This window comes from Allobosea minatitlanensis, from assembly GCF_964020775.1.
This window is the reverse complement of the sequence record NZ_OZ224509.1, coordinates 4,005,001-4,116,244: the sequence shown is the minus strand read 5'-3', so window position 1 is coordinate 4,116,244 and position 111,244 is coordinate 4,005,001. Positions and strand designations below refer to the sequence as shown.

General features: G+C 65.0%; 116 protein-coding genes and 1 tRNA gene (2 of these 117 running past the window's edge). 40 read left to right on the top strand and 77 right to left on the bottom strand.

From position 1 onward, the window contains the following. Positions 1–1,015, bottom strand: partial view of a phage terminase large subunit family protein gene (locus ACWH43_RS20275; RefSeq protein ID WP_260349124.1) — the 5' portion only. 992 nt of this gene lie to the left of the window's left edge; only the first 1,015 of its 2,007 coding nucleotides appear in the window; the start codon lies at positions 1,013–1,015; the stop codon falls past the left edge of the window. Further along, complete coding sequence (locus ACWH43_RS20270; protein WP_260349125.1) at positions 963–1,520, bottom strand: elements of external origin; 558 nt, start codon at positions 1,518–1,520, stop codon at positions 963–965. The genes ACWH43_RS20275 and ACWH43_RS20270 overlap by 53 nt, the downstream gene beginning before the upstream one ends. Positions 1,521–1,624: 104 nt before the next feature. Between ACWH43_RS20270 and ACWH43_RS20265 the strand changes: the two genes are divergently transcribed. The 3 genes from ACWH43_RS20265 (at position 1,625) to ACWH43_RS20255 (ending at position 3,160) form a co-directional block, all read left to right on the top strand. Then, positions 1,625–1,846, top strand: a complete 222-nt coding sequence (locus ACWH43_RS20265; RefSeq protein ID WP_158445349.1) for a hypothetical protein — start codon at positions 1,625–1,627, stop codon at positions 1,844–1,846. A 111-nt stretch (positions 1,847–1,957) separates the two neighbouring features. Beyond that, on the top strand, positions 1,958–2,545 hold the full coding sequence (locus tag ACWH43_RS20260) for a DUF3489 domain-containing protein (protein WP_158445350.1): 588 nt from the start codon (positions 1,958–1,960) through the stop codon (positions 2,543–2,545). A gap of 219 nt (positions 2,546–2,764) precedes the next feature. Beyond that, entirely contained in the window at positions 2,765–3,160 is a 396-nt protein-coding gene (locus tag ACWH43_RS20255) for a hypothetical protein (protein ID WP_158448196.1), read from the top strand. On the opposite strand, the gene ACWH43_RS20250 is transcribed toward ACWH43_RS20255, so the two are convergent. From ACWH43_RS20250 to ACWH43_RS20230, 5 genes are all read right to left on the bottom strand, one after another. Beyond that, positions 3,132–3,380, bottom strand: coding sequence for a DUF7220 family protein (locus ACWH43_RS20250; protein ID WP_144341295.1), 249 nt, complete (start codon positions 3,378–3,380; stop codon positions 3,132–3,134). The two genes, ACWH43_RS20255 and ACWH43_RS20250, sit on opposite strands and share 29 nt — an antisense overlap. 18 nt (positions 3,381–3,398) lie before the next feature. Continuing rightward, positions 3,399–4,166 carry a hypothetical protein gene (locus tag ACWH43_RS20245; RefSeq protein ID WP_260349126.1) on the bottom strand — a complete coding sequence of 256 codons (768 nt, stop codon included), beginning with the start codon at positions 4,164–4,166 and terminating at the stop codon, positions 3,399–3,401. Next, the gene (locus ACWH43_RS20240; protein ID WP_144341297.1) at positions 4,141–4,659 is read right to left on the bottom strand and encodes a DUF488 domain-containing protein; all 519 of its coding nucleotides are present in this window, start codon (positions 4,657–4,659) and stop codon (positions 4,141–4,143) included. Before ACWH43_RS20240 ends, ACWH43_RS20245 begins: the two co-directional genes overlap by 26 nt. A gap of 74 nt (positions 4,660–4,733) precedes the next feature. Continuing rightward, positions 4,734–5,957: a site-specific DNA-methyltransferase gene (locus ACWH43_RS20235; RefSeq protein ID WP_158445352.1), complete on the bottom strand. Its 1,224-nt coding sequence runs from the start codon at positions 5,955–5,957 to the stop codon at positions 4,734–4,736. Continuing rightward, on the bottom strand, positions 5,947–7,341 hold the full coding sequence (locus ACWH43_RS20230; RefSeq protein WP_260349127.1) for a site-specific DNA-methyltransferase: 1,395 nt from the start codon (positions 7,339–7,341) through the stop codon (positions 5,947–5,949). The genes ACWH43_RS20235 and ACWH43_RS20230 overlap by 11 nt, the downstream gene beginning before the upstream one ends. Before the next feature lie 469 nt (positions 7,342–7,810). Between ACWH43_RS20230 and ACWH43_RS20225 the strand changes: the two genes are divergently transcribed. Together ACWH43_RS20225 and ACWH43_RS20220 are read left to right on the top strand one after the other, a co-directional pair. Further along, positions 7,811–8,107, top strand: a complete 297-nt coding sequence (locus ACWH43_RS20225) for a helix-turn-helix domain-containing protein (RefSeq protein ID WP_144341300.1) — start codon at positions 7,811–7,813, stop codon at positions 8,105–8,107. Further along, positions 8,104–9,381: a type II toxin-antitoxin system HipA family toxin gene (locus ACWH43_RS20220; protein ID WP_260349128.1), complete on the top strand. Its 1,278-nt coding sequence runs from the start codon at positions 8,104–8,106 to the stop codon at positions 9,379–9,381. The genes ACWH43_RS20225 and ACWH43_RS20220 overlap by 4 nt, the downstream gene beginning before the upstream one ends. An 84-nt stretch (positions 9,382–9,465) precedes the next feature. Here the strand turns inward: ACWH43_RS20220 and ACWH43_RS20215 are convergent, their stop codons facing one another. The 15 genes from ACWH43_RS20215 to ACWH43_RS20145 form a co-directional block, all read right to left on the bottom strand. Continuing rightward, complete coding sequence (locus ACWH43_RS20215) at positions 9,466–9,921, bottom strand: DUF6362 family protein (protein WP_144341302.1); 456 nt, start codon at positions 9,919–9,921, stop codon at positions 9,466–9,468. Continuing rightward, positions 9,918–10,376, bottom strand: a complete 459-nt coding sequence (locus ACWH43_RS20210) for a hypothetical protein (RefSeq protein ID WP_144342022.1) — start codon at positions 10,374–10,376, stop codon at positions 9,918–9,920. The genes ACWH43_RS20215 and ACWH43_RS20210 overlap by 4 nt, the downstream gene beginning before the upstream one ends. A gap of 389 nt (positions 10,377–10,765) precedes the next feature. Continuing rightward, on the bottom strand, positions 10,766–13,057 hold the full coding sequence (locus tag ACWH43_RS20205) for an AAA family ATPase (protein ID WP_260349129.1): 2,292 nt from the start codon (positions 13,055–13,057) through the stop codon (positions 10,766–10,768). Beyond that, on the bottom strand, positions 13,054–13,812 hold the full coding sequence (locus ACWH43_RS20200) for a hypothetical protein (protein WP_260349130.1): 759 nt from the start codon (positions 13,810–13,812) through the stop codon (positions 13,054–13,056). Before ACWH43_RS20200 ends, ACWH43_RS20205 begins: the two co-directional genes overlap by 4 nt. Further along, a complete protein-coding gene (locus ACWH43_RS20195) occupies positions 13,812–14,018 on the bottom strand; it encodes a DUF6511 domain-containing protein (protein ID WP_144341305.1) in 207 nt (68 codons plus the stop codon). The genes ACWH43_RS20200 and ACWH43_RS20195 overlap by 1 nt, the downstream gene beginning before the upstream one ends. Continuing rightward, on the bottom strand, positions 14,011–14,226 hold the full coding sequence (locus ACWH43_RS20190) for a hypothetical protein (RefSeq protein ID WP_144341306.1): 216 nt from the start codon (positions 14,224–14,226) through the stop codon (positions 14,011–14,013). The genes ACWH43_RS20195 and ACWH43_RS20190 overlap by 8 nt, the downstream gene beginning before the upstream one ends. Next, complete coding sequence (locus ACWH43_RS20185; RefSeq protein WP_448153604.1) at positions 14,226–15,908, bottom strand: DEAD/DEAH box helicase; 1,683 nt, start codon at positions 15,906–15,908, stop codon at positions 14,226–14,228. Before ACWH43_RS20185 ends, ACWH43_RS20190 begins: the two co-directional genes overlap by 1 nt. A gap of 9 nt (positions 15,909–15,917) precedes the next feature. Beyond that, the gene (locus tag ACWH43_RS20180; protein WP_144341308.1) at positions 15,918–16,514 is read right to left on the bottom strand and encodes a hypothetical protein; all 597 of its coding nucleotides are present in this window, start codon (positions 16,512–16,514) and stop codon (positions 15,918–15,920) included. Positions 16,515–16,520: 6 nt separating this feature from the next. Beyond that, entirely contained in the window at positions 16,521–17,396 is an 876-nt protein-coding gene (locus tag ACWH43_RS20175) for an ATP-binding protein (protein ID WP_144341309.1), read from the bottom strand. 2 nt (positions 17,397–17,398) lie between these two features. Next, the gene (locus ACWH43_RS20170) at positions 17,399–17,722 is read right to left on the bottom strand and encodes a hypothetical protein (RefSeq protein ID WP_210244891.1); all 324 of its coding nucleotides are present in this window, start codon (positions 17,720–17,722) and stop codon (positions 17,399–17,401) included. A 12-nt stretch (positions 17,723–17,734) separates the two neighbouring features. Further along, entirely contained in the window at positions 17,735–18,166 is a 432-nt protein-coding gene (locus ACWH43_RS20165) for a hypothetical protein (protein ID WP_448153603.1), read from the bottom strand. Between the two features lie 35 nt (positions 18,167–18,201). After that, the gene (locus ACWH43_RS20160; protein WP_144341311.1) at positions 18,202–18,429 is read right to left on the bottom strand and encodes a helix-turn-helix transcriptional regulator; all 228 of its coding nucleotides are present in this window, start codon (positions 18,427–18,429) and stop codon (positions 18,202–18,204) included. Positions 18,430–18,591: 162 nt separating this feature from the next. Next, positions 18,592–19,539 carry a hypothetical protein gene (locus tag ACWH43_RS20155; protein WP_246659447.1) on the bottom strand — a complete coding sequence of 316 codons (948 nt, stop codon included), beginning with the start codon at positions 19,537–19,539 and terminating at the stop codon, positions 18,592–18,594. Then, positions 19,514–20,701: a hypothetical protein gene (locus tag ACWH43_RS20150; protein WP_144341312.1), complete on the bottom strand. Its 1,188-nt coding sequence runs from the start codon at positions 20,699–20,701 to the stop codon at positions 19,514–19,516. The genes ACWH43_RS20155 and ACWH43_RS20150 overlap by 26 nt, the downstream gene beginning before the upstream one ends. Positions 20,702–20,712: 11 nt before the next feature. After that, positions 20,713–20,952 (bottom strand): DUF2188 domain-containing protein, encoded by a 240-nt coding sequence (locus ACWH43_RS20145; protein WP_144341313.1) that lies wholly within the window; start codon positions 20,950–20,952, stop codon positions 20,713–20,715. A gap of 140 nt (positions 20,953–21,092) precedes the next feature. Between ACWH43_RS20145 and ACWH43_RS20140 the strand changes: the two genes are divergently transcribed. The 13 genes from ACWH43_RS20140 (at position 21,093) to ACWH43_RS20080 (ending at position 35,651) form a co-directional block, all read left to right on the top strand. Beyond that, on the top strand, positions 21,093–21,413 hold the full coding sequence (locus tag ACWH43_RS20140; RefSeq protein WP_144341314.1) for a helix-turn-helix domain-containing protein: 321 nt from the start codon (positions 21,093–21,095) through the stop codon (positions 21,411–21,413). Beyond that, complete coding sequence (locus tag ACWH43_RS20135) at positions 21,413–22,342, top strand: ImmA/IrrE family metallo-endopeptidase (protein ID WP_144341315.1); 930 nt, start codon at positions 21,413–21,415, stop codon at positions 22,340–22,342. Before ACWH43_RS20140 ends, ACWH43_RS20135 begins: the two co-directional genes overlap by 1 nt. Positions 22,343–22,752: 410 nt before the next feature. Next, a complete protein-coding gene (locus ACWH43_RS20130; protein WP_144341316.1) occupies positions 22,753–23,199 on the top strand; it encodes a DUF2924 domain-containing protein in 447 nt (148 codons plus the stop codon). Next, complete coding sequence (locus ACWH43_RS20125) at positions 23,196–24,539, top strand: recombinase family protein (protein WP_260349132.1); 1,344 nt, start codon at positions 23,196–23,198, stop codon at positions 24,537–24,539. Before ACWH43_RS20130 ends, ACWH43_RS20125 begins: the two co-directional genes overlap by 4 nt. Beyond that, the gene (locus ACWH43_RS20120; RefSeq protein ID WP_260349133.1) at positions 24,539–24,982 is read left to right on the top strand and encodes a hypothetical protein; all 444 of its coding nucleotides are present in this window, start codon (positions 24,539–24,541) and stop codon (positions 24,980–24,982) included. Before ACWH43_RS20125 ends, ACWH43_RS20120 begins: the two co-directional genes overlap by 1 nt. Positions 24,983–25,086: 104 nt before the next feature. Then, positions 25,087–25,692 carry a restriction endonuclease subunit S gene (locus tag ACWH43_RS20115; protein WP_260349134.1) on the top strand — a complete coding sequence of 202 codons (606 nt, stop codon included), beginning with the start codon at positions 25,087–25,089 and terminating at the stop codon, positions 25,690–25,692. After that, entirely contained in the window at positions 25,689–27,206 is a 1,518-nt protein-coding gene (locus tag ACWH43_RS20110) for a type I restriction-modification system subunit M (protein WP_260349135.1), read from the top strand. Before ACWH43_RS20115 ends, ACWH43_RS20110 begins: the two co-directional genes overlap by 4 nt. After that, positions 27,199–28,227, top strand: coding sequence for a virulence RhuM family protein (locus tag ACWH43_RS20105; protein WP_260349137.1), 1,029 nt, complete (start codon positions 27,199–27,201; stop codon positions 28,225–28,227). Before ACWH43_RS20110 ends, ACWH43_RS20105 begins: the two co-directional genes overlap by 8 nt. After that, positions 28,148–29,437, top strand: coding sequence for a restriction endonuclease subunit S (locus ACWH43_RS20100; protein ID WP_377785493.1), 1,290 nt, complete (start codon positions 28,148–28,150; stop codon positions 29,435–29,437). The genes ACWH43_RS20105 and ACWH43_RS20100 overlap by 80 nt, the downstream gene beginning before the upstream one ends. Further along, a complete protein-coding gene (locus ACWH43_RS20095; protein WP_260349139.1) occupies positions 29,437–30,885 on the top strand; it encodes a Shedu immune nuclease family protein in 1,449 nt (482 codons plus the stop codon). The genes ACWH43_RS20100 and ACWH43_RS20095 overlap by 1 nt, the downstream gene beginning before the upstream one ends. Beyond that, positions 30,878–31,726, top strand: coding sequence for an HAD family hydrolase (locus tag ACWH43_RS20090; protein WP_448153602.1), 849 nt, complete (start codon positions 30,878–30,880; stop codon positions 31,724–31,726). The genes ACWH43_RS20095 and ACWH43_RS20090 overlap by 8 nt, the downstream gene beginning before the upstream one ends. Continuing rightward, positions 31,723–34,938, top strand: coding sequence for a type I restriction endonuclease subunit R (locus ACWH43_RS20085; protein WP_260349141.1), 3,216 nt, complete (start codon positions 31,723–31,725; stop codon positions 34,936–34,938). The genes ACWH43_RS20090 and ACWH43_RS20085 overlap by 4 nt, the downstream gene beginning before the upstream one ends. Next, positions 34,935–35,651 (top strand): M48 family metallopeptidase, encoded by a 717-nt coding sequence (locus ACWH43_RS20080; RefSeq protein ID WP_260349142.1) that lies wholly within the window; start codon positions 34,935–34,937, stop codon positions 35,649–35,651. Before ACWH43_RS20085 ends, ACWH43_RS20080 begins: the two co-directional genes overlap by 4 nt. A 44-nt stretch (positions 35,652–35,695) precedes the next feature. Here the strand turns inward: ACWH43_RS20080 and ACWH43_RS20075 are convergent, their stop codons facing one another. From ACWH43_RS20075 to ACWH43_RS20030, 10 genes are read right to left on the bottom strand one after another with little or no spacing between them, the layout of a single operon-like run. Then, on the bottom strand, positions 35,696–36,502 hold the full coding sequence (locus tag ACWH43_RS20075; RefSeq protein ID WP_260349143.1) for a DUF2793 domain-containing protein: 807 nt from the start codon (positions 36,500–36,502) through the stop codon (positions 35,696–35,698). Between the two features lie 15 nt (positions 36,503–36,517). Beyond that, positions 36,518–40,495 carry a baseplate multidomain protein megatron gene (locus tag ACWH43_RS20070; protein ID WP_260349145.1) on the bottom strand — a complete coding sequence of 1,326 codons (3,978 nt, stop codon included), beginning with the start codon at positions 40,493–40,495 and terminating at the stop codon, positions 36,518–36,520. 3 nt (positions 40,496–40,498) lie between these two features. Then, complete coding sequence (locus ACWH43_RS20065) at positions 40,499–40,975, bottom strand: NlpC/P60 family protein (protein ID WP_260349147.1); 477 nt, start codon at positions 40,973–40,975, stop codon at positions 40,499–40,501. After that, on the bottom strand, positions 40,972–41,856 hold the full coding sequence (locus tag ACWH43_RS20060; protein WP_260349148.1) for a DUF2163 domain-containing protein: 885 nt from the start codon (positions 41,854–41,856) through the stop codon (positions 40,972–40,974). Before ACWH43_RS20060 ends, ACWH43_RS20065 begins: the two co-directional genes overlap by 4 nt. Positions 41,857–41,872: 16 nt before the next feature. Further along, positions 41,873–42,397, bottom strand: coding sequence for a hypothetical protein (locus ACWH43_RS20055; RefSeq protein WP_260349149.1), 525 nt, complete (start codon positions 42,395–42,397; stop codon positions 41,873–41,875). Continuing rightward, positions 42,394–43,143 (bottom strand): glycoside hydrolase family 108 protein, encoded by a 750-nt coding sequence (locus tag ACWH43_RS20050; protein ID WP_260349150.1) that lies wholly within the window; start codon positions 43,141–43,143, stop codon positions 42,394–42,396. The genes ACWH43_RS20055 and ACWH43_RS20050 overlap by 4 nt, the downstream gene beginning before the upstream one ends. 4 nt (positions 43,144–43,147) lie before the next feature. Beyond that, positions 43,148–43,279 carry a hypothetical protein gene (locus ACWH43_RS20045; RefSeq protein WP_260349151.1) on the bottom strand — a complete coding sequence of 44 codons (132 nt, stop codon included), beginning with the start codon at positions 43,277–43,279 and terminating at the stop codon, positions 43,148–43,150. Continuing rightward, positions 43,272–43,619 (bottom strand): hypothetical protein, encoded by a 348-nt coding sequence (locus tag ACWH43_RS20040; RefSeq protein WP_260349152.1) that lies wholly within the window; start codon positions 43,617–43,619, stop codon positions 43,272–43,274. The genes ACWH43_RS20045 and ACWH43_RS20040 overlap by 8 nt, the downstream gene beginning before the upstream one ends. Then, complete coding sequence (locus tag ACWH43_RS20035; RefSeq protein WP_260349153.1) at positions 43,616–44,242, bottom strand: DUF2460 domain-containing protein; 627 nt, start codon at positions 44,240–44,242, stop codon at positions 43,616–43,618. Before ACWH43_RS20035 ends, ACWH43_RS20040 begins: the two co-directional genes overlap by 4 nt. A gap of 9 nt (positions 44,243–44,251) precedes the next feature. Further along, complete coding sequence (locus ACWH43_RS20030; RefSeq protein WP_260349154.1) at positions 44,252–46,426, bottom strand: tape measure protein; 2,175 nt, start codon at positions 46,424–46,426, stop codon at positions 44,252–44,254. Between the two features lie 67 nt (positions 46,427–46,493). Between ACWH43_RS20030 and ACWH43_RS20025 the strand changes: the two genes are divergently transcribed. Next, complete coding sequence (locus ACWH43_RS20025; protein ID WP_260349155.1) at positions 46,494–46,706, top strand: AbrB/MazE/SpoVT family DNA-binding domain-containing protein; 213 nt, start codon at positions 46,494–46,496, stop codon at positions 46,704–46,706. Positions 46,707–46,778: 72 nt separating this feature from the next. Beyond that, complete coding sequence (locus ACWH43_RS20020) at positions 46,779–46,979, top strand: hypothetical protein (RefSeq protein WP_053239919.1); 201 nt, start codon at positions 46,779–46,781, stop codon at positions 46,977–46,979. A 43-nt stretch (positions 46,980–47,022) separates the two neighbouring features. Here the strand turns inward: ACWH43_RS20020 and ACWH43_RS20015 are convergent, their stop codons facing one another. The 6 genes from ACWH43_RS20015 to ACWH43_RS19990 all read right to left on the bottom strand — a co-directional run bounded on the left by ACWH43_RS20015 (position 47,023) and on the right by ACWH43_RS19990 (position 49,725). Further along, a complete protein-coding gene (locus tag ACWH43_RS20015) occupies positions 47,023–47,181 on the bottom strand; it encodes a DUF7697 family protein (RefSeq protein WP_169507165.1) in 159 nt (52 codons plus the stop codon). Between the two features lie 80 nt (positions 47,182–47,261). After that, positions 47,262–47,699, bottom strand: coding sequence for a hypothetical protein (locus tag ACWH43_RS20010; RefSeq protein WP_260349156.1), 438 nt, complete (start codon positions 47,697–47,699; stop codon positions 47,262–47,264). 2 nt (positions 47,700–47,701) lie between these two features. Beyond that, positions 47,702–48,646, bottom strand: coding sequence for a phage tail tube protein (locus ACWH43_RS20005; RefSeq protein WP_260349157.1), 945 nt, complete (start codon positions 48,644–48,646; stop codon positions 47,702–47,704). A 25-nt stretch (positions 48,647–48,671) separates the two neighbouring features. Then, complete coding sequence (locus tag ACWH43_RS20000; RefSeq protein WP_260349158.1) at positions 48,672–49,091, bottom strand: hypothetical protein; 420 nt, start codon at positions 49,089–49,091, stop codon at positions 48,672–48,674. A 32-nt stretch (positions 49,092–49,123) separates the two neighbouring features. After that, entirely contained in the window at positions 49,124–49,468 is a 345-nt protein-coding gene (locus ACWH43_RS19995) for a type II toxin-antitoxin system RelE/ParE family toxin (RefSeq protein ID WP_260349159.1), read from the bottom strand. A gap of 8 nt (positions 49,469–49,476) precedes the next feature. Then, positions 49,477–49,725, bottom strand: coding sequence for a type II toxin-antitoxin system ParD family antitoxin (locus ACWH43_RS19990; RefSeq protein ID WP_260349160.1), 249 nt, complete (start codon positions 49,723–49,725; stop codon positions 49,477–49,479). A gap of 234 nt (positions 49,726–49,959) precedes the next feature. Here ACWH43_RS19990 and ACWH43_RS19985 point away from each other — a divergent pair, with 234 nt between their 5' ends. After that, on the top strand, positions 49,960–50,160 hold the full coding sequence (locus ACWH43_RS19985; RefSeq protein WP_276200037.1) for a GDCCVxC domain-containing (seleno)protein: 201 nt from the start codon (positions 49,960–49,962) through the stop codon (positions 50,158–50,160). Positions 50,161–50,182: 22 nt separating this feature from the next. Here ACWH43_RS19985 and ACWH43_RS19980 read toward each other — a convergent pair whose 3' ends face one another. The 9 genes from ACWH43_RS19980 to ACWH43_RS19940 all read right to left on the bottom strand — a co-directional run bounded on the left by ACWH43_RS19980 (position 50,183) and on the right by ACWH43_RS19940 (position 57,253). Next, complete coding sequence (locus tag ACWH43_RS19980) at positions 50,183–50,839, bottom strand: DUF6441 family protein (RefSeq protein ID WP_260349161.1); 657 nt, start codon at positions 50,837–50,839, stop codon at positions 50,183–50,185. Beyond that, positions 50,836–51,153, bottom strand: a complete 318-nt coding sequence (locus tag ACWH43_RS19975) for a head-tail joining protein (protein WP_260349162.1) — start codon at positions 51,151–51,153, stop codon at positions 50,836–50,838. Before ACWH43_RS19975 ends, ACWH43_RS19980 begins: the two co-directional genes overlap by 4 nt. Then, positions 51,153–52,175, bottom strand: coding sequence for a major capsid protein (locus tag ACWH43_RS19970; RefSeq protein WP_260349163.1), 1,023 nt, complete (start codon positions 52,173–52,175; stop codon positions 51,153–51,155). The genes ACWH43_RS19975 and ACWH43_RS19970 overlap by 1 nt, the downstream gene beginning before the upstream one ends. A gap of 94 nt (positions 52,176–52,269) precedes the next feature. Continuing rightward, positions 52,270–52,659 carry a head decoration protein gene (locus ACWH43_RS19965; RefSeq protein ID WP_260349164.1) on the bottom strand — a complete coding sequence of 130 codons (390 nt, stop codon included), beginning with the start codon at positions 52,657–52,659 and terminating at the stop codon, positions 52,270–52,272. 17 nt (positions 52,660–52,676) lie between these two features. Further along, the gene (locus ACWH43_RS19960) at positions 52,677–53,993 is read right to left on the bottom strand and encodes a S49 family peptidase (RefSeq protein WP_260349165.1); all 1,317 of its coding nucleotides are present in this window, start codon (positions 53,991–53,993) and stop codon (positions 52,677–52,679) included. 63 nt (positions 53,994–54,056) lie between these two features. Next, positions 54,057–54,566, bottom strand: coding sequence for a phage portal protein (locus ACWH43_RS19955; RefSeq protein WP_260349166.1), 510 nt, complete (start codon positions 54,564–54,566; stop codon positions 54,057–54,059). Between the two features lie 3 nt (positions 54,567–54,569). Further along, the gene (locus tag ACWH43_RS19950) at positions 54,570–54,782 is read right to left on the bottom strand and encodes a phage head-tail joining protein (RefSeq protein ID WP_260349167.1); all 213 of its coding nucleotides are present in this window, start codon (positions 54,780–54,782) and stop codon (positions 54,570–54,572) included. 10 nt (positions 54,783–54,792) lie between these two features. Next, positions 54,793–56,769, bottom strand: coding sequence for a phage terminase large subunit family protein (locus tag ACWH43_RS19945; RefSeq protein WP_260349168.1), 1,977 nt, complete (start codon positions 56,767–56,769; stop codon positions 54,793–54,795). Continuing rightward, positions 56,684–57,253 (bottom strand): hypothetical protein, encoded by a 570-nt coding sequence (locus ACWH43_RS19940; RefSeq protein ID WP_260349169.1) that lies wholly within the window; start codon positions 57,251–57,253, stop codon positions 56,684–56,686. Before ACWH43_RS19940 ends, ACWH43_RS19945 begins: the two co-directional genes overlap by 86 nt. A gap of 147 nt (positions 57,254–57,400) precedes the next feature. Between ACWH43_RS19940 and ACWH43_RS19935 the strand changes: the two genes are divergently transcribed. From ACWH43_RS19935 to ACWH43_RS19925, 3 genes are all read left to right on the top strand, one after another. Then, positions 57,401–57,622: a hypothetical protein gene (locus tag ACWH43_RS19935; protein ID WP_260349170.1), complete on the top strand. Its 222-nt coding sequence runs from the start codon at positions 57,401–57,403 to the stop codon at positions 57,620–57,622. 102 nt (positions 57,623–57,724) lie between these two features. After that, positions 57,725–58,270: a DUF3489 domain-containing protein gene (locus ACWH43_RS19930; protein ID WP_448153599.1), complete on the top strand. Its 546-nt coding sequence runs from the start codon at positions 57,725–57,727 to the stop codon at positions 58,268–58,270. 4 nt (positions 58,271–58,274) lie between these two features. Continuing rightward, positions 58,275–58,520, top strand: a complete 246-nt coding sequence (locus ACWH43_RS19925) for a hypothetical protein (protein ID WP_260349172.1) — start codon at positions 58,275–58,277, stop codon at positions 58,518–58,520. 52 nt (positions 58,521–58,572) lie between these two features. Here ACWH43_RS19925 and ACWH43_RS19920 read toward each other — a convergent pair whose 3' ends face one another. The 20 genes from ACWH43_RS19920 to ACWH43_RS19825 all read right to left on the bottom strand — a co-directional run bounded on the left by ACWH43_RS19920 (position 58,573) and on the right by ACWH43_RS19825 (position 74,054). Continuing rightward, the gene (locus ACWH43_RS19920) at positions 58,573–58,794 is read right to left on the bottom strand and encodes a DUF7220 family protein (RefSeq protein ID WP_260349173.1); all 222 of its coding nucleotides are present in this window, start codon (positions 58,792–58,794) and stop codon (positions 58,573–58,575) included. Continuing rightward, complete coding sequence (locus ACWH43_RS19915) at positions 58,791–60,230, bottom strand: DNA modification methylase (protein ID WP_260349174.1); 1,440 nt, start codon at positions 60,228–60,230, stop codon at positions 58,791–58,793. Before ACWH43_RS19915 ends, ACWH43_RS19920 begins: the two co-directional genes overlap by 4 nt. 274 nt (positions 60,231–60,504) lie before the next feature. Further along, positions 60,505–60,945 (bottom strand): DUF6362 family protein, encoded by a 441-nt coding sequence (locus ACWH43_RS19910; protein WP_260349175.1) that lies wholly within the window; start codon positions 60,943–60,945, stop codon positions 60,505–60,507. After that, positions 60,938–61,138, bottom strand: a complete 201-nt coding sequence (locus ACWH43_RS19905; RefSeq protein ID WP_260349176.1) for a hypothetical protein — start codon at positions 61,136–61,138, stop codon at positions 60,938–60,940. The genes ACWH43_RS19910 and ACWH43_RS19905 overlap by 8 nt, the downstream gene beginning before the upstream one ends. Next, positions 61,135–61,392, bottom strand: a complete 258-nt coding sequence (locus ACWH43_RS19900) for a DUF6378 domain-containing protein (protein WP_260349177.1) — start codon at positions 61,390–61,392, stop codon at positions 61,135–61,137. Before ACWH43_RS19900 ends, ACWH43_RS19905 begins: the two co-directional genes overlap by 4 nt. Next, positions 61,389–61,928 carry a hypothetical protein gene (locus ACWH43_RS19895; protein ID WP_260349178.1) on the bottom strand — a complete coding sequence of 180 codons (540 nt, stop codon included), beginning with the start codon at positions 61,926–61,928 and terminating at the stop codon, positions 61,389–61,391. The genes ACWH43_RS19900 and ACWH43_RS19895 overlap by 4 nt, the downstream gene beginning before the upstream one ends. 107 nt (positions 61,929–62,035) lie before the next feature. Further along, positions 62,036–64,963: a DUF7146 domain-containing protein gene (locus ACWH43_RS19890; protein ID WP_260349180.1), complete on the bottom strand. Its 2,928-nt coding sequence runs from the start codon at positions 64,961–64,963 to the stop codon at positions 62,036–62,038. Next, positions 64,956–66,236, bottom strand: a complete 1,281-nt coding sequence (locus tag ACWH43_RS19885; protein ID WP_260349181.1) for an ATP-dependent DNA helicase — start codon at positions 66,234–66,236, stop codon at positions 64,956–64,958. Before ACWH43_RS19885 ends, ACWH43_RS19890 begins: the two co-directional genes overlap by 8 nt. After that, complete coding sequence (locus tag ACWH43_RS19880) at positions 66,233–67,003, bottom strand: CRISPR-associated protein Cas4 (RefSeq protein WP_260349182.1); 771 nt, start codon at positions 67,001–67,003, stop codon at positions 66,233–66,235. Before ACWH43_RS19880 ends, ACWH43_RS19885 begins: the two co-directional genes overlap by 4 nt. An 8-nt stretch (positions 67,004–67,011) precedes the next feature. Continuing rightward, entirely contained in the window at positions 67,012–67,227 is a 216-nt protein-coding gene (locus tag ACWH43_RS19875) for a DUF6511 domain-containing protein (RefSeq protein ID WP_206771947.1), read from the bottom strand. 140 nt (positions 67,228–67,367) lie between these two features. After that, positions 67,368–67,616: a hypothetical protein gene (locus tag ACWH43_RS19870; protein ID WP_260349183.1), complete on the bottom strand. Its 249-nt coding sequence runs from the start codon at positions 67,614–67,616 to the stop codon at positions 67,368–67,370. Continuing rightward, the gene (locus ACWH43_RS19865) at positions 67,601–68,332 is read right to left on the bottom strand and encodes a hypothetical protein (RefSeq protein ID WP_260349185.1); all 732 of its coding nucleotides are present in this window, start codon (positions 68,330–68,332) and stop codon (positions 67,601–67,603) included. The genes ACWH43_RS19870 and ACWH43_RS19865 overlap by 16 nt, the downstream gene beginning before the upstream one ends. Before the next feature lie 18 nt (positions 68,333–68,350). Continuing rightward, positions 68,351–69,184, bottom strand: a complete 834-nt coding sequence (locus tag ACWH43_RS19860) for an ATP-binding protein (protein ID WP_260349187.1) — start codon at positions 69,182–69,184, stop codon at positions 68,351–68,353. Next, complete coding sequence (locus ACWH43_RS19855) at positions 69,184–69,483, bottom strand: hypothetical protein (RefSeq protein ID WP_260349188.1); 300 nt, start codon at positions 69,481–69,483, stop codon at positions 69,184–69,186. Before ACWH43_RS19855 ends, ACWH43_RS19860 begins: the two co-directional genes overlap by 1 nt. Next, complete coding sequence (locus ACWH43_RS19850) at positions 69,480–69,974, bottom strand: hypothetical protein (protein WP_260349189.1); 495 nt, start codon at positions 69,972–69,974, stop codon at positions 69,480–69,482. The genes ACWH43_RS19855 and ACWH43_RS19850 overlap by 4 nt, the downstream gene beginning before the upstream one ends. Beyond that, complete coding sequence (locus tag ACWH43_RS19845; protein ID WP_260349190.1) at positions 69,974–70,315, bottom strand: hypothetical protein; 342 nt, start codon at positions 70,313–70,315, stop codon at positions 69,974–69,976. Before ACWH43_RS19845 ends, ACWH43_RS19850 begins: the two co-directional genes overlap by 1 nt. 34 nt (positions 70,316–70,349) lie before the next feature. Next, a complete protein-coding gene (locus tag ACWH43_RS19840) occupies positions 70,350–70,925 on the bottom strand; it encodes a sigma factor (protein ID WP_260349192.1) in 576 nt (191 codons plus the stop codon). Positions 70,926–71,115: 190 nt separating this feature from the next. Beyond that, complete coding sequence (locus tag ACWH43_RS19835) at positions 71,116–71,829, bottom strand: hypothetical protein (protein WP_260349193.1); 714 nt, start codon at positions 71,827–71,829, stop codon at positions 71,116–71,118. Positions 71,830–71,866: 37 nt separating this feature from the next. Next, on the bottom strand, positions 71,867–72,847 hold the full coding sequence (locus ACWH43_RS19830; RefSeq protein ID WP_260349194.1) for a hypothetical protein: 981 nt from the start codon (positions 72,845–72,847) through the stop codon (positions 71,867–71,869). Continuing rightward, positions 72,807–74,054: a hypothetical protein gene (locus tag ACWH43_RS19825; protein ID WP_260349195.1), complete on the bottom strand. Its 1,248-nt coding sequence runs from the start codon at positions 74,052–74,054 to the stop codon at positions 72,807–72,809. The genes ACWH43_RS19830 and ACWH43_RS19825 overlap by 41 nt, the downstream gene beginning before the upstream one ends. Positions 74,055–74,188: 134 nt before the next feature. Here ACWH43_RS19825 and ACWH43_RS19820 point away from each other — a divergent pair, with 134 nt between their 5' ends. From ACWH43_RS19820 to ACWH43_RS19785, 8 genes are all read left to right on the top strand, one after another. Then, the gene (locus ACWH43_RS19820; protein WP_311734840.1) at positions 74,189–74,965 is read left to right on the top strand and encodes a recombinase family protein; all 777 of its coding nucleotides are present in this window, start codon (positions 74,189–74,191) and stop codon (positions 74,963–74,965) included. Further along, positions 74,962–75,366 (top strand): hypothetical protein, encoded by a 405-nt coding sequence (locus ACWH43_RS19815; RefSeq protein ID WP_260349196.1) that lies wholly within the window; start codon positions 74,962–74,964, stop codon positions 75,364–75,366. Before ACWH43_RS19820 ends, ACWH43_RS19815 begins: the two co-directional genes overlap by 4 nt. Before the next feature lie 137 nt (positions 75,367–75,503). Next, complete coding sequence (locus ACWH43_RS19810) at positions 75,504–76,391, top strand: WYL domain-containing protein (RefSeq protein WP_260349197.1); 888 nt, start codon at positions 75,504–75,506, stop codon at positions 76,389–76,391. Beyond that, positions 76,388–81,568 (top strand): DEAD/DEAH box helicase, encoded by a 5,181-nt coding sequence (locus ACWH43_RS19805; protein ID WP_260349198.1) that lies wholly within the window; start codon positions 76,388–76,390, stop codon positions 81,566–81,568. The genes ACWH43_RS19810 and ACWH43_RS19805 overlap by 4 nt, the downstream gene beginning before the upstream one ends. Before the next feature lie 2 nt (positions 81,569–81,570). After that, positions 81,571–84,336, top strand: a complete 2,766-nt coding sequence (locus tag ACWH43_RS19800; protein ID WP_260349199.1) for a DEAD/DEAH box helicase — start codon at positions 81,571–81,573, stop codon at positions 84,334–84,336. 2 nt (positions 84,337–84,338) lie between these two features. Then, the gene (locus tag ACWH43_RS19795) at positions 84,339–88,814 is read left to right on the top strand and encodes an Eco57I restriction-modification methylase domain-containing protein (protein WP_260349200.1); all 4,476 of its coding nucleotides are present in this window, start codon (positions 84,339–84,341) and stop codon (positions 88,812–88,814) included. Next, the gene (locus ACWH43_RS19790) at positions 88,798–90,774 is read left to right on the top strand and encodes a chromosome segregation protein SMC (protein ID WP_260349202.1); all 1,977 of its coding nucleotides are present in this window, start codon (positions 88,798–88,800) and stop codon (positions 90,772–90,774) included. Before ACWH43_RS19795 ends, ACWH43_RS19790 begins: the two co-directional genes overlap by 17 nt. A 13-nt stretch (positions 90,775–90,787) precedes the next feature. Further along, positions 90,788–91,552 carry an HNH endonuclease gene (locus ACWH43_RS19785; RefSeq protein ID WP_260349203.1) on the top strand — a complete coding sequence of 255 codons (765 nt, stop codon included), beginning with the start codon at positions 90,788–90,790 and terminating at the stop codon, positions 91,550–91,552. Between the two features lie 404 nt (positions 91,553–91,956). Here the strand turns inward: ACWH43_RS19785 and ACWH43_RS19780 are convergent. Next, positions 91,957–92,046: transfer RNA gene (locus ACWH43_RS19780), tRNA-Ser, on the bottom strand. Between the two features lie 298 nt (positions 92,047–92,344). On the opposite strand from ACWH43_RS19780, the gene ACWH43_RS19775 reads away from it, so the two are divergent. The 5 genes from ACWH43_RS19775 to ACWH43_RS19755 all read left to right on the top strand — a co-directional run bounded on the left by ACWH43_RS19775 (position 92,345) and on the right by ACWH43_RS19755 (position 98,417). After that, positions 92,345–92,629, top strand: coding sequence for a PetM family of cytochrome b6f complex subunit 7 (locus ACWH43_RS19775; RefSeq protein ID WP_158444795.1), 285 nt, complete (start codon positions 92,345–92,347; stop codon positions 92,627–92,629). Between the two features lie 81 nt (positions 92,630–92,710). Continuing rightward, a complete protein-coding gene (gene msrA, locus ACWH43_RS19770) occupies positions 92,711–93,367 on the top strand; it encodes a peptide-methionine (S)-S-oxide reductase MsrA (protein ID WP_158444796.1) in 657 nt (218 codons plus the stop codon). Positions 93,368–93,490: 123 nt separating this feature from the next. Further along, positions 93,491–95,029 (top strand): YifB family Mg chelatase-like AAA ATPase, encoded by a 1,539-nt coding sequence (locus tag ACWH43_RS19765; RefSeq protein ID WP_158444797.1) that lies wholly within the window; start codon positions 93,491–93,493, stop codon positions 95,027–95,029. Positions 95,030–95,166: 137 nt separating this feature from the next. Next, positions 95,167–97,245, top strand: coding sequence for a hybrid sensor histidine kinase/response regulator (locus ACWH43_RS19760; protein WP_260349204.1), 2,079 nt, complete (start codon positions 95,167–95,169; stop codon positions 97,243–97,245). Positions 97,246–97,544: 299 nt separating this feature from the next. Then, on the top strand, positions 97,545–98,417 hold the full coding sequence (locus tag ACWH43_RS19755; protein ID WP_375797025.1) for a GNAT family N-acetyltransferase: 873 nt from the start codon (positions 97,545–97,547) through the stop codon (positions 98,415–98,417). Positions 98,418–98,424: 7 nt separating this feature from the next. Here the strand turns inward: ACWH43_RS19755 and ACWH43_RS19750 are convergent, their stop codons facing one another. Genes ACWH43_RS19750 through ACWH43_RS19740 form a run of 3 tightly spaced genes read right to left on the bottom strand, consistent with a single transcriptional unit; the run spans position 98,425 to position 101,116 of the window. Next, positions 98,425–99,291, bottom strand: a complete 867-nt coding sequence (locus ACWH43_RS19750) for an SDR family oxidoreductase (protein WP_158444799.1) — start codon at positions 99,289–99,291, stop codon at positions 98,425–98,427. Then, the gene (gene queG, locus ACWH43_RS19745) at positions 99,288–100,526 is read right to left on the bottom strand and encodes a tRNA epoxyqueuosine(34) reductase QueG (protein WP_158444800.1); all 1,239 of its coding nucleotides are present in this window, start codon (positions 100,524–100,526) and stop codon (positions 99,288–99,290) included. Before queG ends, ACWH43_RS19750 begins: the two co-directional genes overlap by 4 nt. Beyond that, positions 100,424–101,116, bottom strand: coding sequence for a glutathione S-transferase family protein (locus ACWH43_RS19740; protein WP_158444801.1), 693 nt, complete (start codon positions 101,114–101,116; stop codon positions 100,424–100,426). The genes queG and ACWH43_RS19740 overlap by 103 nt, the downstream gene beginning before the upstream one ends. Positions 101,117–101,372: 256 nt before the next feature. Between ACWH43_RS19740 and ACWH43_RS19735 the strand changes: the two genes are divergently transcribed. After that, positions 101,373–102,170, top strand: a complete 798-nt coding sequence (locus tag ACWH43_RS19735) for an undecaprenyl-diphosphate phosphatase (protein WP_158444802.1) — start codon at positions 101,373–101,375, stop codon at positions 102,168–102,170. An 18-nt stretch (positions 102,171–102,188) separates the two neighbouring features. Here the strand turns inward: ACWH43_RS19735 and ACWH43_RS19730 are convergent, their stop codons facing one another. The 4 genes from ACWH43_RS19730 to ACWH43_RS19715 form a co-directional block, all read right to left on the bottom strand. After that, entirely contained in the window at positions 102,189–103,928 is a 1,740-nt protein-coding gene (locus tag ACWH43_RS19730; RefSeq protein WP_158444803.1) for an MFS transporter, read from the bottom strand. Positions 103,929–104,025: 97 nt separating this feature from the next. Beyond that, positions 104,026–104,976, bottom strand: coding sequence for a protein-methionine-sulfoxide reductase heme-binding subunit MsrQ (locus tag ACWH43_RS19725; protein ID WP_260349207.1), 951 nt, complete (start codon positions 104,974–104,976; stop codon positions 104,026–104,028). 143 nt (positions 104,977–105,119) lie between these two features. Next, positions 105,120–106,250: a saccharopine dehydrogenase C-terminal domain-containing protein gene (locus ACWH43_RS19720; RefSeq protein ID WP_448153596.1), complete on the bottom strand. Its 1,131-nt coding sequence runs from the start codon at positions 106,248–106,250 to the stop codon at positions 105,120–105,122. Positions 106,251–106,434: 184 nt separating this feature from the next. Further along, positions 106,435–106,878: an Lrp/AsnC family transcriptional regulator gene (locus ACWH43_RS19715; RefSeq protein ID WP_260349209.1), complete on the bottom strand. Its 444-nt coding sequence runs from the start codon at positions 106,876–106,878 to the stop codon at positions 106,435–106,437. Between the two features lie 184 nt (positions 106,879–107,062). On the opposite strand from ACWH43_RS19715, the gene ACWH43_RS19710 reads away from it, so the two are divergent. Next, a complete protein-coding gene (locus ACWH43_RS19710) occupies positions 107,063–107,518 on the top strand; it encodes a hypothetical protein (protein WP_158444806.1) in 456 nt (151 codons plus the stop codon). Positions 107,519–107,753: 235 nt separating this feature from the next. Here ACWH43_RS19710 and ACWH43_RS19705 read toward each other — a convergent pair whose 3' ends face one another. Continuing rightward, positions 107,754–108,695 (bottom strand): hypothetical protein, encoded by a 942-nt coding sequence (locus tag ACWH43_RS19705; RefSeq protein ID WP_158444807.1) that lies wholly within the window; start codon positions 108,693–108,695, stop codon positions 107,754–107,756. A 114-nt stretch (positions 108,696–108,809) separates the two neighbouring features. Continuing rightward, positions 108,810–110,651 (bottom strand): dihydroxy-acid dehydratase, encoded by a 1,842-nt coding sequence (gene ilvD, locus ACWH43_RS19700; protein WP_158444808.1) that lies wholly within the window; start codon positions 110,649–110,651, stop codon positions 108,810–108,812. A gap of 180 nt (positions 110,652–110,831) precedes the next feature. Between ilvD and ACWH43_RS19695 the strand changes: the two genes are divergently transcribed. Next, positions 110,832–111,244, top strand: the 5' end (the start) of a protein-coding gene (locus ACWH43_RS19695; protein WP_260349211.1) for a LysR substrate-binding domain-containing protein. The gene runs 487 nt beyond the window's last position; the window shows 413 of its 900 coding nt (coding positions 1–413); it begins with the start codon at positions 110,832–110,834; the stop codon falls past the right edge of the window.

Below are 111,244 nucleotides of genomic sequence, written 5' to 3'. Positions count from 1 at the left end.
TGCGGGCGATGTCGGCCCACGACAACCATCCGACCGGGGAATAGAGCGCCGACAGGTGATAGCCTATGGTGCCGCTCGTGCTCACCGGTCGCGTCGGGCGCCATTCGCCGCCCTCCATCATGGCCGTCTTGTGGTGCTCTGCGATCGCGCCGTCGCAGGCTTCGCAAGCGTAGTGCGCCGTGTTCGGCTCGCCCTTGTCCCAACGCAGGCGCTCGAACCTGAGCCATTGCCGATGTCCGCAATGCGGACAGGCGACGAAGAAGCGGCGCTGATCGCTCGCTTCGAATTCGCGCTCGATCCGCGAGACGCCGTGGATCGTCGGCGTCGAGGTCAGAAAGACCTTGGAGCGCCAGGAAAAGGTCCGCGTGCGTGCTTCCGCCAGCGCGACGGGATCGCCTTCGTCGTCGGCCGAGGGCGGATAGGCGTCGACCTCGTCGAGAAACAGATAGCGCGCCGGCATGGAACGCAAGCCGACGGCGCTGTTGGCGCCGGTGATGACCAGAAGCCCCGCCGGGAACTCCTTCGAGAGCATCGTGTTGCCGGCGTCGCGCGACCGCTGCGGCTTCACGCGCTCGCGCAAGGCCGGGCTCTCGGCGATCAGCGGATCGATGCGCTGGCGTGAAAAGCGCTTGGCCAGCTCGACGGTCGGCTGAACCGCAAGCATTGGACCCGGCGCGTGATGGATCACATAGCCGATCCAGTTGTTGCCGGCCTCGGTCGCCCCGACCTGAGCCGCCTTCATGAACACGATCCGCCGCGTCGCATTCGTCGGCGACAGCGCATCCATGATGGCGCGCATGTAGGGCGTGCGTTCGGTTCGATACCGACCGGGTTCGGCCGATGCGCGCGGGCTCAGGAACCGTTCGCGATCAGCCCATTCCGAGACCGTGAGCGCGGGATCGGGCGTGATCCCCGAGCTCCAAGCGTCGAGGATGGCCTCTGCACCGTCGAACGCGACGATCTCACCTAAAATCCGGGGCGACCTCGGCGAGTTCTGCGAGGTGCGCGCGGACATATGTTTCGAGAACCTTCTGCATGGTGTGCGCGTCCTGACCGAGTTCAGCCGCCATCAGCGCGGCGATGCGGGCTGGCCAAACCGACCAGGCGTCGCGCTCTTCCCGAGCCAGGCGAAAGACGAGCGCGGTCGTGCGCGCGCGGTCGACGAGTTCGCCTTTCATGCGCTGCAGCCGAAGGCGTGCGAGATGGGCCTTGGCGATCTCGTGCGCGGTCCGCGCCTGCACGAAGGTGACGTTGCCGCTGGCGGGGAGCCCCTGTTCCTTGAGCGTCTCGCGGACGGAACCGAGCGCCGCTTCCGGCACGGGCTTCATCGCTTCCGGCGCGGGCCTGGCGGTTCCCTTTGCCTTGCCGGGATCGGTCGAACGTTCCCAGGCCGCGTCCGCCTTTTCCGGGTCAATGCTGCCGTCGGCTTCGAGCGGGATCCGACCCGATTTCGCAGCTTTCAGAACGGCTACGTGGGAGACGCCACGGCTTCGCGCATAAGCGCGGATCGACACGCCCACGGCTCGCCCTCACAGTCAAAAAATCTAATCGGATGAGGCGCTTATTCGCTTGGTTCCTCTCCGAAGCAGCGCCTGTATGTCGTCATCAAAAGCCGGAGACGACCATGCCCCGCCGCCAGACCAACGACCAAGCCCTCAACGCTTTCATCAAGCGCAAGGCCGAGATCGACGCTGCGCTCGCCCGCCTTCAGACCCTCAGCGGCGATCATTTCGATGTCCATCCTGACGAGGTCCACTGGGGCCACGTCGGGACATTGGCGCACTACGCCGAACTTCTGACGCGCATCACCGACAGCGCCTTCCGCGAGGGCGAACACGCGGAATGAGACTCGCCTGAACCTCTGCAAGAGCTGGCCCCGCGTTGCGATCGCCGCGACCGGGGCTCGGGGTCGTGAGAGGGCCGCGATGGTGCTGGCCCCTCGAAGGAGACCCCTACCATGACCAAGCTCACCGACACCCAACTCGTCATCATCGCCACTGCCTGCCAGCGTCCCGGCCGCGTGATCCTGCCGCTGCCCGAGAACCTCAAGGGCGGCGCCGTTGCCAAGGTCATCGACAGCCTCGCCGCCAAGGGCATGATCGAGGAAGCGGACGCCAAACCGGGCGAGCCAGTCTGGCGCGAAACCGGCGACGGACACCGCGTCACCCTGATCGCGACCGACGCCTCGCTTGAAGCCCTCGGCATCACCGAGGACCCGCCGATTGAAACCGCGTCCGAGGCCAGCGAACGCGAGCCCGCCCCGGTCGCCGACTTTTCTGACGCTTCGTATCCGCTTGCCGACGAGGGCATGGAGGCGTCGCTTGCGCCGAAGCGCTGGGCGCGTGACGACAGCAAGCAGGCCAAGCTGATCGAGATGCTGCGGCGGCCGGATGGCGCGACAATCGAAGAGATCGTCGGCGCCTTCGGCTGGCAGCCTCACACAGTCCGGGGCGCGATTGCCGGGGCGCTGAAGAAGAAGCTCGGGCTCGACGTGACCTCGGAGAAGGTCGAGGAGCGTGGACGGGTGTATCGAATCGCTGGCTGAGACCGCCTCCGCGACAGGACGTCGTCGACCAAATGGCCCGGCACTTCCAAGTGCCGGGCCATCGTGATATCAGCGTGGCGCGAAAACGACCCTGCCTCCGATCGACATCGTCTAAGTTTTATTCGTGGCCCTCCGGCCGCGCGCCTCTTCGCGCGCTATTTCAACCGGAGAACCACCCCATGCACCACAAGCGAAAGAAGCCCCGGACCAAGAGCCGGAGTGTCGGCGCGTTTCCGAACGGAACACCGTCGCACTGGAACATCCTGTTTCACAATCGACCGCGCCGCCGACGGGAGCACGTCCGTCTCCTGGCAATCCTGCGCGGCAAAGATCCCGAGACCTTGGTCTGGGATCTCGGCAATTCTCGGCCGCACAAATATTATTGGTGATGTGATGACCCCTGCCTCGACGGACCACGGCAGCATTCTGCCATCGGATGCCTCCGCGCTCATTGTCTCCGCTGACGGCGAGCTTTCGTTCATGCTCGCCGATTACCCCGAGGATCAAGCTCTGCCGCGCATGGTGCAATTGCTCGCTGCAGTCGTGCTGCGCTCGACAGATGCAGACTGGGTGGACGAGATGATCGCTATCTTCGACGAGACGCCGCGATCGTGAGGCGGCCCATGCCCGTGAGCCGTTCGAACAGCCGCCGGAGGCAATAGGACCGTGCGATCGAAACGAGCGTAAAGATCAGTCCGATCGCGAGTGTATCGCCGAGCGTGGCGTGCAGCCCGAACCACGGAAAGACCAGAATCTGCGTCGTGACGGCGACGCCATAACCGACGAATACGTTGACGATGGCTTCCACCAGAGACATGGCGCGCGTTTGGCGCATCGCGCGAGTTCTTTCTTGCTAGAAAAGAGCGCCCTGTTCGATGTCCGGGAGTCGAACGATCCCGTTTATCAGCCAGGTGTCCGGGTACTGCGAGTGCGTGCCCATCGCCAGCAACATGCCTTTGCGTGGATATTCCTCGCCAAAGACCTTGCGAACCTCATCGGCCGCCTGAGCCTCGCCGTATTGCCGAGCCCAATTGAAGAACGCCGCTTCTGTTTCCCAGTCCTGGCATGTGCCGAAGCGCTCTCCATCATCGGTCCGATATCGATACCGGAAGCGATAAGGACAGGGTTGGTAGGGCGTCGTCTGTTTGGCGAACAGGTCGGTTTGGGCACGCAGAGCTTCAAATCGAGCGGTCTCTTCCGTGATCTCAGACGCTTCCTTCTTCTCGACGACAAACTCCAGGATCTCGGGCCTGAGAAGCGCCAACGATCTGCCCGCACCGCGCTCGCGCTGCAGGCTGGTGACGATCGATTTGGCCAGGAACCGCTCGCGTTCAGCCTTCTTCAGCTCGCCGACTATGTCGATTGAATCCTGATCCACCCGGCGGCTTTCTGGCCTGGTATCGTCGTTCGGGAGGCGCCACTTGAATTGAATCCGGTCCCACCGCCCGAACTTCTTGCGGTCTTCGAGAAGTCGAAACGAAACCGGGTAGAGACGCAGCCAATTACCGTAGAGGTCGATCCCGGCGCAACAAACGGTTTCGCCGTGCCGCTGACCAACCTGCGGCGCCGCTTTGATGATGACGACGGCTTCGGTGCTACCCGATGTGGAGGGCGGCTGCATGGTGCGTGCGCGCGCTCCCTATCTTAGGCCACGGCTTGCCGGCCTGGTTCACCCCCAGATGAACCAGACGAAACCCACCACGTCGCGCCATCTCCTCGCCAACGATGCACCGATGACAATGCTTGTGATCGCGCTCAAAGCAGAGCAAGCACGCGAAACGATCCTTGGCGGCTTCGATGCCGCGCACCAAATCCGCTTGCGCAGTTTCCGAACGCAGATGGGCGTCGAAGATGCGTCGGAAATCCTCGAAACGCCCCTCGCGCGCTGCGACGCGGCCAGGCTTGGGGTCCCCCAAGCCCTTCAAGTGAAGATAATCGACGCCTTGCGCGCGAAGTTGTTGAGCAAGTCCGTTTTTGGAAAAGCCCTTCTTTCGCGAGATCGGAACATCGCGCACGTCGATAAGCAAATCGATGCCAACGTGCGTCAACGTCGCCAGGAAATCTTCTATCGAACTACCTTCATAGCCGATGGTATGCAGCGCCGCAGTCGGCATATCACTCCGATTCTCCGCCTATTTTATCGTTAATCATCAAGGTGACATGGTTAAGGCGCGGTTAAGGGCCGACGTCAAGATGTCTGGGCGGGCGTCCTTTCGGCTCGTCGGCCACAGAACGTCTGCCACCGTTCGACAATCACATCGCAATAGCGGGGATCGATCTCGATCGCGAGACAGGCGCGATCGGTGGTCTCGGCGGCGATGATCGTCGTGCCGCTGCCCGCAAAGGGCTCGTAGACCAGCTCGCCCTTGGCCGAATTGTTCAGAATTGGGCGGCGCATGCACTCGACCGGCTTCTGCGTGCCGTGAACGGTCGCCTCGTCCTCGTTGCCACTCACGCCGATCGCCCAGAGAGTTGACTGATCGCGAGCGCCTTGCCAATGTCCCGTCGCCTGGCGACGGACGGCGTAGAGGCAGGGCTCATGCTGCCAATGATAGTCGCCCCGGCCGAGCACGAAACGCGACTTCGACCAGATGATCTGTGAGCGGATCGCGAAATCCGCGGCCTCCAGGCTTTCGATCACGGTCCTGGTGTGGATGCCGGCATGCCAGACATAGGCGACATCGCCGGGGAAGAGGCGCCATGCGTCGCGCCAGTCGGCGCGATCGTCATTCCGCACCTTTCCGGTCCGCGTCGTTGCCGAGACGCCGGCGTCGTTGCGCCAGTTCGGGTCGTATTCGACGCCATAGGGCGGATCGGAGACCATGAGATGTGGCTTTGCCCCATCGAGCAGCCGCGTCACGTCGGAAGCCGACGTCGCGTCCCCGCACAGGAGCCGGTGAGAACCGAGAATCCAGAGGTCTCCGGGCCGTGTGACGGCCTCTTTCGGCGGATCCGGGATGCTGTCTTCATCGCTTTCGGGCCTGTCGGCGTCGACATCAGCACCAGACAGGAGCCGATCGAGTTCATCCTCCTCGAAACCGAGCAGATCGAGGTCGAGACCGTCCTCCTTCAGCCGCGCAAGCTCGGCCGCAAGCGTCGCCTCATCCCAGCCGGCGTTGAGCGCGATCTGATTGTCGGCGATGCGATAGGCACGCGCCTGCGCATCGGTGAGATGGGCGAGCCGAATAATGGGAACGTCACGCAAGCCGAGCCGTTTGGCCGCCAGAAGCCGTCCATGCCCGGCAATGAGAATGCCGCGCTCGTCGATCAGACAGGGCGCGTTGAAGCCGAATTCGGCGATGGAAGCCGCGATCTGCGCGATTTGGTCGTCAGAATGCGTCCTCGCATTGGCTGCGTAGGGCAGAAGCGCTTCGACCGGGACGCGCTCGATCGTCGAGGCGTCACGCCGCACGGCTCTTCTCTCCCTTGCCGCGGGCTGCGGCGATGTCCTCGAAGGTTCGCTCTTCGCCGTCGAGCATGACGGGCACAGTCGGATGAAGCTTTCGCCAGCGCGCGATCGCGAGATCGACGTATTCGGACGCAAGTTCAATGGCCGCAACGCGCCGACCGCAACGTTCAGCGGCGAGGATGCAGGTCCCAGAACCGGCGAAGGGCTCGAAGACCAGATCCCCCTCGGCCGAAAAGGCCTGCATCACGAATTCCGGCAACGCGATCGGAAACACAGCCGGATGCTCGGTTTCGATGCCGCGAGCCTTGTGGCGCGTGATGCGCACCACGCTGTCGGGAATCCGCATCTCCTGAACGCCTTGGCCGGCATGCGACCAGGCGCCGACGGTACCGTCCTGCGCGCGCATTCCGCCGTGGCTGTCATTGACGTGTCCAGCCCATTTGCAGGGCACGATCTTGTTCGGCTTGCGCGCCTTGCGATTGAAGTGGAACAGAAACTCGAAGGCTGGCGACAATCGCCCGTTCCAATCGCCGGGGAGGCCCGGCCCTTGGTCCCACACGTAGAGGCCGAAGCGACGCCAGCCGTCGCTGCGCATCCAGTCGAGCCAATCCGCCCAATAGGGCTGCCATTCGTTGTCGCGATGGACGAGGCCGAGATTGACGAGCAGCTGGCCGTCCTCGGACAGCACCGCCCCTGCGTGGCGGAAGACGCCCTGCATGAGAGCGTCCCAGTCGCCGATCCCGCCCGTATAGGTACGCTGCTGCGCGTAGGGCGGCGACGTGAACAGAAGCGTCGCCTTGGCGCCATCGACAACGCGCGCAACGACGGCTGCGTCGGTGCTATCGCCGCACAGAAGACAATGATTGCCAAGGCGCCAAAGATCGCCCGGCAGGGTGACCGGATCGGTGGGCAGCGCCGGCGTCTCGTCGATGTCATCGGCAGCGGCGTCGGTGTCCGCCTCGTTCTCGTCGATCGGCGCCAGTAGGTCGTCGAGTTCGTCCTCGCCGAATCCGGTGAGCGTAAGATCGAAGCCCTCGCTGTTGAGGGCATGAAGTTCGCCAGCGAGGAGCGCATCGTCCCAGCTCGCGTTGAGGGCGAGCTTGTTGTCCGCGATGACGTAAGCCCGCCGCTGCGCAGGGGTCAGATGATCGAGGATCACCACCGGCACGGTATCGAGCCCGAGTCGCCTGGCAGCCTCCAGTCGACCATGGCCTGCGATGACGTCGCCATCGACGGAGATGAGCACGGGGTTGGTCCAGCCGAACTCGACGATACTGGCCGCGATCTGGGCGACCTGGGCGTCGTCATGGGTTCGCGGATTACGCGCATAGGACTGCAGCCGATCGATCGACCAATGTTCGATCGCGTCAGGCAAGCGGGGCGACATGGCGGGCGAGGTTCATCCGGTAACCGACGCGCGCTGGTTACCACTTGCGATGCCAACGGAGGCGCGCGGAACTGTGAAATAATTCAGAAGGTTCGCGAGAGAGCCGGTAACCAGCCCTTGTCGGCTGGTAACTCAGGTTTCCGGGGTGGCACTAGCGAAGTTCTGCGCTGCTGCCCCCCGCATAGCGCAAGGGCCGGGAAGGACCCGGGCCTTTCGACCGGCCGGGGCGCTGCGCTCGCGCCTCCTGCGAGGATGCCCCGAAACCTAGCCTCATTCGGGCTTTTCGTCTCAGCGAAAAGTGTCCGCCGGACATCTTCCGCAGGGCTTCGCGCGGATACCCTCAATCGCCGCGCACAGCTCAGGGCTGGGGACCACAGGCTGCCTGTCGCCGTTCGGCTACAGTTTGTCTTGTCGTCGAGCGACGACATTGCTATATTGTTGCCGTTCGACGACACGAAGGCCTCGCGCCATGCACATTCGCACCCCTCTGGATCTCGGTCTCATCATTCGCGACAGACGGCGCAGGCTTGGTCTCAGCCAAGGCGAGCTTGCCTCAAAGGCTGGTGTTGGCCGGCAATGGCTCGTGGCGATCGAGCAGGGCAAGGCCCGCGCCGAGATCGGCCTGGTCCTGCGCACGCTGTCAACGCTCGGGCTCACGCTTTCTGTCGACGAAGAGGCTTCCAATCGCAGGGCCGGCAACCATGACGAGATCGCGCCCGTCGACATTGACGCCGTCGTCTCATCCCTGAAGGGGGATGCCCGATGACCGACCGGCTCGTCGTCCTCGCCGATGGCCACATCATGGGCGAAGTCCGCCGCTCGCGTTCGGGGCGTCTGGCCTTCGTCTACCACGACGGCTGGCGGAGGAGCAGCAATGCCTATCCGCTTTCCCTCTCCATGCCGCTCGTGGTCGCCGAGCATGAGCATGGACGGATCGAGCCGTGGCTTTGGGGGCTCCTGCCGGACAACGAGGCGATACTCGCCCGTTGGGGACAGAGGTTTCAGGTTTCGCCACGCAACGCCTTCGCCCTTCTGGGCGCCGTCGGTGAGGATTGTGCGGGCGCCATCCAGTTGGCCCCCTCCGAGCGTGTGCCAACGCTCATGGAAGCCGATCAGGGCTCCGTGGCTTGGCTCTCGTCAAGCGACATAGCTGAGCGCCTTGCCCTTCTGCGCAAGGACCAGTCGGCTTGGCGTGTGGCGCGGGACGCCGGTCAGTTCAGTCTGGCCGGAGCCCAACCGAAGACCGCACTTCTCTTCGATGGTGAACGCTGGGGAATACCGTCCGGTCGCATGGCCACGACGCACATCTTGAAACCGCCGATCGACGCCTTTGACGGTCACGCTGAAAACGAGCATCTGTGCCTCGCGCTGTCGCGCGCGCTCGGATTTCCCGCCGCCCGGTCGCGCGTCATGCGCTTCGATGACGAGATGGCGATCGTCGTCGAACGCTATGATCGCCAACGCACCGCAGCCGGCATTCGACGCCTGCATCAGGAGGACGTCTGCCAAGCGCTCGGCTTGCCGCCCACCAAAAAGTATCAGAACGAGGGTGGCCCTGCGCTAGGCGAAATGCTGGAAGTCATTCGCGCCTATTCGGGAGTTCCCCAGGAAGACGAGTGGACATTCGCTCGCGCCCTGATTTTCAACTGGCTGATCGGCGGCACGGACGCGCATGCGAAGAACTTTTCCATGCTGATCGGCGCTGGTGGACGAGCCCGTCTCGCCCCCCTCTATGACGTTGCCAGCACGCTGGTCTACGATTTCGATCCACGCAAGCTGAAGCTCGCCAACAGGATCGGCGGCGCATATCTCATCGAAGACATCGGTCCGCGGCAGTGGGAGCAGTTTGCGGTCGAGACACGCCTTCCGAAGCAGGATGTCCTTAATGCCGCCCGCGCCATGGCGAGCGCCTTGCCCGCGGCCATTCATGCGGTTGCGGATCAGGCGCGCAGTGAAGGCCTCGATCATCCGGTCATTCCAAGAATGGTCGATATCTTGAGCGCGCGCGCCGAACGATGCGCCCGGCTCTTCCCGGATTGACAGGGGCACCGCATTGCAATGACGGCAGCGGGCCGCATTCGGCGGAAATGGGTGCAATTGGGTGTGCATTCGGGCGTGGCCCCGCTATTCCTGGGGCAGCTCCAAAGGCTCGCAAGCCCGCTTCACCATTTCGATGACATAGCGTCTGGACCGGAGCTTTGGCACGGGACGGTGGTTCAAGCGCCAGGCGATGACGCAGAGGGCGTAGAGCCAATGTTCATTGGCGGCGGAGCGTTGCAGCCCGACGGTCCAGCAAATGGTCTTCCAACGCTCGCCGTGGGCGCGCAGCCAAATGATCTTGCCGTCGACCGGATCGAGACCGGTCGTCCAGCTCAGCGTCTCCTCCATTCGGCTGATGGCGGCCGGAGACGGCGGGACGCGCATCGGCCTTGGTTCCTGGCCGACCAGATCGCTGAACTCATAGAAAATCTTCGGCCAGGTGCTGAAATACCCCTGGACCCTCGCCGAAGGCAGACGCTTCAGGACATAGGCTGCTTCGGCAAGGCGGGCTTCGACGAGGCTCGGCGTCCATTCGCTCATCGCACGCCTCCCTGAGTTTCGATGGCCCAGAGGAGCAGCGCGATGGCGTCGGCCTCGTTGTCGTCCTTCGGGTTGAAGCCTCGCGCGGTGACGGCCGCGATCACAGCGTCTTTGCCTGCGTTACCCTTGGCCGTCGCATGACGCTTGATCGTGCCGACGGGAACGCCCTGATAGGCAATGCCCCGATGTTCGCACCATGCCGTCAGCGTCGCCAGAAAGCCGCCATAGAGATGGGCGGCATCGATACCGAGGTGGCGGCGGACCTCTTCGAAGTAGATGGCGGCGAGCCCGGCAGCATCGTCGGCCATCGAGTCGAGCCAGCCTGCAAAGCGGACATACCGCATGCCGCCACCGTCGAAGCGGCTGGGCCGGAACGAGACCGAGCCCGAGAGGATATGGCCAGTCGCGAGCCGCATGGCCCAGCCGGTCGTCGTGCCGAGATCGAGAGCAAGCATGGCGCCCGAGCCATTCTGGCCGTGGCCCGGACTGACCAGCAAGGCGCCCGGCTCATTGCCGGTCACGAGGACGGGCTGGAACGAGGTCGCCAACACTGCTGCCGATGACCCAAGTCGCGACGGACGAGCGCGCCTGACAGGAGCTCGCTCGTCTCTCCCGTAGGGAGAGCGGAAATTCCGGCAATCTGGCAGCTTCTCCAAGCTGTTGAAATCGCCACTCTTTTTGGAGTTGCCAAATTGCCAAAAGGAAGTTGCCAGATTGCCGGCCGGCAACTCCGCCGCCGGCGTAACACATTGAACTGAAAAGGATTTCTGTGTCGGCAAGTTGCCAGTTGCCGAAGTTGCCAGTTGCCAGAACCGTCGCTTTGGCAACTTCTCGACGGGCGTGATCATGGGGTCTCTCCTTCGGGATAGACCCAGACGAGCGGGTTCTCGACGTCGAGGACCGCGCCGGTCTGAGCCGACTTGTAGTGGGTTGGAAGAACGGGGATGAAGGACGGCGTGATCTCCCCCGTGTCGGGATCGATCGTCTCACCGGCGGGGAAGTGCATGCCCTCGATCACGAGGTAGCCAAGCTTTGAGCGGGCATTGGGCAGGCCGTAGGGGCGGCCGTCGCGGGTGAACTTCACATAGCCCTTGGTGGTGAGAACGCTGACGCGCTCGCGGATCGTGGTCCGGCCGCCAAGCCCGGCCTGGTTTTCGAAGGCCTCGGCGAACTGCAAAGCGGTGTAGAGGTGCCCGGCTCGCGCCTGGTCGTCGAGGATTTGCAGGATCACGTCGCGCTTGCGCGCGCGCTCGGCATCGAGGCGTTCGCCGAGGTCCTTGCGCACGATCCGTTCGGATTTCGGATCGATGATGACCCAGCGCCCCTGACGCTTGTCGATCAGGATCGGATCGAGCGCGGGTCCGTTGCGCAGCTCGAACTCGAGGCGACGCTCGGGACGATCCTCGTCGGGCCGATGCATCAGAATGCCGGCGCTGTAGAAGCCTCTAAGCGCACTTGCGCCGGCGAGCGCCAGAAAGGGGTCTTCCGCGATCTGCCGCTTCTGCGCTTTTCGGGTGTGGTGGCTGAGAATGAGCCCCGCTTCCGGCGCGGCGGCATTGCGCAATGCTTCCACGCGCGCCTGCAGGAAGAACAACATGGCGTCGTTGTCGTTCTCGCCGCCGCCATCCGGTCCACCGTCGAACAGATTGCGGATCGGGTCGATGCACAGGATGTCGGGGCGCTCGCCATCGAAGGCGCCCAGCATCGCTGCCTCGACCAGCGCAAGACCGCGACCGTCCAGAATGAGCCGCAGCTTCGGCGTCACGACAAGATTGTCGCGCGCAGTTGCGAGCACGGATTTCGGGAGGTTCAAGCCCTGCAAGCGCTCGCGCAAATAGTGGTAGTCGATCTCCGCCTGGAGATAGAAGACCCGCAGAGGACGCGGCGGTTTGAAGCAGAGAAAAGCCGACCCCGCCGCCATGTGGGTGAGAAGGCTGATCAGGAAGTCGCTCTTGCCCACCTTCGGCGCGCCGCCGAGCACCAGCATGCCGCCCGGCGTGAGCACGCGCGGCGCAATGATGTCGGCTGGCATGGGGCTCTGGTCATCGAGCAGCGCGCCGAGACTGAAAGCGGGAATGGCGGCGATCGGCGCAGCGCTGAGCGTGAGACCCGGCCCGTTGCGGGCGACATGCCGGCGCCACAGCCGGTCGAATTCGGCGCCGATGCGCTCGGCCGGCCAAGGCGGATCGAGGCATGCCTGATTGAACTGCTGGATCGCCTGGCGGGCCTCTTCCTCGGTTTCGCGTCCCTCATGGACGAGACGGACGTGGTGGCCGATCACCATGCTCGCTGCTTCAAAGCGGGTGATGGGATCGATCCCACCGGCGCGCGTGCGCCGCTTCAGGACGTCGTCGAGGATGGGCTTTGGGTGGGGCGATGTCTCGGCCATCGGCGGCGTGATGCCGGGCAGCATCGGCATCATCTCCGCGGCATCCGCGAATTCCCGCAGGTCGACCTCGCTCGAAGAAATCTCGCGGATCGCGACGAGGCGCGTTGCCCCGCCTTTGAAATAGAGCGTGCCGGCGACACGGATGGGCTGGTGGGCGGAACGGAAATGCGGATCGCCGCCGACCTTGTCGGCGATCATCCCGCGCAGCGCGCAGACGAGATCGATGTCCGCTCCTTCCGCCGGCTCGTTGAGCCGCCACCAGACATGGAGCTTCGGCGCGCCGGTCTCGGTGCGTCCGCCGCTCTCGACCACCATCACGGGCGGCGGCAGATACCGCCTGAAATGTGCGAGCTTGACCTCGACATCGCCGGTATCGAGATCGGCGACGATCGTCTGGATCTGCTGGATGTCATCCGCTCTGGCCTGCCCCTGTTCGGCGACCGTGCCGGGCACGACATAGAGCGCCGCGCCTTCGCGAGCGGCCCACACCGCCGTGGTGTGAACGTGCGCCGCGGCCTCAGAATCGACCGGAAGCCAGGACGTGTGCGGCCGGCCGGAGCTTCCCTTCTCGGGCAGGCCGCGGACCGGGATAAGCCCGTCGCAATAGCCGAAGACGCGGTCGACGAAGAGCGCGATCGCTTCGGCGTCTGGTGTGAGCGCGGGATCGACGATCGGCGAGACGTCGTTGAAATCCCGCCAAGCATCGATGCGCACGACATTGTCGGCCGAAACGTCATCCCCGCTCATCCGGGCAACCCCCAGCAGCGTTCGGCCCAAGGGCAGAAGCGGCATTCGTAATGGGCGGGGTCGTGCGCGAGGCGCGGCAGAAGCTCGTGGACCTCGGTGGCGCGCAGGATGCGCACGGCGCGATCGCTCGCAGCCTGCGCGCGGGCGGCGTCGAAAGGCACGAGTTCGTGGTGAAGCTCTGCCGTGTCCTTGTTGATCGCGGTGAAGAGCGCCGGATGCTCCGAGACGCCCGGCAGCGCCGGTTCCATATAGGCTTGGTAGAGCGCGATCTGGACGGCATAGATCGGCTTCGCCAGGACGACGCCCTTGGCGACGGTCTCCCGCCACGCCTTGGCGTTCATGGTCTTGCATTCCCAGATCGCCGGGGCCTGAAGAGCCGGGAAGCCCGGTGCGCCGAAAACGACGCCGTCGACGTGACCGCGGATTCGGCCGCTCGCCACCGAAAAACCGATCTGCCCGCCGTCCTTCGTGCGGGTGACGAGATCGAGACCGGCCGCGTGCAGCCAACGGATCGCCACATCTTCGAGCACATGACCGATCTCGAAGATCCTGAGCGTCCGACCATCGAGGTCCGCCCCCGCATCGCGCGGCGTGTCCGTGAATTCGAACTGCAGCGCGCGATCGCAGGGGACGCCGAGACGGGAAGCGCCGAGATAGGTGCGCGCCGATGTCGCCCCGCGCTCGGCTGCGAGCGCGGCATCGATGCGCTGGTTCAGGTGATCGGCGATGCTGGCGCGATGGTTGAAGTTGAGCATCAGAACGGAATCTCCGTGCTCGCACGCGCAGCGCTCGCCGCCATCGCTTCCTGGAAGGCGCCGACGGCCGCTTCGATCAGCGTGAGCACCTGCGCTTCCGATAGGCCGGCGAGTGGCGTCGCCCAGCCGATCTCCTCCATGAGTTCGGCGACGGGTTTCAGCGCCGCGCGCATGGCCGCGCGTTCCTGTTCGGTGAGGTCAACCACGGAACGCCTCCGTGCCGACGAGGACCAGAAGGCCTGACAGGTGATCGAGCAGAACCAGCGATCCGGGCGCGGCCGACTGGAACGGAAGGGCTCGCGCCAGCCAAAGCCACGCGCCGGTCGCCAGCAGACGGCGCAGGGGATCCCGCGCGGGTGCCAGAGCCGCTCGCGGGTCGAGGGGAGCGTCGACGTCATGGAGCTGGTCCGCCATCACGCGGCCCTCGCCAGAGCGTTGCGGTCGGCGCCGAACACGAGCCTGCGGATTGCAGCCTTGTTGAACTGGAAGGCGATCAGCGCCGAGGCCTGGTAGCGGGTGAGCCCGAAATCCTGCCGATACTCCGCCGGCAGAAGCGCGAGCTGCCTGTCGGTAGGCGGCTGCGAAAGCCAGCGGCGGGTCTTGTGCGCGCTCTCGTCGCTCTCGTGCTCGTTGAGCCAGTCATCGGCCGCCGCGAGGCACACCATGCGCTCGCCCGCGCCGACGAGCGTGGTCGGCTGTCCTTGCCGACCGCCAACCGCATACCAGCGCCCGTTGAGGAAGAAGACGCCTGCCCAGGCGGTGAAGCCGGTGGCGACCAGAGCAGCGTCGTCCCCGAAGAGATCACACCACTTGAAGCTCGACCGTTTGAGCAGATCGATCTCGCTCATCACGAAATCGCCGAGGGGCTGCGGCTCATCACCCCCGTCGTCGCAGGCGAAGGCGTGACCGCAAAGCGGGCATTCCCGCGACGAGAGGGGAATGATCGCCTCGCAGGACGGGCAGGTTTTGGTTGGCGCGTCCCCGGACAGCTCGCGCCCGTCGAGATCGACGTCCTGCTCCAGCGAGCCGTGCAGGAGCGTCGAGGTCCCGAAATCCAACACGATGCAGTCGGTCTTGAGGATGTCCGGATGCTCCTGCGGGTTCGCCGTCCTGAGACCCCGGCCAACCATCTGGACCATGGTCGAGCGATAGGAGCTGGGGCGCAGCAGCACGACGCAGGAGGTCGGCGGGTGGTCCCAGCCCTCGGTGAGCACGGCCACGTTGACGACGACGCGCGCCCGGCCGTCCGCAAAATCGGCGAGCGCGGCCTTGCGTGCGGCATCCGGCATTTCGCCGGTCACGAGCACCGTCGGCACGTCGGCCTGGCGGAAGGCCTGCGCCACCGCGGTCGCATGGGCGACATTGGCGCAGAAGACCACCGTCTGCCGGTCGCCGGCCCTGTCGCGCCAGTGCTGGATCACCGCCTCGGTCACCGGCGTGCGGTTCATCACCTTGGCGACCTCGGTCATGTCGAAGTCGTCGGCGGTCTTGCGCACCTTGCCGAGGTCGGACTGCACGCCGACGTCGATCACGAAGGTCCGCGGCGGCACGAGATGTCCTGAGGCGATCAACTCGCCGATGCGAATCTGATCGGCGACGTTCGAAAAGACCGGGCGCAGCCCCTTGCGATCGCCCCGGTTCGGCGTCGCGGTGACGCCGTAGATGAATGCCTTCGGATTGCGCTCGCGGACCCGGTCGATGATGCGACGATAGCTGTCGGCTGCGGCGTGATGCGCCTCGTCGATGACGAGGAGGTCGAGCGCCGGGATCTGGCCGAGATTGGTTTCCCGCGCGAGCGTTGGCGCCATGGCGAAGGTCGCTCGCCCGCTCCAGGACTTTTCCTTCGCATCGACCACTGAGGTTGAGATTTCCGGATTGACGCGGGCGAATTTGGCGCGGTTCTGCGCGGTCAGCTCGTCGCGATGGGCAAGCATGCAGGCCTTGGCGTCACTGTCCTTCAGGATCTCGCCGGCGACGCCGGAGAGCATGATCGTCTTGCCGGCGCCCGTGGGCGCCACGCCGATCGTGTTGCCATGGAACCGGAGCGCCGAGATGCTGCGGTCCACGAAGAGTTTCTGACGGGGGCGAAGCAGCATGGCATCGCCTCACTGTGCCCAGGAGGGACGCATGCCGGCGGCCGGAGCAGCGGCAGGCTGAGCCGGCGCCTGCGCGCCAGCCGAGCCCTGGAAGCCGAACGACTGGGTCACCGGCCCCATCGCCGCGGCATATTCCTTGTGGTCGGGCGTGACGGCGGTGCGGATTTCGTTCTTCGGATCGCCGTTGGTGTCCGTGCCGATGTCGATCTTAGCGACGAACTCGATGCCATCGAGATCGGCGAAGCCACGGATGCGCCGGGCAGCTTGCGCCTGCGGCGAGACATCCTTGTCGGAGATGCCGCGCGCGGAATTGAGGATCGCGCGGATCAGCGCCCGGCCCATATTGCCCCAGTCGGGACCCTTCGGGCTGTAAAGACCGATCAGCGAGAAGATCTTGCGCCGCGCATACGGGCCTTCAAGGACCGTGAACTCGGCGTTGAGATAGACCGCGCCGGTCGAGCCGCGCGTCGCATATCCGCCGGTCCAGCCCTGGCCGGGATCGTCATAACCGCCGGGGCGGATCGAGAGGCGCACCTTGGCGATGGCGCCTTTCGGGATGACGTTCGTCGGCGTCTTGGCGTCGTTGAAATCGCTCCAATTGGACATGGGGGATCACTCCGTGGTCGTGTCGTTCGAAGAGGTGTCGGGATGGGGGTGGCCCGGCAGGCGGCCGGAGAAGTCGAGGGGCTGGCGTGCAGGCCCGCGGATTTTCGCCATCAGGCGGCCGAGATGCGGTTCCTCGATCATGTCGAGCCGGCCGCTACGGTCCTTTGCCGGGAAGCCGAACGGGTTCAGCGTCTGGCAGATGAAGGCGCGCCGTTTGGTGCCGTCTTCAGCCTTCACCTCCGCCATCGTCAGGACCTCGTCGACGATGCCGGGCAGTTCGAGGCCGGTCTTCGAGCCATCGATCTGGGGCGAGAAGACGCGACGATTGAAGTCGTCGAGACGCTCGTCGAGGATCCCGACGAACCAGACGTTCTTTGCCCGGGCGTGCTGAAGCTGGGTGAGCCAGGCGATCATCTCGCGGCCATGCAGGCCGTAGGCGCCGCGCACGTCGGGCTTGCCGGTCTTCTCCGAAATGGCCTCGGGCTGGCCGCGACACCACTGGAAGCAGAGCCGGCCGGCGACTGTGATCGAGTCGACGAAGATCGTCTCGTAGCGATCGAGGGCGCTCGGCGGGCCGAAGCGTTCAGCCACAGCAGCGAAATGCGCCTCGCCATAGGCTTGGTCCGCGCGCAATGCCGGATTCGGCCCGCCGATGAACACGGCGAGATCGCGGCATTCAGCCCAGGTGCGCGGCCGGAGCGCATCGCCAGTCCAGCCTTCGATGGCGAGATCGCCCGCCTCGAGGTCGATGAAGAGCGTCGTCTGCGGATCGAGGCTCCAGAGCAGCGAGGTCTTGCCGATGCCGGACTTGCCGAAAATGCAGCCCTTGACGCCACGCGCCTCGGCGAGCCGCTGATCCGCGGTGATGATGGGGAGCGCCATGATCAGCGCTCCTTCGTCGCACGGGTCGCGACATCGACGGCGCGATCTGCCCCGAGACCGCCGGCATCCCGCGCGATCTGGCTGAGCTTGCGCAGCGCGTACATCTGATCGATGAGCGCGTTGGACGCAGCCTCCAGCCCACGCAGGGCGAAAGCGATGTCGTCGAGGGTCACCTCGGTGATCGGCTTGGCGTCGATCGCATCCTGGCCCGGCACCGCCGGGACACGGATGGCATCGGGAAGCGTGGCGAGTCCGCAATGCGCATCGCGCAGCGTTTCGAGCGCGGACAGAGATTCTTCGGGCTTGGTCTTGCCGAACGAAAACATTGATTGGTCCTTTCAGTCGCGGAGAAGTCGGAAGGTCGGTTTGCCGGTCTTGAGCGTTCGAGCCGGCTCGAAGGCGCGACGGATCGCGTCCGGCCAGGCGCCGTAGGCGCGCTCGGAAACTTCGAGCCTGATCTCGATGTATTGGGTGGGATCTTCGCCGGAGGCGCGGATCGTCTCGACGAGGGCGGCGAGCCGGCCCTGGTCCCACTCGACCTTCTTCGGCAGGTCGGCCACGATGATGACCGCGCCGTCGCTGAAGCGGACAGTGCCGGTGTCCTTGCCCAGCGTGGCGCGCGCCTGGCGAGCACGCTCGCCGAACTTCAGGGCAATGGCGCCGTCGAGCCAGTCCTTGAGCGTTTTCGCGTTTTTCAGCGCGGCGTCGGCATCCTGCTGCAGGATGGCGAGGACATTGGCCGGCAGAACGGCGATCTCGCCGACCGGCATGGTGCGGATCGCGTCGAGCGTGATGGTGCTGGAAATCATGGCCAGCGCGCCCCCGCCGCCATTTTCGCGGCCGGCTTGTTGGCCGTGCTCGCGCGGATCTGTTCCTTCTCGTATTCCTCGACGTCTTCGAGCCGATAAACGACCCGGCCGCCGATCTTGATGTAGCGGGGTCCTTCCCCCGACCACCGCCACCGTTCGAGGGTGCGGTGGCTGATGTTCCAGCGAGCGGCGAGCTCGATCTGGTTCAAATGCCTGACCGACATCTGCGTCTCCTTCGGTTTCAATCGAAAACCTGCGGAGAGGATGGCGCGGGCGTGGGGAGGAGCCGGGGAGGAGAAAGGAGGGAGCCAGCGGAGGAATCGCAGCTCCGCGGGCTGAAATGAAAAAACCGCCCGAAGGCGGTTTGGACGTGGATCAGGTGGGTATCAAAGATCGATCCGGCACCGTCCGCGCTCTTCCTTGATGAATTCGCGCCAATCGGTGCGTCCCTTGAACGCCTTTCCGAGCGTTCGAACCTGGTCGCCGGAGTCCGCGGCCTCCAGGACGGCAGCGGTCAGACATTCGGGCTCGCCTCGCTGCCATGCCTCGAAGAGGTATCGAATGATCGCGCGCTGTTTCGTGCCGGTGAACGCGTAGGTCTTGCCCCTGACGGTGATCGAACCGCCGTCCGCAGCCATGGACACCGGTTGGCCGTCATCTCGCCGGTGCGACAGGCGCGCAGCCAGGATCTGCGGATCGATGCGGAGCTCTTGGCTTGCGTCGATGACCGATTGCACGGCGATGATCTCGTGCCCACTCACATAATCTTTGGGCAACTTCGCTTCGGGCGTCAGCGACAATACGAGTCGCACGCCCGGAGCCGGTCGCTGCCTGGTCTGTTCAAGAAAAGAAGCCCAGGCCGTCGGCTCCGACAGCCGACGTCCGACCCAAACGGGCACGCGAGCTGCGCGCCCCGGCAGACGCGCGGCGCCGACTTCCCAGATCAATCCGGGCACCAGAGACACAGGGCGTGAGGCGAGAGCACAATCGAGCCCTTCTAGCAGCTTTGGCAGGAGAGCTTCGAAGTCCAGAGCAAAGACAGTCTGTTCGCCGGGTGCCGCCGTCACCCAGCCTGCCTGCGGGCTGAAATAGCCGAACGAACGACCGTCAGGTGATCGCACGAGCGAAATCGGCGAATCGTCATGGTCAGCCATGGACGTCACCGCCGCCTCGTCTCCCACCCGGGTCAGCACACCGAGCGCCTGAAGCTGCGCTCCGACTGCCGGATAATGATTCGTCAGGGCAGCAGCGGTGATGCGCGCATCACGGGTCTGAGCAATCGCGCAGACGAGGGCCAGCGCTTCCTGATCAGAGCTTCGAGGCGATCGCATCATCGGCGAGGATCCCCCAGCGGCGGAGATATTTTTCGCCGATCAGTTGCTCTTCCTCGGTCTGGTCCTTGAGATTGCAGCCGTGCGGCATGGTGATCGTCAGAGGGAGAGTCCGGCCGCGTCTCGCGTCGCCCTTCGGATGGAACTTGATGGTCAGCTTGGCCTGTGTGGCAACCCACCCGCCGTCGATCGGATTGCCCGGCCCGAGCCTCTCCTCCGCCATGCTCCAGATCGTGCGGCCCGCTTTGGCCATGCACTCCAGCGTGACGCGCTCGCCAACAGCGTCGAGCGGCATCAGCCGCAACAGGCGGACGTCTACCCGTTCGATGCCATCATCAAGGTCGGTCGGAAAATCGAATGGCGACAGCAGCACGTCGAGATCGTAGCGACGAACCGGGACCTTCTCGTTCTGGAAATCGACGCCGAGGAGATCGCGCGCCAGGAACAGCGCCATTTCGGCGCGGCTCTCCCGGTCACTCGCGACGACCTCGATGACTCCAGACGCCGGCTCATAGGTCATTGCCGCCTCGAACACCGGACGATAGGCGCGCCGGATAAGTATGCCGCCGTCATCGAAGGCAAGCTGGTCATCCGGCAGGCCTTCCCGGTAGACGGTGATCTGCACAAGGTCGCAGTCTTCTCCCTCAAATGTGGGGCGCACGCGCTCAAAAATATCGACATGGACGTTCGCAGACGCAAAGCGCGTGCGGAGCGACGCCTTGAAAGCCTCGATGGAAATCGGATCGCGACGAACTGTCCCGCCAGCCTCGATGATGAAGCCATCCCAGCTCCGACCACGCCGCTTCTCGTCCGTGAACCGGACTTCCTCGGCGTGACGGAACAGCACCGGGTGATTCAGAAACAGCCAGAGTGAACGAGCATGGCCATTCGCGAGAACGTCGAGGAGCGCTCGATCATCAATCACGCTGTAGAGCGCGGTCTGGCCGGCATCGTCCGCGAGCGCGCCGACGCGCTCGGCATCGTTGATGACGCGGGCGCGGGCCTGCTCATCCATTTCGTCGACCGCCTTGAGCGCGCCGCGAACCACTTCAGGTTCTGCCGCGGACCAGTCGATCGACACGGAACCCAGGATCCCGACCTGAGAAAAATAGGCCTGCAGCGACGAAGCAGGCGTGTTGCGAATGAAGCTCGTCACTGAGGCCATGCCCTATCTCCTTAACCCTTGATGTTGCGCGGGTCGTTCCCGTGCGAATCGGACTGGCCGATGCGGCCGTCGCGGTTGTGGATCTTGAATTCCGTGCCGGCGTTGCGGCTGATCTCGCGGCCGCGGTCGACCGCCTCCTGCTTGGCGTCGAAGTGCCCGCTGGCGCGATCAGCACCGCCGCGGCGGACGTCCCAGCCTCCACCCGAGTTCGGAACAACGTGATGGGTCCCAGACCCCTTACCCTTGGCCATGTTGGTCTCCTGTGTTTCGCAATTGCGAGAAGTTAAGTTCGTTATCACGAACTTCTGCGCAAGATAGGTGTTGCGAGTATGGCGTGTCAAGGACTAGGGGTATCGCGAAAACGAACCACGCACAGGCAGGAGAATGTTCAATGCCAACCCCCTTGGGTGAACGAGTTCGAGAGCAACGGCGCAAACGTGGCCTTACACTCGAGGCGCTGGCCGAAAAGGTCGGGTCCAGCAAAAGCTACATGTGGGAGATAGAGAACAAAGAGGTTGCGCGCCCTTCGGCGGAGAAGCTCGCACAAATAGCTGCGGCGCTGGAAACCACGGTTGAGTATCTGCTGGAAGGCGACGGCGCCAACGAAGCGGAGGACGCTACAGACATCGCCTTCTACCGCAAGTATAAGAAGCTCGATGCACCCGTGAAGGAACGGCTGCGCAAGATGCTCGATATCTTGGATGACGATTGATGGTCGAAGGGGCTGCGAAGTCACCAAGGAAAGAAGCCATCCGGCTTTCCAAGCTGCTGGAGATCAGCCTCGGAGCCGACCGCTTTCCCGTCGACGTCGCCAGCCTCGCAAGAGAAATTTCGCGCAACTACGGCGATCCTATCGACAAGATTGTCGGCGATGAACTGCCAGGGTTCGAGGGCATGCTTCGGCCGCACAAGAAGCGCCCAGCCTGGCACATCGTCTATTCGACCAATCCGCAATATCGCGGGCGCGAGCGTTTCACGATCGCGCATGAGTTCGGGCATTATATGCTCCACCGGCCCGAACTGTCGGCGGCGGATTATCGGGACGGCTTGCTGACGAAGGAATGCGGCTTCGAGTGCTTGCCACTGCAGTCGAACGAGTGGAAGCAGGCCGAACGGGAGCGCGAGGAAGAAGCCGACACATTCGCCTCATATCTTCTGATGCCGATCGACGACTATCGTGTGCAGGTCGGCCGGAATGAAATGTCGCGCGAGCTTCTCGCACACATCACGCGCAGATATGGCGTTTCTCTCTTGGCCGCGGTCCGGAAGTGGATCGAATTCACCGACACGCGCGCCGCCATGGTGGTGGCCTACGACGGCTACGCCCGTTGGGGGCGCGCGAGCGACACCGCGCTCAAGACCGGGATCTTCATTCCGTCGGGCATGCCGATTCCGGAGGCCTCCGTCGCGGGAATGGGACCGTCGGCATTGAAAGACCAGGATCGAGCAGTGCAGTTGCCCGCGGGCATCTGGACATTTCGCCGGGGTTCAGAGCCGGTGCGGGAACTCACGATTTTTTCCGAGCGCCTGGGACTGTCCGTCACACTGCTGATGTTTGATCGGGCCCCTTTTGGCGTTTCGCTCGCCGAAGAGCATATTCCGGACACCTACGACCAGTTTGTCCAGAGCGGACAGGTGTGATTCGTCTCCGCATTGGGTGAGCGATTCGCTCGCGTGGTGGTTTCCAAACGGATTGAAGCCGAGACTACGCCTCTCCGGCCTTTCGAATGTTTTTGATCGGGCACGCAGAAACTTGATAACAATCTGATTTTGCTTGTTTTATTTGGATGCTTGCCTAGCGTTTCCTTCATGCGAAACGCTTTCGATCTTGGTCCCCTGGGGGCTGGCCCCAACGCCCTGCGCCCCGACCTGATGAGCGATGCCGAGCGGCTTCAGGAGGCCGGTGAGATCCTCGCGCGCGGCGTGGTCCGGCTTCGGCGGCGATGCGAGGGACGCCCCACACCTTTATCTCGCGAGCCCGGAGAGAGTTGGCTGGACTTGTCCGCCAGCCAACGCGGTCATGCCGAAGACGAAGTCGACGGAGACCGACAATGAATGATCCCGTGCTGGCGCGAGTCGCCGCTATCAAAACCATGCCGACGCCCGCCCTGAAAGCGATGTGGCGCGATCTCTATGGAACGGAAGCGCCGCCCTACAATCGGCGCTTCCTTGAAAGCCGGTTGGCCTATCGCGTCCAGGAACTCGCCTATGGTGGGCTGAAGCCAGAAACCGTGAAGCGGCTCGACGCGCTCGCCCGCGGCGTCGAGGATATCAACCCGAAGACCCGCCGCATTCGCACCGATCGGAAGCCAATCGCAGGGACGCGGCTGCTGCGCGAATTCAACGGCGTCGAACACGTCGTGACGGTCACCCTCGAGGGGTACGAGTATCAGGGCAGGCCCTACAAATCACTCTCGGCGATCGCGCGCGCCATCACCGGCGTCAAATGGAACGGCTGGGTCTTCTTCGGACTGAAAAGCCCGAGGAGCGGCGCATGACCCGTACAACGCCCGCCATCAAACATCCCGCGACAAAGGTCACGCCGAAAATCCGGTGCGCGATCTACACGCGCAAATCGTCGGAGGAAGGGCTCGACATGGAGTTCAACAGCCTCGACGCCCAGCGCGAGGCATGCGCCGCCTACATCATGAGCCAGAAGCCGGAGGGCTGGGTTCTGGTGCCCGATCACTATGATGACGGCGGGATCTCGGGTGGAACGCTGGAGCGCCCGGCGCTGAAGCGCCTCATCGCCGACATCGAATTCGGCAAGGTCGACGTCGTGGTCGTCTACAAGATCGACCGTCTGTCCCGCTCATTGATGGATTTCGCCAAGCTCGTCGAGGTGTTCGAGCGTCACAGCGTCACCTTCGTCAGCGTCACGCAGTCGTTCAACACGACAACGTCGATGGGGCGGCTGACACTCAACATCCTGCTCTCCTTCGCCCAGTTCGAGCGGGAAGTGATCGGCGAGCGCATCCGCGACAAAGTCGCGGCGTCGCGCAAGAAGGGCATGTGGATGGGCGGCTATGTGCCCCTCGGCTATCGGGTCGAGAACCGCAAGCTCGTGATCGACGAGGCGGAGGCGGTCACAGTTCGCCGCATCTTCGAGGGCTTCGTGAAGCTCGGATCAATCAAGCTGCTGATGCGGGAACTCAAGGAAGCCGATATCCGGAGCCGGCGTGGCCACCCGCTCGACAAGGGCGCGCTCTACAAGCTGCTGAACAATCGGGTCTATATCGGCGATGCGGTTCACAAGGGTGTCGCCTATCCCGGCGAGCACGAGGCCATCATCGACATCGCTCTCTGGAACCGCGCTCACGGCATTATGGGCGAAAGCCCGCGCACGCGCGCCAATAGGACCCGTCTGTCCGGGCCGGCGCTTCTGCGCGGCCTGATCTTCTCCCCGAACGGCAACGCCATGTCGCCGAGCCACACCCGAAAGGGGGACCGGCTCTACCGTTACTATGTCACCCAGTCGGTGTTGAAGCGCGGACCGGAAACCTGCCCGGTCCGGCGTGTTCCTGCCGCCGAGATCGAGGCGACGGTGGTCGAGCAGCTTCGTGGAATTCTGCGCGCGCCGGAACTGATCGTCCGGACATGGATGACAGCAACGGTACATGACGACCGCATCACAGAATCGGAGGTGCGCGAGGCCTTCGAGCGGCTCGATCCCGTATGGGACGAGTTGTTCCCTGCCGAGCAGGCGCGTCTCGTCCAGCTTTTGATCGAGCGGGTCGATGTAAAACTCGACGGCATTGCAATCCGGCTCCGCACCGGAGGTCTCACTGCACTGCTCGCCGAGCTTCAATCGATCACCGGACGGCAGGAGGCAGCCTGATGGCGAAAGGCACGATCCTTCACGACACGGACACGCTTACCGTCACCGTGCCGATGACCTTCAAGAAGCGTGGTGGGCGAAAGCTCGTCATCGCTCCAAACGGCGCCGATGCCTGGGCGCCGCCGCGGGCACGCATCGACAACACGATGGTGAAGGCGCTCGCTCGTGCCCATCGATGGAAGAAGCTGCTTGACACCGGCGACTATCCGACTGTCCAGGACCTCGCCGGGGCCGAGAAGATCAACCCGTCCTATATCGCCCGCATCCTGCGTCTGACGCTGCTCGCGCCCGACATCGTCGATGCGATTCTCGACGGGCGGCAGCCGGCGGGGCTTCAGTTGGACGACCTGCTCGCGCCGTTCCCAGTGGAGTGGGAAGCTCAAGAGCGTCGTTTTGCGTTCTTGCACCTCAAGGTGCCACGGCGAATCTCGCCCGAAATCTAGCTCTCGATCCTTTTTTGCAGTAGACTTTCCTACAGCGTATCGCTGCATTGACGGCGGGCCGGCGAGCGAATATCTTCTGTAGAAAGAGTTACAGAGGATTTTCGATGCGCCTCGCCGATGCCTGCGCCATCCACACCGGCTACACCGCTCGCGGCAGACTGGAGCCGACGGCCGCCGGGGGCGTGCTCGCAATCCAGTTGCGGGACATTTCCCCCGAAGGCCTCGTCGATCCGGACCGCCTCACGCGCGTCCAACTGGAAGATTTGGCGGACCGTTATTTCGTGCGCGCCGGTGACGTTGTGTTTCGATCGCGGGGTGAGCGCAACACAGCTTCCGCCCTGGACGAGCGTCTGCAGGAGCCTGCCCTCGCAGTGCTCCCTCTGATGGTGCTGCGTCCGAATCTTGATGTGGTGACGCCCCAATATCTGGCGTGGGCGATCAACCAGCCCCCGGCGCAGCGCCACTTCGACGTCGCGGCACGCGGCACGAACATTCGGATGATTCCCCGATCCAGTCTCGACGACCTCGAACTCGACGTCCCGGACATCGAGACACAGAGAAGAATAGTCGCAGTCGATGCGCTGGCCGAAAGGGAGCGGGAGCTGTCCCAACTCGCCGCCGAGGCACGAAGAAAAATGATGAGCCTGATCCTCGTCGAGCGAGCGAGCAGGATGCGCACCAGAACGAGGAAAGGAAAGACGCCCCAATGAACGATCAACTTACCCAGCAACAGGTCAACCAGACGGCCTGGGCCGCTTGCGACACCTTCCGGGGCGTCGTCGATGCCGGACAGTACAAGGACTACATCCTCGTGATGTTGTTCCTGAAGTACATCTCTGACCACTGGAACGACCACCTCGAAGCCTATCGCAAGCAGTATGGCGGGGATGAAACCCGGATCCGCCGCAGGCTGGAACGTGAGCGCTTCGTCCTCCCCGAAGGCGCCAGCTTCTACGATCTCTATGAAGCGCGGAACGAACCCAATATCGGCGAGCGCATCAATATCGCGCTGGAGCGGATCGAGGATGCCAACCGCGCCAAGCTCGAAGGCGTGTTCCGGAACATCGATTTCAACTCCGAGGCAAATCTGGGGCGCGTCAAGGACCGCAATCGCCGCCTCAAGAACGTGCTGGAGGATTTCGCTAAGCCCGCGCTCGACCTGCGCCCTTCGCGGGTGACCGAGGACATCATCGGCGAATGCTATATCTATCTGATCTCGCGCTTTGCCTCGGACGCGGGCAAGAAGGCCGGCGAGTTCTACACGCCCTCCGCCGTCTCCCGCCTGCTCGCGAAGCTGGCCGCTCCCAAGCCGGGCGATACGATCTGCGACCCGGCCTGCGGGTCCGGATCGCTGCTCATCCGCGCGGCCGAGGAGGTTGGGTCCGAGAACTTCGCCCTCTATGGCCAGGAAGTGAACGGCGCGACATGGGCGCTGGCGCGGATGAACATGTTTCTCCATGCCAAGGACGCCGCGCGCATCGAGTGGTGCGACACGCTCAACAGCCCCGCGCTGGTCGAGGGCGACCATCTGATGAAGTTCGATGTGGTGGTGGCCAACCCTCCGTTCAGCCTTGACAAGTGGGGCGCAGAGAATGCGGACACCGACCAGTTCAAGCGCTTCTGGCGCGGCATTCCGCCGAAGTCGAAGGGTGACTACGGCTTCATCACCCACATGATCGAGATCGCCAAGCGCCAGAGCGGCCGAGTAGCCGTCATCGTTCCTCATGGCGTGCTGTTCCGCGGTGGGGCCGAGGGGCGGATCCGCCAGGCGCTGATCGAGGAGAACCTGCTCGATGCGGTGGTGGGGCTGCCCGCCAACCTGTTCACCACAACGGGCATTCCGGTGGCCATTCTGGTGTTCGACCGCTCCCGTGAACAGGGCGGCGCGAACGAAGACCGGCGCGATGTCCTGTTCATCGACGCCAGCAAGGAATTCACGCCGGGCAAGACCCAGAACGTGATGGACGAAGAGCATATCGGCAAGGTGCTGGAAACCTACGCCACGCGGGCGGAGATCGAGAAATACTCGCACCGCGCCAGCCCGGAAGAAATCGCCGAGAACGACTTCAACCTCAACATTCCCCGCTACGTCGACACCTTTGAGCCGGAGGAGGAAATTGACGTCGCCGCCCTGCAGAAGCAGATCAACACCATCGAGGCCGAACTGGCCGAGGTGCGCGGGCGCATGGCTGGCTACCTGAGGGAGCTGGGCGTCGATGTCTGAGGGCGAACTGATCCTTTACAGCACCGAGGACGGAGCCGCGACCATCGGCCTGCGGGCCGTGGACGGGACCGTGTGGCTGAGCCAGCGGGAGATCGCGGAGCTGTTCGACAAGGATGTGCGCACGGTAAACGAGCACATCCGCAACGTCTTCGCCGAGGGGGAATGCGACCCGGGGCCAACTATCCGGAAATTCCGGATAGTTCAAACCGAGGGCACGAGGCAGGTCGAGCGCGAGGTCGACGCCTACAACCTCGACGTCATCCTCTCGGTCGGCTACCGGGTCCGCTCGGCGCGCGGCGCCCAGTTCCGCCGCTGGGCTACCACCGTCCTGCGCGAATACCTGGTCAAAGGCTTCGCCATGGATGATGCCCGGCTGAAGCAGGCCGAGCAATGGGACTATTTCGACGAGTGGCTTGCCCGCATCCGGGACATCCGCGCCTCGGAGAAGCGCTTCTATCAGAAGGTGCGCGACCTCTACACGACCGCTATCGACTACGACAAGACGTCCGAGCAGGCACAGGCCTTCTTCAAGAAGGTGCAGAACAAGATGCTCTGGGCGGTTACGGGCAAGACGGCCGCCGAACTGATCGAAAGCCGCAGTGACCCCGACGTACCCAACATGGGCCTGACCAGCTGGAAGGGCTCGGTCGTGCGCAAGGGCGATGTCGGCACCGCCAAGAACTACCTCAAGGCTGAGGAGGTCGAGGAACTCAACCGCATCGTGGTGATGTACCTCGACTATGCCGAGGACCAGGCCCGTCGCCGCCGCCCGGTCACCATGGCCGAGTGGGCCGACAAGCTCGACGCCTTCCTGTCCTTCAACGAACGCGACGTGCTGACCCATGCCGGACGGTTGCGGATGGACGTGGCCCAGAAGCTCGCCGTCGAGCGGTTCGAGATGTTCGACGCCAACCGCCGCGCCGCCGAGGCGCTGGCGGCGGATGAAGCCGATATCGCCCAGTTGGAGGAGATGGAGAAAGCGACGAAGAAAGGCCGGAAGAAAGGGGGCGACGATGCTTGAAGGTTGGAAACGCAGATCGCTCGCTGACCTTCTTGAGTTCCGGAATGGGATGAACTTCACGCAGGCATCGCAGGGCGAACGGGTCAAGGTCATTGGGGTCGGCGACTTCAAAGACAAAGAAGTGCTCAATGATTTCTCGGAGACGTCATCGATCACACTCAATGGCAAGATCAACCCGGATGATCTTCTCGAAAACGATGACCTACTTTTCGTACGCTCCAACGGCAACAAGGCCCTGATCGGTCGCTGCGTATTGGTCAGCGGGATAACCGAGCCGGTTTCGTTCTCAGGGTTCACGATCAGGGGGCGCGTCAAATCTGACGAGATCGACCACAGCTTTGCGTCGAAGCTCGTGCGGTCGCCATTGTTCAAAGAGCATCTGCATCGAATGGGTGGGGGCTCGAGTATCAACAACCTCAGTCAAGACACGCTGTCCGAGTTCTGCTTTTCGCTCCCCCCACTCCCCGAACAGCGCAAGATCGCCGAAATCCTGCGGACATGGGACGAGGCCATCGAGAAGCTAGAGGCGCTGCGGGCAGCGAACCTTCAACGTCGCATCTGGATGCGCACTCATCTGTTCACTGGGCGCACGCGCCTACCCGGCCAAACGGGGAAATGGCGCGAGGTCGCCCTGGGCGAGGTGCTGACCGAGCACGGGCTGCAAGGCACCGGCGCGGAGGAAGTCTTCTCTGTCTCGGTCCACAAGGGCCTAATCAATCAGATCGAACATCTCGGCCGGTCCTTCGCCGCCGCTGAAACCGATCACTACAACCGCGTCCTCCCCGGCGACATCGTCTACACCAAGAGCCCGACCGGAGACTTCCCGCTCGGCATCATCAAGCAGAGCAAGATCTCGCAAGAGGTGATCGTCTCGCCGCTCTACGGTGTGTTCACGCCGGCGGCACGCGCGCTCGGCGTCATCCTCGACGCTCTGTTCGAGTCTCCCGTCGCCGTGCGCAACTACCTGCACCCGCTGGTGCAAAAGGGCGCCAAGAACACCATCGCAATCACCAATCGCCGTTTCCTCGAAGGCAAGCTCCACCTACCGATGGATCCAGCCGAGCAATCCGCCATCGCCGAGGTGGTGGATGCATCGCAGGCTGAACTCACCGCCATCGAAGCGGAGATCGACCTGCTCGCCCGCCAGAAGCGCGGCCTGACGCAGAAGCTGCTGACGGGCGAATGGCGCGTGAAGGTGGAGGCTGACTGATGGCATTCGGCTTCCGCCAGCATGATCCTGCGCGCGACGGCACCCTTGAGGTCGAGGAGGTTCATCCGAACTTCGTCGAGGTCTACTTCGTGCCGCCGGAACACAGTCTGCTTGCGGCCAATCTCGACCCGAAGAAGGCGAAGCAATACAGGGCCAAGCTGCTGGACATCAATGGCCAGCACAAGTTCCTGACGATCCACCCGATCAGCACGTTCGGCGACAAGTCCGATTTCCTGAAGCCGAAATATGGCCAGGTTCAGCGGATTACGCTCGATCGCACCGACATCATCTTTCCAGGATTCGACGGGGCCGTGCCAACCAAGCCCGAAGGTGTGCTTGAAGTTCTGGAAGAACTGCCCTCAGCCTTCACGAAGGACTATGCCTACGGGCTCGGCCTAGCAAAGCCGTATCGATTCATCATCGATGCTGTGGAAGAGCTTTCGGATTGCACCGAGATCGTTATCAGCCGCGAACACGCCACGGGTCCGGACACGGACTGCGATCAACTTTTCTACATCGCAGAGAAAGACTTCGAGCAGGCGCGGCGCGCCATGAACAGCATCGACAGCCTCGCCCAGACTGCTGCCCGTGCGGTGAAGGAAACAACGGCTCACAACATCATCGCAGAACGGCTTGGTGTCCCAAAGCTGGAACCTAAGACAGGCCGGCACCCCTACCGAAAGCTCTTCACCACCGTGGCGCAGGGCAAGGAGGAACTGTCCGAGGAGGACCAGAACGCTGTTATCGGTGCCCTGAGCAGCCATGCCGCAAGCATCGCCGAAGAACAGCCAGAGAAGCTCGCCAAGCTGCGCGGGGATATCGAACTTGTGACGCTCGAAGCGCTGATCAAGCGATACGGGGAAATGCTCGGTGAGAGGCTGGCCGAGGGTCGTTGGCAGGACTTCTTCAATGAAAACACTTTCATCCTGAACATGGCCTTCGGCTATCCCGTCATCAAAGTGCGCGGCCAAGCCTCAGTTGGTGGGCGGAAGCTGTCGGGCGATGGGGAGAAGATAACCGACTTTCTGGTCAAGAACAGCCTGACCAACAACACGGCGATCTTCGAGATCAAAACACCGCAGACCGCAATCCTCAACAAAACGCCATTTCGCGATGGCGTTTTCACGCCATCGGTCGATCTATCAGGATCGATCAATCAGGCGCTGGATCAAAAGTACCAATTTCAGAAGCAAATTGCTCAGATCAAGGACAATACCCGGCTCTATGACATCGAGTCCTATGCTGTGCACTGCTGCCTTGTCATCGGCAGGACGCCCGACGGCGACGACCGGAAGAAGTCATTCGAGCTGTTTCGGCGCAATTCCAAGGACGTGGAGATCGTGACGTTCGATGAGCTGCTCGAAAAGCTTAAGCAGTTGAGCGTCTTCCTGCGCACTGCAGACGACCCTGCAAAAAGCCAAGAACTGAAAGGCGATGCCAATGGCTAAGAAACACATCGAGATGGCAATCGCCTACGACTTCGATGGCACGTTGGCGGACGGCAACATGCAGGAGCACCAGTTCCTGCCCGACATCGGCATGAAACCGGCGGTATTCTGGGCCGAGGTGAAGCGCCTGACCAAGGAGCATCAGGCAGACGAAGTGCTCGTCTACATGAACCTGATGCTGCGCAAGGCCGCCGCCGCCGGCGTTCCGGTCAGGCGCGACGATTTCAAGGCGCGGGGCAAGGCGATCCAGCTGTTCGAGGGGGTCGAGGACTGGTTCGATCGCATCACTGGCTATGGCAGGGCGCAGGGCGTCCGCGTCACGCATTATCTCGTCTCGTCGGGGAACGCAGAAATCTTCGCTGGGACTTCCATCGCCTCCAAGTTCGCCCAGGTCTACGCGTCGAAGTTCATGTTCGATGAGAACGGCGTGGCCGCGTGGCCGGCGCTTGCCGTCAACTACACGACCAAGACACAGTACCTTTTCCGCATCAACAAGGGCTCCTTCGACCTGAGCGACAACAGCAAGGTCAATCAGTTCGTGGAAAAGCGTGACAGGCCCGTGCCCTTCGAGAACATCGTGTTCATCGGCGATGGCTCGACCGACATCCCGTGCTTTCGACTCGTGAAGGAACAGGGTGGCCTTTCGGTCGCGGTGTTCAAGCCACACACCAAGGGCGCGCGCGGCAAGGCCGACAATTACATCACGGATGGCCGGGTCCACTGCGCCGTGCCCGCGATCTACACGGACGGCAGTGAACTCGACCGCGTCATTAAGGCGAACATCAATGCCGTCGCGGCACGCGCGGCGCTGTCCGGGCTGCTTTCGGAGGGCCCGCAATGACTTTCGATGCCGCCGAGAAGCACCAGTCCCAGATCCCCGCCCTGCAGCTCCTTGTGGCGCTGGGGTTCACGCCGCTTTCCCAGGCGGAGGCTGTGCGCCTCCGCGCTGGTCGTCTGCGCAACGTGGTGCTCGATGACATCCTTGCTGACCAGCTTCTCCGGATTAACAGCTTCACCCACCGTGGCCGGGAGTATCCCTTCGACCTCGAGGATGCGCACGAAGCCATCCGGCGGCTAAAGCCCACGCCTGACCGGCAAAAGGGACTGCGCGGCACCAATCAGGACATCTACGACACCCTCGTCCTTGGCACGACCATTACCAAGACGATCCAAGGGGACTCCAAGTCCTACTCCTTCCGCTACATCGATTGGGAAACCCCATCGAACAACGTCTTTCATGTGACGGCGGAAGTCTCCGTAGAGCGGACGGCCAGCACCCAGACCAAGCGCTGCGATATTGTCGCCTATGTGAATGGCATTCCGTTCCTCGTGATCGAGAACAAGCGGCCGACCGAGAGCCTGAAGAAGGCCGGTAGCCAGCTGATCGGCTATCAGAACGAGGACAACATCCCGCAGTTGTTCCACTTCGCGCAGCTTCTCATGGTGATGAACCGTGTCGAAGCGCGCTACGCCACCGTGGGCACGCCGCGGCAGTTCTGGCAGACGTGGCGGGACGAGGAAGACCGCGACGAAATCATCGACCCGATGGCCAATCGACCGCTTACGGCGGCGGAGGCGGACGCGGTCTTCTCGGGCGACTTCGCTTTTGCCCGCGCTCATTTCAAAGCTCTGGCAGCTGAGGGTGCGCGCGCGATCACGGCTCAGGACCGCGCAATCTATGCGATGTGCCGGCCGGAACGCCTTCTGGACCTGATCCGTCGCTTCACCGTGTTCGATGGGGGCGCACGCAAGGTCGCGCGGCACCAGCAGTTCTTTGGGATCCGCAAGGCTGTCGAACGCGTCCGCCAGTTCAATCTCGACGGCCGCCGCAAGGGTGGCGTGATCTGGCATACCCAAGGGTCGGGCAAGTCGCTGACCATGGTGATGCTGGGGCGCTCTCTCGCGCTCGACAAGGCCATCCCCAATCCGCGCATTCTGATCGTCACTGATCGCGATGATCTCGACAAGCAGATCAAGGACACCTTCAAGTCCTGCGAACTGGAACCCGTAAGGGCAACCAGCGGCGCCCATCTCATCGAGTTGATCCGAAACCGGACACCACTCGTGACGACCATCATCAACAAGTTCGATACGGCGGCCAAAGCTGCCGAGGACGTCGATCAGGATGCCAACGTTTTCGTCCTGGTCGACGAAAGCCATCGCTCGCAGACCGGCCGCTATGGCGGTCACAGCCAGTTCGCTACGCGGATGCGCCGTCTGCTGCCGAAGGCTTGCTATCTCGGCTTCACCGGAACGCCGCTCCTGAAGAAGGAGAAGAACACCCTCTCGACCTTTGGCGGCCTAATCCACAAGTACGCGATCGACGAGGCCGTTGCTGACGGAGCCGTCGTACCGCTCCTCTATGAGGGACGGCTCGTCGAGCAGCAGGTCAATGGCGGCGTGATCGACAAGTGGTTCGACAAGATCAGCGAGGGCTTGACCCCCAGCCAGAAGGCTGACCTTAAGCGCAAGTTCTCCCGCATGGATGCGCTGTCGAAGACAGGCCAGGCGATCCGAGCGAAGGCTTTCGACATCTCGGAGCACTTCCGCCAGCACTGGCAAGGCACGGGATTCAAGGCGCAGCTTGTGGCGCCGTCCAAGGCGGCAGCCGTCCGCTTCAAGGAGGTGCTCGACGAAATCGGGCACGTCACAAGCGAAATCGTCATCTCGCCGCCCGATGATAACGAGGGCAACGAGGAGGTCGACAAGGAATCGAAGGACCTCGTGCGCGGGTTCTGGGCGCGGATGATGGCCCGGTACAAGACCGAGGACGAATACACCCGGCAGATCATCGATGCCTTCAAGGGCTCGGGCGATCCGGAGATCCTCATCGTCGTGTCGAAGCTGCTGACCGGGTTCGATGCCCCGCGCAACACGGTGCTCTATGTCTGCAAGTCGCTGCGCGAACATAACCTCCTGCAGGCCATCGCCCGCGTGAACCGGCTCTATGAAGACGGTGCGACCGAGAAGCAGTTCGGCTTCATCATCGACTATGAGGGGCTGCTCGGAGAACTCGACACAGCCCTGACGACCTACAGCGCCTTCGAGGGCTTTGACGCCGCCGATCTCGCTGGGACTGTCCATGACGTGCGCGAGGAAATTCGGAAGCTGCCTCAGCTGCACGATCAGCTCTGGGACCTGTTCAAGCCGGTCAAGAACAAGAAGGACATGGAGCAGTTTGAACAGTTCCTGGCCGATGAGGCGATCCGGCAGGAATTTTATGAGCGACTGAAGGCGTTCAGCCGCTGCCTCCATATCTCGCTGTCGTCGGACAAGCTCTTCGACGTCTTCGACGAGTCGAAGATCGACGCCATGAAGCGGGACTGGAAGCAGTTTTCCGAACTGCGGCGCTCGGTTCAGCTGCGCTACCAAGAGACCGTCGACGTCAAGGAGTTCGAGCCGAAGATCCAAAAGCTGCTCGATGACCATGTGGTTGCCATGCCCGCCGAGACGATCATCGAGATGGTCAACATCAACGACCCGGACGCGCTGAAAGCCGTGGTGGAGGAGACGAGCGTCTCGGAGGCGTCGAGGGCGGACCGGATCGCCAGCGCGACGCGGCGGACCATCACCGAAAAGATGGACGAGGACCCGACCTTCTACCGGAAATTCTCTGAGTTGCTGGAGGAGACCATCCGCGACTATCGAGCCAAACGGATTTCCGAACGGGACTACCTCAAAAACGTTGTCGATCTGGCCAGCAAGGTTGCACGCAAGGACCGGGGTCGCGATGTGCCGGATGCGATCAAGGGCAACGACGATGCGCAAGCGTTTTTTGGGGTACTTGAAGGTGCGCTCGCGACCGATGATGGCAAACCGATCGAGACTGATGAGGTCGCGACCATCGCGCTCACAATCATCGACATTATCAAGTCCCATCACATCGTCGACGTCTGGTCCAACGACATAGCTCAGAACAAGATGCGCAACGCCATCGACGACTATTTCTTCGACGTCCTCCGCGATGAACGTGGCATCGAGCTGCCGGTTGAGGTGATGGACGACCTTGAGCTCAAGATCATGGACCTTGCGCGGGCGCGGTTTCCGGGATGAAGACCGCACGGCACAGCATCCAGTACGGTGAACACAGGATCGATTTCTCCATCGTGCGCCGCGAACGGACGACGCTGGAAATCGCTGTCGAGCCCGATGCTTCCGTCGTTGTCGCTGCGCCGAAGGACGCTCCGTTGGCGGCGATCGAAGAGAAGGTGCGCAAGCGCGCTGCCTGGATCGGGCGTCAGCAGCGATACTTCATCCAGTTCCTTCCGCGCACCCCGGATCGCCAGTATGTGGCAGGCGAGACTCATCTCTACCTCGGACGCCAGTATCGGCTAAAGGTGGTGCCCCACGTCCAGGCGACAGTGAAGCTCACTCGTGGCTTCATCGTCGTCCAAACTCATAGGCCGGAGAGATCCGAGGTCACTCGTGAGCTTGTCGAGACTTGGTATCGACAGCGAGCACATGCGAAATTTGCCGAACGCTTGGAAATCAACCTTCTGCGCTTCCCGGCGCCTGACGACTTTCGCCCCAAGGGTGTGATCGTCCGCCAACTTCGGCAGCGTTGGGGTTCGATGTCGCCGGCTTCTCGCTTGCTGCTCAACCGGCGGCTGATCGAAGCGCCTCTGGACGCAATTGACTACGTCATCACGCACGAGCTTTGCCACATCGCCGTGCCGCACCACGGGCCGGAGTTTTTTGAACTATTAGGTCGCGTCCTTCCCGACTGGTCAAGGCGCAAGCACAGGCTCGAAAAGGCAATGGCCTAGACCCTCCCGTCCTCGCCACCCCCCGATACTGTAGACCCTGCACTTTACCGAGCGGCGCTCCGAAACTCCCCGGAGAATTCAATTGGTGCGTTCACGGCCGCCATTATTCCTCGTCGTTTGTTTGAACGAAATGGTACCGAGAGCCAGGCTTGATGAAAGGCGCTACATTTCAATGCGTTGCAAGCTCCGTATCGTCTGCTCCAAAGTCCACGGGTCCGGAGAGAAATCGGCAAGCCATCGAAGAAGGTGCTGCCGTCGGCCGAGACCGCCAGGCGGAACCTGTCCGAACCGAACAGGCCGACCAGGGCCTTGGTGACGTAGCCAGTCTGCAGCGTGAGGCCGAGATCGCGGCCGGCGGCCTCCTTGTTCATGGTGTAGAATAGATCGCCGGTGCCGCCCTCGGCGATCGATTTCGCGGTCCAGAGCGCCGCGTTGAGTTTCGCCGAGAACGGGTTCGACGCGTCCGCTGTGGTGCCCACGCCCAGCAGGGCAAGGTTCTGAAGTGCGTCGGGCGTCGTATCAATCCAGCTGGAGCCGTTGAAGGCCAGCAGCAGGCTTTCGTCCTCGATCCATGCAAGCCAGCCGGCGCGTGGCGGCAGACGCAGCCAGGCGCCATCGGTCCAGAGCGCGACATTGAGGTCCCAGCCGGCCCATGCACCGGTTGCGCCCGAGCCGACGATGTAGCGATCGCCGTCATAGGGACTGCCGGGTGGCGCCGCCAGGTCGCGATCCTTGACCGACAATTGCACGACGCCATCGAGGACGCGCAGCGCCTCATTATGAGTAACGTGCTTCTGAGCCTGCGCGGCCATAATGAAGGGCAGCGCCAGATGCACTGTTGTGTCGGACATGGGTGTCTCCGATGATCAGAACCAGAGGGTAGTAGTGAGCGCAGCACCAGCGCCAAACGTCTGCCCGATCTGGGCAATGCGGACGTCAAGGGAGGAACCCAGTCCGAGTGGTGCGCCCCAGTCGGCGCTCTGGTCGGCTGCGCTGTAGACCACGCTGGTGGTGGCAGTGGTCAAGGACCGCTTGGCGGTTGCGCCGTCGAGAATCTCGACCTGCCAGGATTCGCTGGCCTCGCTCATCGGGATTTCAACGGCATTCCAACTGTCTGCGGCGAGCGATCGATCCCGACGCACCCAGCGAATGGTGAGATCACCAGGCACGCGCGCCTTGCGCCATGGTTGTTCGACATGGACCGGCGCGAAGGGCAGGAGCCCAACACCCTCGGGCGTGAAGGTCTGTGCCACATAGGTCTCGTCGCTGACAGGTTTTGAGGCCGGGCCGATGCGCCAGTTCATCGCCATGCCGAGATTGGCCTCAGTGACCGGCAGGTCGGCGAGCATGCTGTCGAGCACCACCACGCGCGCACCCGCCGGCACCGGATCGGCCATCGCGCCTTCGGTGCCGCGCTGACCGCGCAACAGCCGCGTCAGCCGGTAGCGGCCCGGCGCGATCAGTTCGGCCGATCCTGCTTGCAAGACCTCCCAGATACCTGGTGCGCTTTCCACTGCAAGCGCATTGGCGCCGCCGAGGAGCGCAATATCGGTGACGCTTTCGAGCGTGCCGGAGACGAGATCGACGATCATGACGTTGCCATGGTCGAAGCGCGAGACCGGTCCGGACCACAGATCATTCGTCAGTGCGCCGATGCGGGCACGGGTGCTGACGGCAGTGACCAGCTCGTAGCCGTCATTGCCGGGGCTGCGGAACACCGCCAGTTGCCCCGGCCATGGTTGTGCCTGCGCGGCGATCAGCGGATGATGCGGGATATGCGCTTCCGTCAGTTGCGGCAGGTCGAGGAACACCACCTCCGGCGCGCCGAAGACGATGGTTTTGGAGAGCGTCGACGGCCGTGCCGCACCAGGCGGCAGGTCGTAATCCTGCCGATCCTGGCGGATCGCCTCAATGGAACGGGATTCGGCATCGGCGACCGACACCAGACGGAAATCGATCTCGCGGCCATCATGGTCGAGCCGGATCACGTCGGCCGGATCGAGCGCCAACCGCGATGGCGGCAGCCGGAAGACGGCGCTCTCACGCCCGGTCCAGGCTTCCATCAGCGCACGGCGGCAACGGCGTTCGGCTTCTTCGGGCGGCACCGCAAACGGAAAGGTCTCGGAGGAAATGCGGGATGCTTCAACGGTGATGCGGCGGGCTTCGACGATCGCCGCATCGTAATCCTCGTCGGCGCGCGCTACCTGCCATTTGAGCGCCTGGGGCAGTTCGGTCTCCTGGCTGCGAATCAGCTCCAGAACCTCGTTCTGATCGACCGCGACCATGGTGTCGACGGTGATAGTGGTCGTGGGAGCCCGGCCGCGCATGACAAAGCGAATCCTGCCTTCGCTCTCGACGGCATCGAAGCCGAAGTGACGGGCAAGGTTCGCGATCGACGACCGCGGGCTCTCCAGCGCGCCGATGACATAGCCCTCGACGGCGCCCCACAGCCCTGAGACATCGATACGCTCATCTCGCATGCCGGCGCACCGACACAGATGTCGCACGAGGGCGGCGAGCGAGACCGCGCCGAGACGACCGGTCAGCCAGTGGCCGAGCCGCCAGTTCTCTCCATCGGTCCAGACGTCGGTCAGCTCGGGAAAGAACGGATAGGGTCGCGCATCCCAGGTCCAGGCGGCGCATTCGGGCACATGAACCATGCGGCCACCTGAGATGGCCGAGATCGGATTGTTGGCCGGATCGCTCCACCACAGATACGTTGCTTCCAGATAGGCGCGCTGGATGGCATCGTCGCGCCAGCCGCGCGAGAAATACGGCACCTCGCTTTCCGCCGACTTCGGATCGACGAAGACATTGGGCTGGTTGGTGCCGCGGTCGATGGCCGGGCAACCGAGCTCGGTGAAGCGGATCGGTTTGGATTGCGGCACCCACGCTGTCGGCGTCGGACTCTCCACCCCGCCCGGACGGTCGTAATGCGCATTCGACCACCATGAGCGCAGATCCTTGGTGCGAAACACCCACGGTTTGCCAGCGGCGCCATCGGTGATCGGCGTGCGGGTCTGGTTCACCCGGTCGGCATCGGAGGCGTAGAACCAGTCAAAACCTTCGCCGCCTGCGATGTTCGTCTGCAGATAGGCGCGGTCGTAGATCGCGGGCCAGCCGGCTTGTGCGTCAAGATGATCGAAGCCATCGCGCCAATCGGAGAGCGGCATGTAGTTGTCGATGCCGATGAAGTCGACGTTGCTATCGGCCCACAGCGGATCGAGGTGGAAGACAACATCGCCGCTGCCGTCCGCCGGCTGATGCCCGAAATACTCGCTCCAGTCGGCCGCATAGCCGACCTTGGTGCCGACACCGAGGATCGACCGGACATCTGCGGCAAGGCTCTTCAATGCCGCGACGACCGGATAGGTGGATGCGCCGGAGCGGATCGTGGTGAGCCCACGCATCTCCGAGCCGATGATGAAGGTATCGACGCCGCCGGCCAATTTGGCGAGCTGGGCGTAGTGCAGCACCATGCGGCGCAGGCCCCATTCGCCGGTGGGGCCGGTCCAGAGCACTGTCTCTCCGAACGCGACAAACTGGGCCGGAGTCGCCGTGCCGAAGAAGGCTGCCACTTGCGAAGCGGCGGCAGCGGTCTTGTCGACGCTTCCCGCATAACCGGCTGCCGGCGAACAGGTGATCCGGCCACGCCAGGGGAATGCCGGCTGACCGGCCTCGCTGGCGTTGTCGGAATACGGGTTCGGCAGGCTGTTGTGAGGCGGCACATCCATCAGGATGAAGGGATAAAGGGTAACCCGCAGGCCACGCGCCTTCATCTCGCGGATCGCCTGCACGACGGCAAAGTCGGCCGGTGTGCCGCCATAGACCGGGCGGTTCTCGGCATCGCGGCTGACGAGATGGGCGTTGGCGCGCGGCACACCATTGACAGTCCAGGTCTTCGGGAAGGTCAGCTTCGACGCCAACTCCACGCCCGGCCTGATCTGGCAATTGCCGGCGCGCAGATCGTTGCCGAACCAGGCGACGACAAGACTGACGCTTTCGATTGCAGGCATCGTCGCCTGCAGATGATCGAGCGCCACCACCATGTCGGCGGTGTCGGAGAGCGCGTTGAGGTTGGCCGGCATCTGCGTCCAGGCGCTGCCATGGCGGATGCCTTGCGTCGCGTAAGTGAACTCGCCCGAGGCTGGGATCATGGTGACGGCGCGAATCAGTCCTTCGGCGGTGTCGGGATCGGCGAGCGGCCGAAACACCTCGAAGGAGAGCTGCGGCAGACGGTTGCCGTAATTGGCGAGCGGCAGTTCCTCGAACACAACGTAAGCCGTGCCGCGATAGGAAGGCGTATCGGCGGCGCCCATCCTGGCGGCAATGAAGGGGTCAGCGGTCTGGCTTTCGTCGCCGGGATACCAGCGCCAGGCGACGCCTGCAGGATCAAGAAGCTTGCCGTCGGCCCAGATGCGGCCGATGCCGGTGATCGGGCCTTCACAGAGCGCGACCGCAAAGCTCGCGTAATAGAGATATTCGGTGGTCTGCACCTTGGCGCCACCACCGCCCATCGAAAATCCCTTGCCGCCACCTTGCGTGGTGGTTCTGCTCTCCTCACGAAAATCCGTGGCCCAGATGATGTTGCCGCCGATGCGCATGCGGCCATAGAGCCGGGGAATGACGGCGCCTTCGGTCGACGAGGTCAGGCGCAGGCTGTCGAGGCGCGCACCTTCGATACGCTGGGTAGGCGCGAGCGAGGAGACGATCCAGCTGTCGACCATAGAGCCTGCGGCGGCGCCGACAAAGCCGCCGATGGTGGCGGCACTGACGCCGAGGATGGTGCCGCCGATGCTGCCGCCAATGGCGGCACCGGCAACACCGAGAACGAGAGCGGCCATGGATCAGGACCTTGTCTTGCGCCGGGCCTTCTTGCGCAGGACAAGGGCCGGCCGCGGAAACAGAAAAGCGAAGGCGATACGCCGTCGCCAGGGCAAGGTCAGCGGCTGCTCGATCACGCCGAGCCGCTCATAGGCATGAAGGAAGCTGTCGGCGCTGGTCAGAATGCCAACATGTTTGGCGATGGCGCGCGGCGCCATGCGAAACAGTACCAGCGCGCCAGCACCGGCATGTTCTGGTGCAATCTCGATCATGGCGCCGCGGGCGCCCTCGGCCAGCACCTCGCGCGGACCGGTCTCGCCCCAGTCGCGACTGTAGGGCGGGATGATGAAGGGCTCGTCACCCACCACCTCGCGCCAGACACCACGGGCGAGGCCGAGGCAGTCGCAACCGACACCCTTGAGGCTTGCCTGGTCGTGATACGGTGTGCCGAGCCAGGTGCGCGCGACAGCGATCACACGTTTCGGCGTAGCCGGCTTCACAGCACCGCTCCATCGTGGGCACCGTCGCGCGTTGCATAGCGCAGCACCGCGTCCTGACCGGGGATGTGCGGGAAGCCGCGGAAGTTCGCGACGTTGGCGAATTTCGCATGGCAGGTCGCGATGCGCTTGTCGCAGCCGGCACGGATGACGAAGGCATCGCCCTCGGCAATCGGCCGCACCGGCGCCTCGAGCAGCGTCAGGATCGCGATGCCGTCGACGAGATCATGCGACAACACCTCTGCGCGTCGCCCTGCATTGACGCCGCTGGTCCATGTCACCGTGCCGAAGGCAAACCAGCCTGCGGCAAAGCCACCAAGCCCCGATGCCGTGAAAGCACGATCGCGCAGCAGATCGATGACCGCACCGGTACCTTTGAAGGCCGACGCATCCAGGTTGATACGGCAACGGGCGTCGCCGAGCTCTGCGTCGCAGGTCGCTTGGAACATGCGGCCGACAGTCTGACCCAGCACATGCGCCTGGCTCCGCATCTCGGCGACAAAGGCGAGCCGGCCGCGCCGGATCTGACCGATGGCGCCGCGGCGTATGAGCACACGTTGCGAGGTGTCGGCCCAGTTGACCCGCCAGAGCTCGACCTCGGCATTGTCCCAACGGCCATCAAGGATATCGGTCTCGGTGATGCGGTCGGACGACAGCACGCCTTGCGCTTCCTGCGCATCGACGGCAAGGTCCGAGCCCGCACGCACTTCTGACGCCGTCAATCCGCTTTCCGGCTCGAATTCGGTGCCGTCAAAGGCAACCGTGCGGTCATGATCGGTGAAGCCGAACACGGCACCATCTGCGCGAGTGATGCGCCAGCACCAGGAAAGCGTCGTCGTGCCCTCGTCGAGATGGGCCTGCAGAGCGGACGAGAGGGATTTCATGGTCGATCACCGGCCATCATGACCGCTCGGCCCACTTGGCAAGCGCGTCTTTAACCGTGTGGCCACCCATGTAGAGGCCCATGAACCAGGCGGTCAGCGTCATCATGGTGGAAAGGTCGACGGTCGCTGCGATGCGGGAGCCAAAGACTGCGTCGGCCAACGGCACCAGCACCAGACGGAACAGGAACAGAAAGCCGAGGAACCACATCCACGCTGGTCGCCAGCCCCAGGTCCACCAGGGTCGCCCCTTGCTCATCTCGGCCAGCATCAGCCTGTTGGCTTCGCGCTGCTGTCCGACCCATGCCGCGACGAGCTGCGGCGCGTCGACCTCGGCAGCGGCCACGGCCGCTTCCAGATCCTTGCTCGGGACTGAGCGGAGATCGTCTGGTGGCACGCCGGCCTTGCCGGCAATGGCGTCGATGACCATGCCGCCAATCTCGCCGGCGGTGCCACCGACATGCTTTTCCAGCAGGCTCTTGACGATCGGCGCGCCGACCCTTGCCGCAACGTCGATCAGGATCGAGGCGAGAATGGCACTCATGACATGATCCTTCCTGCCTCGATGGCGTAGGCTGACGCGCGTTGACGGTGGATGATGGCGCGAATGATGAGGATGACGGCGACCAGCACGCCGGCGCTCAGCAGTCCGCCGAGCACCCAGCCGGCGATCTGGTCGACATGATCCGGGTTGAAGAGCGCGTCGCTGCCACCGGCCGTGGTCGCGGTGCCGGCCGCACTGGCGCCTGCGGTTTGCTTGTTCGAGGTGGCGGTCGCGGTTGTCGCTTCCTTCGCCAACTGCTCACGGACTTGAATCGGACCCATCGATTGCGCCAGCGCCCAGGCGACGCCCTTGGCCTCGATGCCAGCGACACGTTTCGACCAGCCGTTGCCAAAGGTGTCCCAGATGGCGAGCGAGCGCATGAAGCCGAGACGTTTGGCGCAGACGAGTTTGACCGTGTCGTGGTCCGGGCCGCCGATTGAGGTCATCAGCCATTGTCTGGCGCGCCCAGGACCGGAGTTCACACCGGCATCGAAGGTGGCAAGGTCGACACCGACCGCAAGGCGATCACCGCCGACCTTGTCCCAGTAGTCGGCGCGGTAGATCTTCGCGACAGTCTCGTTCGCGATGTTGCGCAGCTCGGTCTTGGTCGCACCCGGTTTGAAGCGGCGATAGGAGGCGAGCGTGATGCCCTTCATGGTGGCGCCGCCGGGATCGGAGGGATGATCCGACCAGCCGCCCTCGTAGCCCAGCGTCACCGCCAGGCAGTTCTGGAAGTTGGCGTGCATAGAGTTACCTCAGCAGGTAAGCGATCAGGATGAAGAGAGCGACCACCACCCCGATGCGCATGCGATGGGCGAACGCCTCTCGCGGATCGGGGCTGTCGCAGCGAAGCTGGCGGGCCAGGCGCAAGAGCTCACGCATCGCGGTCGCCTCCCTTGTTGCGAAGGCGCGCCAACGTCATCTCGATGAAGGCAGGTCCGAAGACGCCGACCAGATAGGCGGCGGAGCCTGCCGCGCCTCCCGCCGGGATCGCCTCCGACGGCAGGCCGAGCCATCGCGTGACCAGCGCCATCGACAGGCTGCCCATGCCGGCGGCGATGATGCCGCCGAGCAGGATGTGGCGCAGCGCATCGCGCAAATGCATCTTGGTGGTCAGCGCGTTGGTGGCGCCACCAAGCGCACCCCAGACGGCGAGGATCACCGCCGTCGATGCCGCAAGGTCGCGCAGCACCGCGGTGATGAAGCCGGGTTCATCATTCATCGTCGGATCTCCACGAGGGGAATGGAGGTGATCGAGCCGAGCCGCTCGAGATCGAGCGTGACGTCGAGCGTGTCGGTGTCGAAGCGAACCGGCACGTCGAACGCGAAGCCGGCGGTGATAGCGACGCCGGAAGCAGGTGCGGATACGAAGGTGACGAGACCGGTGGCCGCATCGACCGACCAGCCGGAGGACGTTGGCGTGCCGTTCAGCGCGATCGCTACGCTGCCGGCAACAGGCTTGGTAATGATGCGTACCCATGCCTGCGCGCCGGAGGCGTAGCGCTTCACCAGCTGGAATGTTTTGGTGCTGGCGTCACCAGTGCCGATCGCCTGATCAGTGGCGGCGGGGATCTGCGACGGCAGGCAGGACTTGTAATCGGCCCAATCCTTGAAGCGAAAGCCATGCAGTCGGCCGTTGCGCGCCTCGAAGAAGGCGACCACTGCGGCCAGATCGTCGGCGCGACGGATACCGTAGGCGACATCATAACGGCGGCGAGAGCTGGCCCAGCTGGCGTTGCGCTCCTCGTCGCCGGAAGCCAGCTCGACGATCTGGGTGCGACGCTGCGGTCCGCCGCGCGCACCACGCGAAATATCGTCCGGAAACCGGACCTCGTGGAACGCCATGTTGGAGCCTCAGAGCCCACGCCGGCCGAGCGACACGGCGCGGGCGATATCGGCGGCCACCTGCGTGCGCGATTGCCGAAAGCTTTCCGCATCGCGGGTCGTGATGGTGACGTTGACGGCCGGAGCGGATACGCCGTGTGCCGAGGTTGATGCCTCGCGCTTCGACAGCACGCGCTCTCCGCGCTGCAGGATGGCTGGTACTTCGTCGGGCCGCAGACCCGCCCAGCCGCCGGCATGCAGGCGCGGTGCCGCGGCGAAGGTCATGGCCGGCACCATGCGGCTGGGGCCGGGTGCGCCGACGATGCCACCGCTGTGGTAGATCGGTGAGCCAAAAAGTCCCGCGGCTGCCGCAACCGGGCCGGGGGCGCCAAAAAGACTGCCGCCAAGACTGCCCAGCACGCCGGACAGCGCATTCGCAATCGGGCCGAGGATGAAGCGCCGTGCCGCGAGCTTGGCGAGATCGGCGATGAGCGAGGTGACCAGGTCACCGAACTTCAGCTTGCCGGTCTTGACGAACTCGCCGACTGCATCCTCCGCGCTCTTGAACGCGTCGACCAGCGCCTTGCCGACATCGGCACCGATCTCGCGGGCCTTCTCCGCATAATCGGCCAGGCTCTTGACCACCGCTGCCCAGCCTGTGACTGCTTCTTCAGCAGCCTTCTTGTTCGCCTTGCCGGCCTTCTTCGCAGCGTCCGCTGATGCATCGAGCGCATTGGTGACACGGCCAGCCGCATTGGCGGCATCGTCGAGTGCGGCCGCGCTGTCCACCTTGCGCACCGCATCGCCCAGCGCTTGTGCCGCGGGGCCGACGGCATCGAAGGCGTGCGCCCGCGTATCCGTCGCACGCTCACGATAGCGATCGGCCGTCACGCCGGCATTGCTGGCGGCATGATCGAGCATCGAGGAATAGGACTTTGCCCCGAACCAGTCGATCCGCGTCTCAGCACCGAGGGTCTCGGCCACCTTGTTGAAGGTCGGACCGATGCTGCCGAGAAAGTCGGCCCACTTGTTGGTGAGGTACGCCATCAGCTTGAGCCAGAGCTGCTCGACACTGGCTGTGATCGCCCGGAAATCATCGACAAACGAGCTGGCGGTCGCCTTGATGCCGTCCCAGACGGCCCGTGCCAGATTGCCCATCAGCTCGAGCGCGGCGCCAAAACCGCCGGCGCCTTTCACCAACTGCCCGAACCAGTAGATGAGCTCGCCGGCGCCGACGATCAGCGCGCCGATGCCGGTGCGGATGATGGCGCCGCGCAGCAACGCCAGCGCACCCGACAGGCTGAAGGTGGCAATCCGCGCTGCAACGAAGGCCGCGACCCAGCGCCCGGCGATGAAGCCGGCGAAAGCGATGCCGATGGCGGCAAGGTGCTCGAGATTGTCGGCGAGCATGATGATTGCGGCTGCGACGGCGGCGGACGTTCCCGCCATCTTGTCCCAGCGGCCCACCAGCTGCAGCGCCGCATTCCCCAAAAGCGTAAAAGCATCGCCAATGGTGGCCGGCATCGCGTCGGCTTCCTTGCGCAGGCGCTCGAGATTGCCGAGCAACGCACGCCGGATCACATCGCCGGTGATGTCACCTTCCGCGCCGAGAGTGCGTAGCTGATTGACGTTGACCTTGAGCTCCGCCGCCAACAGCTCGGCGATCCGGCCGCCGCTGGCGATCACGGTGTTGAGGTTCTCACCGGACAGCTTGCCGAGCGCCATCGCCTTCGACAGCGCGTTCTGCACCGAAGTCGCGCGATCCGCCTTGGCGCCCGACACCACCATGGCGTTGTTGAGCGCCTCGGTGAAATCCAGGCTCTCCTTGGTGGAAAGCCCGAGCTCGCGCAGCGCAGTGGCATTGGCGAGCCATGACTCCGTTGTTTGCGTGATGCTCGAATAGGTCCGCCGTGCCATGGACGCCAGCCGCTCCATGACGGCGGCACCGCGTTCCTGCGATCCGGTGGCGAGATCGACCCGCGAGCGCAGGTCGGTCCAGGTATTGGTGTAGGTGACGAGTTGCTGGACGCTGATCGCAGCGCCGAGCACGCCCATGACCCGGCTCACCACCTTGCCGGTGATATCGGCCTGCTTTTCGATGCGCTTGAAGCTCTTCTCGCCAGCCTCGCCAATGCCCTCGAACTCGGACCTGACCAGCCGGCCGCCCTCGGCAACGAGCCGGACGGAGACGCGTTTTTCGGCCATGGGTCAATCTTCCTGTCAGACGGAGACACGCCTTGCGTGACGGTGCCGATCCGCGGAAACTTGAGTCATGTCCGAGATCGTCACCTTGTCCGCCAAATTTGAGATCCAGATCCCCGAGGCCCTCCGCGCTGCGCGGGGCTGGAAGGTCTGTCAGGTCTTCGCACTCATGCCAAAGGGAACTGGCATTCTGCTGATACCGGTGCCGGAACAGAGTTCACTTGCCGGGATCGCAAAGGGTGCTGAAGCGACCGATTGCCGGGATCGGTCGGATCGGTTCTGACCGCCAAATTCCCAACAAGGCTTTGCCTGTGCGTCATTGACATATGCGTCTGGCAACCTGGAGGAAGATGACATGAGCGAAGCTTTCAAGAGCATCGAACAGGGCCTGAAGGAGGCGCTGGCGCATGTGCGTGGTGAGCGGATGGCCACGGTCCACGAAATCGAACTGTCGGAACCGGACGTCCAGGCGATCCGGGCTGATACCGGTCAGTCGCAATCCGCGTCTGACGGCAGCATTGGCAGGAAGAAGAGCAGGCGCCTGAACCGGGGGTAATGCCGCAAGTCCTGACAGGCCGGCGTGCAACAGTCGTATCTGATCAGGCGCGCTCGGCCGCCATCTGTTCGTTGAGCTTGCGCACCATCACCGCCTCGATCTCGGACAGACATTCGGCGGCAATCAGCGGACTGACACCGAGTGCGCGCGCCATGGCTAAGGCAGCGTTCATGTCCCAGCCGATGACGACCGTGGCGCCCATGCCGCCAACCACACGCAATTGTCCAGTCAGGCGCTGGACGAGATCCCAGACCTGCCAACCCTCCGGAGTTTCCGGAGAGTTCAGCCGCGCCGGGCAATCTTCGCACAGGCTTTCGCAGGCTGCGCAGTAGGCCTCGCCCCCGCCGAAGTGCCATTCGGCAAGGGCGATGAGGCGTTTTTTTCCGCATCCAGCATCAGATACGGCGCGAGACAGCGGGTCTGGAACGCCTCGAACACCGGCCAGATGTCGAGGAGCGCATCGATACCTTCCGGTGTGACCGACATCGGCATGCCGCTCTGATCGCCGACGCCCTCCCAATCGGTCACTATGCGGCGCGCAACCGCCTTGGCCATGACCACCGCCATCTGCTCCTGGCTGGCGTCCTTGGGCAAAGATTCGACTGTCGGATCGTTGCGGGCCGCGACCATGGTGGCGGTGGTCACCGGCAGAACAAGGAGGCGCAGGCCAGATCCAAGGTCGAGCCATTTCGGCTCAGTGGAAAGGTCGAGACGGATCATGGTCAGTAGTCCTCCACGTCATTGATGAGCACGGCGGTGCACATGCGTCCGAGCGTGGCGTCGCGCGCCGCCTGCCAATCGAACGATGCCTGCACGCCCTGCGGCCCGGAAATTTCCAGGCGGGGCCGCGGCAGATAGACCGCGTGCGCCGTGAAGGTCAGGCTTTCGCCAGAGATGAGTGTGTATGAAAACTCCAGCTCGCAAGGAGCGCCGTTGATCGCCTGTGTCACCAATGTCGAGTCGGCAAAGCGGACCTCGGTACGGCCGGTGAGCGCCGCAATCGACGGATCGGCGCCATCGATCATGCCGTCGGCACGGATAGTCTCGATGCGGTCGAGATTGTTGGCATAGGTGATCTCGGTCGAGATCACGTTGCCCAAAGCGGTGCCGTTGCGCTTGATCGCGCCGTTGAAGTGCCCGAAGCGGATGAGATCCAGCTCCGCGGGCGTGCCGGCCTGTGACGTGGTGTTGATCGTCTCGCCCTGTGCCACCAGCCGCGCCGTTGCGGTCAGCAAGCCAGAGCGCTGCATTTGCCAGGTCAGTTGATCGAGCACTGCGCCGGAATAGAGTGCATATCGCGGCACCTCAGGCATTCCGGTCTCGATTGCCATCGACGGCAAGGTCCAGGATCCGGATTGGAAAGTGTGGGTGAAGGGCCCCGGTGCCGTCCCCGTCGTCGTCGGCGCACCAAACGCCGCCTTCAGCCAGAAGCCGAAGGCTTGCGCATCGATCGGCACCACGACGTCGCCATCGGCGGTCACCGCATCCTTGACCGGCGCCAGCGGATCGCGGCCATAGCCCAAGAGCTCGGAATTGAGCAGCGGCTGTTCCACTCCGAGCGTCGTGCTGGCGAATGGCATGCGGCTGAAACCGCTCGCCGGCGGGGTGCCATAAATCGTCTCAAACGCGAGCGCCATTCGCGCCCGCGCCCCTTGGGCTCGTGCCATGGTGTTTCTCCTCGGATTGTCGGGATCAACCGAGCGGGTCGGCCGTCGAATAGTGCAGCACCACCGGGATCATGGCGGCTTTCAGGGCGGCCGCGCCCTCGATGGGCAGATCGACCGGCTGCGGCGCTTCCGCCTCGATCCAGTCGCACAGTCCCCCGAGCGTGCGGTCGCCGGCAATCGCCGCACCAATGCTGGCGCACAGCGCATCAAACGCCGCATCGCGGCCCGCGCCCTGCACGACGGCCTCGATCTCGGCCCGGTGCTGATAATGGTAGATGAGTGGCGACAGCGTCGTCTCCGGCTCACCCGGATCGCCATCACGCAAAATCAATAGCCCTGCCGCAGGTACACGCTCGGGCAGCACCTCGCCGCGCAGCACGGTGGCTGGCAACATTGAAAGCTGCGCGTGTAGCGCGGCGAGGATGGTTTCGCGGGTGGTGGGCATGATGGTCCCGGTTCGCCGGGACCAGCCCGGCGTCAGTGATCCCTGTCGGGCTTCGGTTCCGTAAGGGCCGCGAGCCGCCGCGGCAAATCCGAGCGGCCGTGCAGGAAATCGACGATGATCACCTGATCGGCGTCCTCGACGAAAATGACGAAATGCTGACCCGCTCGCGTGAAACGCAGATCCTCGGGCAGGTCCGGATTGATGAGGCGGCGGCAGTCCTGCGACATAGCCGTGCCCGCCGCGATCATCACGCAACGTGCGATCAGGTCTTCCTCGTAGGCGGCAGCCTGTCGCGGACCGAAGGTCTCATGCGTCCAGCGAGCGATTTCGACGAGCGATGTTTCCGCCTGTCGCGTCAGGCGCCAGGGTTTCGGCATCAGGACGATTAGCGCGCGGAAGTGAAGGCACGCCGGATCGCATCCTCACCGCTCCCCTCGGCCAGATCACCACGCCGGGCCTGGTCCAGCCCGTCACGCAACCTTGCCTGCAATTCGCTGAACTCCGCCTCCTCCCTTTCGAGAAGACGCAACCCCGCCCGCAGGGCTTCGGAGGCATTCTGATAGCGCCCCGACGCCACCAGCCGGTCGACCAGAGCAGATTGAGTGTCGGTAAGAACGACGTTGCGGGTGGCCATGCGTGTCTCCATCAAGGATATTGGCAATATATGCCAATGTCCCATGAATGTCGACCGCTGGCCAAATGCAGGTTTGTGGTGCCAGGCCCCCCCGATCCATATTGGCGTGGCACCGTGGAAAGGATGATGGTCATGGTACGCAGCCTTCAGGACAAGCTCGCCAGGCTCGACCCGGCCCGCCGCGCGCGGATCGAGGCCGAGGCTAATCGCCTGCACACCGAATGCCGGGCGCCGATTCTTGATAGCACGATTACCTGTCCGCATTGCGGGCATTCGCAAAACGAGACCATGCCGACGGATGCCTGCCAGTGGTTTTACGAGTGCAAGGGCTGCGGCACGCTCCTCAAACCAAAACCGGGTGATTGCTGCGTTTTCTGCTCCTACGGCACGGTACCCTGTCCGCCGATCCAGGCCCATAAAGGATGCTGCAGTTGATAGCCTGACTGGATCGAGCCGCTCAGGAACGCGTTTCCGTCCAATTCGCCACGATCATCCCCGGCAGGGCATTCTCCACCGCACGCGCATCGCGCGCCAGATCGAGGCGTTTCGGCAGCTTCACCTGCGGCACCAGCAAGAAGATCACGGCGGTGGCGCGACCTTGCAGCCGACTCGAGACGCGACCATCCTTGTGCCGGGTGATGTTTTCGCGGACACGGCCCGCCTTGCTGACGCGAACATTGTCGGCGACCAGCAGGCTCGGACCGGTGCGGCGATAGACGAAGCGCAGGCGCATGCCGGTGCGACGCTCCCACGCGCCAGGCGTGACGCGGCCACCACGAGATGATTTGCCCGCTACCGGCATCGGGATCGCCAGCCAAAACCCGTTCTTGGAGCGGATCAGTGGGCCGGTGTCGTGCGCACCAACAATCACTGGTGCTTTCGACCAGACCAGCGCTGCCGCGTTGAGACTCTGCCGACCTTTCGGATACTGCTCGGAGCGAATGGTGCGGGCGAGCCGAGACCCGAGACCCGCACCGGTAATTTGTGCGCGCCAGGCGGACTTGAGACCGGCGCCAGCTTTGCGCATGGCGGCGGTGACCGCCTTTTGGCCGGCGCGGGTTTCCGCCTCCATTGTCCGGGCGATATCGCCGACAATCCTGATGCCGAGTTTCATGCGGAGCGGAGATCCAAAGTCCAGACGAGCCGCTCGCGATCACGCACCGGCTCGCCCTGAATGATGAAGGTGTCACCATCGATCTCGATCCGGTCGCCAGCACGCGGGTTCGGGACCTCGGCGAGGCGAAGATCGACGCGGGTGGTTTCCGACCATAGCCGCGCCTCACCGAAGCCAGTGATCTCGTCCGCACGTCGGGCAATGATGCGCACGGGCACGGCCGATCCGCCATCGGGCGTATAGACCGCATCTCTGCCGATATTCGGATCGCCGAACAGGTCGTCGATCGCCTTCGCGAAGGCGCTCATACCCATCAGTTGCTCGTGTGGATGCGCACCGCGAGCCGCGGGCGCTTGTTGACCGGTAGGGTCGAGGCCTCGGTCTTGACCTCAATGGCGCTACCGTCGTGACGTGCGATCTGCCGGGCATAGATCGGCAGGCCGACGGTGTTGACTGTCTCGATCAGGTTCGCCGGCGCGCCGTAGGTCACGAAGGTGTCGAGGGTGCCGAGCGGGAACGCGATGCCCTCGCTCGCTGGGATCAGCGTCTCGGTTTCGCCGGTGGAGAGGGTGACAGTGGCGTTGTACTCCTCGAACATGATGCCGGCGAAGGGGAAGCGCCGGCGCGTATCTTCGCGGAGCGGTTGGGCGCCGGTCGAGGCATAGTACTTGTAGGCGTCCTCGACCTTGGCGTGGCCGATCAGCTTGTCGAAGAACTCAGGGCTGACGAGCGCCAACACGCCGGTCATGGTCTCGCCCTTGAGTTCCGTCTCGACCTTGCGCAGCACCTCACGCACCTTGGCCTGGACGTTGGTACCGGCGGTGCCGAGCACGAAATCGACCGCCTGCTGGGAAAGCCCGAACTCGGTGAAGTAGTTGTAGAGCGTGGTGCCGGCGCCGTCCTTGACGATGCCGCGCAACGCATTGACCTCCATGTACTCGCGGGTCTGGGCGTGCTTGACCCGCATGCGAGTGAGCTTGCGCTCCATGACGGTGGCGAGCGGGTCGGCCGCGTCGGCGACGCCGAAACCGCGCACGCCCTGGATGTCCTGGGGCGTGATCACGTCGTCGTGGGGAATCCACGGCACCGTGAAGGAACGCATCGAGCGCGTGTCGCGGTTGGCGACGGTGGCGGGACCGCCGAGCGGCACGGTCGGCAGGAGGTTTAGCACGCCTTCCGCCTGCTCGATGACGACGGAGCGCTGTGTGACGCCCTCGAAGCGGAACAGGCCCATCTGGCCGAGCCGGGTGTAAACGTTGGGCAGGATGTTGATGGCCTGGGTCATCTCGGCGAGCGAGTAGCCGCCCGCGTCGAACGGGTTGATCATGGCGACCATGATGTCGGGTCTCCTTGGGATGCGACGGGCATGAAAAAGACCCCGAAGGCGGACGCCTCGGAGCCGGTGACGGATTGGATCTGACGAGCGCGGATCAGGCGGTGTCGCGCGGCACGATACCGGCAGAGCTCAGCTCGGTGTGCTTGACGGTCGTCTTGGCCGCGTCATCGACGGAGGCGTCGAAGACGAGCGCCGCCTTGGAGACGATCGCCGGGCCTCGGGCAACCATGAGGCCGGTCCTATCGCCGGCCGTCGCGTCGACCGCCTCGATCAGGACGGCCGTTGCGACCTCCGCACCCTCGTCTCCGACGACCTCGGCGTCCGGCGACAGGCGGTACTTGCCCGAGGCGGTGATCCGGCCGAGGACGGATCCGAGCGCGTAGTTCGTGCCAGCCTTGAGGGTCACAGCCTCGCGGCAGTAGCTCGCATTGAGCTCGTATTTGAGCAGGTCGCCGAGGGTCGGCGACATGGTGAGAACAGTCATGATGATCCTCCTTGTCGTCAGCTGCGGTTGGCCGAGGCGCGCTCACGCGCACGACGCACGATGGGGCTTTCGCCGCCGTTCGAGGCCGGCGAGCCGGCCGGTGACGGCGCCACGGCGACGACAGAGCTCGCCTCGGCGCGTGCTGCGAGGGCGTCGAGGATGGAGCTTCGCAGCGCGTGCGGCGCAATCCCCTTCGCCATGGCGTCGGCGGCGTCGATTGCGACGCCCAGCCGGGCCCCTTGGGCGGCGATGGCGGCGATCTCCGCATATTCGGCGCGCAGCCGCTCGGCCGTTTGATCCGTCTGCGCCTCCGTCGCCTCCGGCGGCGCGGCGGGCGCCGCTGGTTGCGGCGTTCCGAGAGTTTCCGGATCGGACGCGTTCGTCTCCTCGACAGCCGCGTCTTCGGCAGTCGGGTTGAGGTCGGGTTCTACTGTCATTGCGGTCTTTCTCCTTGGAGGTTGACGACTGCGGGCGCTCTGCGAAGCACCCCTGATCAGGCGTGGCGGGTCGAGCATCCGGGTGAGATCGGCAAGTGCGTGGCCGACGGTGCCGACTTGGTCGGCAAGGCCGGCGTCGATGCCCCGCTGGCCCCGATAGATCGCGGCCTGCGTCGCGTGGACAGCGCCGGGGCTCATGTTCCGGTTGCGCGCCACCAGGGTGACGAGGTCGGCATGGAGCGCGTCGACATCCGCCTGGATCGCCGACAACGCCGTATCCGAAAGCGGCTCGTGGGCATTGCCCTCGATCTTGCGATCGCCCGCGTGAACGAGCGTCCATTTGAGGCCGGCCATGACGTCGGCGATGCTCTCGTCGACATGGATGGCCACGACGCCGATGGATCCGACCTCCGCCGTCCGGGTGACGTAAAGGCGGTCCGCCACGCTGGCGATGGCAAAGGCAGCCGACAGCGCGCTTTCGCTCGCGACAGCCCAGAGTGGCTTCTGCGCGGCTTCGCGCAAGGACACGAGGCGATCGACCAGATCGAAGAGACCGCCGACCTCACCGCCTGGCGAGTCCAGTTCCAGCAACACGGCCCGCGCAGCTGGATCGGCCAGCGCGGCCTCCACCGCAAAAGCGATCTCGCCATAGTCGCTGGCGCCCAGAAAACCGGTGAGCCAGTCGCCACGCGTCACCAATGGCCCGAGGATCGGCACCACGGCGATGCCGGGACCGGTAACGGAATGGCTCGCCACCTGCGGCGCATCGCGGGCCGGAAGCATGGCCTGGCGTGTATCGAGCATTGGGCCGGCGGCGAGCAGGCCGTCGAGCGCTCGCGGGGCGATCGCCAAGGGCCGGCCGCCGAGCCGGGTGAGCAGCGGATTCAATCGCGTCATGGAAACCTCAGTCGGCGGCGACGTTCGCCTGGTTGTCCGCTGGTGCTGCCTCTTGAGCATCGGTCAGCAGCCTCGGGTCGGATGCTCGTTGCGGCTGAGCGGCAGCATCTCGGAGGGGATCATCTGCAGCTGCAGCGGCACCATGAGCCCGTCATCGGGCCGGCGCGGACGGAAGCGGAAGAACACTTCACCGGCGATGAATACCTCGCGCGCGGCGCGCCGCTGCTGGCCATAGAAATCGGTGAACCCCTCGGCGTCGCTGTCGTCGGTCCAGTCGAGCCAGAGGCGCTGCACGCGCGCCTTGAGTTCGGCATCGGCGATCAGGGACGACGGTTTGATGCCGTCGCCCACCACATTGCCGGCCCAACTCTCGATGGCGTTCGCCGCATAGCCGTTGTTGCGGACCAGCCATCGGGCGCGCGCGGTGATGTCGGCGCCGGCGGCGGCAATCAGCGTGTTGAGATGCGCCCGGCTCGGCTGGAAGTGCCGCAGCCTTCGGCTTCCCTGTCCCGCTTCAAAGCCGCCCACCAGAGCGCCGATGCGGCGGCGCCACCGTGTGATCGATTCCAGCACGAGTCAGAGCCCCTTGCTTGCCGTCGTGCGAACGATGCGACGGCGCGCGCCGGTTTGCTCCTCGGCGATCCGCCGTTCGAGGTCGCCGAGGGCGACCGCCATTTCGGCATCGCTCGCATAGGTGATGCGGCGCCCCTCGACCTCGACGGTGCGCACGCCGCGCCATCGGGCGGCGAGCAGCGCATCGCGGCGCGCGATCATGTCCTCAAGCGTCATGGTCTCGGTCTCAACTCAGATAGCTGGGCGTGAACACCCGTCGGCCGCGCCGGGCAGGCGCTCGTCGCACCAGACCCGCGGAGGCGATCTCTGGCGTGCCGGGGTCAGAGGCCGTGGTCTCTGGCGCCGCTGTGTCGCGTGGATCGAGCGAGCCGACCTGGCGTTCGAGATCGCGCCATTTCTGCTCGCCCCAGCGGTCGGCACCGGCGATCCAGGCGGCGGCACGGGCATAGACCCGGCAATCCAGCGCCTCGTTGCGTTCGCGGAGCTTCTGCCATTCGAGCCGCTGAAACCCGCGCCTGGTCTTCACCGTCACCAGCTGTTCGGCGACGAACTGCTTGCACCACTCGCTGTCGGCCCAAGCCGGCAGGTGGATGGTCCCTGCGGGAAAGCTGGCGCCTCCGGCACGCTCCTCGTCGGTCGGCCGTTCGAGCCGGAGGTAGCGATAGGTCTCGGCCTTGAAGGTCGAGACCGCGACCGACCACAGCCGCGCGCCGCGCCGCAATCGCTTGCCGCCGGCGGTCGCATCGACATAGGTCGGGCCGGAGACCGGGCTCGCCCGATTGAAACCCTCGACACCCTTGACTGGCGCCACCTGCGCGAAGCCGGCGCGCCGGGCCCAGCCGTAGACCGACGGCGCCTCGAAGCCGGTGTCGATCGCGAGGCGCGACAGGCCCATCGCCACCCCAGAGGCGTGCGGCCAGTTGCGGCTCAAGAGACCGTCCAACGCGGACCATGCGGCGGCGTGTTCGGGGCCGCCCTCAATGACGATGTGGTCGATGAGCCAGCTCTCCAGCCCGCGACCCCATGCCCAGACATCGACCTCGATGCGATCCTTCTGGACGTCGGCGCCGGCGGTGAGAAACAGGCCGCCCATCGGCACCGTGCCGGCCGGCCAGCTCTCCCTGCGATCGTAGAGCCGCTGCCAGTCCGGCGCTTCGCCCGTCTCGACCCATGTCTCGCCCAGCGATGTATTGACGAAGGTCTTCATCGCCTCGTCGCCGTGATCCTTCGCCGACAGAAAGGTGCGCACCATGGCTTCCAAGCGGACCCAGGAGGAATAGACCTCGTTCAGGTGAAAGCCGGCGATGCCGTCGAACGGGGCCTCAGCCCGCCATTCGCCCCGGCGCACGGCGGCCCAGCGTTCGGCGTCGCTCCAATGCGCGCCGCAATGGCGGCATTGGTATCGCGCGGTCTCCGGCCGGTGGGCGCCGTCCGCGTCGCGGTCCCAGCGAACCTGCTCCCAGACCAGCGTCTGATGCTCGCCGCATTCCGGGCACGGCGCGAAGAAGCGGCGCCTGTCGCTTTCGGCATAGGCGGTCTCGATCCGGCTCGCGCCACGGATGGTCGGCGTCGAGACCAGCACGATCTTGCGGTTCCAGAAGGTGACGGTGCGCTTCTTCGCCAGATTGACCGGATCGCCCTCGGCGCCGGCGCTGAACGGATAGCGGTCGACTTCGTCGCACAGGAGGATGCGGATCGGCCGGCTGGCCAGGCCCGAGGGTGCATTGGCGCCGACGATGGTCAGATGCCCGCCGGGAAACTTCTTGTGCAGGATCTTGTTCGACCCGTCCCGCGACTTCGGATCCGAGATGCGCCCATGCAGACAGGGCGTATCGCGCGCCATCGGCGAGAAACGGTCCTTCGACCAGGTCTCCGCATCGCGTTCCGTCGGCATCACCACCATCACCGGCGCCGGGTCCTGGTCGATGTGGAATGCAACGGTGTTGAGCAGCACCTCCGTCTTGCCGGTCTGGCTCGACGACATCACGACGACGCTTTCGACCGCCGGATCGGAGATCGCGTCCATGATGCCGCGCTGGTAGATGGCCCGCTCGGTGCGCCAGCGGCCGGGCTCGGCGCTGGCTTCGGAACTCAGGCGGCGCCTGGCGTCGGCCCACTCACTGATCGTCAGGGTCGGCGGCGGCGCCAGGATCGTCAGCGCCTTGCGCGTCGCCTGCGCCAGCCGCGCCGGCCCCTTCAGCACCAACGGCGATGGCCGGGAGGCTGGCGAGTTCCGCGAGCGCTTCGGTGATCGCGTCGCGGATCTGCGCGCGCGTGCCGGCAATGGTCGTCTCCTCGTGGACGAGCGGCGCCAGCCTGTCGGGCAGGACCAGCAGACGCGCGCGCAGGCGGGCCAGCACGGCGATCCAAGCCTCCTCGACCTGAGCGGCCGGCAAGAGGTCGCCGCGCCGGACAGCTGCGTCCATTTCGGCGAGATCGGCCTTGGCCTTGATCAGCCGGGCGCGCTCGACACCGAAATCCGCGGCGCCCGTCTGCGACCGCGTCGCCAGCTCGCGCAGGTAGCGCACATAGCCGCGCACCGTGCCGACGAGGTCGTAGCGCCCGCGTTCGGGGCCGGTGCGAGCTGACGCCGGGATGATCCCGTCGCGCGCCAGCTGCTGGACCCGCCTTTCGGTCAGGTCCAGGAGCCGGGCGATGACCGCGATCGGTTGGGTATTGGTCGCCATGAACGGGGGCCGCTCCCGGGCAAGATCAGGTCATGTCGGGAGCCCCGCCATCACTGCATAAAAGGCAATGAAATGATGCACTTATCGACTTGATGAGGGCGTCGATCAGAGCCTGTATGGGGTCACCATCAAGCGCTGGAGACCGCCATGACCAAGTCCAGAAACACCGCTACCGCCCTCGACGCATTCATCGCCAAGAAGGCGGAAATCGACACGATGCTGGAGCGCATCAAGGTGCTGAGCGACGACCATTTCGACACCAGCCCCGACGAGATCAACTGGGGCCATGTCGGAACGCTCAGCCACTACACCGAACTCCTGAAGCGCATCACCGACGCAGCCTTCAAGGAGGGCGAGCACGCCGATTAGACGCGCCGCTTCCCGCCTTCGCCCCGATAGGCTCACCCTCGGGGCTCGGGGCAGTAGAAGGTCCGCGATGGTCGCGCGCCTCTCCTGAAGAAGGATTGCCCCATGACCAAACTCTCCGACACACAGATGATCGTCCTCAGCGCCGCCGCGCAGCGCGCGAACATGCTGGCGCTACCGCTCCCGAAGAACCTCAAGGGCGGCGCAGCGCAGAAAGTGATCGCTTCGCTCCTCAAGCAGGGCCTGCTCGAAGAGATCGATGCCGACACGCGCATCGGCGAACACGTCTGGCGCGAGACCGGCGACGGCCACGGCGTCACACTCGCGATCACCGAGCACGGGCTCGCCGCCATCGGCATCGAGCCGGAGGCCTCGCGTGACTTTGCGGAGCCCACGCAAAGCGGTCACGCTGCCGTCAAGACGTCATCGAAGCCAAATGCCCGCGAAGGCAGCAAGCAGGCCCAGCTGATCGCCATGCTGCAGGGCGCCGACGGAGCAACCGTCGCCGAGATCGCCGCCGCATTCGGGTGGCAGCCGCACACCGTGCGCGGCGCCATCGCCGGGGCGCTCAAGAAGAAGCTCGGGCTCGACGTGACCTCCGAGAAGGTCGACGGACGCGGTCGGGTCTACCGCCTCAGCCGGGAGGGCTGAGGCTATGGCGAGGATCACCATACACGACCGTCTCGTCGCCGCCCTGCAGCACCGAGGCGAAGCGATCATCGCTGATGCACGCTCGACCCGCTACACGGTCCTCACGCGAACGCGCCGGGAAACCGGCGAGCAGGTCGGCTTCTATTTTGTCGGCCGTGCCGGCGCGCTCCGGGCCGGCCGCACGGTGGCCGAGAGCCGACCGGTGGGCGCCGACTTCCGGGCGAAGCTGCTCGGAGCGACCGCCAGTTGACACGTCATCATCACTGAAGCGCCGCTGCCCGCGATGGGCGGCGGCGTTTCGCTTATGCAGACAAAGCGCGCATCCGTTCGAAGATGCGCCGCACGGCATAGCTACGTGCCACCGAGACCAGCGTGAACAGAGCGCCGATCAACAGATTGTCGCTCAGGGACACTTGCAGACCGAACAACGGGAAGACCGCGATCTGGGTCAGCACGGCCACGCCGTAGCCGATCGCGACATTGCTCAACGCCTCGATCAAAGACATCCGGCGCGATTGCTTCATGCCGCGTCCTTTGCGCCGTCGCCAGCGCCAAGACGCGCGGCTTTCACCTCTTCGAAGCTGCGATCTTCGTCGTTCAGTTTCGCCGACTTCCCCGTGAATACCTGCCAGCGGTTGACGATGACGTCGCAGAAGGTCTCGGAGAGTTCGAGCCCAAAGACGCGTCGCCCTGTGCGCTCGCCTGCGATGAGTTGCGAGCCCGAGCCGGAGAACGGCTCGTAGCAGATTTCCCCCGGCACCGTGTGCAGCTCCATCGGCAGTGTGAATACGCGCACCGGTTTCGAGGTCGGGTGCTCGCGCGTCTCGATCTCGCTCGACGGGATGGACCACACCGTCGTCGGCCAGTTCTCGAAGCCTTCGCGGTTGACGCGCGGCTTGTTGCCCGAGCGCCAGCCGAACAGGCAGGGCTCGTGCGCCCACAACATGATCGAGCGCGTGAGCACCGGACGGCTCTTGGCCCAGATGATCTGCTGGTGATGCAGAACGTCGAATTTGGACCAGCAGGCTTCCAGCATCGCCTGGCGCCGCGAGGCATGCCAGCAATACCAGGCCGCGTCCTCCTTGATGGCGCAGTCGATGGCGACCTGCATGAACGCCTCATAGAACTGCGGCCCCTGGGATGAATCGTCCCAGTGCTTTTGCTCGATGTAGTCGTCGGACCAGTCCTTGTTTGCGATCTTCTTGGCGCGAGCGGACGCGTTCTTCTTCGTCGGATGGTTGGTGCCGTCATAGTCGACGAGATAGGGCGGATCGGTCGCGAACAGCGCGGCGCGCTCGCCGTTCATCAGGCGGGTGACGTCCTCGGCCGAGGTCGAGTCTCCGCAGAGCAGGCGGTGGTCCCCGAGGATCCAGAGATCGCCGCGGCGGGTGACGAGCGTGGCGGGCGGCTCCGGAACATCGTCTTCGTCCACCAGCCCCTCGACAGGCGCCTCGGCCAGGAGACGGGCCAGTTCATCGTCTTCGAAACCGGTCAGCGCCAGGTCGAACTCGTCGAGCTTCAGATCGGCCAGTTCGAGTTTCAGCAGCTCGTCATCCCAGCTCGCATTTTGATGCGAGCGGTTGTCCATCAGCCGGTAGGCGCGCAGCTGCGCCGGAGTCAGGCCATGCGCGACATGCACCGGCACGCTCGTCATACCGAGCCGCTTGGCCGCCTCGTAGCGGGTGTGGCCGACGACGATCACCATGTCCTCGTCGACGACGATCGGCTGACGCCAGCCGAATTCGGCCAGCGAGGCGGCGACCGTGGCGACAGCCTCCTCGTTGCGCCGCGGGTTGCGCGCATAGGGCACAAGCTTGTCGATCGGCGTTTCGACGACGTCCATGGTCGGTCCGGTGCGATGGGTGAAGGATCTGATCCGGCGGTCGCGAAACCAGCCGATGTGCTGGGCCGGCAAAACAGGTTCCGCTTCGCCGATGCGCTCGAAACGAAACGCCCCCAACCGGCGGCTTCGCCATCGCCGAGGTCCGCAGACGCCCAAGTGTTTGAATTCACGAGGCCAAGGATGCGGGCGAAACGAAATGGCCTATTTCGGCGCCGTCACTGGGCAAGCGTCGCGCCATTGCCGCCAGCATACGATTTCGGCCAAGGAGGAACCGTGCATCGCCGGTCGGTGGTCATCCCCGCACGCGGCTCGCCCGAGCATACGGAGAACTAACCCAAATCGCCGATCTGTGTCTCGTCGGGAAATGTCTCAGCGAAAATTGTCTCACGCATCAAAATGAACTTGACGAGCGAACGCGGTCGACGAGGAAGGCGCGCGAACGTTTCGCCGGTACTTGCTGTCCGTTGAGCTTCCAGGTGATGACGCTAAGGCCGTACTCCCAGCGACGGCACGCCGTGGCGCGGGAAATCCCGAAGCGCCAGCAGATCGGCTTCCACGGCGTGCCCTCGGCGCGCGCCCAGACAAGCCGCGCATCGTCGGGTTCCAGCCATCTGAGCCAGGGCAGCGTCGCCTCCATGCGGCTGATGGCGTCGGGCAAGGGCGGCGGACGCTTCATGCGCGGCGGCTCCTGACCGACGAGATCAGCGAACTCATGCACGATCTTCGGCCACACAGAGAAATAGCCCTGCACCCGAACCTCGGGCAGGCGCTTCATGACGTCGGCTGCTTCGATCAGCCGCTCCTCGACCTGTTCGCGAGTCCATTCAGCCATGCCGTTGCTCCGTCGGCTGGCGCCGTCCGCCATAGAGCTTCTCGCCGAGCTGGAGAACGAGTTCCGGCTCGGGCCAGGTGAGGCGCGGATCGGTGGGGCTGACGACGAGGAGGCCCTGCTCGCGCCAACCCTCCCGCTTGACCTCTTCCGCCGACCGGCGTTCGCCGCCATATCCTTTCGGCAGCCATCTCATCGTTCGACCTCCTGCAGCACCGCTGCATAGCCAGCGATGTCGAGGATCGAATCCTGATGCTTGGGATCGTGCCCGAGCCGCGCCAGCTTCAGATCGATGAGGCAGAGCACGACCTCCGCCGGCGTGATGGGCCGGCCGAGCGTGATCGACCAGCGTCTGGCGACCACGGCCATCGCGGTGGCCGGTTCGCCGTATATCTTGCGGCGCTCGGCGACGACCGACGCGGCATGCCTGAGCATCGTCTCCCCGCTCATCGCACACCTCCCTCGGTCTCGATGGCCCAGAGCAGGATGGCAATGGCGTCGGCTTCATTATCGTCCGCGGGTGAGAAGCCGCGGGCGCGAACGGCGGCCATGACGGCGGCCTTGTCGGCGTTGCCCTTGGCGGCGACGTGCCGCTTGATCGTGCCGACGGGAACGCCCTGATAGGCGATCGCGTGGCTCTCGCACCAGGCGCTCAGCGTCGCCAGAAAGCCGCCATAGAGATGGGCCGCGTCGGTGCCGACATGGCGGCGAACCTCCTCGAAATAGATCGCCGCGAGACCGCCGGCATCCTCGGCGATCTGGTCCAGCCAGCTTCGGAAGCGCAGGTAGCGCATGCCACCACCGTCATAGCGGCTCGGCCGGAACGAGACCGTGCCACTCGTGATCAGGCCGTCATGGCTGCGCAGCGCCCAGCCGGTCGTGGTGCCGAGATCGAGGCTGAGAATGGCGCGATGCGCATGAGCCGGATGCGGACGGAATGCGATGGCCCCCGCTGCGGCGGGGCCGGTTTCGATGGTCGAAATCATGATTGCCTCCAAGACGCGCGGGCAAGGGTCGGGTTTCGGATCGAAGACCCGTCGCGGCGGACCGGTCGCTGCCGCTTGGAGATGGCCGAGTTGATGGAGCATGCCCATCAGAGCACCTCCTTGAGCCAGTCCGGCGCAGCGCCGTTCGGGGAACGTGGTGAGGGATGTTCCCCCGCATGTTCCCCGGTGCAAGCCGTTGAGGAACAAGTGCTTTGGGAAGGTGACGAAGGTGGGGAACGTTTTTCCCCATCCTCCATCGCGTGGGCGCAGCCGCGCACATGCATTAGTGTTGAAAAACGTTCCCCATGTTCCCCACGTTCCCCTTTGGCATTGGTTTCAATGGGTTGTGCCGGGGAACGTTGGTTTTCGACGTTCCCCTCTTCGGCGCAACGTTCCCCGCCCGAAGCCGCGACACCTTGCGGAAAACGTTCCCCACGTTCCCCTTCGATCTTCAACTGCCAGCGCTGGGCTTGATGGGAGACGCCCAGCGTTCGCACGCGAATCTTGCGGCCGTCGATGTCGAACACCCTGTCGCGCATGCGGGCGAGCGCCTTGCCGAGCCGTGTGCGCTGTGACCGGTCGCCCCCGGCGCCCAGCGGCAGCGGGGGCTCGCAGGCCAACGCCACCTCGTAGAGATCGCCGGTGCCGACCTCCGCCGTCCCGAAGCGGTCCCACCAGCCGCCGATGAAGCTGCGCCAGATCGCGCCCTCGCCATCGGCAGCAGCGAGCATTTCATCGAGGTTGGCGAGAAATCCTTCGATCCCGGCGACCTCGAGGACGCCGCCCATGATGCGCGACCAGCTCTCGTAGCTCCCAATCATGCGCGCGCCCCGTGGACGGCCGGCGGCCAGCCAGGCCCGGCACAGTGTGAGGCAGGCCGCGACAATGCGCGGCCGGTTGGCGCGAACCCAGCTCATGAGATCGGGGTGGCGGAACCCCTCGCGCCGCCAGGGTTGATCCACACGAGCGTCGAGCCGGATGCGCACGATGCGGCGCGCCATCTCGTTGGAGAATTCGGGATTGTTGCCGGTCGCGATCCAGACGCAGCGGATCGGCAATCGCGTCATCTCGGACGCCCCGAGAATGCGGTCTTCCCAGAAGGGCGCGGTGAGCGCTGCCGCGAGCGCCGAGGAGTCGAGCGGGTGACGCAGATTGTCGATGAGCACGATCGAGGGAATCTGGCGCAGCTTGGCGGTTAGCCGCTTGCGCCACTCTTCGTCGTCGCGGCCCTCGGTCATCACGGAGGCGCTGACGCCGGTGAGCACGGTCGCGATTGCGTCGACCATCAGGGTCGCGCCGGTGCCGGGTGTCGGCTTCTCGATCAGATGCAGCGGCGTCGGCGCGTCGATCATGGCGCGAAGAAAGCCGAGCAGCATCAGGGCAACGGCATGCGCCCGCTCCGCGTGGTCGGTGAAGGGGAACTCGCCCAGCATGTCGTCGACGATGAGACTGCGCGCGGTCGCGATCTCCGCCGGCGACGGGCGCTCCGGCACCTGCGGCACGGCAAAGCCTGGTGTAGGCTGGTAGAGCAGCCGCGCATCGGGGTGGTAGCCGGGCTTCGTCAGGAGCGCTCCATTGCGGCCGAAGACCGGCGTGGTGACGATCCCCGCCAGCACGGGCAGGCCGGGATCGGGCGTCGCCAACAGCGATTTGATGAGCGGCGTCGGCGGATGCGCGGGGACAAGATCGCCATTGCGGGCCAGACGCCGCCAATCGGCGAGCTTGGCCAGCATGTGTCGCAGGCGCTCTTCCGTGACCGGCCGGGCCATGGGCAGGCCGTCATCGTCATGCACGGCCCATGTCGGCATGCCGCCGCTGCGAAAAAGCCAGGGCGTGTTGTTCGAGGCGAGGAGTAAACCCCAGCTGCGTGCGTGGGCGCGGGCGAGATCGCCCTCATCAGCGCGCAGTTGCGGCAAGCGCCCTTGGGGCTCGACGAAGCCGATCGGGCGGTTTCGGGCGCCATCCTGCGCATCCGTGCCATCCGCCACTGCACACGGCTCGGCCGCGTCGATGATCTGACGGACCGCATCCGCGCCGTCGTGCAACAGGACGTCGTTGAAGTCCTCGCCTTCCGCCCGCGGCAGGGCGATAGCGACGCTGCAGCCTTCGGCGCGGAGCCGCCGCGCCGCCGCCTCGGCCGCACGAAGGCCAGCGCCCGACGCATCGTGGTCGGCGAGCAGAATGACACGCCGGGCCTCCGGCGGCAGGACGACCTGTTCGAGGTTGGTGGCCGAGAGCGTCGCCCATACCGCCATGCCCGGGCAGGCCGTCATCACGGCGAGCGCCGTCTCGATGCCTTCGCTGAGACCAAGGACAGCATCGTCGGCGATCGGCGCCAGCCGCACGGCGCCGCCGCCGACCCGGCCCAGCATCTTCTTCGGCTTTTCAACCTCGGCCTTCGCCGCCCCATCCGGGCGCAGGTAGATGCGGTGCAGGGCCACCACGTTGCCGGCGCGATCGCGAACTAGGCCGACGATGGCCGGGAAACCGGTCCTCGTATCCCAATGCGCGAGATCCGGATGGAACAGGAGGTCGGACGGTGGCGGGACCGTGAGCCCTCGTGCGCGCAGATAGGCCTCACCCGGCGTGCCGGCGATCGGGAGGGCCCGCGAGAGGATGATCTCGATTTCTCGGGCAGAGTCTTTCTCCGGCCTCGCGGAAGCCGCCGACGGTTCGCGACGCGCTGGCGCCGCGGCCGACCATCCGACCAGATCGGCGGCATAGGCGAAGAGGTCGCGGCCCTTGAGGCCGGTCGCCTGTTCCAGCGTGCTCAGCGGCCCGCCGCCCTGGCCGCCGTCGAAGTCGATCCAGCCGCCGGCGTGCTCGCCTCTGAGCGTGATCACGCAGGAACCGTTCTTTCGCGGCGCCCCGCCATTGATGTTGGCGAGACGCCATTCGTCACCGTTGCGACGGCCGTTTGGAAAGTGCTGCGGCACCCAGACGTCGGTTCTGTCACGCAGGCCGGCCACGATGGCGTCGAGATCGTAATGAACCGCAGGCGTTCTGGCGGGTGCGATGTCGTTGAAGTCAATCAAGGATCACCAGCCCTTGCTCCGCACGCGTGATGGCGGTGTAGAGCCAGCGGGCGCGGTCCTCGGCGGTCCGCCCGAGACCGTCGTCGTAGACGATCACGTTCTCCCACTGCGACCCTTGGGCCTTGTGGCAGGTGATGGCGTAGCCCCAGACGCTCTCGACAAGTCCCCGCATGTCGCGCCAATCGCGGCGCAGGCGCTCGGCGTCGTAGGCGACGTGGTCGTCGAAATGCCCCTTGTAGAACCACTGGCGGCCGGGAACGCTTGTCCCGTCCTCGGTGCGCACCGACGCGCTGAAGGCGAGCGGGCTTTCGTCGCGGATGTCCGATAGGTCGAGGAACATGCCGTTGACGAGACCGAGATCGTGCCGGTTCTTGAGGCAGATGATCTTCTCGCCGAGCCCGCGCGGGTAAGCGTCAGGAAAGCCGGCCGCCTGTTTCATCGCGGTGTTCAGAAAGAGCCGCGTCGCGTTGCGGCCGCAGATCACCTGGCCGCCCTTGAGGAACTGATGCGGGCCGATGTCGGAGCGCCGCATCTTCCAGACGAAGTCGTCGTGCTCACCGTAGGGAATGGGCATGCTCTGCCGCGCGAGCGTGGCGAGACGGATGATCGCGCTGGTCTCCGCCTGGCGATGGATATCGGTCAGCATCACGTCGGGATCGGCGTCGGTGAAGGCGCCGTCGCCCTTGATCGGCGGCAACTGGCCGGGGTCGCCGAGCACCAGGATCGGTTTGCCGAAAGCAAGCAGATCGCTCGCCATTTCGGCGCCGACCATGGAGACCTCGTCGAGCACGATCAGGTCGGCGTCGCGGACCAGCGACTGCTCGTTCAGAATGAAACGAGGCTGATGGATGTCGGCAAGCCGGAGCTCGAGGCGGCGGATCTGGGTCTCGGCGAAGGAGCGCTCGGCCGGTCCCATATTGCGCACGCCTTTGCGCAGCGTCTCCAATTCGCGGGTGACGCGCTCGATTTCTTCCGGCGTCGCCTCGGACACCTTGTAGATCAGACTGTGGATCGTGGAGGCTGGCGTTCCCTTGCGGGTCATCACCAGGGCCGCCTTGCCGGTGAAGGCGGCATAGAGCACGCCGCCCGCACCACCCATGCGATCCATCGGTTCGAGACCGAGCTCGCCGATTGCATGCCGGGTGATGGTCGTCTTGCCCGTTCCTGCGTAACCGAACAGGCGGAACACCTGCTGATCGCGCGTGCGGCGCCGAAACCAGTCCTCGATCGCGGCGATTGCCGCCGCCTGCTGCGGAGACGGGATGAAGCTCATCGCTCGCCCTCCCAGCAGCGCTTCGCATAGGCGCACATGCGGCAGAGATAGAAGTCCTGGGCTGCGGCGATCCGCGGGGGGAGTTCGCGGGCTGCCGCGGCGCGCAGGATATCGACGGCCTTGTCGGACAGCGCCTGCGCGCAGGACGGATCGAACGCGACCACCTCGTGGTGGAGCGCCTCGGTGTCCTTGTTGAGCGCCGTGACGAGGGCGGTCTCCAGCTCCAGATAGCCCATGTAGAGCTGAACCTGCGCGAAGTAGACCGGCTTGGAGGCGCGCAAGCCACGCTTGACCAGGTCGTTCCAGGATTTGGCGTTCAGCGCCTTGTGTTCCCAGAGCACGGGCCAGCGCAGGCCGACATCGGGGCCGGCGACGATCACGCCATCGATGTGGCCGCGCAGCTTGCCGCCCGCCGCCTCGAACCCGAATTGTCCGCCGGCGGCGCGCTCGGTGCGAAGGTCGAAGCCCGCGCCGCGCAGCCAGCGGATGGAGAGCGTCTCAAACTGGTGGCCGGCGTCGAAGATGCGCAGGATCGCGCCGTCAAAATCCCGTCCCTCATCCTTGGGCGTATGGGTCACCTCGTAGACGAGCTTGCGCGCGCAGGGCTCGCCGATCCGGCTGCCGCCGAGATAGTCGCGCGGCTGCTGCCGCCGATTGCGTGCGACGAGCGCCGCATCGATCAGCGCATTGACCCGATCGGACACGCTGATCGCGTGGCCGATGCGGCCATAGATGAAGCCGGAGCCGTGGTTGAGATCGATTCCCATGCGCCACCTCAAAAGGGAATCGGATCGTCGAGCGGGTCGCGGGCGGCTGCCTGGCGCTGCATCGATTCCTGAAACCCGTCGACGCAGGCTTCGATAATGCGATCGATCTCTTCCGGTTTCCGGTCGTAGAACGGCGCCATCAGGTCGAGCTCGGTGAGCGTCTCGGCGAGAAACCGGCGCGCCTCCTTGATCGCTCGGGTCTCCATGTCGGTCTTGTCGATCATCCCGTTGTTCCTGTTGGCGAGCGCCGCGCCGACATCGAGGCAGCGCATCGAGCAGAAGCGGTGGTAAGGAAAGCGGTCCCAGCGCAGCTGGTGGACGTAGCCGAAGCCCCGCGCCTGACGCCCGCAGACGGTGCAGACGCCTACCCGAGCAAGAGCCAGGTCAGGTCCTCTGCGTCGTTCGGCTGATCCTTGATCCGGTGTGAGGCCAGGACGATGAACCGCGCGATCGCGTTCTCCGCCATGGCTTCCAGTTCGGGGAGCGTGAGAGCGGCGATGGGCTGGTGAAGCCTTCCGCGTCCTTCGAGCCATTGTCCCATTGCCTTCGCTGCCTCGCGCGTGACGTGCGCCTGCCACTCATCGGCCGTCATGACGGTCAGGTGTTGAGCCAAGCCGGGCCACTCGGGGCCGGCGTCGCTGCGGGTGCGGCTGCCGGGGCTGTTGCCGGCGCCGTGCCCGGCTGTGCCGGCCGGCTCCAGGCCGGGGCAGCGCTCGCGGGCGGCGATGCGGCGGGCTGCCCCCACGCCGGGGCTGCGGGCGATGCGGGTGATGCAGCCTTCGGCCGCGCGCGGGTGCTGGGGCTCGGCGCCAGGACCTCGCCGTCCATCACCCTCCGCCATTCCGGCTCGCTCGGCAGAACCACGCGGTCGAGCTTGTTGCTGTCGCCGTAGCGCGGGTCGTCGCTGGGCTCGACCTTGATCTTGGCGACGAAGGTGATGCCGTTGAGGTCGGCCAGGCCGCGCAGGATCCGCTTCGACTTCGCCGCCTCGCTCATGTCCTGCGGATCCAGCCCGAGCGCGCTGTCGATCATCGCGCGGAAGCTGCCCTTGGAAATCTTCCAGCCTATCGAGACGCCGTGCTCGTCGACCTTGCCGCCGGAGACGGTGAACATCTGCCAGAACTTGCGCCGGACGTGCGGACCCTCGGCAACGGTGAACTCGGCATCCACCATCAGCACGTCGCTGCCGGGCGCGTTCGAGGCCTTGAGCAGCCCCCGGTCGATCTCGCTCTGGCCGTCGGTCCCGCCCGGCCGAATGGTCATGGTGATCTTGGCGAAGGTGCCGTCGGGGATCAGTTCGCCGCTCTTCTGCGGCTCGGCGTCGTTCATGTCGAAGCTCATGGCTCGTCATCCTTTCCGTGTTGCATTGATCTTGGAGAGCAGCGCGCCGAGGTCGGGCGGCTCGGTGACATCGAGACGGCCGCTGCGATCCTTCGCCGGCAGGCCGAAGGGATTGCCGGCGCGGCAGACGAGGCGGCGTTCTTCGCCGCGCTCGGGCTTATGCCGCCAGCCGTCCCCGTCGCGCGCGAACAGGCTCATGGTGATGACCTGATCGACGATGCCGGGAAGCTCGCGGCCGGCCTTGCCGCCTTCCATCTGCGGCTGCCAGGTCGAGCGATTGAACTCGTCGGTCACACGTTCAAGAATGCCGACGAAGATCACGGTTTTTCCGGCGGCGTGCTGCAGGTGCTTGAGCAGGCCGATGACCTCGCGGGCGAGCAGCCCGTAGGCGCCGCGGGTGTCCGGTTTGCCGGTCTTGTCGGAGAAGGCCTCGGGCCGGGTCTTCGCCCAGGCCATGGCCTGGCGCGTGAGATCGGTGATCGAGTCGACGAAGATGATGCGCTTGCCCGCGATCATCTGAACGAGATCGGGATAGCTTTCCCTGAGATGCTGGTAATGCGCCTCGGAGAAGAAGCCGCTCGGGTCGGCCGACGGATTGACCCCGCCGACGAGACAGCCGATGTCGAGGGCGTCGGCGAAGGTGCGCACCGGGATGCTGTCGCCGGGCCAGTCCTGGACCGACTTCATGCCTGCCTCGAGGTCGATGCAGAGCGTGTCGGCCGGCGGCAGCGATTTCAGCAAGGATGTCTTGCCGACGCCGCTTGGGCCGAAGATCGCCATGGTGGTCTTGGCGCCGGCCGCGGACAGCCGTTCGTCGGCGCTGACGATGCGCAGCGCCATCAGCGGCCTCCCTTGTTGCACGACGCGACATCGAGCGCGCACTCACTCCCGTGCGCGCCGGCCTGCCGGGCGAGACCATAGAGTTTGCGCAAGGCGTGCAGGCGGTCACCGACCGCGCTGAACTCGGCCTCGACGCCCAGGAGGGCGAAGGCGATGTCGTCGAGCGTGGCGTCCTCGATCGGCTTGACCACCTGCTCGCGGCGGATATCGCCGAGCACCGGAATGACGATGGTGTCGGGCAGCGCTTCGAGCGCGTAGTGGCGCTTGCGGATCTCGGTCAGGACAGCAGAACTGGTCATCGGGCATCCTCGGACTTGATGGTGAGACGGAAGGTCGGCTTGGCGGTCCGCACCGTGCGGGCGGCGGCGAAGGCTTCGCGGATGGCGGCGGGCCAGGCGGTGTATTTGCGCTCGGGGACCTTGAAGCCGATGTCGACGTAGTCGGCCGGGTTCTCCCCGCTCGCGCGGATGCGCTCGGCGAGCGCGGCGAGCAGCGACTGGTCCCAGTCAACCTTCTTCGGGAGATCGGCAGCGACGACGACGGCGCCGTCCTCAAAACGAACGAGGCCGGTGTCCTTGCCCTCGGCCCGGCGCATCGTCGCTGCCGCGTCGGCGTAGCGAAGCGCGATCGCGCCTTCGAGCCACTCCCTGAGCCGCTTGGCGGCATCCAGGGCGGCATCGGCATCCTCCTGGAGCAGCGCCAGATGCTCCGCCGGAAGCGTGGCGATCTCGCCGACCGGCATGGTGCGGATGTCGTCGAGGCTGGGGCGGTTGTTGCGATCAGATGCCATCACGCCACCTCCGCCAGCAGGAGGGTGGACAGCGATACCGAGGCCTGCTTCGGCTTCGGGCGGGCGATGGCAAGATAGCTGTAGTCGTCGGACCGGTGGCGGCGCTGGACGAGATGGATCAGCCCGCGTTCGGCCGCCCACCAGGCGCGGCGCGCGACGCGGGCAAGTTCCGCCCGCTCCCGCTCGGCAAGGCGCGTGCCCTGCGGCATGGTGTCGAGCGCGAGGAATCCACGGTGATATTCGAGGATGTCGCCGGGTGCTGCCTGACCGATCCAGCCGCAGAGATCGATCTCGGTGAGCGGGTTCCGGACAGCGGGGAATCTGGATGCGATGACGTTCATGATGGGCTCCTACTCACGCGCTCGCCGAACCGTCTCACGCGGCCCGGACGCCGATCGCCGTCAGGGCGAGGCGGATGTCCTTGACGCGGCGGTAGAGGCTGCTGCGGGCGCCATGCCCGCTCGCGGCAAGGCGCTCGACGGTGGTGCGGGAAAGGGCTGCACAGAGAGCGCCGTCGGCGGGTTCGAGCGAGCCAAGACCGCGCTCGACATCAAGACGGTGCTCGGCGGCGGCGAATGCATCGACGGGCTGGCCGAAGAGCGCTGACAGCCCGTCGGCTTCGGCGATGAGGTCGCCGCGGGTCAGCCCGTCGATCTCGGGAATGACCTCATCGAGCGAGATCGGCGTCGCGCCATACATCCGGCGCTGCCGCTTCACCTTGTTGGCGATGCGCGTCGCCCTGTTGGTGAGGATAGCGCCGGCAAAGGCGCCGAGCGTGCCGCGATCTGCGTCGTAGGCGGGAAGCCGGGCGATCAGATCAGCGAGCAGGTCCTGGCGGACATCGTCGAGATCGGCGCGAGGAAGCCGCAGCTGGCGGACGAGGCGGCGGGCCGCGATGTCCGCCTCATGGAGAAGGATCTGAAGGTCGCCTCGGGAAATCGAAGAGTGCATCGGTCAACGCCTCGGTCATCGTTCGTGATGTCCGCAGGTTGCCGATGCGCGCGCCAGCATAGGTGGGCACGACGTGGTGATGATGTGGGCGAACTGTGGGTATGCTTGGCCCGCTCACCGGAGACTTCCTGCGATCAGCCGATCTCAATCGGTGCCGCAGGTTTGACTGACCAGTTGGGCGTTGCGCAGCTTATTTCGTTTGCAACGGTCGTTGAAATACATCCTTTAAGTCGCGCAACTGGCCGTTCTCATCGAACCAGGTCGCCACTCGAGCGATTTCTTTCTCAAAGTCACCGTCGGGGAACCAGCGCATGACTGTGCTCGGCGAAACATTCAGTGCTCCGGCGAGCATCCTGAAGCTCGGCTTGATCCCCCGCGCCTTCAGCTGCCCACCGATTGTGATCGCCGCCCATCGCTTCTGATGGGCATCAGAAGCTTGCTCATACTCAGGGTTGGAGCCACCCAGTCGCTCGCGAATGAGAACGATGAGATCCCTCGGGATGTAGAGGTCGTCGTTCCAGCTCAACGCGTCCAACATGCAGGCAATGAGCCAGTTCACCAGCTTGTCGGGAATGGCGAGCCCACGTCGCGTGAGATGAGTTTGCCCAGCCTTAGCGAGGTTCTTGGCCTCGATCAGCTTCTCCATGATCTGGAGAGAGACCTCGCTGATTGCCTCGGGATCGGCATCGAGGACGGAAGCGATCATTTCCGGATCGAACCCGTACTTCCGCAGCTCTTCCTCCATGAAGTAGAGCTGGTCCATACCACCGATTACGGCGACCTCAATTTCGGCGGACGGGTCAGCACGGCGAAGCTTCACGTAGTGCTCGATGGACGGGGCCTTCTTGTATGCCAAGCTCTGCTCATTGTACCCGCCATCTTCCTTGCTGCCGTATCCGGCCATGGCTTTTGCCTCCAAAGACGGCTTCCCGCTCAGCGAGCTAGGAAAGCAATTCGATTTCCTCCGAAGGCAGAGCCAGCCGGTAGCCGTTCGGATTTCGCCGATTCTCGATCAATGCGCGTACGGACGTGGCATCCGTACTTCCGCGAGCCAGCGCATCCCGAAGCGCGCGCACGGGTTCGCGCACCTGCGACGAAATCCTATGGATGCTCGCTCCCCAGATGTGCGCCTCGATCGCACGATTCTCGACGATGGCGGGCGACTTCAACGCATGTTCCGCCAGAAGGACCAGCAGCTGGAATTCCTGATCGGAAAGGGTTTTGGGCGTTCCGTCGAGCGATACCGTCTTGGCGGCGCGTTGAATCACCAATCGGGGCGCCAAGCTCGGTTGCGATTCCAGTTTGGACTGATCGATCGACAATCCAGGTGCAGCTCCATCGCAAGCAATGCAGTGCGATACATCGACAAGATGAAGCCCCGCGTCGACCAAGCGCGCCCGGTCATCTGCAGCCATCGCCGGCGCGATCACCGTGATGGGCGATGACCGGGCGAGCGAACGCATCAGGCCGATCAATCCCGGTTGAAGCGCTGCATCCTGCGACAGTGCGAGGAACAGCGCCCGCTGGTTCGATGTTTCCCCCAGATGCCAGACACCGGTCGCGACCGGCGCCGGCTCGCCTCCGAACCCGGACGCCATGGCGATTTCGCGGACCAGCGCGGAAGGATGAATGCGAAAGCTCCGCAGATCGTCATCGTCGAGAACAAGGTCGCTGCGCCGGTCCGTCGGGCAAACCGCGATGTGTTGCCCATTGACCTGCTGGACAGGCCGCGCGTAGAGACCGCAATCACAGGCTGGGCACACATCCCACTCTGTTGCTGGCGCCTGCTCGACCAAGACGCCGTGATCGAGCAGCCGCTCGAAATCGCGCCCGGCATGAGGCGCCGCCTGTCGGCCCCAAAGGATTGCGGGATCGCCCGCCTCACTCAGCCGCAACAGCAGCCTGGGCAGCGTCTCGGTCATTGAGCAGTCCGTTGCGGCGAAGGAGCGTCATGATCCGGCCTTCGAACTGCTGACGCTTGAACATGGCGTGGGCCGGCGGCTTCAGCTTGACGGTCACCTTCTTCGCCGACTTGCCGCCGGTCGCGAAATGAACGCGGATGACGATGTGGTTGAGGCGCCAATCCGACCCGAGACGAGCGCCCCGCATCATCTCGCCCAACCTGGCCAGGGCATTGCCGCGTCCGTCGCGCGCAACATAGGAGTAGAAGGTTCGTGTCTCGCCGGTCTTCGGATCGGCGCCGACGCGGTCGACCTGGACCTCGGTGATCTGGACCCGCTGGATGCCCGGATCGAAATCATGGTTGAACGCGAAGCCGAAGCCCGCGCGCTGCACCGGGTCGAGCGTGTAGAGGTTCTGGGCGTCGTCGCCGGCGAAGAATTCGGGCTTGCCCAGGATCTTGTCGGCGAACAGTTCCGCGAGATCGGCGCGGCGCGCCTTTGCCACGCCGCCGATCTTCAACAGGCCCGTCGTGGAGTTGTAGGACAGCACCGCGTGTTCGGCGGCGCGGAAGCTGATCACGCGCTTCTGGTCCTTTTGCAGGACGTCGGTCGTGGTGATCGGAGAGCCATGCTCGATCACCAGGACGAGTTCGTCGGCATCGTCATACCAGCCGGCGCGGCAATAATTGCTGCGGAGGTCTTGTTCGAACATCGCGGCGGCGGCGGTTTCGAATTCGGCCTTTGCGCGATCGTCCATGATCGCCTCGACGCCTTCGTCGCGGCCCACGAACTCGGCGAGCGACGTGCGCGCCATGAGCGCCATCATGTCCGACGCGGCGTCAAAGACGTCGGGATGGTCGAGGAAGACGCGCAGGGCGACGTGCTTGGGATCCTGGTGAACCTCCGGCTCGTCATCCTTCGCTTCGGGTGTCAGGCGGATCCCGAGCCGCGCGGCCTGCTGAAGAATAATGTCGAGGCCTGCCGCGTTGCCGATCTCGGCGATCCGGTGCAGGTCGGCGACGAGCCCTTCCGGATAGTTCTCTTCCGGCCCCGCGAAGAAATCCTGGACGGCGCTGCGTGCCTCGTCCTGCGCGGCCTCGCCCCTGAAGACCCCAAGGTCCAGCCCGTTCAGGGCATCGCCGTGGCGCTCGAACAGGCGGCCCAGCAGGCCGAGATCGACGGTTCGGGTAAACTTGGGATTGACGAATTTCTTCAGGTTCTTAGCCATCTCAGCCGCCCATAATTGCCTCGCATTTGTTCATCTTACGTTCTTATCGCAAATGCCTAGCGGAGTCGATTCAAAAGCCATCGCCTCGGGACGGATCGCCCGCACCGTGAGTAGAGGCCAGGGACCGCAAGCTGGTGATCAATGAGGCTGAGGCTGCGACGGTTCGGATGATCTTCGAGCGCTTCGTCGAGGTGGGTTCGGCGACGGCGTTGGCCCGGACGCTCGCCGCCGAGGGTGTGCGGACGCGGCGCGGTCGGCTCGTCGACAAGGGGTTTCTCTACAAGCTGATCAACAACCGGGTTTATATCGGTGACGCCGTGCACAAGGGCACGGCCTATCCCGGCGAGCACGAAGCCATCATCACGCGCGCCTTGTGGGACAAGGTGCACGGAATCCTGCGCGAGAGCCCGAGGATGCGCGCGGGCCGGACACGGGCCGCGACCCCGGCTCTTCTGAAGGGCCTCATCTTCGGGCCGACCGGCTGCGCCATGACGCCGACGCACACGCGGCGCGGCGACAAGCTCTACCGCTACTACGTCAGTCAGTCCGTTCTGAAACGCGGCGCGGATGCCTGCCCGGTGGGGCGCGTACCCGCCGCCGAGATCGAGGGCGCCGTGGTCGACCAGCTGCGCGGCCTCCTTCGCGCCCCGGAGGTGATCGTCGGCACATGGCGATCGGCACGACCCAAGATCGATGGTCTGTCCGAGGCTGAGGTCAGGGACGCCTTGGAAGGGTTGGACCCCCTGTGGGACGAGCTGTTCCCGGCCGAGCAGGCGCGCGTCGTCCAGCTGCTGGTCGAGCGCGTCGAGGTTGGACAGGAGGGCGTGGACATCCGCCTCCGTATCGATGGGCTGGCCCGTCTGGTTCATGAGCTTGGCGGCATGGCCGACGATCCGCAGAGGGCAGCATGAGAGCCGGTGACGCCACCACCGATCACGGGCGCACGCTGACGGTCCGTGTGCCTCTGACCCTCCGGAAGCGTGGCGGGCGCAAGCAGGTGGTGATGCCCGAGGGGGCCTGTTGGGGCCAGCCCCGCCCGCGCGTCGACAACACCATGGTCAAGGCGATCGCCCGGGCCCACCGCTGGAAGCGCCTCATGGAGAGCGGCCGATTCGCCTCGGTGACCGAACTGGCCGAGGCCGAAAAGATCAACCAGTCCTACCTGTGCCGGATCCTGCGCCTGACCCTGCTGGCCCCGGACATCGTCGAGGCGATTCTCGACGGAAGGCAGCCGGCCGCCTTGCAGATGGACGCTCTGTTGAAGCCCATGCCGCTAGAGTGGGCGGCACAGCGAGCTGCGCTGAGCCTCTGACGCCGATTGCCGGCCGCGAAACCGCGCGCCCGTCAAGTTTCTATTGCCCGGCGATCATCTCTCCACTAGCGTGATCGAAGAGCCCAGTAACTAGGCATGCCTAGTTAACAGACGGATCATGTCATTGGGAGTCCAGGGTGGCGACAGCGAAGGCCGATCTGCGATGGGGGGTCGAGCAACGACTCGAATTCATCGAGTTCCGGCTGTTTTGGGAGGGGCATGTGAACCGGGGCGATCTGATGGAGGCGTTCGGGGTGTCGGTGAATCAGGCGTCCACCGACCTGAACCGCTATATCGGAATGGCGCCGCAGAACATCCACTACGACAAGAGCGCTCGGGCCTATGTCCGCGGTGAAGAGTTCGCTCCACAGTTCCTGAAACCCGACGCGAACCGCTATCTCGCGCAGCTTAGATCTGTTGCCGACGGAATTCTGGATCGCGCCGATGCGTGGATCGGACAGTTTCCCCCCTACGATGCTGCGCCGACGCCCGTGCGGGGCGTCAATGCCAAGACGCTGCGCGCAGTGGTCGCTGCGATCCGCCGGTCCGAAGCGATCGAGGTCAAGTATCAGTCGCTGTCGCGGCCGGAACCGCGCTGGCGTTGGATTGCGCCACACGCAATCGGCTTCGACGGGTTCCGCTGGCATACCCGGGCGTTCTGTCTCAGCGACCGAAGCTTCAAGGACTTCCTTCTCTCGCGGATCATCGAGACCCGCGGCACCAAGCCGAGCGAGCTCGGTGCCGATGACGACGCCGACTGGAACGAGCAGGTGACTTTGGAGATCGGACCGCACCCAGAGCTGTCCGAGACACAGCAGAGAGTCATTGCTCTCGATTACGGGATGCGTAGCGGCCGGGCGAAGATCTCCGTGCGCAAGGCGCTTCTCTACTACGCGCTCAAGCGGCTCGGGCTGGACACAGACCCAGCTGCGCGGCAACCGCAGGACCAGCAGATCATCCTTCTGAACCGTCAAGCGGTCGTTGGGAAGAGAAATGCTGCGGGCAGCCACGAGGAGCTTTCATGAAAGCTTTCGAATTTGATCACCACTTGATCAGCTCCTACGAGCGCTTCTCGCGCTCTTTCAGCAGCATTCGTTCAGAAGATCTTCGAGCCGCGATTGACGCACAATATGATGCCGGTCGGTTCTGGCCTGATGCTCTCCTCTCCTTGAATCCTAGGTATCTTTCAGGTCCCACCGTGGATGACCTGGTCGCCTCGGGCGACCTCGATGAGGGAACTGGACGGGTCTTCCGGTTCGGCGAGAAACCTCTCCGATTTCATCGACACCAGGCGGAATCGATTGCCAAGGCGAAATCTGGAAAGAGCTTCGTTGTCACGACAGGGACCGGCTCCGGCAAATCGTTGTGCTTCTTCGTGCCGGTGGTCGACACCATCATTCGTGCATTGCGCGCCGGAAAACCGCGTACCACCCGGGCAATCATCGTCTATCCGATGAATGCTCTGGCGAACAGCCAGATGAAGGAAATCGAAAAATTCATCGGACAATCGGGTCTGCCGGACGCTCTGAAACCTGTCGTCAAGCGATACACGGGTCAGGAAAGCCAAGAGGAGCGTCAACGGATCGCCGCCAACCCGCCCGACATCCTGCTCACCAACTACATGATGGCGGAACTCCTTCTGACCCGCCAAGACGACCTGGACGCCCAGGTGGTCAAAAACGCAACCGGCCTTGAATTCATTATCCTCGACGAACTCCACACCTACAGAGGGCGCCAAGGCGCGGATGTGGCGGTGCTCGTTCGACGGCTACGAGACCGGTGCACTCCTGACAAAGCTCCGATCTGCATAGGCACGTCGGCGACGATGGCTTCGGAAGGAACCGAAGAAAGCCGAGCGGTTGCCGTGGCCAAAGTTGCAACCCGGCTTTTCGGCTCTGAAATCGGCCCGGACGCCGTCATCGATGAGTCTCTTCAGCGAGCTACTGACGACACCATCACTCTTGCGCATGCAACCGCCGGGCTGGCTGACGTGTTGAAACAGCCTATTCCGGCGAACCTGGATGACGAACAGCTCAGGAAGCATCCGCTTTCGGTATGGGCAGAACTCGCTCTCGGTCTCGATGACGGGCTGGAGCTAAAACGAAAGAAGCCCATCCCCTTCGAGGACGCCGTCAAACGGCTGGCCGGCGACAGTCGGGTCGATCAGGAGCAGTGCCGGAAGCATCTCGAAGACTTCCTGACGCTTGTAAGCCTTCCCGAGGATCAGCGCGGTGGCACCGGCGATGGGGCGTTCCTTGCCTTCAAGCTACACAGGTTCATCTCCGGCGCGGGTGAGATCTTCACCACGTTGACGGACAAGCCTCGGGCGGTTCTGTTCGAGGGCCAGCTCGAGGATCCAGATGCTCCGGGGAACCGGCTTTACCCGACACGCTTCTGCAGGAACTGCGGGCACGAATACCACGTCGTCACCAAGAACGAAGACGACGGTCACATCAGGTTTCTCCCCCGCAATATCGACGATACACCGCTGGAAGCCGAGGATGACGATGATGTGGCCGGGTATCTTTGTCCGACTCCGGAGAATGATCCCGATTTCGCTTTCGATGGCGAATTGAGTGGCTATCCTGAGAGCTGGCTTGAAGAGCGCAACGGCATCGAGCGGCTTCGTTCGTATCGCAAGAAACGCGCGCCCATCTCCTATGTCGTGACGCCGGACGGCCGGCATGGCGCCGGGGGCAGAGAGTTCTGGTTCATCCCCGGAAAGTTTGCATTCTGCCTCTGCTGCAAGGATGAGCCCAACCAGGGGATGCGTGAGCGCAGCAAGCTGGCCGGCCTGTCCGGCGAAGGGCGGAGCTCTGCGACGACCCTTCTCGTGTCCAGTGCTCTCGAGTGGATGAACAGGCCGACGAGCGGTGTTCCAAATACGAAACGTAAGCTGCTGGGGTTCACGGACAATCGGCAAGACGCGGCGCTTCAGTCGGGCCACTTCAACGACTTTTTGTTCGTGAGCCTTCTTCGTGGGGCCATTCTGCGGGCCATCATTGCGGCTGGGCCCGAGGGCCTAACCGAAGATGAGTTCGGTCTGAGCGTCGTTAAGGCGCTTGGCTTCACGTCTGCAAACAAGGATGCGCGCGCCCACTGGATGCTCGATCCAACGGCTGGCGCTGTCATTCGGGAAGACGCTCAGCGCGCACTCGCAAAAGTCCTGGCTCACCGCGTATGGACTGATCTCCGCCGGGGTTGGCGCTACACCAACCCCAGTCTCTCTGTCCTGAGCCTCCTCGATGTTGAGTTCGTCGGCGTCACCGACATGGCTTCAGACGGGGAAAGGCTGATGACAGTTCTCCCCGAGCTCGGCGATCAAACGGAAGAGCAACGGGCCACCCTTCTGAAGAGCGTGCTAGGCGCAATGCTTGAAGGGCTGGCCGTCAATACCGAGGCCCTCGATCTGACTGTCCTCGACGGTGTCGCACAGAAATCGCGTTCGCTGTTGCGCGCTCCGTGGGCGATTGATGCCAAGGAGAATCCACGCGGACGATCGTCTCTCCTCTTGCGTGCACCTAGCAAGAATGCTGTCGGCCTTCGTGAGGAACAGACCCTCCTTCGCGCGGGCCACAATTCGCGCATCGCTCGGCTGATCAACAAGAAGAGCGTGCTCGGCGCGAAGCTCGGGCGAGACGACTATCTTGAGTTTTTCTCGCGCTTGCTTGAGCTGTTCGCAGATGATGGTCTGGTCGTTCCCGTTGAACTGGACGCCAACCTTGTGGGCTGGCGGCTGACACCCTCGGCCGTCCGCCTCGTTCCCGGGCCTGCGCTTTCAGACGAGAGCAAACGCGGAAACCGATACTTCCATGATCTATACGCGTCCATTGCTGACGACTTGGCATCTGGTCATAGCGCCTATTGGGGGCTGGAAGGTCGCGAGCACACCGCGCAGGTGTCTCAAAGGCAGCGGGAATGGCGCGAGTGGCGGTTCAGGTACGAAGACGACGACCTCGAGAACCTCAGCACCTCCGATTATCGGACCGAAATCAAGGCGACCGGGGAATCCGACCAATTCCTCCCGGCGCTATTCTGCTCGCCGACCATGGAGCTTGGGGTCGACATCTCGGCTCTCAATGCTGTCTACCTAAGGAACGTCCCGCCGACGCCCGCCAACTACGCGCAGCGCGCTGGCCGCTCGGGCCGGTCCGGCCAGGCAGCGGTTGTGGTGACGTACTGTGCATCGGGCTCTCCACACGATCAGTATTTCTTCGAGCGCCGCAATGACATGGTGGCGGGTGTCGTGCGCCCGCCTGCGCTGGACATCACGAACGAAGAACTGGTGCGCTCGCACCTGCATGCGGTCTGGCTCGCTGAGAGCCGCCTAGCACTCTCGCCGGACATCCCGGACATCCTCGATCTTGGCGGCGACCGCTATCCGCTCAAGGAAGAGATCCTGACCAGCATTTCCAAGGCCGATCTCGTCTCCCGTGCGCGCGCACCCATGCAGCGGGTGCTCGAACAGATTCTGGCAGCTGATCAAGGGGCAATACCTGTCTGGATGGAGGACCCGGAAGAGTTCGTGCTTCATGTGGCAATGAACGCTCCGAAGGAATTTGATCGAGCGTTCGACCGCTGGCGCGAACTTTACAATTCTGCTCGCACCCAGCTGGCCGAAGCCAACGCCCGCTCGGAGATAACAGGTCTCTCGGCCGTCGACCGCCGCAAGATCAAGGCGGCGCAGATGCAGGCCAGCGACCAGATAGCGATCCTTGAGCAAGGGAAGGCTTCAAACGGTTCCGACTTCTACTCATACCGTTACCTCGCGACGGAAGGCTTCCTGCCTGGCTACAATTTTCCTCGTCTGCCGCTCTACGCCTTTGTGCCCGGCGAGGGAAAAACCGGCTCCTTCCTCTCTCGCGCACGTTTTCTGGCAATCTCAGAGTTTGGGCCACGGAGCCTAATCTACCACGAAGGTCGCGCCTATCGGGTGATGAAGGCGAAGCTCCCTCCAGAGGTTCGCGAAGGCGATGGATCGGAACTCGCGACCAAGGACATCTACATCTGTGCGAATTGCGGAGCTTGCCACGAGGGTGAGGTGGAGCGCTGCCATGGTTGCGATGCGCACATGGCCGGCGAAGTGCCGATCAAGCGCACGCTTCGCATCGATAACGTCGAGGCCGCGCCCACTGAGCGCATCACCGCGAACGATGAAGAGCGCGTACGGCAGGGCTTCGACATCCAGACCATATTCGCGTGGCCGAAGAAGGACGACCAGCTTCAGGTCACGAGCGCAGAATTCAAGTGCGGCGAGACTTCACTGCTTGCGCTGCAATACGCCAACAGCGCCGAGATAAGCCGTCTGAACAAGGGCCTGAAGCGCCGAAAGGACCAGACGGTTTTCGGCTTTAACATCGATCCCCGAACCGGCTACTGGGCGAAATCTGAAGACGAGGATACGGAGACCGACACTCCACCCGACGTGGTCAAGCCGATCCGAATCGTGCCGATCGTTAGAGACCGCAAGAATGCGCTTCTGTTCCGCTTCAAGAAACCGGAAGACTACGACCCGAGCACGATTACCACCGTTCAGCATGCGCTTTTGCGAGGCATTGAGGTTGTCTACCAGCTTGAAGAAGGCGAGATACTCGGCGAGCCGCTTCCAGCCCGCGACAACCGCCGCGCCATCCTTGCCTACGAAGCAACGGAGGGCGGCGCCGGTGTTCTTACTCGCCTGATGGATAATCCGGAAGCGATCAGCGAAGTCGCGCGGACAGCTCTCGGGCTCATGCACTTCGAGAACATCGACGCGGCAGTCTCAAGCGGAGATGCCGACCTGTTGGCCGAAAAAGCAGACGAAGCCTGCGTCAGAGGCTGCTACCGCTGTCTGTTGTCATACTTCAACCAGCCGGACCATGAGCAGATCGACCGTAGCAGCGGGGAAGTTACCCAGCTGTTGGTCGATCTCGCTCGCGGCCGCACGGTCGTCGAGAAGCGGTTTCCGCCCGGTGGCGCGCCGTCGCCGTGGCTGAAGGCTTTTGAGGATGCTGGTCTCCCGCACGTCGATACCATCGGCGTCAGCTTTGCCGGCACGGAAGCTGAGTTCGTATGGCGAGGCCACTTTGTGGCCGCCACCACCCAGCCGATTTCTCCTGGTGTGGCCAGTGATGCGGCTAACAAGGGGTGGGAGCTATTGGAGCTTCCAGCCTCGCCTGAAGCCGGCGTTCCACAGAAACTACTTGATCTCTTGAAGGGGTGAGCATGGTGCTGAGTTTCTCACCTGGCGATCTGGTGCGAGCCCGTGGCCGCGAATGGGTAACTCTCCCGGCGCCGCGCGACGGCGTTCTTGCGCTTCGCCCGCTGTCAGGAAACGAGAACGACATCGTCGTTCTGGATCCCTCGCTAGAAATCTCTCTGGTCGAGGCCGCGCGGTTCGATTTGCCCGAGGATGCACGGAGCACCGTCCAGGCCAAGGCAGCACTCTTGGCAGACGCGCTGCGTCTCACACTTCGCCGCGGTGCCGGGCCATTCCGATCTGCCGCGCAACTCGCCTTCGAGCCGCGGACGTATCAGCTTGTCCCGTTGCTCATGGCACTAAGGCTCCAGGTGCCGCGACTGTTGATCGCGGACGATGTCGGTATCGGCAAGACGATAGAAGCGGGCCTGATCCTGCGAGAGTTCATGGACCGGGGTGAGGTCGACGCCTTCTCAGTTCTTTGCCCACCCCACTTGGTGGATCAGTGGCTCGTCGAACTCAAGGATCGGTTCGGAATCGACGCAGTACCCGTGACTTCCGGTACCGCGGCACGCCTCGAACGCAATCTACCGCTCGCACAGACCCTTTTTGACGCCTATCCCTACACGGTCGTGAGCCTTGATTACATCAAGGCCGAGAAGCGCCGGGAGGGGTTCGCTCGTGCCTGTCCCGACTTCGTGATCGTTGATGAAGCCCATGCTTGTGTCGGCACCCACAAGGGCAAGCAGCAGCGATTTGAATTGCTTCAGGGACTCGCGAGGGACCCGGAGCGGCGGATCATCATGCTGACCGCCACGCCGCATTCAGGCGACGAAGAAGCATTTGCACGACTGCTATCACTGATCGACCAGGACTTCGGCACGCTCGACTTCGACAGCGCGAGATATCGAGAGCGCCTTGCAAGGCATTTTGTACAGCGGCGTCGAGTGGACCTCGTCGAGGGGGATTGGCACGAGGACAGATCATTCCCGAAACACGAAACCACCGAGCACGCGTACCGTCTATCGCCCGAGCACCTGGCATTCCAGGAAGCGGTCCTGGACTATTGCCTCTCGGTAGTCTCGAAGGCTGGAGAGCAGAAGAGGGATCAGCGCCTCGCGTTCTGGGGCACTCTCGCTCTCATGCGCTGCGTTGGCTCCTCGCCGGCTGCTGCGCTGAGTGCTTTGAGAAATCGTGCCGCCAACGAAGCAGACCGTCTCGAACCGCAGATCTATGACGAAGACGGCGATGACGAAGATGCCGTGGACATCGAGCCGAGCATGGCTTTCTCGGATGATCCCGCGCTCCGTGCGCTCATCGATCAGGCGAGCGGTCTCCTTGAAGCGAAAGATCCCAAGCTTGATGCCCTCATCGGTGCGCTCAAGCCTCTGATCAAGAGTGGCGCCAACCCCGTCGTTTTTTGTCGGTATCTAGCAACCGCCGATCACGTAAAGGCTGGGCTGCGAAAGGCATTCCCAAAGCTCATAATCGAGTCCGTAACCGGAGAGTTGACCCCGGACGAACGCCGCGATCGCGTTGCAGAGATGGCGCTGGCAGACGGGGAAGAAGGCGCCCAGAGGATTCTGGTTGCGACCGACTGCCTCTCCGAAGGCATCAACCTGCAGCAGCTCTTTGACACGGTCGTGCACTACGACCTCTCGTGGAACCCGACCCGGCATCAGCAGCGTGAAGGGCGGGTTGACCGCTTCGGCCAGCCGGCCGAGCTGGTCCGCTCAATCATGATGTTCTCGCCCGACAGTGCCATTGATGGTGCCGTCCTCGACGTGATCCTTCGCAAAGCCGAGGAAATCAGGAAGGCCACCGGGGTAACGGTTCCGCTGCCTGACGAGCGCGGGCCGGTTACAGACGCCTTGATGTCGGCGATGATGCTCCGCCGTGGTGGGCACAAACAGCTCACTCTGGACCTTCGGCTGGAGGATGGCACGAAGGTCATGGAAGCGCGTTGGCGCGACGCCAGCGAGAATGAGAAGAAGTCCCGTGCGCGGTTCGCCCAAAATGCGATGAAGCCTGCAGAGGTAGCGCCGGAATGGGACAAAGTCAGGAGCCTGCTTGGCTCTCCGGAGGACACGAGGCTTTTCGTGGAGCGCGCGATGTCGCGGTTCGGGGTTCCGCTTGAGAAGAAACGGAACGTCTACATCGCTCACGTCCACGCCCTTCAGCAGGCCCTGAAGGAGAGGCTCGAACAGCGCGGCCTAGAGAAATCGGTCAGACTTGCCGCAGCCGAGCCCGCTCCCTCCGGCACCTCTCTGTTGACGAGAACCCACCCGTTGACGGCGTCACTTGCCGAGAGCCTTGTCGAGGCTTCGCTGGATCAGGAGGCGCTTCCGGATCTCGGCATCGGCCGCGTCGGTGCGTGGCCGACAGCCGCGGTCTCGGCGATGACGCGCGTCGCACTCCTTCGCGTTCGTTACAAGCTCACGATCCACGGCCGAAAGGAGCGGCTCCTGCTGGCTGAAGAAGCAGCCCTGGTTGCTCTTCAAGGGCAAAGCATCGTGGCGACCGGCGACGACGTCCGTGACATGCTCAGCACGCCGGCCACCGCTGATTTTGCGACGATCGCACGAGATCGGATGATCAATGCCGCAAAGGCGGAACTGCCCGACCTGCTCGCTGGGCCGTTGGCGGCCTTCGTCAAGCAGCGGGCGGCGGAGCTCGTCGAGGACCATGCTCGTTTGCGTACCGCAGCTGGATCCATCTCTCGCGTCAGCGTCGAGGCCGTCCTCCCGCCCGACGTGATCGGCTTGTTCGTCCTCATGCCGGGCGAGGTGTGATCATGGCACGCAAACCGATCTCCGACATGTCCGCGTGGCCCTCGCTCAGCCTCGAGGGCAACCTGATCGCGCCCGCGATGATCGCAAGGATCGATCAGCGGGACGCTCCGGAACAGGCGCCGGAAGACTACACCGTCCGCAAGGGCCTGACGATTCGTGAGGAAATCTCGACGGCGTTCCGGGTCGGCCAATCTCATTTCGATGCCTTCGCGAAACTCGAGGCGCCCTCGCAGGACGCCGCCCGCCGTTTCGTAGCGGGTCTCTTCAAGGAGACCTTCGGCTTTCATGACCTGACTCCTGCCGCCGCGCCGCTCGCCATGATCGCGAGCGGCCGGGTTCCCATGGTCGTGGTCCCGCCGAGCGAGACGCTAGACCGCCGCAGCCCGACCCTGTCCGTCGACCGCTCCCGTTCGCCCGCCTTCGCGCTTCAGGACTACCTCAACGACTCCGAGGAAGCGCTGTGGGGCATCGTCACCAACGGCTCCCACCTTCGGCTCATGCGGGACAACGCGTCCCTGACGCGCCCGGCCTACATCGAAGCCGACCTTGCCCAGATCTTCTCGACCGAAGACATCGCGTCCTTCGCCGCGCTCTGGCTGCTGATTCACCGGTCCCGCTTTGGCGCTGCTGACACCCCGGCAACCGACTGCCCCCTCGAACGCTGGCGCGAGTCCGGCACGCGCGAGGGCGAGGCCGCCCGCGATCGCCTGGCAGACCAGGTCCAGATTGCTCTCAAGGTTCTGGGCTCGGGCTTCCTCGAGGCCAACCCCGATCTCGCCGACAAGCTTAAATCCGGCGAGGTAAATCTCACCGAGTGGTTCAACGAGCTGCTCCGCCTCGTCTACCGGCTCATCTTCCTGATGGTCGCCGAGGACCGAAACCTCCTCCACCCGGCGAAATCGAGAACCGAAGCCCGCGCGCTCTACGCCGAGGGCTACAGCCTCGCGGCACTGCGCAAGCAGTGCTACCGCGCCGCCACCTGGGGCAAGCACCACGACCGCTACGAGGGCATCAAGATCGTCTTCCGCGCGCTCGCCCACGGGCAGGACGCACTCGCCCTCCCGGCGCTCGGCGGCCTCTTCGCCGAGGACCGTCTGCCCCACCTCGAAAACGCCCGCCTGCGCAACCGCGCCTTCATGGAGGCGCTCTATCGTCTCTCATGGCTCGCTGACAAAACTGGCATGGTCCCCGTCAACTGGCGCGCGATGGAGACCGAGGAGCTGGGCTCCGTCTACGAATCCCTCCTCGAACTTCAGCCCCAGCTGGGTGATGACGGCAAGACGCTGCTCTTTGCCTCCGAAGCGGCCGAGCAGAAGGGCAACCAGCGCAAGACCACCGGCTCCTACTACACGCCCGACAGCCTCGTTCAGGCTCTGCTCGACACCGCACTCGACCCCGTGCTCGACAAGACCGAGGCAGAGGCGAACGATCCCGCCAAGGCGCTGCTGAAGCTGTCGGTCATCGATCCCGCCTGCGGCTCGGGCCACTTCCTGCTGGCCGCCGCCCGCCGCATCGCCACGCGTCTGGCCCGCATCCGGGCCGAGGGCACGCCCTCGATGGAGGACTTCCGCCATGCGCTGCGCGATGTCGCGCGCTGCTGCATCCACGGGGTGGACCGCAACCCGATGGCGGTGGAGCTGACCAAGGTCGCGCTCTGGATCGAGACGGTAGACCCTGGCCTGCCCCTCGGGTTCTTCGACGCGCAAATCCGCTGCGGCGACGCGCTGCTGGGGGTCTTCGACTTGAAGGTGTTGGAGGACGGCATTCCCGATGCCGCGTACAAACCGCTGACGGGCGACGACAAAGACATCGTCAGCATCTACAAGAAGATAAACGCTGCGGCGAAAACCGGCCAAGGCGGTTTCGATTTTAGCACCGGCCTCAACAAACTGCCCGAGACCAAGCCGTTCGCGGTCGACTTCTCTGGCTTCCGTGAGCTGCCCGAAGACACACTGGAGGAAATCGGCGCTAAAGCGGCGCGCTTCAAGGAGCTTCGCAAGAAGCAGGACTTCGTCCGCGCAAAAGCCGCCTGCGACCTTTTTATCGCAGCGTTCCTGCTGCCCAAGACTGGCCACGCTCCAACAGGCCCGTCAGAGCGAACCGTCCCGACAACCGAAGAAATCTGGATGGCGCTCAATCAGGGCAAGATCCGGAACGCGATGGTTGATGCGCCCAAGGTCGCGCGCGAGGCGCGCGCCTTCCATTGGCCGCTTGAGTTTCCGGATATCATGCAGCGGGGCGGCTTCGACGTGGTGCTTGGCAATCCGCCGTGGGAGCGCGTGAAGCTGCAGGAGCAGGAATTCTTCGCGCTTCGGGATGCCGAAATTGCGACGGCGAAGAATGCTGCCGCGCGCAAGAAGCTGATCGAACGGCTGGACGACACCAACCCGCGCCTGGCGAGGGAATGGCAGGACGCGCTGAGAACTGCCGCGACCGAAAGTCATTTCATGCGCGAGTCCGGGCGTTTCCCACGAGGTGGTGTCGGAGACGTCAACACCTACGCCGTGTTCACCGATCTTGCATGGCAAGCCGTCCATCCCACCGGGCGAGCTGGCCTGATCATTCCGAATGGTCTGGTGGTCGGCTTCACCTACCGAGAGTTCCTGCGACAGCTCCTGTCAGAAAAGTCTCTGGTCTCGTTCTACGGCTTCGAGAACGAAGACAAGATCTTCAAGGACGTGCACAACGAAACGAAGTTCGGGCTGCTCACCATTGGCGGCACTCAGGTCAAGATCGAGCAACCGTGGTTCACGGCGCATATCAGGCAGCCCGCTGAAATCGCCGACCCCGAAAAGCGGTACGCGCTGACCGTCGACGAGATCAAGGCCATCAACCCGAACACGCTGAATCTACCGGCCTTCCGTTGGTCGAGAGATGCAAAAGTCACGGCTGCCATCCACACGGCCGCACCGATTTTGATTGAGAAGGAAGGCAGTCAGGTTGTTCGGAATGACTGGAGGGTTTTCCTCAAGACCATGTTCCACATGGCAAATGATTCCGGCCATTTCATCGACCACGAGGACGTTGCGCCGCTAATCGAAGAACGTCGTGGCGTGCTCGCAGTGCTCCGCGATGGGCGTCAGGTCTACCCTCTTTATGAGGGCAAGATGTTCTGGCACTTCGACCATCGGTATGGGACCTATGAAAACCAGACTGAGAAGCAGGCCAATAAAGGCGTCCTTCCTAGGGTCTCAGATGAGAAGCACAACTCAGCTGAATATCGTATCCAGCCACGATACTGGATAGATGCTCGACTGACCATGGAAACGCTTGGCGAGGACGCTGGAAGGCCTTGGTTATTTTCGTGGAGAGACGTAGGCCCGTCAGAACGGACATTCATTGGTACAATCCTGCCGCCAACGGCTATGGGGCATGCTTCCCCCTATTTGACAACAGACACCTCCGCCAAAGACGCACTGGCGCTCTCTACCACTCTCTCAAGCTTGGTGGTCGACTACGCGGTTCGGCAGAAATCCAGCAGGATGACATTCTTTATTGTTGAACAGTTGCCAATGCTTGAGCGCGAGAAGCTTGAGGAGGCACCTGCATGGCTTGGAGAGGAGGTCCGTGCTTGGCTAAATAACCGCGCAATCGAGCTCTTCTACACAAATTGGGAACTCCAAAGCCTCGCAAACAGCATTGGAATGGAGACACCTCCATTCAGATGGGATCCGTCGCGCCGTCAAACCATCCAAGCTGAAATCGATGCGGCAGTCTTGCACTTCTATAGCTTGGATAGGGAGCAAGCCGACTGGGTCCTGGACTCGTTCACCGTGCTCCGAAAATACGAAGAGCGCGACCATGGCGAGTTCCGCACCAAGCGGCTGGTTCTGACTGCTTACGACGCGATGGCGAAGGCGAAGGCATCAGGTACGGCGTACCAGACGCCTCTGTCCCCGCCGCCTGCTGACATCAGCCTTTGTCATGGTGTGGAGGGTTCCGATGTTGCTCCATTGCGGCAACGCATCCAGCTTCCGCCGCTCGAGCAAATTGCCGACGCTGCTTGGGCTCGCGCGGCGCCGTCTCCGCAGCACGATCCGTTGGCAGCACTCGCGGCAATTCTGAAATCGCTAGATGGACCAACTCCAATCCGCACCGTCCGTCTGACCGCGGCGATCGTGCTTGAGCCCTACCTCTTGACACCGCTTCTTCCCCCTCAGAATCAAGCCCAATGGCGGCGCCTGGTGGGCCAGGAGGCAGAGCCTCGCTCCGGGAATGTCATCGGCTTCGCCGCCCGGACCGCGCCGGGATGGAATGCCGCCATCACCAACCATCGTGGCAACGGTCGACTGCTCGAGGACATCGCAGCCAGAACCTGGGCGCCAGGCACAGGTCTGGAAGACTTTGACACGTCGGGCTGGCCAGAAGGGCGCGCAGGATTTGTCATCGACGCGCTGCGAAACCTGAACATCGACGCAACCATGAAGGCTGCTCCCGACGAGGTTCGAGACTGGATCGCAAATGTCGCAACAGGATGAGCTCTTTCCGGTTCCGCCACTGAGCGTTGAAGTTCCGAAAGACCTCACCGAGCCGAGGCTTTGGGTTCGGCGACTGAAAATCTGGAAAGAGCCGGGCGGCGAGATCATCCGAGACATCGAGTTGCGGCCCGGACTCAACATCATCTGGTCGCCGGACGGAGATGACGATCCGGAAGGGCACGGGCGTGCAATCGGCCATGGTAGCGGGAAGACGCTGTTCTGCCGTTTGCTGCGCTATTGCCTCGGCGAGCCCCGCTTTGCCGATGAGGTCCAGCGCGATGCCATCTCGGCGACATTTCTCAACGGCGTCGTCGGCGCTGAAGTGATGCTTGACGGAGTGTGCTGGGCGGTAACGAGACCACTCGGCGTTGGCCGCAAGCACTTCGCGATTGAGGACGGCGACCTCGATGTTGTTGCTCGAATGGAGGGCACGGCTACCGGCATAGAGCCGCTCATCGACGCCATCGAGGCCAAGATCCTCGGCGAAGAAGCCTCCCAATTGGCGAGACTTTCGGCTGGACAGCGGGCCTGGCCGGTCGCTCTTGCCTGGGCGACGCGTGATCAGGAATGCCGGTTCGACGACGTTCTCGACTGGCGCTCGCCGGCCTCAGGATCGGATGCGCCACAGCCTGCAAGCGGCGAATCCAAGGGGCCTCGTCTGCTCGCTATGCGGGCGTTTCTGAGCGCTATTACGGAAGAAGAGCAAGCCACACGGCGCCAGGAGCAGGACCTTGCAAGCCAGCTCGATCAAGCAAAACGGCAAAGGTCCTTTCTCGAATGGGATCAAGGGCGGCGCGTGGAAAGCCTCATTCGCGAGCTCGGTCTTGGCGATACATCGCTGCCGGACATGCCGCTTCTTTTGGATTCCCTGAAATCGGTCGCGGAGGAGAAGCTCGCGGCGGCTGCGAAGCTTCCATCAGGAGTTCGCGCCGAACTCGATGAAGCTCGGCGTGCCTCTCAAAATGCTCGCATTGCATTGCGCGACGTTGAACTGAAGGCAGCCGGGCTCGACGCGAAATTGCCTATTGAAGAAAAGCTACTTACACAGATGAGCAGTGAAATTCCGGGGCTTTCGGCAGCCGCTCAATCTGCGGCTAGTCCGATCTGCCCCATTTGCGAGGTGCCCATCGACACAGCGCTCGCGGAAGGCTGCAAGCTGTCTCACAAATTACCTGATCAAGCGCAATGTCGTGCTCGATGGGAAGCGAAGCGTCAGGAAGTTGATGCCCAGCGACAAGCGATAGCGAGCTTCAGGGCTGAGATTGATGCCCTAAAGCCCGAGGTCGCTTTGGCCCGCCAGAAGGCTCAGCAGGCGGAAGATCGCGTGGATCGCCTCGAAAAGGCTGCTGACACTCGAAACACAAGCTGGCGCACTGCAACCCGCAATGTGGAAGATGTTCAGCGTTCCGCAGAACTGGTCGATGAGCTGGCGCACGCAGAGTCTGCGATCAGAAAGCTGGATGAGGATTTGCAACGCGTCCGCGAACGGCTTCGGGGGTTCGAGTATAAGCAGGCAAAGGCAATCGGTGCGATATCGCAAAAATTCTCAGCCATCATTCGGCGCCTGCTCGGTGACGACGCCAAGGGTATTGTGCGTCTGACCGGCAAGGGTCTTGAGATCAGCGTGGAAGCCGGGGGGGACAGGCGAACAGCCGCAATTCAGTCACTGAAAGTTCTTGCCTTCGATCTGGCTTGCCTTTGCCTGAGTATCGAAGGCCGAACACGCATTCCCGCATTTCTGATCCATGACAGTCCGCGGGAGGCCGATTTAGGGCAAACGATCTATGATGAGCATTTCCGGCTTTTGCGGGCACTCGAAGAAGAGCTGGCGGGTGGAACTTTTCAGTATTTGATCACAACGACAACAAGGCCGCCGCAGGACATCAACAAAGGGCCTTGGCGGCGTGCGGTTTTGCGCGGAGCGCCTGGCCGCGAGCGGTTGTTGGGCTGCGACCTATGAGGATCAATATGCAATGATCGAAGCGCCGCAGCCCTTCGTCATCCGCCAGGAGTGCGACAAGGTCGCGTTCCAGAATGGCTTTCGCCGCAAGCTGGGCGAAAGCGAGGGCTGGGCGGGCTTCAGATCGACCACGGTGCCCGGCACGATCCATCTCGCCGCGGCAGGCGCAGAGGGCCCGTGGTTTCTTGCCCTCGATCACACGGGCGTCATTGAAGAGCTAGATATACACCCCGTGGACATGCCGGGACCAGCTCTTGCCCGCTACGCCTGCGAGACGCTGGGCCAAGTCTATGCCGTGTTGCCACGCATCTACCAGCTGGCGGCAAGCCTTCCTGATGCACCGCTTCGCGAGTTCGAGACGAAGGTCAAGGACCTGCCGAAAACGACGGAGGCCGAACGGCTTGTCGTCCAGCGCATCGGCCAGGACATCTTCCGCTCGGGCCTGATCGACTATTGGCAGGGCCGATGCCCGCTGACCGGGATCGCCGATACAGCGCTGCTGCGCGCATCGCACATCGTGCCGTGGAAGGATTGCGCGAGCGACGCCGAGCGGCTGGACGTCCACAACGGCCTTCTGCTCTCGGCCTTATGGGATGCTGCCTTCGATCGAGGGCTGGTGACGTTCGATGACGAAGGCCAGCCGCAATTCTCACCTTCCTTGAGCGACAGCGCTCGCGCCGAATTGCGCTGGCAGGGTCCGATCCCATTGACCGACAAACATCGGAAGCGGCTGATCTGGCACCGCACTAACCTCTTCGTCAGCCAAGGAGGAGCTTAGGACAACGGTTCAGGCGCTCGCGAGCCACCCCTTGTTCTGCAAGGTCTGAAGGGCGATGCCGATCTGGCGCGGCGAAAAATGCTTCTTCCGCTCGTTCCAGGTGCTCCAGCCGTGTGCTTGAGTTCAAGTGCCTGGACGAGGGTTTCTTCTCGGAGGACTGACGCCCGGCGGAGGGGATTTCAACTCTGATGGTAGGTCGGCGTCGGTTTTTGTTTTGGTTTCTTATGGTTAGGGTTCCGTACTGCCACCGGTTCAGTCCAGAGGTCGAGAGAAAAAGGGCGGAGAGAGAACGCTCAGAGCCGAGTGTGCCGGCGTCGCAGTCCAGAGGTTCGCGCCCGAACCGTGCGGTTCCCTAGCGTTTCAGCGCCGCGTCCACGTGCGGAGAACGTTCGACAGGGTAGAAATGGCGGACAGGGCGGGATTCGAACCCGCGATACGGTTCCCCGTATACACACTTTCCAGGCGTGCGCCTTCAACCACTCGGCCACCTGTCCGGCGCGCTGCTTATGACTGCGGGGGACCGATCTTTCAAGGGCCGAGATGCAGGGTTTTTACAATCGCGCATGATTTCGCCCGCATGGTCCTGCCGCCTTCATCGGCCGGCAGGGGCGGACATCGCGCCCGCGGGTTGCGATCCGGGGGCCATGCGCGCACATCTCTCTTTGGGCTATGGCTTTGGATCGGCGCCCCTGGGCACGATGCTTTCCGGAGGCGGCGCCCTATGTGTGCCGAAAGCGGCGCTGGAGAGGAGGTCCTGTGCGGTTCCTGGTGAGATCGGTCGGATATCTGCTCGTGGCTGCGGGATTCATCGTCCTGGTGATCGACGGCGCGCGCGCGATCGCCAACGCCCTGCTGCGCTTCACCACCCTGGGAGACCTGCTCGCGGCGATAGCGCATGATCGCTACCTGTCGCTCGGGCCGGCGGTCGAGCGGAACCTCCATCCGCTGCTGTGGGACCCGGTGCTGCTCTCCGCCCTGCAGGCGCCGGCCTGTCTCGTCGCGCTGGCGTTCGGCTTCGCCCTGCTCTGGCTCGGCCGGGCCCCCGAGCCGCGGATCGGCATCGTCACGCGTCGGTGAACGGGTTTTCGACCGCGCATCCTGTGCAGAAGCCGCGGCGATGAATAGATTGGGGCCGAGGTCAACGGAACGGAGCCGACCATGTTCTCCCTGGGCAAGAAGACTGAATTGCCGACCCCGGCCGAGGCGCTGCCCGGCCGCGCCGCGGCGATTCCCACGGCCGAGACCCATTTCGTCAACGGCCGCCGCCTCGCCGGCCCCTATCCCGAGGGGCTGCGCATGGCGCTGTTCGGCCTGGGCTGCTTCTGGGGCGCGGAGCGCAAGTTCTGGCAGATGGGCGAGGGCGTGTGGGTGACCGCCGTCGGCTATGCCGGCGGCGAGACGCCGAATCCGACCTATGAGGAGGTCTGCAGCGGGCTCACCGGCCATGCCGAGGTCGTGCTCGTGGTCTACGATCCCGCCAGGATCAGCTATGAGGACCTGCTCAAGGCCTTCTGGGAAAACCACGACCCGACCCAGGGTATGCGCCAGGGCAACGACATCGGCACGCAGTACCGCTCGGCGCTCTACGTCTTCGACGAGGCCCAGTGCGCGGCGGCGGAGAGCTCCCGCGACGCCTATCGGCAGGCCCTGCTGGCGAAGGGCTACGGGCCGGTCACGACCGAGATCCGCGCGGCGCCGGCTTTCTACTTCGCCGAGGATTATCATCAGCAATACCTCGCCAAGAATCCGGCCGGCTATTGCGGCCTGGGCGGCACGGGCGTCTCCTGCCCGATCGGTCTCGGCGTCGACGCCTGAGGCCGGCCTTCGCCGCAGCCGGAAAGGCGCCGCGAGCGGCGCCTTTCCGCTGAAGTTCTCGCTATGTTCTTGCCTTGCGCCCGAAGCTCGGCTAGCCTCCCTGCGGGGACGGGGTGGGCCGGGATGGTGACGCGGGTCGCGACGGTGGCGTTCGAGGGCATCGAGGCGAGGGCCGTCGACGTACAGGTGCAGGTCGCTGCGGGCAGCGTCGCCTTCGTTCTGGTCGGGCTGCCCGACAAGGCCGTGGCCGAGAGCCGCGAGCGGGTGCGGGCGGCGCTCCTCGCCTCCGGGCTGGCGCTGCCGGCCAAGCGCATCACCGTCAATCTGGCGCCGGCCGACCTGCCGAAGGAAGGCAGCCATTACGACCTGCCGATCGCGCTCGCCGTCATGGCCGCGATCGGCGCGCTGCCGCCGGATGCGCTCGCCGGCTACACGGTGCTCGGCGAACTCGCGCTCGACGGCTCGATCGCGCCGGTCGCCGGGGTGCTGCCGGCCGCGATCGCGGCCTATGATCGCGGCCAGGGCCTGATCTGCCCGGCCGCAACCGGCCCCGAGGCGGCCTGGGCGGCGGCGGATATCGACATCCTGGCGCCGCGTTCTCTGATCCAGCTCGCCAATCACTTCAAGGGCACGCAGGTCATGGCCCGGCCGGAGCCGGCGGTGGCGCGCCAGGCCGGCGCCTTGCCCGATCTCGCCGACATCAAGGGCCAGGAGAGCGCCAAGCGCGTGCTCGAGATCGCCGCGGCCGGCGGCCATAACCTGCTGATGAACGGGCCCCCCGGCGCCGGCAAGTCGATGCTGGCGAGCCGCCTGCCCTCGATCCTGCCGCCGTTGACGCCGCGCGAATTGCTGGAGGTCTCGATGGTGCTCTCCGTCGGCGGCCATCTCGCCGGCGGGGCGCTGACCGACCGGCGCCCCTTCCGCGCCCCGCATCACTCGGCCTCGATGGCGGCGCTGGTCGGCGGCGGGCTGCAGGCGAAGCCCGGCGAGGTCTCGCTCGCCCATCACGGCGTGCTCTTCCTCGACGAGCTGCCGGAGTTCCAGCCGCAGGTGCTCGACGCGCTGCGCCAGCCGATGGAGACCGGCGACGTGCTGATCTCGCGGGCCAATCACCGCGCCGTCTATCCGGCGCGCTTCCAGCTCGTCGCGGCGATGAACCCCTGCCGCTGCGGCAAGGCGACGGAGCCGGGCTATGCCTGCCGGCGCCAGCCGAACGAGCGCTGCATCGCCCAGTACCAGACCCGGATCTCCGGACCGCTGCTCGACCGGATCGACATCGCCATCGACGTGCCGGCGGTGACCGCGGCCGATCTCATCCTGCCCGTGGCCGGGGAAGGCTCCGCCGCGGTCGCGGCCCGCGTGGCGGCCGCCCGCGCGCGCCAGGGCGCCCGCTTCGAGGCGCTCGGGCTCGGCCATGTCACCACCAATGCGGCCTGCCCGGCGCCGGTGCTGGAGGAGATCGCCCGGCCGGACCGGGCCGGCCTCGCCTTGCTGCGGGACGCGGCGGAGGCGATGCGCCTGACCGCCCGCGCCTATCACCGCGTGCTCAAGGTCGCGCGCACCCTGGCCGATCTCGACGGCGAGGCGAAGGTCGGCCGGCTGCATCTCGCGGAGGCGCTGTCCTACCGTTCGCGCGGCGGCGATCTCGCGCAGGCGGCCTGACCCGCCGCGGCCTCAAGATGGCTGCGGCCGGCCGGAGCGACCGCGGCCCGTCAGGGTTAAGCCTTGCTTGCGGAATGGCCTCGAAAGCGCGCTTTCCTCAGGCGGCTTTTTTCAGGGGCGGACGCTAGACCGGGAGCATGATGCTTTCGTTCTGGACATGGTTCGCCGCAGCCTGCGCCGTCTTCGCCCTGCTCGGCGGGGCGGGGCTTCTCGCCCTGCGGCGGCTGGCGCGGCTGCGCCGCCGGAACGCCGCCCTGCTGCGGGAGGTCGAGACGCTGAACGACCGGCTCTGGAGCCTGTCCGACAGCGAGCAGCGCTATCGCAGCCTGGTCGAGGGGCAGGGCGATTTCATCGTGCGCCGCGACGGCGCCCGCATCGTCTATGCCAATGCCGCCTATGCCGCGCTCTTCGGGGTGGAGGAGGCCGATCTCGTCGGCAGCGAGGCGCAATTGCCGCAGCTCGCGGTGCGGGCCCAGCGCGCGCTCGACGGCGGGGCGCGCAGCCTCGACGAATGCCTGGCGACGCATGAGGGCGAGCGCTGGATCGCCTGGGTCGAGACGGTCGTTCCCGGTCCCGGCGGGCGCACGCTGCTGCAGCGCGTCGGGCGCGACATCTCGGCCCGCATCGCCGAGGAGGACGGGCTGGTCCAGGCCCGGGCCCGGGCCGAGGCCGCCAACGAGGCGAAGTCGCGCTTCCTCGCCACGGTCAGCCACGAGTTCCGCACGCCGCTGAACGGTATCCTCGGCATGTCCGACCTGCTCGCCGACACCGGCCTCGACGCCGAGCAGTCGACCTATGTGCAGGCACTGCGCATCTCCGGCGAGGCGCTGCTGGCGCTGGTCGACGACATTCTCGACTTCGCCAAGGTCGAGGCCGGCCGGCTGGAGCTGGCCGAGGAGCCCTTCGACATCGTCCAGCTCGTCGAGACCGTCTCGGAGCTGATGGCCCCCCGGGCGCAGGCCAAGGGCATCGAGCTGGCCGCCTATATCGCGCCCGAAATGCCGGCCCAGCTCGTCGGCGACCGCGACCGCCTGCGTCAGATCCTGCTCAATCTCGTCGGCAACGCCGTGAAGTTCACCGATGCCGGCGGCGTCGGCCTGAGCGTGCGGCGGGTGCGGAACTCGGTGGAGATCGTCGTCGCCGATACCGGCCCCGGCATCCCGGCCGACCGGCTCGAGGTCATCTTCGGGGAGTTCGAGCAACTGGAGCAGGATTCCGCGGCGCGCCATGCCGGCACCGGGCTCGGCCTCGCCATCGTGCGGCGGCTGGTCGGGCTGATGGGGGGCGAGGTCCGGGCGGAGAGCCGCGCCGGCGAGGGGGCGAGCTTTCGCGTCACCCTGCCGCTGGTCGCCGCGCCGGGAGCGGAGGCCGTCCCGATCCCGCACTGGCCCGGCCAGCATGTCCTGCTGGCCTCGCCGGCGCCGTTCGCGGCGCGCTTCCTCTGGGAATCGATCCGCGCCACCGGAGCCGCGGTCACGGTCGCGGCGACGGCCGAGGCGGCCCGCGCGATTCTGGCGGGCGCGCAGCCGGTGACCGCGGTGCTGATCGACCATGCGCTCGGCGACGCCGCGGCGAAGGAGCTTGCCGGCAGCGTGCGGGCGGCCGGCATCCGCGACTGCCTGATTCTCCTCTCCTCGCTGGCGCGGCGCCAGTTCGGCGCGCCTCAGGCCGCCGGCTTCTCGGGCTTCCTGATCAAGCCGGTGCGGGCGCGTTCGCTCTATGAGCGGCTGGGCGCGCGCTTTCCCCAGCTTTTGCCGGCGGCCGCCCGGATGCGGCCGGCCACGCCCTCCCGGCGCCGGCCGCTGCATGTCCTGGTCGCGGAGGACAACGAGATCAACGCGCTGCTGCTGACGCGGACGCTGGAGCGCCTCGGCTCCTCGGTGATCTGGGTGCGCGACGGCCGCGAGGCGCTGCAGCGGATCGAGGCCAGCCTGACCGGCGCCGCCGCGCCGCTCGATCTCGCGCTGCTGGACATCCGCATGCCGGCGATGACCGGCCTGGATTGCGCCCGGGCGGTACGGGCGCTGGAGGCCACGCTGGAGCGCAAGCCGCGGCTGCCGCTGGTGGCGGTCACGGCCAATGTCTCGGCGGCCGACCGCGAGGCCGCGCTGGCGGCGGGCATGGACGACTGCCTGGCCAAGCCGCTCGAGCGCGCGGCGCTGCTGCGCTGGCTCGACCATGTCGGCAGCCGGCGCTCCCGCGTCCTGTCGGCTTGACGGGCGTCACGGCTTCGACGCAGTTCTGTCGCAAAGCTGTAAGCTCCAGGAGGCAAGCCTTCCGCGTGCCGGAAGCGGCCTGGAGACCGGCGCGGAGGAGGGCGGAAAGCCGCCCGCCGCTGCGCGCCGCTCCAAAAGCGTGATAGGGTGAGCTTGACCCGATCGGGTTTCGCTACGATCTGATCGGCATGAACCCTGGGGGCGACACAGGCATGGCATTGCACGTTTCAGAGCGATCGAACGCGCTGCCGGCCCGGTTTTCAGCCGGCAATCCTTTGTTTTCGCGCCTGGCGCCGATGATGCTGGTGACCGGCGGGGCGATGCGCCGCTACGGGCTGGAGGTCGGCGAATCGGAACCGCTCTCCGGCACGCTGGGGCGGCTCGGCTCGCTCGAGGTCCGCCTGGCGCGCGGGCCGCGCGAGATCTGGCGGGCGCAGCGCCTGCGCTACCGCGTCTTCTATCAGGAGATGTCGGCCAAGCCCGACGTGATCGCGCGGATGTTCCGCCGCGACGCCGACCGTTTCGACAAGGCCTGCGACCATCTGCTGGTCATCGACCATGCCGCGAAGGGCCGCTTCGGCGGCATCAAGCCCAAGGTCGTCGGGACCTATCGCCTGATGCGCCAGAGCGCGGCGAACCGGCTCGGCGGCTTCTACACGCAGAGCGAGTTCGACCTGGCGCCCCTGCTGGCGCGCCATCCCGGCCAGCGCTTCCTCGAGCTCGGCCGTTCCTGCGTGCTGAAGCCCTACCGCAACAAGCGCACGGTCGAGCTGCTCTGGTCGGGCATCTGGGCCTATCTGGAGCATCACCGCATCGACGCGATGTTCGGCTGCGCCTCCTTCGACGGCACCGATCCCGATTCGCTCGCCCTGCCGCTGAGCTTCCTGCACCATCACGCCCGCTCGCAGGGCGAATGGAGCGCCGCGGCCCATCCCGAGCACTATGTCGGCATGGACCGGCTGCCGGCCGAGATGGTCGACGCCAAGCTGGCGCTCCGGCAGATGCCGCCGCTGATCAAGGGCTATCTCAGGCTGGGTGCCCGCTTCGGCACCGGCGCGGTGATCGATCGCCAGTTCGGCACCACCGACGTGCTCGTCGTGCTGCCGGTCGCGGCCATCGACAAGCGCTACGCCGCCTATTACGGCGGCGACAACGCGCGTCACGCCGCCTGAAGCCGGCTCATTCGCCGGCCAGGGCGAGGGCGCGCAAGGCTTCCCGATAGGTCGGGTAGCGGAAGGCGTAGCCGAGCTCGCGCTTCACCAGCGCGTTGGAAACCCGCTTGTTCTCGCCGTAGAAGCTCGCCGCCATCGGCGAGAGCCGGGCCTCGGCGAAGGGGATTTCGGGCGGAGCCGCGAGCCCGGTCAGTTCCGCCGCGAAGCCGACCACGTCCTGGGGCGCAGCCGGCTCGTCATCCGTGACGTTGTAGATCGCGCCGCCGCGCGGCCGCGCCAGCGACGCCATCAGGATGCCGGCGATGTCCTCGGCATGGATGCGGTTGAAGACCTGGCCGGGCTTGTTGAGCCGCGTCGCCTTGCCCTCGCGCAGCTTGGCGATCGGGTTGCGGCCGGGGCCGTAGATGCCGGCGAGGCGGAAGATCTGCACGGCCTTGCCGCTTTCGCGCCCGAGGGCGAGCCAGTCCTGCTCGATCGCGACGCGCAGGCGGTTGCGGGCATTGCCCGGATTGACGGGCCGGGTCTCGTCGATCCAGGCGCCGCCCTGGTCGCCATAGACGCCGATCGTCGAGAGATAGCCGATCCAGCGCAGGGCGGGCGCGGCCGCGAGCTCGCCGCGCAGCCGCTGCAGCACCGGGTCGCCATCCTCCCCCGGCTGCACCGAGACCAGCACGGCCTCGGCCTCCGCCACCGCCCCGGCCAGCGCCGACGACACCGCGAAGCCCCCGAAGACCAGCGTGCGGATGCCGTCGCGGCTCAGCTCCGCGGCCCTCCCGGCCGAGCGCACCGTGCCCGTCACCTCCCAGCCGCGGGCGAGCGCGGCCCGCGCGAAGAAGCCGGCCGAATAGCCGAGGCCGAGGATCAGCAGTTTCATGCGGCGTCTTCCCTGTGTCCGGCCGGCGCGAGCCATTCGGCCCGCACCTGCGGGTCGATTTCGTTGCGCAGGGCGGCGGGAGCGAGCTTTGCGGCGCGCGCCGGATCGAGGCGGCGCAGCGCCCAGGCCGCCATGGCCCGCACGAGCGGGGAGGGGGCGTCGAGATGCGCGGCGGCGCTGTCCGCCAGTTCGGGCCGGCCGCTGTTGCCGATCGCGATCAGCACGTTGCGCAGGAAGCGCTCGCGCCCGGTCCGTTTTACCGGCGTGCCGGCAAAAAGTGAGCGGAAGGCCGCGTCGTCGAGGCCGGCGAGCTCGGCCAGCGGCCGCCCGTCGAGCTCCTCCCTGAGGGCGAGGCGGGTTTCCTGCGCGGCTGCGGCGAATTTGTTCCAGGGGCAGACGGCGAGGCAGTCGTCGCAGCCGAAGATGCGGTTGCCGATGCCGGGGCGCAATTCGGCGTCGATATGGCCCTGATGCTCGATGGTGAGATAGGCGATGCAGCGGCGCGCATCGAGCTGGTAGGGCGCCGGGAAGGCTTTTGTCGGGCAGATCTCGAGGCAGCGCCGGCAGGAGCCGCAATGGTCGCGCTCCGGCTCATCGGCCGGCAGCTCCGCGGTGGTGTAGATCGCTCCCAGCAGCAGCCAGGAACCGTGCTCGCGCGAGACCAGGACCGTGTGCTTGCCCTGCCAGCCGAGGCCGGCCGCCTGCGCCAGCGGCTTCTCCATGACCGGAGCGGTGTCGACGAAGACCTTGACCCCGGCGCCGCCGCGCGCGGCCAGCAGGCCGGCGACGCTCTTGAGCTTGCCCTTGATGACGTCGTGATAGTCGCGCCGGCGGGCATAGAGCGAGATCGCGCCCTTGTCGGGCTCGGCGAGCATGGCGAGCGGGTCGCCCTCGCCGGCATAGTTCATCCCGAGCATCACGACGGAGCGGACCTCGCTCCAGAGCGCGCGCGGATCGGCGCGCTCGGCCGTGCGCTCGTCCATCCAGGCCATGTCGCCGTGATAGCCGGCTTCGAGCCAGGCCCTGAGCCGTTCGGGCGCGAGCGGGATCGCGTCGGCCGCGGCGACGCGCATCGCCGCGAAGCCCTCGGCGCGGGCGCGCTCGGTGACGGCGCGCTTCAGCTTCTCGCCGCTCAGAAGTCCAGATTGTCGTAATGGGCGCTGGGCGACATGCCGGGCACCCGGTCCGCCAGCAGCGGCCGGAAGCTCGGTCGCGATTTGATTCGGGCGTACCATGCGCGCGCCGTCTCGTCCTCTTCCCAGGGCACGTCGCCGAGATAGTCGACGCAGGAGAGATGCGCCGCCGCGGCGAGGTCCGCATAGCTCATCCGGGCGCCGGCCAGCCAGTTCCGCTTGGCGGTGAGCCAGGAAATGTAGCGCAGATGATAGCGCACATTCGCGCGCGCGGCGCGGATCGCGCCCATCTCCGGCGGGCCGCCGCCCTCGTCGCGGCTCATGAAGCGCTTCATCACCTTCTCGAGCACCAGCGGCCCGGTGATCTCGTCGTGGAACTTCAGGTTGAACCAGTCGAGCAGGCGGCGCACCTCGACGCGCTCGCCCGGGCCTTCCGGCAGCAGCCTGCGGTCGCCGAGCGCGAGACCGCGCGTCTCGTCGAGATATTCGGCGATCGGCCCGGCGCCGGGCACGGGCAGGCCGTTCTGCTCCTGGAAGACCGGCGTCGTGCCCGCCGTGTTGAGCTCGAGGAATTCCCGCCGCCGCTCCCAGACGCGTTCCTCGATCAATTCGGCCTCCATGCCGAATTCGCCGAGAACGAGACGGATGAAGCGCGAATGCGGGCATAGCGGATAATGATACAGGGTCGCCATGGCACTCATGCAGCCTTGAAGCGGGTCAAATGCGGCCGAAGCGGGGCGGCGGGCCGGAAAGTTCCCTGCTATGCGTTCGGCGCCCGCTCCTTATCACGCCCGAAAACCGCCACAAGCGCCGTGGATGCGGAAGCGCGGGATTTGCCCGGTTCGCTTGGCGAATTGGTAACCAATTCGCAAAGAGCTGGGCGTAAGCCGGCCCGAGCGGCCGCCGCCGGCCGGCGCGGATCCCGAGTCGCACGAGGACGCCTCTTCCATGCAGAACCTGATCGAAGCCTTCGTCCTCGGCATCGTCGAGGGCCTCACCGAGTTCCTCCCTGTCTCCTCGACCGGCCATCTGCTCCTGCTCGGGCATTTCCTCGGCTTCGAATCGAACGGCAAGACCTTCGAGGTGCTGGTCCAGCTCGGCGCCATCCTGGCGATCGTGCTGGTCTATTTCCGGCGCCTGCTCGACATCGCGCTCAGGATCCCGACCGATCCCGCGGCGCGGCGCTTCGTCCTCGGCGTGCTCGTCGCCTTCCTGCCGGCGGCGGTCATCGGCGCGCTGCTGCACGGCTTCATCAAGGGCGTGCTGTTCAACCCCCTGATCGTCTGCTGCGCGCTGATCGCCGGCGGCCTCGTCCTGCTCGTGGTCGACGAGCTGGAGCTGCAGGAGAAGCACACCGACGCGACGGCCTTCCCGCTGCCGATGTATTTCAAGATCGGCCTGATGCAGTGCCTGGCCATGATCCCCGGCGTCTCGCGCTCGGGTGCCACCATCGTCGGCGCCATGCTGCTCGGCGCCAGCAAGCGGGCGGCGGCCGAGTTCTCCTTCTTCCTCGCCATGCCGACCATGGCCGGCGCCTTCGCCTACGACCTGATGAAGAGCTACAAGGACCTGACCTTCGACGACGGCATCCTGATCGTCATCGGCTTCGTCGCGGCCTTCTTCTCGGCGCTGGTCGTGGTGCGCTCCTTCCTCGACTTCGTCTCCCGGCGCGGCTTCTCGCTCTTCGCCTGGTGGCGGATCGTCGTCGGCCTGGTCGGTCTCGCCGGGCTCTGGATCGTCGGCTGAGCGGCTCCGCCGCCCGGCTCAGCCGGCGCGCAGCGGGTCGCCGAGCGGCTTGGGCATGTCGGTGGGAGTGACCGGGCCGGCCGCGGCCGGCGAGGTCAGCGAGGCGGTCTGCCGCTCGATCATGCGGTGCACGACCGGCGGGTTCGGCCCGCTGTGGAGCGCGCGCACGCGCTCGCCGATCTCGGCGTCGGCCTGGGTCACGCGCTGGTTCTGGCGGACATATTCGACCCAGGTCGGGCTGTCGTAGCGCTCGAACCAGAGCGTCGGGTCGGTCAGGTCGCGCAGCAGCGTCCAGTGACGCGCGCCGTCGCGCCGGCGGATGCGGCGGCGCTCCGCCATCACGTTCAGGAAGGCGACGACGTCCTCCGGCTTGATGATGTATTCGACGGTGACGATCACCGGCCCGCTGCGCGGCTCGATATCGACCGCGACCTTGGGCTCGCGCCAGCGGCTGAGCGGGTCGAGATTGAGCTCCTCCAGCGGCGGCAGCCTGTAGCGCAGGCCGAGCCCGGCGCCGATCAGCAGGACGATGGCCGAGAGCTGCAGGCCCCTGTCGGTGCCGAACAGCAGGGCGGTGCGGCCCCAGGCCCAGCTCCCCGTCGCCATGCCGCCGAAGGTCGCCATCTGGTAGATCGCCAGCGCCCGGCCGACGACCCAGCGCGGCGCCGAGAGCTGCACCGTGGCGTTGAAGGTCGACAGCGCCAGCACCCAGCAGGCGCCGCAGATGAACAGGCCCGGGATCGTCATCCAGATCGTGCGGCTGAACGCCACCAGCAGGATCCCGGCCGCATAGGCAATGAAGGTCGAGCGCACCAGCGCCTCGGTGCTCATCGCCCGGCGCAGCCGCGCGCTCATGAAGGCGCCGGCGACCGCGCCCGCGCCGAAGCCGCCGAGCAGGATGCCGTAGGTCAGCGGCCCGCCGCGGATCAGGTCGCGCGCCACCAGCGGCAGCAAGGCGAGGCCGATGATCGCGCCGAAGCCGAAGGCGAAGGCGCGCAGGATCACCGCGCGGATATTGGGCGACATCGCGACATAGCGCACCCCGGCGCCCATCGCGATGAACAGGGTCTCGCGCGGCAGCAGCCGCTCGACCTTGGGTGGCTGCCAGCGGGCGAGCACCGCGATCAGCCCGATATAGGAGAAGGCGTTGATGACGAAGGCGGCGACCGCCCCGGCCGCGGCGACGATGGCGCCGCCGATGGCGGGGCCGACGCTGCGGGCGATGTTGAAGGCGACGCTGTTCAGCGTCACTGCCGCCGGCACGTCGCGTCGCGGCACCATGTCGCCGACGGAGGATTGCCAGGCCGGGTTGTTGAGCGCCGTGCCGCAGCCGATCAGGAAGGTGAAGCTCAGCAGCAGCCAGGGCGTGATGATGCCGAGCCAGGCGCAGGCCGCGAGCCCGATCGAGACCGCCAGCATGAAGCCCTGCGCCGTCAGCATGATCCGGCGGCGGTCGTAATTGTCCGAGATCGCCCCGGCGGCCAGCGAGAACAGCATCACCGGCAGCGTCGTCGAGGCCTGGACCAGCGCCACCATCTCGGCCGAGGGCGAGATCGAGGCCATCATCCAGGAGGCGCCGACCGCCTGGACGAGGCCGCCGAAATTGGAGGCGAGGCTGGCGAACCAGACGGCCCGGAAGATCGGCTGACGCAGCGGGACGAAGGGCGAGGTGCGGTTTTCGGAAGGCCCTATGCCCTCGGAAGCGAGCTCGGCTTCGACCACATCGGCTGTCGGCTGGGCATGCAAATCATCAGGCATGGCATAGGGGTAGCATGAGGGCGCGCGGAGGGAACCGTTTTCGATTTCGAAAACGGCGAAACTGGGAAAGTTTTTGCGCCCGCCCGCCGGAGCGTTCTCAGGCCGTCGCCACGCGCCGCCGCGGGCGCGCCCGGCCGGCGCGCCAGGCATGGGCGGCCGCCACGGCGAGGCCCGCCAGCGCGACCCAATGCGCCGGCCTGATCGAGGCGTAGTCCCAATAGGTGAGGATGTCGGCATTGGCCTGGAAGACGAGCCAGGGCGAGACGCCGCTGGTCAGCGCGTACCAGCCGCTTTCGAGCAGCGCCGTGGCGAGCCCGGCGAGCAGGGCAAGCCCGGCGAGGACGGGCAGCGAGACCGGCAGCTTCCAGCGATAAAGCCCGCGATAGAGCAGCAGCAGGACGAACAGCCCGCTCATCAGGACCGGCTCGGTGACGTCGATCTTCGATTGCAAGGCGAAATGCAGCAGCGCGAGCGCGGTGATCGGATAGACGAGGTTGTGCAGCCTCTGCCAGTTCTTGCCGAGGCGGCGGATCATCCGGTCGGTCGAGGTCGCGCCGAGCGCGCAGAGGCCGAGCAGCGCGACGAAGCCGATCGTCAGGTAGAAGCGCCTGGCGATCTCCGAGACGATCAGCCCCCAGTCGAAGGCCATGTCGATGCAGTAGAGCCCGAGATGGCCGAGCGCATAGGCCATGACCGAGAGGCCGAGCAGGCGGCGGATGCCGATCAGCTTGCTCCAGTCGAGCAGCCGCCGGAGCGGCGAGATCGCCAGCGACAGGATGAGCAGCCTGACCGCCCAGATCCCGACGCGGTGGATCGCCTCGGTCCAGGGCTTCGAGCCGAGCTGCCCCATCCAGGCGGCGTAGAGGACGAGGACGGCCGGCAGCAGCGTCAATGCGAAGGCGGCGGCCCGCAGGCCGGAGAACCGGCCCTGCCGGTCGAGCCAGGGCAGCCAGCCCCGCAGCGCGGACGCCTTTCCGGCCGGCGCTGCGCGGGCGCCCGGCGGCCTGCCGGGAGCGGTCGCGCCTCGGGCGGACGGCGGAGCTGTCACGGCCGCTCTCCATCATGCGGGATCATGCCTCCCGCATAGCCGAAGCGCGGGCCGCCTGTCCCGCATCTGAGCACACAAGGGCGTGAGGACGGGCTGAATCGCGCCCGCCTCCGCCCCGGCCGTGTCTTCCGCCGGCCTTCGCCTCAGGCGGCCTGCTTGAGCGCCAGCGTATGGCCGAGCGCGGTCGCATCGGCGCCGCGCGCCTCGTGCAGCAGCCGCGTGCCGGCCTTGGTCGCCAGGAAATCGGCGAGGATGGCGTCCTCCTGCCGCACGAAGCCCCTGGCGGGCAGCTTGCCGGCCAAAAAGAGCTCGACCATGGCGACGCAGCCCGAGGCGGTGGTGAGCTGGATGGCGCCGAGCTCGTCATTGCCGTCATAGCGCAGCACGACGCTCTCCTCTTCCAGCCGGCCCTTGCGCTCGCCGACGCCGGTGACGAAGATCACCACCACGTCCTTGCGGGTGAAGGGGGCGGAGTGGCTGAGGATGCGGCGCATCGTCTCGCGGTCGTCGGCCAGCTCGAGGTCGCGCAGCAGGAGCTTCATGATCTCGGCATGGCCGGGATAGCGCAGCGTCTTGTAGCTCATGTTGCGGACCTTGCCGGCCAGCGTCTCGGTCAGCGTGCCCAGGCCGCCCGAGGTGTTGAACGCCTCGTAGGCGACGCCGTCGATCATCACACCTTCGATGCCTTCCAGCGCCGGCACCACCGTCGGCTGGCCGTCGAAGACGATCTCGCAGGGGTTGCAGTATTCGTTGATCAGGCCGTCGACCGACCAGGTCACGTTGTAGCGCAGCGCGTTGGTCGGATAGAGCGGCAGCGCGCCGACGCGCATCTTGATGGTGCGGACGTTCTCGAAGCGGGCGGCCATGTCGGCGCCGAGGATGCAGATGAAGCCGGGCGCCAGGCCGCATTGCGGCACGAGCGCGACATTGGCGGTCTTGCCGAGCTCCTTGATATAGGCGGTGGTGGCGACGTCCTCGGTCAGGTCGAAATAATGCGTCCGGGTCTCCGCCGCGGCCTTGGCGATGCCCTTGTTGAGGAAATAGGGGCAGGCGCTGACGACGATGTCGCGATCGGCCAGGAAGGCGCGCAGCGCCGCGAGGTCGGAGGCGTCGACGACCGCCGTGCCGAAGCGCTTGCCGGCGGCATGGGCGAGCTGGGCCTGCGCGGCGTCGGCCAAAGTCACCTCATGGCCCTGCTCGGCCAGCATGCCGGCGATGATGGTGCCGATCTGGCCCGCGCCGAGAACGGCGATGCGCTGCTTCTGGGTGGTCATGGCGATCTCCTGTCATGGCCGGTCCGCGGCGGACCGTTCGCTGGCGCCATGCTGGAGCGCGGGGCTGCGCCCCGGAAGGCGCGGATCGCCGATATGACGGCTTATGATCCGTCGTATCGAAGGGATAGGGTAAAAATCGAGGGTAAACCCCGGATGCGGCCCCGATCGGGGGCCGCGGCGCGCCTCAGCGCTCGAATTTCCGCGCCAGGATCACGGAGGAGGTGGTGCGCCGCACGCCGTCCATCTCGGCGATCCAGTCGATCACCGTATCGAGGTCGCTCGCGGTCTCGCATTCGACCTTCACATAGAGATCGAAATGGCCGCTCAGCGTATAGCACTGCACGATCTCCGGCCGCTTCTTCAGCGCCGCGACGACGCCGCCCTGGCGCTTGACCTCGAGCTCGATCATCACCAGCGCCGCGATCGTCGTGGCGGGCCGCGCCGCCTTGCCGAGCACGGTGGTATAGCCGGCGATGACGCCGTCGCGCTCCAGCCGGGCCAGCCGGCCCTGGACGGTCGCGCGCGAGACGCCCAGCATCTTGGCGATGTCCGAGAGCGGCAGGCGCGCATTCTCCGAGAGGATGCGGATCAGGTCTCGGTCCTTCGCGGCGTCGGACGGTCTCGCCATGCTCTCTCCGCTGTTTCGCAAGGCCGGCACCATGAGGGCAAAGTCGCGCGCCGGGCAAGCGGAGGCCGCGGGAACCGCAACCCGCCGGAATCGTTGTCGTCAGCGCCGGGAGGGGCTTGCATTGCGCCCCGAATAAGGGTGGCATGCCGGTCGGCGGCAGAGAAGCTTTGCCATGGAGAACGCCATGTTCAGGACTTTCATTCTCGCATCTGCGTCGGCGCTCGCTCTGGCGTCCCTTGCAGCGTCGCCGGCTTCGGCCCTGACGATGAAGGAATGCAGCGTCAAGTATCAGGAGGCCAAGAAGGCGAACACGCTGAAGGGCCAGAAGTGGAACGACTTCCGCAAGGCCCAGTGCGGCGACGACGATGCCGCCGACGACGAGGCCGCGGCCGCGGTGCCGGCCGAGCCGGCGACGCCCGCCGCGGCGCCGGCGGCCAAGCCGGCCGGCAGGGCCAAGGCCGCAGTGTTCCCGAAGGCGGTCTCGGACAAGTATTCGAACGAGAGCGCCGGCAAGGCGCGCCTCAAGACCTGCGCGGACCAGTACAACGCCAACAAGGCGGCCAACGCCAACGGCAATCTGAAATGGATCGAGAAGGGCGGCGGCTACTGGAGCCAGTGCAACGCCAAGCTCAAGGGCTGATCCAGACCTTTGCTGAAAACAAACGCCGCGCCGGCAGGCGCGGCGTTTCGCGTTTCCGGGCGAGTCGGTTTCGACCGGATGTTTGACCGAACGAGATTGTCATCCCCGGCGCAGCGAAGCGCAGACGCGGGATCCATGCCTGAGCCTTTCCGGGAGAGGCCCGGGCATGGATCCCGGATCGGCGCCGCTGACGCGGCTTGTCCGGGATGACGGTCTGGTTCGCAAGCGGTGGAATCTACAGCATCTGCGAAGGGCGGGAGGCCGGATCGGAGGGCTGGGCTGGCGCAGGATTGCCGGGCCGCTTGTTGAGCATATTGCCGCGCGTGCGGATGATATGCGCCGTCACCACCTCTTGGACGCGCTTCTCGGCAGCCTCGCGGACGGCGCCGCGATTGGCCGGGCGTCCCTCCTCGTTCTCGATCAGCTCGATCGTGGCGTTCGTCAGGGCGTCGACATCGTTCTTGCAGAACAGCATGGCGGCCTTGGCGACGACCTCGGCCTTTTCGTCGGTGAGCAGCATCGAGGCGCCTTCCCGGCCGATGCAGGCGAGCATCTTGCCGCTGATCAGGTCGCGGGTCTTTTCCAGCAGCGCCTTCTTCTCCGCCCGGGCCGCCTTGTCCTTCTCTATCGCTTCGCGCCGCTGCGCGTCGGTGCGGGCGTCGACCGGCGCGCCGGGCGAGACCGGGCCCCGGACATGGCCGCTCTGCTTGACGCATTCGACCAGCGCCGGCAGCATCTCCCCTGTCGAGGTCAGCGCGAAGGTGTAGCGGGCGTCGTTGGCGACGAGCTCGAGATAGCGCCCCTTGCGGAAGGCGTCGATCAGCGCCGATTGCGCCGGCATCGCGATGGTGAGCAGCGTCGGCGACTTGATGGTGGCGACGACGTCGATGGTCGAGCTGCGGTCGAAGACGAGGCGCAGCTTCAGCGTCTCGCCGGTCCGCAGGGTCCAGCCGGGCTTGGAGAAGCCGAGCAGCCAGGAGAAATTGGCGGTGACCGAGGTCAGCATCGTGACGCCGCTCTTGTAGCGGGCGCTGACCGCGCAATGCGAGAAGGCGCCGGTCTGGTCGTTGGTGAAGGTCCCGCCCGACCAGTTGCCGACGACGATCTTGCCGAACGGGCCGGCGGCGCCGGCCGGCAACGCCAAAAGACAGCTCAGGGCGACCGCGACGGCCCGCATCCCGTTTCCTCCATGCCGATCTGGCCGTCAGGTTAGAAGAAGCGCCCCGCCCGCGTCCAGAAAACAGAACGACCGGCCGTCGCCGGCCGGTCGCTTCGGTTGCGTTCGGACGCCTCAGTCGACGACGCGGACCGCGCCCCTGGCGGCGCTGGTCGCCATCGCGGCATAGGCCTTGAGCGCGGTCGAGACCTTGCGCTTGCGCGGCGCGGCCGGCTTCCAGGCGTCCTTGCCCTTGGCCTCCATCGCGGCGCGGCGGCGTGCCAGCTCCTCATCGGAGACCTTGAGCGAGATCGAGCGGTTGGGGATGTCGATCGCGATGACGTCGCCGTTCTCGACCAGGCCGATCGCGCCGCCCTCGGCCGCTTCCGGCGAGACATGGCCGATGGAGAGGCCGGAGGAGCCGCCCGAGAAGCGCCCGTCGGTGATCAGCGCGCAGGCCTTTCCGAGGCCCTTCGACTTCAGGTAGCTCGTCGGATAGAGCATTTCCTGCATGCCCGGCCCGCCGCGCGGCCCCTCGTAGCGGATCAGCACGATGTCGCCGGGATTGACCTTGCGGTTAAGGATGCCCTCGACCGCCGCGTCCTGGCTCTCGAAGATCACCGCCGGACCGGAGAAGGTCAGGATCGAGGCGTCGACGCCCGCCGTCTTCACGATGCAGCCGTCGAGCGCGATATTGCCGTAGAGCACGGCGAGCCCGCCATCCTTGGAATAGGCGTGCTCGAGATTGCGGATCACGCCCTTCTCGCGGTCGAGATCGAGCTCCTCGAAACGCCGCTCCTGGCTGAAGGCGGTCTGCGTCGGCACGCCGCCGGGGGCCGCGCTGTAGAAGCTGCGCACCGCCTCGCTCTGCGTCTGCACCACGTCCCAGCGCGCCAGCGCCTCGGCCATCGTCGCGCTGTGCACGGTCGGCAGGGAGGTGTCGATCAGCCCGGCCCGGTCGAGCTCGCCCAGGATCGCCATGATGCCGCCGGCGCGGTGCACATCCTCCATATGGACGTTGGCGACGGCGGGCGCGACCTTGCAGAGCACGGGCACGCGCCGCGACAGCCGGTCGATATCGGCCATGGTGAAGTCGATCTCGGCCTCATGCGCGGCCGCCAGCAGGTGCAGCACGGTGTTGGTCGAGCCGCCCATGGCGATGTCGAGCGTCATCGCGTTCTCGAACGCCTTGAACGAGCCGACATTGCGCGGCAGCACGCTCTCGTCGTTCTGGTCGTAATAGCGGCGCGCGAGATCGACGATCAGATGCCCGGCCTCGACGAAGAGGCGCTTGCGGTCGGCATGGGTGGCGAGCGTCGAGCCGTTGCCGGGCAGCGCGAGGCCGAGCGCCTCGGTCAGGCAGTTCATCGAATTGGCGGTGAACATGCCCGAGCAGGAGCCGCAGGTCGGACAGGCCGAGCGCTCGATCACCTCGACCTCGGCGTCGCTGTACTTGTCGTCGGCGGCCGCGACCATGGCGTCGACCAGGTCGACCTTCTTCAGCACGCCCTCGGCGATGAACTTGCCGGCCTCCATCGGCCCGCCCGAGACGAAGACGGTCGGGATGTTGAGGCGCATCGACGCCATCAGCATGCCGGGGGTGATCTTGTCGCAGTTGGAGATGCAGACCATCGCGTCGGCGCAATGGGCGTTGACCATGTACTCGACGCTGTCGGCGATCAGCTCGCGGGAAGGCAGGCTGTAGAGCATGCCGTCATGGCCCATGGCGATGCCGTCGTCGACCGCGATGGTGTTGAACTCCTTGGCGACGCCGCCGGCCTTCTCGATCTCGCGCGCGACGAGCTGGCCGAGGTCCTTGAGATGGACATGGCCCGGCACGAACTGGGTGAAGGAGTTCACCACCGCGACGATCGGCTTGCCGAAATCGCCGTCCTTCATGCCGGTGGCGCGCCACAGGCCGCGGGCGCCGGCCATGTTGCGGCCATGGGTGGAGGTTGCGGATCTCAGCTTGGGCATTTCAATGCGTCTCCGTCCGGGCTCACGACGCCCTGGTTCTGCGGCACCCTATCGCCGCGGCGCCGCGTCACAAAATTGAATTCTTCGATTTTGATGATCGGCGCCATGCATGGCGCGCGGATGGCGCGCGGAGGAATACGGGACAGATCCTTTCCGAATTGGCATAAGGGCTTTCCCTTTATGACCGCACGGGTGGGCGCGCCGGACATGCTGCGCAATATCGATGTCGACCTGCTGCGCAGCTTCGTCACCGTCGCGGAGCTGCGCAGCTTCACGCGCGCGGCCGCGGCGCTGTTCCGCAGCCAGTCGACCGTCAGCACCCAGATCCGCCGGCTGGAGGAGCTGGCCGGGCAGACGCTGCTGCAGCGCTCGCCGCAGGAGGTTCTGCTCACGCGCGCGGGCGAGCAGTTCCTCGGCTATGCCCGGCGCATCGTCGCCCTGCATGACGAGGCGCTCGACGTCATCAACGCGCAGAGCGTCAGCGGCCGCGTCCGGCTCGCGGTGATGGACGACTACGCCACCGTCGTCCTCCCGGAGACGCTGGCGCGCTTCGCCCGCTCCTATCCCGATGTCGAGCTCGAGGTGACGACGGG

Bases quoted from the DNA above. Each gene is read 5' to 3' on its own strand.
- ACWH43_RS20265 (WP_158445349.1), top strand. From the start codon at position 1,625: ATGCCCCGCCGCCAGACCAACGACCAAGCCCTCAACGCTTTCATCAAG.
- ACWH43_RS20260 (WP_158445350.1), top strand. From the start codon at position 1,958: ATGACCAAGCTCACCGACACCCAACTCGTCATCATCGCCACTGCCTGC.
- ACWH43_RS20250 (WP_144341295.1), bottom strand. From the start codon at position 3,380: ATGCGCCAAACGCGCGCCATGTCTCTGGTGGAAGCCATCGTCAACGTA.
- ACWH43_RS20245 (WP_260349126.1), bottom strand. From the start codon at position 4,166: ATGCAGCCGCCCTCCACATCGGGTAGCACCGAAGCCGTCGTCATCATC.
- ACWH43_RS20240 (WP_144341297.1), bottom strand. From the start codon at position 4,659: ATGCCGACTGCGGCGCTGCATACCATCGGCTATGAAGGTAGTTCGATA.
- ACWH43_RS20230 (WP_260349127.1), bottom strand. From the start codon at position 7,341: ATGTCGCCCCGCTTGCCTGACGCGATCGAACATTGGTCGATCGATCGG.
- ACWH43_RS20225 (WP_144341300.1), top strand. From the start codon at position 7,811: ATGCACATTCGCACCCCTCTGGATCTCGGTCTCATCATTCGCGACAGA.
- ACWH43_RS20220 (WP_260349128.1), top strand. From the start codon at position 8,104: ATGACCGACCGGCTCGTCGTCCTCGCCGATGGCCACATCATGGGCGAA.
- ACWH43_RS20215 (WP_144341302.1), bottom strand. From the start codon at position 9,921: ATGAGCGAATGGACGCCGAGCCTCGTCGAAGCCCGCCTTGCCGAAGCA.
- ACWH43_RS20210 (WP_144342022.1), bottom strand. From the start codon at position 10,376: ATGCTTGCTCTCGATCTCGGCACGACGACCGGCTGGGCCATGCGGCTC.
- ACWH43_RS20205 (WP_260349129.1), bottom strand. From the start codon at position 13,057: ATGAGCGGGGATGACGTTTCGGCCGACAATGTCGTGCGCATCGATGCT.
- ACWH43_RS20200 (WP_260349130.1), bottom strand. From the start codon at position 13,812: ATGCTCAACTTCAACCATCGCGCCAGCATCGCCGATCACCTGAACCAG.
- ACWH43_RS20190 (WP_144341306.1), bottom strand. From the start codon at position 14,226: ATGGCGGACCAGCTCCATGACGTCGACGCTCCCCTCGACCCGCGAGCG.
- ACWH43_RS20185 (WP_448153604.1), bottom strand. From the start codon at position 15,908: ATGCTGCTTCGCCCCCGTCAGAAACTCTTCGTGGACCGCAGCATCTCG.
- ACWH43_RS20180 (WP_144341308.1), bottom strand. From the start codon at position 16,514: ATGTCCAATTGGAGCGATTTCAACGACGCCAAGACGCCGACGAACGTC.
- ACWH43_RS20175 (WP_144341309.1), bottom strand. From the start codon at position 17,396: ATGGCGCTCCCCATCATCACCGCGGATCAGCGGCTCGCCGAGGCGCGT.
- ACWH43_RS20170 (WP_210244891.1), bottom strand. From the start codon at position 17,722: ATGTTTTCGTTCGGCAAGACCAAGCCCGAAGAATCTCTGTCCGCGCTC.
- ACWH43_RS20165 (WP_448153603.1), bottom strand. From the start codon at position 18,166: ATGCCGGTCGGCGAGATCGCCGTTCTGCCGGCCAATGTCCTCGCCATC.
- ACWH43_RS20160 (WP_144341311.1), bottom strand. From the start codon at position 18,429: ATGTCGGTCAGGCATTTGAACCAGATCGAGCTCGCCGCTCGCTGGAAC.
- ACWH43_RS20155 (WP_246659447.1), bottom strand. From the start codon at position 19,539: ATGATGCGATCGCCTCGAAGCTCTGATCAGGAAGCGCTGGCCCTCGTC.
- ACWH43_RS20150 (WP_144341312.1), bottom strand. From the start codon at position 20,701: ATGGCCTCAGTGACGAGCTTCATTCGCAACACGCCTGCTTCGTCGCTG.
- ACWH43_RS20145 (WP_144341313.1), bottom strand. From the start codon at position 20,952: ATGGCCAAGGGTAAGGGGTCTGGGACCCATCACGTTGTTCCGAACTCG.
- ACWH43_RS20140 (WP_144341314.1), top strand. From the start codon at position 21,093: ATGCCAACCCCCTTGGGTGAACGAGTTCGAGAGCAACGGCGCAAACGT.
- ACWH43_RS20135 (WP_144341315.1), top strand. From the start codon at position 21,413: ATGGTCGAAGGGGCTGCGAAGTCACCAAGGAAAGAAGCCATCCGGCTT.
- ACWH43_RS20130 (WP_144341316.1), top strand. From the start codon at position 22,753: ATGAATGATCCCGTGCTGGCGCGAGTCGCCGCTATCAAAACCATGCCG.
- ACWH43_RS20125 (WP_260349132.1), top strand. From the start codon at position 23,196: ATGACCCGTACAACGCCCGCCATCAAACATCCCGCGACAAAGGTCACG.
- ACWH43_RS20120 (WP_260349133.1), top strand. From the start codon at position 24,539: ATGGCGAAAGGCACGATCCTTCACGACACGGACACGCTTACCGTCACC.
- ACWH43_RS20115 (WP_260349134.1), top strand. From the start codon at position 25,087: ATGCGCCTCGCCGATGCCTGCGCCATCCACACCGGCTACACCGCTCGC.
- ACWH43_RS20110 (WP_260349135.1), top strand. From the start codon at position 25,689: ATGAACGATCAACTTACCCAGCAACAGGTCAACCAGACGGCCTGGGCC.
- ACWH43_RS20105 (WP_260349137.1), top strand. From the start codon at position 27,199: ATGTCTGAGGGCGAACTGATCCTTTACAGCACCGAGGACGGAGCCGCG.
- ACWH43_RS20100 (WP_377785493.1), top strand. From the start codon at position 28,148: ATGAAGCCGATATCGCCCAGTTGGAGGAGATGGAGAAAGCGACGAAGA.
- ACWH43_RS20095 (WP_260349139.1), top strand. From the start codon at position 29,437: ATGGCATTCGGCTTCCGCCAGCATGATCCTGCGCGCGACGGCACCCTT.
- ACWH43_RS20090 (WP_448153602.1), top strand. From the start codon at position 30,878: ATGGCTAAGAAACACATCGAGATGGCAATCGCCTACGACTTCGATGGC.
- ACWH43_RS20085 (WP_260349141.1), top strand. From the start codon at position 31,723: ATGACTTTCGATGCCGCCGAGAAGCACCAGTCCCAGATCCCCGCCCTG.
- ACWH43_RS20080 (WP_260349142.1), top strand. From the start codon at position 34,935: ATGAAGACCGCACGGCACAGCATCCAGTACGGTGAACACAGGATCGAT.
- ACWH43_RS20075 (WP_260349143.1), bottom strand. From the start codon at position 36,502: ATGTCCGACACAACAGTGCATCTGGCGCTGCCCTTCATTATGGCCGCG.
- ACWH43_RS20070 (WP_260349145.1), bottom strand. From the start codon at position 40,495: ATGGCCGCTCTCGTTCTCGGTGTTGCCGGTGCCGCCATTGGCGGCAGC.
- ACWH43_RS20060 (WP_260349148.1), bottom strand. From the start codon at position 41,856: ATGAAATCCCTCTCGTCCGCTCTGCAGGCCCATCTCGACGAGGGCACG.
- ACWH43_RS20055 (WP_260349149.1), bottom strand. From the start codon at position 42,397: ATGAGTGCCATTCTCGCCTCGATCCTGATCGACGTTGCGGCAAGGGTC.
- ACWH43_RS20050 (WP_260349150.1), bottom strand. From the start codon at position 43,143: ATGCACGCCAACTTCCAGAACTGCCTGGCGGTGACGCTGGGCTACGAG.
- ACWH43_RS20045 (WP_260349151.1), bottom strand. From the start codon at position 43,279: ATGCGTGAGCTCTTGCGCCTGGCCCGCCAGCTTCGCTGCGACAGCCCC.
- ACWH43_RS20040 (WP_260349152.1), bottom strand. From the start codon at position 43,619: ATGAATGATGAACCCGGCTTCATCACCGCGGTGCTGCGCGACCTTGCG.
- ACWH43_RS20035 (WP_260349153.1), bottom strand. From the start codon at position 44,242: ATGGCGTTCCACGAGGTCCGGTTTCCGGACGATATTTCGCGTGGTGCG.
- ACWH43_RS20030 (WP_260349154.1), bottom strand. From the start codon at position 46,426: ATGGCCGAAAAACGCGTCTCCGTCCGGCTCGTTGCCGAGGGCGGCCGG.
- ACWH43_RS20025 (WP_260349155.1), top strand. From the start codon at position 46,494: ATGTCCGAGATCGTCACCTTGTCCGCCAAATTTGAGATCCAGATCCCC.
- ACWH43_RS20020 (WP_053239919.1), top strand. From the start codon at position 46,779: ATGAGCGAAGCTTTCAAGAGCATCGAACAGGGCCTGAAGGAGGCGCTG.
- ACWH43_RS20015 (WP_169507165.1), bottom strand. From the start codon at position 47,181: ATGGGCGCCACGGTCGTCATCGGCTGGGACATGAACGCTGCCTTAGCC.
- ACWH43_RS20010 (WP_260349156.1), bottom strand. From the start codon at position 47,699: ATGATCCGTCTCGACCTTTCCACTGAGCCGAAATGGCTCGACCTTGGA.
- ACWH43_RS20005 (WP_260349157.1), bottom strand. From the start codon at position 48,646: ATGGCACGAGCCCAAGGGGCGCGGGCGCGAATGGCGCTCGCGTTTGAG.
- ACWH43_RS20000 (WP_260349158.1), bottom strand. From the start codon at position 49,091: ATGCCCACCACCCGCGAAACCATCCTCGCCGCGCTACACGCGCAGCTT.
- ACWH43_RS19995 (WP_260349159.1), bottom strand. From the start codon at position 49,468: ATGCCGAAACCCTGGCGCCTGACGCGACAGGCGGAAACATCGCTCGTC.
- ACWH43_RS19990 (WP_260349160.1), bottom strand. From the start codon at position 49,725: ATGGCCACCCGCAACGTCGTTCTTACCGACACTCAATCTGCTCTGGTC.
- ACWH43_RS19980 (WP_260349161.1), bottom strand. From the start codon at position 50,839: ATGAAACTCGGCATCAGGATTGTCGGCGATATCGCCCGGACAATGGAG.
- ACWH43_RS19975 (WP_260349162.1), bottom strand. From the start codon at position 51,153: ATGGGTATGAGCGCCTTCGCGAAGGCGATCGACGACCTGTTCGGCGAT.
- ACWH43_RS19970 (WP_260349163.1), bottom strand. From the start codon at position 52,175: ATGGTCGCCATGATCAACCCGTTCGACGCGGGCGGCTACTCGCTCGCC.
- ACWH43_RS19965 (WP_260349164.1), bottom strand. From the start codon at position 52,659: ATGACTGTTCTCACCATGTCGCCGACCCTCGGCGACCTGCTCAAATAC.
- ACWH43_RS19960 (WP_260349165.1), bottom strand. From the start codon at position 53,993: ATGACGCGATTGAATCCGCTGCTCACCCGGCTCGGCGGCCGGCCCTTG.
- ACWH43_RS19950 (WP_260349167.1), bottom strand. From the start codon at position 54,782: ATGACGCTTGAGGACATGATCGCGCGCCGCGATGCGCTGCTCGCCGCC.
- ACWH43_RS19940 (WP_260349169.1), bottom strand. From the start codon at position 57,253: ATGGCGACCAATACCCAACCGATCGCGGTCATCGCCCGGCTCCTGGAC.
- ACWH43_RS19935 (WP_260349170.1), top strand. From the start codon at position 57,401: ATGACCAAGTCCAGAAACACCGCTACCGCCCTCGACGCATTCATCGCC.
- ACWH43_RS19930 (WP_448153599.1), top strand. From the start codon at position 57,725: ATGACCAAACTCTCCGACACACAGATGATCGTCCTCAGCGCCGCCGCG.
- ACWH43_RS19925 (WP_260349172.1), top strand. From the start codon at position 58,275: ATGGCGAGGATCACCATACACGACCGTCTCGTCGCCGCCCTGCAGCAC.
- ACWH43_RS19920 (WP_260349173.1), bottom strand. From the start codon at position 58,794: ATGAAGCAATCGCGCCGGATGTCTTTGATCGAGGCGTTGAGCAATGTC.
- ACWH43_RS19910 (WP_260349175.1), bottom strand. From the start codon at position 60,945: ATGGCTGAATGGACTCGCGAACAGGTCGAGGAGCGGCTGATCGAAGCA.
- ACWH43_RS19905 (WP_260349176.1), bottom strand. From the start codon at position 61,138: ATGAGATGGCTGCCGAAAGGATATGGCGGCGAACGCCGGTCGGCGGAA.
- ACWH43_RS19900 (WP_260349177.1), bottom strand. From the start codon at position 61,392: ATGAGCGGGGAGACGATGCTCAGGCATGCCGCGTCGGTCGTCGCCGAG.
- ACWH43_RS19895 (WP_260349178.1), bottom strand. From the start codon at position 61,928: ATGATTTCGACCATCGAAACCGGCCCCGCCGCAGCGGGGGCCATCGCA.
- ACWH43_RS19885 (WP_260349181.1), bottom strand. From the start codon at position 66,236: ATGAGCTTCATCCCGTCTCCGCAGCAGGCGGCGGCAATCGCCGCGATC.
- ACWH43_RS19880 (WP_260349182.1), bottom strand. From the start codon at position 67,003: ATGGGAATCGATCTCAACCACGGCTCCGGCTTCATCTATGGCCGCATC.
- ACWH43_RS19875 (WP_206771947.1), bottom strand. From the start codon at position 67,227: ATGATCGACAAGACCGACATGGAGACCCGAGCGATCAAGGAGGCGCGC.
- ACWH43_RS19865 (WP_260349185.1), bottom strand. From the start codon at position 68,332: ATGAACGACGCCGAGCCGCAGAAGAGCGGCGAACTGATCCCCGACGGC.
- ACWH43_RS19860 (WP_260349187.1), bottom strand. From the start codon at position 69,184: ATGGCGCTGCGCATCGTCAGCGCCGACGAACGGCTGTCCGCGGCCGGC.
- ACWH43_RS19855 (WP_260349188.1), bottom strand. From the start codon at position 69,483: ATGACCAGTTCTGCTGTCCTGACCGAGATCCGCAAGCGCCACTACGCG.
- ACWH43_RS19850 (WP_260349189.1), bottom strand. From the start codon at position 69,974: ATGGCATCTGATCGCAACAACCGCCCCAGCCTCGACGACATCCGCACC.
- ACWH43_RS19845 (WP_260349190.1), bottom strand. From the start codon at position 70,315: ATGAACGTCATCGCATCCAGATTCCCCGCTGTCCGGAACCCGCTCACC.
- ACWH43_RS19840 (WP_260349192.1), bottom strand. From the start codon at position 70,925: ATGCACTCTTCGATTTCCCGAGGCGACCTTCAGATCCTTCTCCATGAG.
- ACWH43_RS19835 (WP_260349193.1), bottom strand. From the start codon at position 71,829: ATGGCCGGATACGGCAGCAAGGAAGATGGCGGGTACAATGAGCAGAGC.
- ACWH43_RS19830 (WP_260349194.1), bottom strand. From the start codon at position 72,847: ATGACCGAGACGCTGCCCAGGCTGCTGTTGCGGCTGAGTGAGGCGGGC.
- ACWH43_RS19825 (WP_260349195.1), bottom strand. From the start codon at position 74,054: ATGGCTAAGAACCTGAAGAAATTCGTCAATCCCAAGTTTACCCGAACC.
- ACWH43_RS19815 (WP_260349196.1), top strand. From the start codon at position 74,962: ATGAGAGCCGGTGACGCCACCACCGATCACGGGCGCACGCTGACGGTC.
- ACWH43_RS19805 (WP_260349198.1), top strand. From the start codon at position 76,388: ATGAAAGCTTTCGAATTTGATCACCACTTGATCAGCTCCTACGAGCGC.
- ACWH43_RS19800 (WP_260349199.1), top strand. From the start codon at position 81,571: ATGGTGCTGAGTTTCTCACCTGGCGATCTGGTGCGAGCCCGTGGCCGC.
- ACWH43_RS19795 (WP_260349200.1), top strand. From the start codon at position 84,339: ATGGCACGCAAACCGATCTCCGACATGTCCGCGTGGCCCTCGCTCAGC.
- ACWH43_RS19790 (WP_260349202.1), top strand. From the start codon at position 88,798: ATGTCGCAACAGGATGAGCTCTTTCCGGTTCCGCCACTGAGCGTTGAA.
- ACWH43_RS19785 (WP_260349203.1), top strand. From the start codon at position 90,788: ATGATCGAAGCGCCGCAGCCCTTCGTCATCCGCCAGGAGTGCGACAAG.
- msrA (WP_158444796.1), top strand. From the start codon at position 92,711: ATGTTCTCCCTGGGCAAGAAGACTGAATTGCCGACCCCGGCCGAGGCG.
- ACWH43_RS19765 (WP_158444797.1), top strand. From the start codon at position 93,491: ATGGTGACGCGGGTCGCGACGGTGGCGTTCGAGGGCATCGAGGCGAGG.
- ACWH43_RS19760 (WP_260349204.1), top strand. From the start codon at position 95,167: ATGATGCTTTCGTTCTGGACATGGTTCGCCGCAGCCTGCGCCGTCTTC.
- ACWH43_RS19755 (WP_375797025.1), top strand. From the start codon at position 97,545: ATGCTGGTGACCGGCGGGGCGATGCGCCGCTACGGGCTGGAGGTCGGC.
- ACWH43_RS19750 (WP_158444799.1), bottom strand. From the start codon at position 99,291: ATGAAACTGCTGATCCTCGGCCTCGGCTATTCGGCCGGCTTCTTCGCG.
- queG (WP_158444800.1), bottom strand. From the start codon at position 100,526: ATGGTACGCCCGAATCAAATCGCGACCGAGCTTCCGGCCGCTGCTGGC.
- ACWH43_RS19740 (WP_158444801.1), bottom strand. From the start codon at position 101,116: ATGGCGACCCTGTATCATTATCCGCTATGCCCGCATTCGCGCTTCATC.
- ACWH43_RS19735 (WP_158444802.1), top strand. From the start codon at position 101,373: ATGCAGAACCTGATCGAAGCCTTCGTCCTCGGCATCGTCGAGGGCCTC.
- ACWH43_RS19730 (WP_158444803.1), bottom strand. From the start codon at position 103,928: ATGCCTGATGATTTGCATGCCCAGCCGACAGCCGATGTGGTCGAAGCC.
- ACWH43_RS19720 (WP_448153596.1), bottom strand. From the start codon at position 106,250: ATGACCACCCAGAAGCAGCGCATCGCCGTTCTCGGCGCGGGCCAGATC.
- ACWH43_RS19715 (WP_260349209.1), bottom strand. From the start codon at position 106,878: ATGGCGAGACCGTCCGACGCCGCGAAGGACCGAGACCTGATCCGCATC.
- ACWH43_RS19710 (WP_158444806.1), top strand. From the start codon at position 107,063: ATGTTCAGGACTTTCATTCTCGCATCTGCGTCGGCGCTCGCTCTGGCG.
- ACWH43_RS19705 (WP_158444807.1), bottom strand. From the start codon at position 108,695: ATGCGGGCCGTCGCGGTCGCCCTGAGCTGTCTTTTGGCGTTGCCGGCC.
- ilvD (WP_158444808.1), bottom strand. From the start codon at position 110,651: ATGCCCAAGCTGAGATCCGCAACCTCCACCCATGGCCGCAACATGGCC.